Here is a 115,343-nt window from a genome sequence, read left to right on the forward strand (position 1 = left end):
GTGCCAAACCTCCCCGTCGATGTGGACTCTTGGGGGAGATCAGCCTGTTATCCCCGAGGTAGCTTTTATCCGTTGAGCGATGGCCCTCCCACGAGGTACCACCGGATCACTAAGCCCGACTTTCGTCCCTGCTCCACTTGTAAGTGTCGCAGTCAGGCTCCCTTCTGCCTTTGCACTCTTCGCGCGATTTCCAACCGCGCTGAGGGAACCTTTGGGCGCCTCCGTTACTTTTTTGGAGGCGACCGCCCCAGTCAAACTGCCCACCTAACAATGTCCTGTGACCAGATTCATGGCCTCCAGTTAGAACCTCAGTACTGTCAGGGTGGTATCCCAAGGATGACTCCACACAGGCTGACGCCCATGTTTCTCAGTCTCCCACCTATCCTGTACAGACAATACCGAAATTCAATGCTAAGCTACAGTAAAGCTCTACGGGGTCTTTCCGTCCAATCGCGGGTAGCAAGCATCTTCACTTGCACTACAATTTCGCCGGATGTGTTGTTGAGACAGTGCCCAAATCATTACGCCATTCGTGCGGGTCGGAACTTACCCGACAAGGAATTTCGCTACCTTAGGACCGTTATAGTTACGGCCGCCGTTTACTGGGGCTTAAGTTCATACCTTCGCTTGCGCTAAGTAATCCCCTTAACCTTCCAGCACCGGGCAGGCGTCAGCCCCTATACATCAGCTTTCGCTTTAGCAGAGACCTGTGTTTTTGCTAAACAGTTGCTTGGGCCTATTCTCTGCGACCTACTTACGTAGGCACCCCTTCTCCCGAAGTTACGGGGTCAATTTGCCGAGTTCCTTAACAACAATTCTTCCGATGGTCTTAGGATTCTCTCCTCACCTACCTGTGTCGGTTTGCGGTACGGGCACCAATATCCTCGATAGAGACTTTTCTTGGCAGCGTGGAATCAGATACTTCGGGAATAAATTCCCTTCCCCATCACATCTCAGCGTTAAGAGCAAACGGATTTGCCTGCTTGCTCCGCCTAAATGCTTAGACACACATCCAATAGTGTGCACATCTTATCCTCCTGCGTCATCCCATTTCTAATAACGTCCATTGGTGGTATCGGAATATCAACCGATTGTCCATCACCTACGCCTTTCGGCCTCGGCTTAGGTCCCGACTAACCCTGAGAGGACGAGCCTTCCTCAGGAAACCTTAGGTTTTCGACCGTTAAGATTCTCACTTAACTCTCGCTACTCATGCCAACATTCTCACTTCTGTACCGTCCACCACTCCTTACGGTATGACTTCAGCCAGTACAGAAAGCTCCTCTACCGCGTACACAATTGTGTACACCCATAGCTTCGGTGGTAAGTTTTAGCCCCGGACATCTTCGGCGCAGGATCTCTTGACTAGTGAGCTATTACGCACTCTTTAAATGAGTGGCTGCTTCTGAGCCAACATCCTAGTTGTCTTAGAAATCCCACATCCTTTTCCACTTAACTTACACTTTGGGACCTTAGCTGATGGTCTGGGCTGTTTCCCTTTTGACTACGGATCTTATCATTCGCAGTCTGACTGCCGAAATAAAAGTATATGGCATTCGGAGTTTGATAGGGTTCAGTAACTGTTGTCAGCCCCTAGCCCATTCAGTGCTCTACCTCCATTACTCAATTAATCGACGCTAGCCCTAAAGCTATTTCGAGGAGAACCAGCTATCTCCGAGTTCGATTGGAATTTCTCCGCTATCCACAGCTCATCCCATGGTTTTTCAACACCAACGTGGTTCGGACCTCCACGGAATTTTACTTCCGCTTCATCCTGGCCATGGATAGGTCACCCGGTTTCGGGTCTACGACATGCAACTTCGTGAACTTGCGTTCACAACGCCCTATTCAGACTTGGTTTCCCTTCGGCTCCGTACCTTAAGTACTTAACCTTGCTACATATCGTAACTCGTTGGCTCGTTCTACAAAAAGCACGCCGTCACACATATAAAGTGCTTCGACCGGTTGTAGGCACACGGTTTCAGGTTCTATTTCACTCCCCTTCCGGGGTTCTTTTCACCTTTCCCTCACGGTACTTCTTCACTATCGGTCACTAGGTAGTATTTAGCCTTGGGAGGTGGTCCTCCCAGCTTCCCACAAGGTTTCACGTGTCTCGTGGTACTCTGGATTAGATCTGACTGTTTTTCCTTTTCATTTACAGGCCTATTACCTTCTGCGGAGCAGCTTTCCAGCTATCTTCAATTAAGGAATTGCAGTATTTATGATCTATCCTCAACCCCCAGGTCAAAGACCTGGGTTTGGGCTCTTTCCCTTTCGCTCGCCGCTACTTAGGAAATCGATATTTCTTTCTCTTCCTCCGGGTACTTAGATGTTTCAGTTCCCCGGGTCTACCTCTGCATACCTATTTATTCAGTATGCAGTACATAGTTGTTACTATGTGGGTTCCCCCATTCGGAAATCTTTGGATCACAGGCTATTTGCGCCTACCCAAAGCTTATCGCAGCTTAACGCGTCCTTCTTCGGCTCCTAGTGCCAAGGCATTCGCCATGCGCCCTTTGTAGCTTGACCTTGATTCTGTCTATTTACATAGACGGTTATATTAATTTTGCGAAATTGTATTAAATCAATTCATAAACTATTTTCATAGTTTTAATTTTTTTAAAACAACTTTTTTCACTGTGCAATTTTCAAAGAACATTTTAAGAAAAACTATTAATTAGCTAACTCCTAAGAGTTAACTAAAATTAGTCTCTCAAAATTAAACAGAGAACTAGGTACGATTAATTACAATAGATATTGCATCGACCGAAGTCAATACATCTACTCCCTAGAAAGGAGGTGATCCAGCCGCAGGTTCTCCTACGGCTACCTTGTTACGACTTCACCCCAATCATCAATCCCACCTTCGGCCGCTGGCTCCTTACGGTTACCTCACGGACTTCGGGTGTTACCAACTCTCATGGTGTGACGGGCGGTGTGTACAAGGCCCGGGAACGTATTCACCGCGACATGCTGATTCGCGATTACTAGCAACTCCGGCTTCATGTAGGCGAGTTGCAGCCTACAATCCGAACTGGGATGAGTTTTTGAGTTTGGCTCCACCTTGCGGTCTTGCATCTCTTTGTACTCACCATTGTAGCACGTGTGTAGCCCTAGACATAAGGGGCATGATGATTTGACGTCATCCCCACCTTCCTCCCGGTTAACCCGGGCAGTCTCACTAGAGTGCTCAACTTAATGGTAGCAACTAATGATAAGGGTTGCGCTCGTTGCGGGACTTAACCCAACATCTCACGACACGAGCTGACGACAACCATGCACCACCTGTCACCCTGTCCCGAAGGACTTCACCCATCTCTGGGTTATGCAGGGGATGTCAAGTCTAGGTAAGGTTCTTCGCGTTGCTTCGAATTAAACCACATGCTCCGCTGCTTGTGCGGGCCCCCGTCAATTCCTTTGAGTTTTAATCTTGCGATCGTACTCCCCAGGCGGAATACTTAATGTGTTAACGGCGGCACCGAGGTTCGACCCCCGACACCTAGTATTCATCGTTTACGGCGTGGACTACCAGGGTATCTAATCCTGTTTGCTCCCCACGCTTTCATGCCTCAGCGTCAGTTACAGTCCAGTAAGTCGCCTTCGCCACTGGTGTTCTTCCTAATCTCTACGCATTTCACCGCTACACTAGGAATTCCACTTACCTCTCCTGCACTCTAGACACCCAGTTTCAAATGCAGCACCCAAGTTAAGCTCGGGTATTTCACATCTGACTTAAATGTCCGCCTACGCATCCTTTACGCCCAGTAAATCCGGACAACGCTTGCCACCTACGTATTACCGCGGCTGCTGGCACGTAGTTAGCCGTGGCTTCCTCCTCTGGTACCGTCATTATCGTCCCAGAAGACAGAACTTTACAACCCGAAGGCCTTCATCATTCACGCGGCGTTGCTGCGTCAGGGTTTCCCCCATTGCGCAATATTCCCCACTGCTGCCTCCCGTAGGAGTCTGGACCGTGTCTCAGTTCCAATGTGGCCGATCACCCTCTCAGGTCGGCTACGCATCGTCGCCTTGGTGAGCCGTTACCTCACCAACTAGCTAATGCGCCGCGGGTCCATCTCAAAGTGGAATTTTCCGAAGAAAAATCCTTTGATGTTTCGATCATGCGACCAAAACATATTATGCGGTATTAATCTCCCTTTCGGGAGGCTATTCCCCTCTTTGAGGCAGGTTACCCACGTGTTACTCACCCGTCCGCCGCTAATCAACGTCTCCCGAAGGAGACGAATCATCGCTCGACTTGCATGTGTTAGGCACGCCGCCAGCGTTCGTCCTGAGCCAGGATCAAACTCTCAATTTAAAAGTTTACACTTTTTCAGTTGAAATGATTAATCTGCGCCAACTGTTAAGATGGTTAAGCAACCGTTAGGTTGATTCGCAAGCTCATTACATACTTTTTAGTCTTACGACTAAATTTTACTTTATACTAAAGTAATTAACTGGTTTAACGAAATATTATTTCGCTATCTTTACCTATTTCTCTGTTTAATTTTCAAAGACCAATTTGTTGCTTGTCGTCAACCGACGACTTTTACTATTCTACTAGGTATTGTTTGTTTCGTCAACAACATTTTAAATATTTTTAAAATGTATTTTTAAAGTATTAAATGTTGACTTATCAATCTTTACCTTTATCGTAACTCATTCGCTACGACAAGGAGTATTCTATCATATACACATATGGCACATTCACGCCAATTCGTTAAATATGGCAATTATACTCAACATTCTTCATAATACTACTAATTGTCAAGTTTTTTTCACACTGATACACTAGGATTAGTATACTTTGTTTTTATCTATAACATACTCAAATTACATTGTATTTAATCTTTTAATGCCCTTAAGACATATACAATAGCATCATTTTAATTAAATCCTCTATATTATTATAATTTTCGTTTAAAATTTCTAATTTAATATCCCTTACAATTTTCCGATCATTTTTATGTTCAAATTAATATAGGTTAATCCCGCCTCTTCAATAACTACTCCCTGTTTTGGAATATCATTAGAGCTAGAATATAGCTATTAGAAATTTTAGGGTTTGCCTTTAGTTCAGCCGATGATTCCTCACCGGCTTATAATTTATTCTACATCTTATACTTATCATTTATGTTTGTTATAAAAATGAATTATTTAATTATACTTCATTTAAAAAAACTTCAGCCATATTTTTTTCACACTCAAAACCCAGTGCTTTTAATGAGTGTTGTAATGCAAGTAAAGTATATGCCACTTTATCCCTTTTCGCATTTTCTCCCATATGTCCTATTCTTATTACTTTCCCCTGTAGATATCCAAATGAACCAGCTATAAACACGTTAAATTCATCAACCATGTGTTTTAATAGTTCTTTATCATTTATAGCCTCAGGTATTTCTATAACTGTTACCGTATTAGAATAGCCCTCTTTTATATATAAATTAAGGCCTGCTTCTATTACAGCTTTTCTTGTAGCTTTACCAATAGAATTATGTCTCAAAATTATCTCTTTATCCTCCAGTATATTATCAATAGCCTGTCTTAGTCCAACGATATCACTTATTGGTGGTGTATATGGAAACCATTTGTTTTCGTAGTAACTCTTCCATAGAAGTAAATTACAATAGTAAGAAGCTATTGGTTTTTTTCTCCGTTGCATTAATTTAAATGCATCTTCACTGATACTTAAGAAAGTGAGACCTGCTGGAGCGGAAACGCATTTCTGCGAAGCACCTAATGCTATATCTATTTTCCATTCATCCACTCTTATATCTTCTCCACCCATAGCTGCTACACTATCTACCACCGTTAATATACCCCTTTTCTTTAGTAAATGACATATTTTCTCTATGTCATTTAAAACTCCTGAAGGCGTATCACAATGTACTACCGTAGCATATTTAAAGTTATGGTCTTTTTCAAGAAATTTTTCAAGTTCTGTTATATCTATCTTACATTTCCTGTTCCCTTTAAAAAAAACCGCTTCTCCACCGTACATCTTAACAAAATCAGCAAACCCTTCTCCAAATATTCCATTATCAATTACCAACACCCTATCATCATTTTCAGTAAGAGATGCACATGCAGCCTCAAGACTTAAAATCCCCTCACCACTTAATATTCTAACTTCGTTATTAGTTTTTAAAAACCGACCTATTTCCTCACAAGTTTCTTTGTAAAATTCATAAAACTGTAAATCTAAATCTGGATTAGTAGTAGCTAGAGCTCTGGCCATCCTGACGTTCTCTCTTACCTCCGTTGGTCCTGGAGTCATTATTTGAGACACTTTCATAATCTTCACTCCCTTAAACTGTAGTTTATCTTCTTATATTAAAAATTATATCACTATTAATAGATTATAAAAAATGTATCCATACAATACTATATAATGTATAACTAAATAAAAATTCTATACATTAATGATATCAGTAAACTTACAATGTAAGTTATACTTGAAAAAATCAATGATACTATCAAAAATCCTACTAATATAATGTTGTATTTTAATATACTTTCCGCCACAACAAATCTTGAAAACCCAAGGACGTTAAGAACTAATATTATCAGGAATATTATAAACAATCCCTTAGAAGCCCCTTTAATATCCGCAGAGCTCAACGATATATGAGATGAAATACATATAGCTAAAAATAAAAATAATATAAAGCATGGATTAGCAAAGTTCTTAATTGAAAAAATTGTTTTTATTAAATCTACATAAGAATCAAGTATTCCATTTATTGCAACATCATTTATTTTAGTTATGTATAAATTATTCACAGATATATTTATAAATTCATTATATACCTTAGGAATTATGGTGTGCATTAAAGCAATTATAGAGAATATCCCTCCGAATATAGGTGCAATACCAATGAAAAAATTACCTGTTTGTTGATATACACTATTAGGATTATAAGCATGATTTACATATCCAAGTACACCATTTTCATCTCTTCTTTGTATTAATACCAATTTAGTAATTTTGTGTCTAAAGAAAAAACATAAAATAGCATGCGAAATTTCGTGTATGGGGACACCTATAATAGCGGTAATGGCGACCGCCTTCCACCCTAAACTTCGTTGAAAATTTTCTATTGAACGATTTCTTAAAACCCCCAAAATAAATCCTACAAGAATTATCATTCCTGTCATATATAGCGTATCTAGCGATGCCTTTATTATTAAATTTATTAAGACATTCATTTAATCACCCTTTCAAATTTTGCTTCATTTCTATCTTCAATCCCAATAACTCGTTACTCTAACCTTTTGACTTAAATGTAATTATATCAAATATCATAACACTATAGACTATTATTACTCCAAATTATCCTTCTACTTAACAGTTTTCAACCGAAAATATCTCATCTATATCAGAAGAAATAACAGCTACTATGGAAGAGTTTACAAAACATTTAAGTGAACTTCAAATATTAGCAGAGCAATTAGCGACTGAAATAAATAAATTTAAAATTAATTAATATAGGTACCAATACAAATAAACCTACATATTCATATTAAATTGATGATACACCTATAAACAAAATTGTCCACACTAAACCTAATTTTCTTGGTTTAATGTGGACAATTTTGTTTATAACCTTATTTATATTTTCTATAGTATCTTTATAATTCACATATGCTGTTTTTTTATACATATACTTAATTTAAATGTGAAATATCAGCCTCTAAAATAATTTCAATTTTCTTATCTTCCACTTCTAATACAGTCAAACATGTATCATACATAAACGGTTTATTCCAAAATTCCTCAAGAGAATAATTCTTGATTATTAAATAGATTGCCTTTATTACAAGTGTATGTGATACTATTAAAATGTTTTCACCAGTAGTATTACTAGTAATGTCATACAATATTTTTTTTACTCTATTAATCAATTGATCAAAGCCTTCCCCCTCTACAGGTTGATACAAATAAGGCTTATTCCAAAAATTAAACTGCTGCAAAGGATATAATTCTTTTACTTTTTCATTCTCCATGCCTTCCCATATACCAAATCCCATTTCTTTTAAAGATTCAATTTTAATTATTTCCGTATCCTTATTTCCTCTAATGTAGTTTGCTGTATCAACAGCTCTTCCCAGTGGGCTACAATAAATATAATCAAAATCTATATCTTTTAAACTCACGCCAAGCTTTTTAGCATTATCGATCCCTTTTTCAGTTAAATTAGAATCCTTCCATCCCTGCATTCTGACTTCTTTATTCCATTCTGTTTCCCCATGTCTTGTTATATATATTTTCATTTTAACCCATCCTCTTACTATAATAAGATAATACATAATACCAAATAGTTTATATTTATTATATGTTTTTGCTCTTTAAAATACCTTTTGCCCTTTTTATAAACAATAAATCTCTGATTTGAATGAATTTACCAATATAATTATTTGGTGTATCATTCTCAAGAATAAATATAGCTTCATCTAATTCAACCCATTTTAATTGAAATCCATTATTTATTTCCTCATCTGTGAATGATGGTTGTTTAATATCTCCTTTAACTTTAGAATAGAAGCAATATGATATTTGCAGTAATTTTTGCATATTTTTATATTCTATGATTGTACCTACTTCACCTAAAATGTCAATATTAGCTCCTGCTTCTTCCATAACCTCACGATTTAAAGCAAAATTTCGGTCTTCGCCTGCTTCAATTCCTCCACCTGGCAACTTGTGATAGTTATTCTTTGATACATATAATAAAGCTATTTTCCGTGAATCGTTTAATACAACCGCTCTTGATGCTTTCCTGAGCTTATAAGTAATATCTATATTTTCACAATTGTAACCAATATCCTTTTCATATATCTCTTTTATTAACTCCATTTTATTTTACCTACCCTATTTAAATTTGGATTTACTTTAAATGCACTATTAATATATGTTTTCTCTGTGATTTCTCCTAACTATAAAATCATATTATTTACTCAGCTTCATTATAACCCCAATTATATATTTGGTTTTTGAAATACTCACCCATTTTAACTACTTCTCCTATTAACAGGAGATGTAGATTCCATATTTAAGAACCAATTATCTTTTGTTACCCCTCTACATTTATTATAAAACCCGTTAGTTTTTTCAGAAAATATTTATTTTAATTTAGTCCGGTCTTTATTTGAAGAAGATCTTTTTTTTAATGTGACACAAATATACATCGTCAAGAATGCGGTAAGGCCTCCACAAGTATCTATTAACACATCTCGAAAGGCAGGTCCTCTTCCTGGGACAAAAGCTTGATGGAACTCATCTGAACATGCATATAAAAACACAATCAATATAACCTTAATAAAAACTTTAATGTCTATATTTTTCTTTGTATTTATAGCTCTATATAACAGAAAACACAAAATAAAATATTCAGTAAAATGGGCTGCTTTTCTAACTATAAAATCACTCATAGTCCCAAATATGCTATTTAAATCTAATCCAAGCAAATCGAATACAGCTACAACAAATTTATTATTTCCACTTGATACTTCTCCAACTTGGTTAGAAAACAAAAATATTAATATCATCCAACCTATAACCAAAATCCAATCTATATGTTTTCTCTTCATAATACGCACCCCTCAATTATTTCACTAAATTTTATTTATTAATACTTCAATTATGATTTAACTAAATATACTTGTCAATAACTAACCCTTTAGAAACTTAAGTAACATCATGTAATTGTTACAGTCCTTTAACACAGAGACGTACCCTGTAAAACCCAAACATTTATTAGTTCAGTCACATACATCGCATTCTGGCACAAAGTTAAAAAATTTTAGAATCGGGAAATCGATTTATATATATTTTTGTTAAATATTTTAAGATTATATTTGCATGGTATATAATTGAATAACGAACCAACTGTAATTTATAGTGAACTAGCAATTATAAAAATATTATCCATATGAGGTGTTAATTATGAGCAAAGATAGTAAGAGAATAGGACTAGGTTCACGTTCTTTATTATTGTGTGCCATTGGAATATTATTTGTTTTCTTTTCTAGAGATTATGGTGACTATGGAGATATTTTATTAGAATTTATAGGATTAAACTCATGGTCAAATGGTAATATCGAAATACATTATACAATATTCTATTCTTTAATATTTTTTATACCATCATTTATTTTGGGTTATAAGTTTAAGAACAATTTAGCGGCGACTTTCGGTAAAATAGTATCTTTATTCATGCTTATATTAATTCTACTAGTTTTTCCGATATTGATATTCATGTATTTGTATCGTTTTTCATATCTTCCTTAAACTATAAATTGGGGAAATATATTTTGCATTTTTTTAAATTTTCATGTTATTAATGTTGTTTCTAAACCTAACCAAAAATATTTGTTTTTGCATGTTGACAAATCTTATCTTGCAAGTTAAAATGATTTAAAGTTATTTTTCTAAAAACTGTGACGAGAAGAGTAAATGTAGGAAGTAGTTAAAGCGAGTGGATTATAGTGTAAGTTCCATACGAAGCCTATGTTGAAGAACATCTCTGAGTTTCCAGCTGAAATCCTTGTGAAATTAGGTATGGACGGAGCCTAACCGTTATATGTAGGACAGTATCGAGACTTCGTTTCCGTACTGATTATGAGTGAGCTTTTCAGCTAATTTAGGTGGTACCACGGAAGTCTAACCTTTCGTCCTAGAAACTAGGATGAAAGGTTTTTTGTTTTTTGTTTAAATTTTGAAGATTATTTAACACGACCATTCTAATCATCACAAAAAAATCACAAAATTACTAGGAGGTTTTATTTATGATAACTTATAAAAAAGGACTTGCAATTCCCACTGAATACAATCCACTTCTTGGATTAAAGCATACGGAAATTGCTATTAAACAATTAAAAGATTATTTTGAAAATAGACTATCAAAAGAGTTATCTCTTACAAGAGTCTCAGCTCCTCTTTTCGTAAAATCTAGTACTGGTTTAAATGATAACCTAAGCGGTATCGAACGTGCTGTTTCCTTTGATATGAAAGCTATGCCTGTTACACCTATCGAAATCGTACATTCTTTAGCTAAGTGGAAGCGAATGGCTTTATATAGATATAACTTTGAGGTCGAAGAAGGACTATATACTGATATGAACGCTATAAGACGTGATGAAGATTTAGATAACCTTCACTCTATATATGTAGACCAATGGGATTGGGAAAAAGTTATTCTTAAAAAAGAAAGAACTTTAGATAAATTAAAAGAAATTGTAACTAGTATTTATAATGTTTTTAAAGATACCCAAGACCATATCCACAAATTATACCCTGAAATAAAAAAATTTTTACCTGAAGAAATTTTCTTCATAACTACACAAGAACTAGAGGATATGTACCCTTCTCTTACTCCAAAAGAAAGAGAAGATGCCATATGTAAAGAAAAACTTGCAGTATTTATAATGCAAATTGGTGGTGCACTAAAATCTGGTGAAAAGCATGATGGTAGAGCTCCTGACTATGATGATTGGTCACTTAATGGAGATATAGTATTCTGGTATCCAATACTAGAAAAAGCCTTTGAACTTTCCTCTATGGGAATAAGAGTTGATGAAATAGCACTAAAAAATCAACTTGCATTATCCGGTTGCGAGAAACGTTGTACATTAGAATTCCATAAGCTGTTAATGGAAGGTAAGCTCCCATATACTGTGGGTGGTGGCATAGGTCAATCTAGAATGTGCATGTATTTCCTAAACAAGGCTCATATTGGTGAAGTTCACGCTTCAATATGGCCAGATGAAATGATAACCGATTGTATAGAAGAGAATATAGTTTTACTTTAACAACATTTAACGATATTTCAGAAGGAAATACCACTTCTATAAGTTGTATTTCCATACTATAACAAAGATAGAACTAAATATTGTTCAAAAAAAGATTAACTTTAGAAAAACACTGTAACTAACTATTACAGTATTTTTCTAAAGTTATTTTTGTAATATTTATAATTTATTACTATTTACATTTTACTGCAGTGCCATAAGCAATAACTTCTGCAGCCCCTTGCATTATAGCGCTAGTTGCATATCTTATATTAATGATACCATCAGCACCCAAACCTTCTGCTTCTTCTACCATACGTTTTGTTGCTATAGCCCTAGCTTCATTCATCATCTCTGAATAACTTTTAATTTCTCCTCCAACTAAGGTTTTAAAACTACTTAAGATATCCTTACCAACATTTTTTGACCATACAACTGAGCCTTTAACAATAGAACTAGTCTCTATATCTTTGCCACTAATATAATCAGTATTTACTAATATCATTTTCATCACCCCTTCTTATTTCCTTTATTCTTTCATACATGTTATAAATTAACACTCCTATAATTCCTATAAAAATAATTACTGATAGTGGTAGTAAGAAAGCTGGCCCTCCATCCTCTACTATTGTATAAAATATACCTATAGTATAGCCTCCAGCTATTATAACAAAAATTAGTGTTATAACTATAGTTATAATGATTTTCTTCATCTTAACTCCCTCATCCCAAAATTATTTATTATTTATATTATACAACACATATGAAACAATTGGAATTATTTATCTATAGGTGATTTATAATAATAAATTAACACATCTCTAAATTAATTTTATCTCAAATATTTTAGGCCACATCTTTCCAGTTACAAAAGTGCGATTATTTTTTTTATCATACGTTATTCCATTCAGTCTACCTGCCCTCCTACATTCTTTAGGACTTAGCAGTCCTTTAAGGTCTATCCATCCAGTTATTTTCCCACTATGAGGACAAATTCTAGCAACTTTATCACATTTCCATACATTCGCATAAATTTCCCCTTTAATAAACTCCAATTCATTTAGTTTTTTAATAGACCTAAATTCATCATGTACTTTAATACTATACTCCTTTTTAAAATTTTGGGGATTTAAAAAATATATTTCATCTGTACCATCACTCATAATTAAATGCTCATCGTTGTGAGTAATTCCCCACCCTTCTGTATTATAGTAAAACTTATTAATTAGGTTAAAAGTATCTTTATTATAAATAAATCCCACATTAGATTTCCATGTTAGCTGAAAAATTTTATCATTATAAAGTGTAATTCCTTCGCCAAAATAATTTCCATCTAATTTGTGTAACTTTAAAATTTCTCCTGTTTGCAAATCTACTTTACGTAGTGTGGACTCATTAATTCTTCCGGTGCTTTCATAAAGAAACCCAGATTCATATACTAACCCCTCGGTAAAAGCATTAACATCATGTGGATAAGTGTTTATAATATTATAAGAATATCTTGGAACATTATTGAAATATATCATAACCCTCACTTCCCTAAATAATTTATATTTTATATTTATTATATGTATATTTCAATAGCTATATTAGTGTGACCCAAAATACATTATTAGAACCACATTTCGCATGATATGCTCCTATAAATACAAATTATAAAAGTTGACCCTGAATTTTCATCCAAGGAATTCAGGTTTTTTTATATTGTCTGCTCTTATTGCTTTTTTCATTATAGTCAAATCTACAGTTTGATTGTCTTTATCAAAGCAGCAAGGATATTTGGTGCCACACTGATTACATTCTATAAATTCCTTGAAGCAGGTCTGTTCTCTATTATCAAATAAAAACGGAAGATTTTCTGCTCCTTCATCATCTATATTTATATTTACTGTATCTATTTTATATGTATAGAGATAAGTTGCTTCATGTTTTATTTCGAAGTTTTTACTATTACATTTTGGGCATACTAGTGATTCATTTATTTTCAATTTATAACATCCTCTCTGTCTTAGTATATTTATAGTATTTCTTTATTTTCTTTCATATTTCTATTATTAGCCTTAGAGTTTTATAGTGTTTTTATACATTAAATGATAAACTAGTTATAATAACTGTATATTATTTTTAATAAATAAAATCTCATTTTATTATTAAATTTCTTTTTATAAATTTAATTTTATTTTCTAGATCTATATCAGTCTGTACTATAGATCTAGAAATAAGATTGGGGGTTAAACTTTGATTAATACTAGAAAACAGATAAGTACATCTATTTTAGAATCACAAAATTTATTTAAAGATATATTTGTTGCTGTAAATAAACGTCCTGGGTTTATTAGATCAAAATCACCTAATATACCTATTTATTTTTATAGATATATTGGCACTTGTGAAAATAAAGAACTCTATTATGAGAATTTACATAAACTAAACGATGAGCTGACTTCACTTCAAAGTTCATATTTAAAATTCACCTCAGGAATACCAATGACAATTTTATCTACCTCTATATTACAAATACCCTGGGATGGACTTCTTAGTTCCAATCCACTCCAAAGAAATACTTTAATTAGTATTCTTAAAACTAAAGGACTACTGCCGAACATAAAAAACAACTTCCTCGATGATTATATTGAAAGTAGTTTTGACGAAACCTTAGCTCTTTATTTAGTAAATAAACCTAATGTTACAGAAACTGTAATCAAGAATTTTGCTGTTAAATTTTTAGGATGGATTGGAGAGTTCGTTCCAAAATTATTCCAAAACTCTGATTATAATCCTAAAATTGAAAAAGATATTATTAATCCTAAAGTCCTTTTTTATGGTGAGATAAAAAACCATGAAATATATTTTCTAATATTCTTATCCAAACTAGGTTGTGATGTGATTTATGTTAATTCACTATCCGATATGGATTTCCCTGAAATTGATAAAGAAAATATGTATTCAAAACTCATAAATTTACCTAAAACTGAACCATTAATAAATCTTAATTTTAAAAAAAGCCTCACTAATGCTAAAGCTAAAAAAGAGGAGACTTGTGGATCTCCAAAAACTATTACTCAAAACAAACGGCATGTTGTAGGAAATAGAAATTCATCTTTAGATATAACCTTTAAAGATTCTATTAACATTATCCTTAAAAGCAGCATGAATATATTTGATGATTTAACCCTACCTGCCAATAAAAGAATTGGATTTTTAGGTGGCTCTTCTGCTTTTATCCCAGTATATTTTTATAGGTATATAGGAATAAAACAAAATGAAGATGATTATTATAATGACCTATTTAGATTAGACAAAAACTTTAGTATCTTCGAAGATTTATATTTAAGGTTTACGGACTCTATACCCATACGCTCTAATCCTAAATTAATCACCATCACTTTAAACATATGGCAATATGTAGATCCTTTTGATGTATCACTCACCAGTAAGCTCGCGGCTCTATTTTTAGAACACAAAGTTTTCCCTACGAGTAACCATACATTAAATTGCTCTATGGCAAATAGTTTTAGCTATATATTAGATTTGTACTGCAAGGAAGAGAAAAATTTAAATCTATCTAAAGTTAGAAATTTTTCTTTGAAATTACTTTCTTGGGTTTATGAATTTGTTCCAAACCTTATGAAGAATTTTGACTTTCAAAATACTTCGTCTGATGAAATTTTTAATCCTAAAGTTATATATTATGGTGATATTAAAAAACATGAGCTTTTATTCTTGATTTTTTTATCTAGATTAGGCTGTGATATTATATATATAAATTCCTTCCGTGATATGATTTTAGAGATTACAGAATATAGTGATCTATTTTCAAAAAGCTTTGAACTCCCATATAAAGCCCATTTAAAAGAATTTCCAAAAGAAGAATTACTCATAAGACAAGAAACTATTGCCCTAAAAGCCTCAAGGGAATTATCAACTGCACTATATACCGATGACGATGGCTTTTATAAACCTTGGCAATTTGAAGAATATGAAACTCATCCTACTACCTTAAAAACTACCTTTTATGAACTGAAAATTCTATGGGATGAACCTTCTAGTTTGCGTACAGGATTTAAAGTAGAGAATAGCACCGTATATATGCCAAACTTATTCGCGAAAATAAGCGGTGTACATAGCGATTTGAATCTTTATTGGAATGATTTCTTTAAGTTAAAATCATCGGAGAATACATTATTTATAGCTGAAATTCCTTTTACTAAGGTAACCTACTCCAAAACCGATTTATACTCCTTAGCCTTTGTATTTGATAATACTGGGTTAATTGATAAGCAAAAACTACAAAATCATAGCTGTTACAAATTTTCTTATTTAAAAACTTCCCTGCAACATATTATTTTAGAAAAAATAAATTATTTGATGAAAACCGATATGCTAATAAAAACTATAGATAAAGAATTCAAATTAAAGATTTTAATGACCATCTTAAATCTTGATAAAAATATACTACAGCTAATTCAGCAGTATGATTACCCTTCAAAAATACCTAAACTTGTTATTTATGATAATAATGAAAATATTTTTAGCGATGAGGATTCCATTGTATTATGTTTTTTGAACATATTTGGATATGACATTACTATATTAACTCCTACTGGGTATAATAACATAGAAGAAAAAATCCAGGAAAAATTTTATGATACTCATAGATTAGAGGAGGTTAATTTTAATTTATCCTTACCTGATTTTAAAAACGAAAAAAAGTACACCAAAGAAAAATCAAAAAAATTTTTCTCTAATATGTTCAACTTCAAATGATTTTTTTCAAAAAACAAATAAGGGACTTATTAAGTAAAGTCCCTTATTTATTTTAAATATAAGTTTCATACAATGTTTATATTGGTAACATTCAAAGTTAACAATCAATTCCTAAATCGTCTCTATCCCATAATTATTACACAAAGCTTCTAACCCACCTTTAAATCCACTACCTATGCAATTAATTTTCCACTCGTTTTTATATCTATATATCTCAGCTACTACGATGGCTGTTTCTACAGATAAATTCTCATTAAATTTATAGTTTAGAATTTCTTGTTTATTGTCACCCGCTATAATTCTAAAATATCCATCTGATACCTGTCCAAAGTTTTGATGCCGCTCATTTGCTTCATATATAGTTGCAGTAAAAGCTAATTTTTGAATGTGAGGTGGTATTAGATTTAAATCTAGCTGTATGCACTCATTATAAGCTTCTTTAAGATAAGTATTATGATCCTTTTTAATTACTATTCCGCCACAAGTGCTCTTAGTGTTTTCATAAAAAATAAAGTCTTTTTCTGCTGTTTTATCATTTATATCTACCATAAATACCGATGCATCTAAATCAAACTCATTATAACCATTTTTTATTATATTATAGTCTAATGTTACTATTAATTCCGAAAGATTTTTAGCATTCTGATTTAAGCTTAGCTTTTGCCCTTTTGCTAATTTAATGCTTTTTGTAACATCCACAAGTCTTCTTTTTTCCATATTATTATTTTGCTTTAATGTAGCATTTGCTTTAGTCTCGTACCTAATTTTAGGTCGTACATTGTTTTTATTCGTATTCTGATTTGTCCCTATTACTATAGTTGACTTGTTTTCCGGTCTAATTGCGGTCTCAACAGTTAATTTTCCATATTGTTTCTTTTGAGATATTATTTTTTTATTACTATTATCAATATTTATATCCACAAACACGTACCCCCTAATCTATTGAAACATTTAATCCTGAAGCTCTTTCACAAGGCTGGATAATTACAGTTTCACCCTGAGAATTAAACTCCAACATATAGGATTCACCAGATGTTTGTCCAAGAAAGGTTTTCCAATTTACATCCGTTTTAAAATGAGGGTCAGCGCCTGTCCAGCATACTACTGCATCAGGATCTACTACGCAAGGCGACTCTAAAATAATTGGATTTCCATTTGTAGTTATAACTACCTGCGGATTATTAGAAGTGGCTGTTAGATTTGATGTAAACATTCCCTTTTGAGATATTACACCTGATCCCATAAATCTAACTCCATATTTACACCCTTGTGTAAAAGCGAGTAAATTTTCTCCTTCAACTCCTATGCTCTGACCTGACTGCAGTGTAATTATACTAATATGTTGTGCTTTGTCTGCCATATAATAACTGCCCTGCCCATTTACTTTCATAATAGGGATATTCTCACCTGTTAGCTTTCTAGCAGCTAGGTTCATAACAGATTTAAATATACTTTGAGTGTTATTTGTATCTAATAATACTTTTTCTTGAGTAAACCTACCCTTATAAGCCACCATAGCACCTGCTTTTGCGAAAAAGTGTCCATCTCCCTCGGCGACGCAAGTAAGCTCTTGATGATTTCTAAAATTAAACATATATGTTGACTCCTTTCTTAATTTCAATATAACAAAATTTCTAATTATTTAATCTATGTATTTTTGTAAATTTATTTTTTCTAAATTATATGTATAAAGTATATCATAATGTTGTTGTTGATTTATTAATAAATATATTAATAATATTTATTCAATATTCAGTAATTTCTGTGTGTAATATGTAATTATGTATAGAACTATGCTATAATTTGTATTACAATCAGTACTGTTTATAATCTTTAAGTTACTGACTAATTTATTATAATAAATGGAGAACAATTATGCGATATTTTGATAATATTAATAATTTACAAGACATTTTCTTTAAATCCCCTTCAACTTACGGATTATTTTCGTCAAAGGAAGAATTATCCTATTCATTAGGAGCATGTTTATACATGCCAGCATCGCGAGAACATTTACTTAAGGATATTCTTTTAAGTAAAAAAATGGGTGCTCACACTGTCACTCTTTGTCTTGAAGATTCCATATCTTCAAACCAAGTTGTACAAGCTGAAACTAATATTATTAATCTATTTAAGAGTATCAGACTATCGATAAAAGATAACTCTTCTTTTATCGATAGTCTACCCCTTATTTTTATCAGAGTCCGAAATGTTAATCAACTTCAAAAGTTGATTAATGACTCTTCTTTAATTGGCCTTTGTGGTTTTATTTTCCCTAAATTTGATTTTAAACTTGGAGAAAAATACTTTTCTGTACTAAAAGAATATAATATATCTAATAAAAGAACCCTGTACGGAATGCCAATACTCGAAACCCCTAGCATAATTCATAAAGAAACTCGAATAGAAGAACTTACTCGCGTAAAACATATCCTAGATTCTTATAAAGAATATGTTTTAAACATCCGAATTGGCGGAACAGATTTTTCTGGATTATATAGTCTTCGTCGGGGTAAAAATTTCACCATATACGATTTAGCAGTAATAAAGGACTGTATTAGTGATATAATAAATGTCTTTAAACGAGATGATTATGTTATCTCTGGGGTAGTTTATGAATATTATAGCAACGTTTTAGATTTTAATAATAATGTTCTTATTAAAGAAACCCTTTTAGATAGAACCAATGGCTTAACTGGTAAAACTGTTATACATCCAACTCAAGTAAATGTAGTAAATTCTCTTATGGTTGTTTCTAAAGAAGATTATACAGATGCAGTTAATATTATTAGTTCATCACTTGATGGTGTAATAAAGAGCAATTATTCCAATAAAATGAATGAGATAAAACCCCATGAACTGTGGGCTAAAGAAACCTTACTAAAAGCTAAAATAATGGGGGTATTCGAAGATGGAAAATCACACAGAGAATTATTGCAATCAATCACTTCATTACAATATAGATAACAGCTTACAAATATCACTTAATATAAAAGAAAATAAATGTAACATTCCAGTTTCAAAGCTTTTTACAATGTCCGCTAGAGAAAATAAGAAGAGGGATTTTTTGTTTGTAAGTAAGGTTATAGGGAAACATATGCCGATGATTCCAGATACTCTAAAAATTATTGGAGGAATTTTGGCTCGTTTATGGATTAATGAAAGAGAGGACACGGTGCTTTATCCTACTACTGAATTAGTTGATATGCTTATTTCTTTAGATGTCTCACATAACATGGATGCCCCTGTTAATGTCCAAAGTCTACAGGACATTTTAAATACACCCATAAGGCTAGCAAACAAAACTCTTTTTATAGGTTTTGCAGAGACTGCTACAGGTCTTGCTCAAGCAGTGTTTCAAAACTTTTCAAATGCTGCTTATATACATACTTCGCGTGAGAAAATTACTTCTATAGAACCTGCACTGTTTTTTAATGAAGAACATTCTCATGCAGTAGAGCATTCGCTTTTCCCTTATGAAAATGACTTTTTTAATAAATTTTCTGATATAGTTTTAATAGATGATGAACTTACTACAGGTAAATCTGCATTAAATTTAATAAAATGCCTTCCCGGGAAATATTTTGGAATAATATCCATTTTAGACTGGCGAGATGCTAATAGTTATAAAATGTTCATTGATGGAACAAACATAGATGTTAAAGTATGTTCCTTATTAAAAGGCGATATTAAGTGTAGTAAATCAAAAGATATTATTAGCGATTCTATAACCACTCCTCCACCCTCCACTAAATTAATTCCTTGTACAGAGTATGTTTTTCAAATAGCTGAGAGCATTGAGGGCTATAATAAATCCACTGGTAGGTTTGGAATTACCTCTCATGATAATTTAAAAATTTCTGAAGAAATCAATTCAATATCTAAAGTTTTGATAAAAGAAAGAACTACTGGCAATTGTCTTTGCATAGGAACTGGTGAGTTTATATATTTACCTTGTAGCATAAGCTCGAAGCTTGGAGATAATGTTTATTTTCATTCCACTACAAGAAGTCCCGTTTACGCTAGAAATATAGCTTCTTATGGAAATAAAAATAAGATTGCTTTTCAAAGCCCTGAGGATGACACTATAACTAACTACATTTATAATATTCCTGATAATTTCTATACCCAGGTATTTTTCTTCTCTGAAAAACCTTTAACCAAAGAAAAGAAAGAGGAATTAAATAGAATTTTCTCTTATTTTCATGTTAAATCCATTATGTTTGTATGCTGGAAAGACTAATATATAATCCCTTTTAAATTGCTTACAGTAGATAATTTTTTCAATTTTCTTAAATAATATAAAAAAGAGGTGTATTTAAATGAACCAATGTATTTTTTCAGGAAGCTACTCTAAGGAAGATGTTGTATTTCTTCTTAAAGACATATCACACCTTATAGTGGAACAAGATAATGAATTTAGAGAAAATGCTATACAAAGTGGAATCCACTATTCAGAAATGTTACCAATAGAATATACTCCCTCAAAAGAATACATGGACATTTTCTATAGTACCCTTGAGCATTCAAAAAATATACTAGCTTCTCTAGTTTCTATATTAAGCGAGAAAATTATAGAAGCACGCGGTAAAAATATTGTTTTAGTTTCTCTTGCAAGAGCCGGTACCCCTATTGGCATATTAATTAAAAGATATATACAGTTTAAATATAATATAACCGCTCCTCATTACAGTATTTCTATAATACGTGATAAAGGCATAGATAAAAATGCACTTATGTATATATTAAAAAATCACCCCTCAGCAGAAATACAATTCATTGATGGGTGGACAGGTAAAGGGGTTATTCAACATACATTAACAAAAGCTTGCAAAGAATATTCGCAGGAGTTTAATATAACCTTGAATTCGGACCTAGCAGTACTATCGGACCCTGCTCATTGTACCCTCATTTATGGTACAAGAGAGGATTTTTTAATTCCAAGCGCTTGTCTTAATTCTACAGTTTCGGGTCTTGTAAGTAGGACTGTACTTAATCATAAGTTTATTTGCAGTGATGATTTTCATGGTACAAAGTTTTATAAAGAATTAACGTCAGTTGATGTTTCCAATTTCTATATAGATGAAATATGTAACTGTTTCGATGAGCTAGATAATAATTATCTGTATGAGCTATTTAATGACGCAAATGTTACAGAAGTTGCCGCAGATATTGAGTTTGATGGTAATTCTTTAAACTGCAAAGGACTTCGCGACATCGAAAGCATTAGACATAAATTTGACATCAATAATATTAATCTTATAAAGCCAGGAATTGGAGAAACCACACGAGTACTTCTAAGAAGAATTCCTTGGAAAATACTAGTTGACTCCTTTGATAATCCAAATTTAAAGCATATATTTAAGTTAGCCGAGGAAAAGAATATTCCTGTAGAAATATATACGGATATGTGCTATTCCTGCTGTGGCATTATTAAATCTAAAGAAAAAGAAGATATGTAATCAAAGGATGTGTTTTTATGATATTTGCCTCAGACCTTGATAGTACGCTTATATATTCTTCAAGACATTGTAACTTAATTAATGAAGAAAAACTTTTTCCTGTGGATTTTTATAATAGTAAGATGTGTAGTTTTATTACTAAATCCATGCACCATAAACTTGAACATATAAATGCGTCTATGCTTTTTATACCTGTTACCACAAGGTCTACAGAGCAATACACGCGAATGAAATACTTCTATGATGTAATAAAACCTAAATATGCCGTTGTAGCCAATGGAGGTATCATTCTTAAGAATGGTATTGAACTTAAATCTTGGACAGATATAAGCTCTAATAAACTTAAAAAAGTTGTATCTGTTAATAATATGATAAAATTATGTAGTTTCTTTTTACAAAGTGACTTCATAAAATCATATAAAACTTGTGAAGATTTATTTATATACTCTATTGTGGATGAGGACAAACTAGCTAATAACATAACAAACGGGAAAGTGGTTTTAGATTGTTTTGAAGTATTACGCTCATTTTGCAAAGGATATAATTATATCGTATCAAAGCAAGGTAAAAAGGTATATATAGTACCTAATTGTATAAATAAATATGATTCTATAAATTATATAATGCAACTAGAAAATATAAATATGTTCTTTGCTGCTGGTGATTCTCTGCTAGACTACCCCCTAATTAAGCATTCGAATTATGGAGTAGTTCCGTCTCATGGAGAATTACTAGGTAACCTTTTCGAGAAAACGCTCCATAATAATGTATATATTACAAAAGAATCTGGTATATTTGCAGGTGAGGAAATTTTAAATAAAGTACATCAAAAATTCCATGAAATTAACGATATTTCTCAAGATGAAGTATGTTCCTATATTGAATAATACAAAACAAAGCCCACATTATTGATTAAAATCAATAATGTGGGCTTTATCTTTTTATTAACATGAAAATAATTAACAGGTAATTATGCTAGTCTATTTATTTTCATGTGTCTATGTTTCTAAGCTACTTTTTTTCCCTCTATCTCTGATTCTGATTCAATTTGTTGTTCTTTTTTTACAAAAGGCTTCACAATCAATTTTACAACTTCATTTACTACTATTATAAGTGAAGATAAAATGATTATCTTTAACCACATAGTAGCGCTTAAAGACACTGCATTAAAGAATTTTGAAAACACTTCAGTTACAAATATTTGTGTTACTGCTGTAATCATAATTATCTTTAAAAATATAGTGTTCTTTGTAAGGCTAGGAAATATACTATCTGTCCCAAATTCTCTACAATTAAAGGCATTAAATAATGCACTGAAAGCAAATAATGCAAATAATGCTGTTTGCATTTCGTTTGGTCCTGTAATCCCATCTTTAGGGAATCCAGTTCCTAATATGTCAAATTTCATCTGAATCATGATAACACAAGTTATATATAACGCATTAAAAATCATGCTTTTTAACATTTGTTTAGTTATAATACTCGCATTTCTATTTGTAGGTTTTCTGTTTAAAACAGCATCTCTTACTGGTTCTAGTCCAAGTGATAGTGCTGGCGGACCATCCATTATAATATTTACCCATAGAAGTTGTATTGTAGTGAATGGCATTTGGAAGTCAAATACTACAGATAAAATTGCTGTTAAGAATGCAATTATATTTACAGTTATCTGGAATTGAATAAACCTTTGGAAGTTTTCATAAATACCTCTTCCCCATTTAATTCCTTTTACAATAGTTCCAAAACTATCATCTGTTAAAATTATATCTGCTGCATTTTTACTAACCTCGGTGCCGGCTATACCCATAGCTATACCTACGTCTGCTTTTGTAAGGGCTGGAGCATCATTTATTCCATCTCCCGTTACTGCAACTACCTCTCCATTACTTTGAAGAGCCTCAACTATTCTCATTTTTGTATCAGGCTTTGAACGTGCTACTATTGAGATAGTAGTTATTTCATCTTTAAGTTCTTCATCAGACAATGTGTCTATATAAGTAGCCTCTACTGCTCTTTGTTTACCGCTAAGTAATCCTAATTCTTTTCCTATAGCTATAGCTGTATTAATATTATCCCCTGTAAGCATTTTTGTAGAAACCCCTGCTTTTTTAGCAGTTTCTACTGCTTCTTTAACGTCAAGTCTTAGAGGATCTCTTATTCCTACGAATCCCGTAAATACTAAATCATTTTCTAAAGTGCCTTGCTCGGATGCCATAGCTACCTCTTCACTTATATTTCTATATGCAAATCCAAGTACACGCATAGATTTTCTCTGAAGTTTTTCTATTTCATCTAATATTTCTTCTCGTCTTACTTCATCGAGCTCCACTTCCATACAATTAACATGTTCATATTTGCATAATTCTAGAATAATCTCTGGTGCTCCCTTTGTTAATACTGTTGCACCTTCATCTTCTTCTATAACAGTACTCATTCTCTTACGCTTTGAACTAAATGGAATTTGATGAGCTATTTTTACGCTTTGTCTTTCTTGTACATAATCACAAGCATCATTATATAAAAGAAGGGCACATTCTGTTGCACTACCTAAATATTTTACTTCATTTTTATCTTTTTCAATATCTGCTGTTGAATTTACAATGCAGTTATCTATAAAGTAATTATTTCTATCGCTTAATTCATCTCTTGATTTGAACTTGCCATTTAAATAAACTTGTTCTACAGTCATTCTATTTTGAGTAAGTGTACCTGTTTTATCTGAGCATATTACACTTACAGAACCTATTGTTTCACAGGCTTCTTTTTTAGTAACAAGCGCATTTATCTTAGCCATCTTTTGCATAGTTATTGCAAGTGTCATATTTATCATTGTTGGAAGACCTTCTGGAACAGCTGCAACAATTAAAGCAACACATACAACAAAGGCAGTTTTTATTGGTCCCACAGATTCTAAAAAGGCAAATACACCGCTAGTGTTTGGTGATATAGTATTCGCTAGAACCATTTTTATAATCATAATTATAAAAAGTATTGCAGCTATTGCACTTGATACTTTTGAAATCTTAGCACCCAAATCTCCAAGTTTTGCTTGAAGCGGTGTTTCTAAATCACCTTCCTCAAGATTTTTAGCTATTTCTCCCATTTGTGAGCTATCACCAGTAGAAGTAACTACAAAGCTAGCTCTACCATACGCAATAAGTGTTCCCCCGAATACCATATTCAATTGTTTTGCTGGAATAGGATCCTGTATTATTTTTTTATCTTTAGCTTGTATACTTTCCATTTCTATAACAACATCGGAATCTTTGCTTACATCCTCTGATTCTCCTGTAAGCATGTCCTCTCTAACCATTAAATCTATACTACTTACAAGTCTTCCATCTGCTGGCACCATATCCCCTGTCTCAATTGAAACTATATCACCAGGTACCAAATCACTTTTATTCACTTGAACAATTTTCCCATTACGTAATACTTTTACTTCTATATTTTCTGTCATTTTTGAAAGCGCATCTGCAGCTTTTTGTGATTTTCCTTCTGTGAAAATCCCTATACCAATTCCTATTGCTACAGCACATACTATACCAATAGCATCGCTAAACTCTCCTACTAATGCACTAATTACGGCCGCCGCTAAAAGTATTATCATCATAGGCTCCGTTATTGCTTCCTTAACACTATCCCATATCGATCCCTTTTCTTGTTTAGTAAATTCGTTAGCACCATACTTTGCTAGTCTTTCTTTAATCTCAGAACTCGATAATCCTTTACCACTATCAACCTTAAGACTTTTTAAAACTTCTGAGCTCTGCTTATTAAAATATTTCATGTTGTCCACCCTTCTGTAATTTGTTTAATTTTTTTTAAATTAAAATGTAGAAAATGATAAACCTCTCATTTTCTACACCACTAGTATATCTATATGTATATAAATGTAGATATATAAATGTAGATATATAGATATATCTACATTTATATATAATTTATTTAAACTCAGTTTATCTATTGGTATCTTTTTACCATTTCACCTAAGCCAGATGAAGCATCTGTTTCTCCTACTGCTGTAAATTTCCATTCTCCATTACTGCGATAAATTTCAGCAACAAATAACCCCGTTTTACCAGAATATTCTTCCGTTAAGTTAAAACGGAGCATCTCTTTATTGTCTGTTAGATTTACTAAACGTATAAAAGCATTTTGTATCATACCAAAGTGTTGTTTACGCTTAGCTGCATCATATATATTAACCACAAAAACTAGCTTAACTATATTTTGTGGTATGCTTGATAGGTTAACCATAATTTGCTCATCATCCCCATCACCATTTCCAGTAATATTGTCTCCCATATGCTGAACACTACCACACTTGCTTTTTAAATTTCCAAAATAGATCAGGTTTTCTTTTCCCCTTAGCTTATCATTTTCATCAAGCATTAGCACTGAAGCATCACAATCTATGTCTGCTTGCTTGCTTCCAAATAAGCCCCCAAGCAACCCCTTAGATGATTGTTGTACTGGGTCCCATCCAAGTCCCACCATTGTTTTTTTCAAACCAGGATTATCCTTTGTTAGACTTATCCTTTGACCCTTTTGTAAATTTATACTCATTTTTCCCATCTCCTTTAAATATCATTTGTTTCTAATTAATTTAGATATTATATCCTTTTATGCATCAAGACCATAATTTTTACAAAGTGCTGATAGTCCACCTTGGAAACCACTTCCTGTTGCACTAAATTTCCATTCTCCATTATTACGATATATTTCACAAAATATCAATGCAGTTTCTACTGAAAAATCCTCTGATAAGTCATACCTTAAGATCTCTTCATTAGTTTCTTCATTTACAACCCTAACAAAGGCATTAGAAATCTGACCAAAATTTTGTAAGCGAGCTACCGCATCATGTATAGTTACTGTAATTGCAATTTTATCAATGTCTGTTGGTACTTTAGAAAATTCAACAATTAATTGTTCATCGTCTCCTTCACCTTCTCCAGTTCTGTTATCACCGGTATGTATAACCGCTCCTGTTGAATGCTCTAAATTATTATAAAATATAAAGTCCAGATCATTATTGGTTTTTCCATTTGAACCTACTAAAAATGCTGAAGCATCTAAATCAAAGTCGCCTCCACCTGAATATTTATTTGTATCCCAACCTAGTCCTATAATTGCTTTCTTTAAACTTGGGTTACTCTTGGTTAAATCGATTTTTTGACCTTTACTTAAATTAATTGTCATGATTATTCCTCCTTGAATGTTTTTTGTGTTAAATAATTAGTCTACACTAATTCCAAAGTTATTACAAAGTGCGGATAGCCCACCCTCAAAACCACTTCCTACTGCACTGAACTTCCATTCTCCATTGTTACGGTATAGTTCGGCTACTACTACTGCGGTTTCAATGCTATAATCTTCACTTAAATCATATCTTATTAATTCATCATTATTATTCTCATCTAGAATTCTTATAAACGCATTAGAGACTTGTCCAAAATTTTGGCATCTTTGAGCAGCTTCATGAATTGTTACAGTAAAATTAATCTTTTCAACAGATGATGGAACTTTATTTAGTTCAATTCTAATTTGCTCATCATCACCATCACCATCACCTGTTCTGTTATCTCCTAAATGTGTTATAGATCCTGCTGAGTCCTTCGGATTATTATAAAAAATAAAATCATTATCAGATGTTACTTTCCCATTTGATCCAACTAAGAAAGCCGCTGCATCTAAATCAAAGGAAGCTCCCCCATCATATTTATTAGTGTCCCACCCAAGTCCAACAACAACATTAACAAGTCCTGGATTACTTTTAGTTAAATCTACCTTTTGACCTTTTTTTAAACTAATTGACATAATACATTCCTCCTCAAAAATCACTAAAGTGACTATATTAAATCATCACCTAAGGTGATTCAATAGTATGTTATATAGTATTGATATAATTAATTTTACTTGTAAAAAACAAAAGCTTATTGTTAATTATTTCCAAAAATTTAAGTAATAAACATTTCATCTACGCATTTATAAAAAAAACTTTATCGAAGTTTAAATTACATAACATAATTAAACTCCAATAAAGCAACCATCATTATTACTAGTATAACATTATTAGCTACTAAATACTATATTATACATCTGAATATGGTCTACTGTTTTGTATGTTTTTAGTAAATAAGTAGCTATTGAAGGTTTCTTTTTTTAAAGTTTATCTACTAATTTAAAATCTCCTTCTTTACCTTTACTAGGTAAGCTTTCCACATAAACACTTGTGCTTGGAAATGCCATTGAAATTCCTTCTTGCTGTAACATATCCATTATTTTAAAATTAACATTTTCCTTTATTCTAAAGTATTCATCAAAATCTGGTGTATCAGTAAAAAAACATATTAAAATATCTAAACTACTTGAATTAAATTTATCGAATCTAACAAGGATTCCTTCTTTACTAACCTGTGGATGATTTTCTAAAATATTTCTGATCTTATCTACACAAATCTCTAATTTTTCTCTAGATGTCCTATAAGTTAGTTCTAAATTCAAATTAACTCTTCGTTTGCCTCTTCTACTAAAATTTGTTACAGCTTCATTAGTTAATTTTGAATTAGGCACTATTATTAATGCTTGATCAACAGTTCTTATTTTAGTAGTTCTAAAAGAAATATCCTCTATGCTACCTTCTAATGTGTCACTATTAATCCAATCTCCAATAGTAAAAGGTTTATCTAATATTATAAACATACCTGCAATAACATTAGCTGCTGCATCTTTAGCTGCTAGTGCAAAAGCCAATCCTCCTAGCCCAAGCCCCGTAACAAACCCTTGAATGTTATATCCCCATTTTTCAGCGATTATAGTAATGACTAATGCTACTAGTACTAGTCTTAATGTTTTTGCTATAAATGGGAACAATATTTTATCCACTTTTACATCATATGCTTTATGCATTCGCTCAAACAACAGAGAAGATTCTGCAGTGAGGTCATATAGTCCCCAAAAAATTAAAATTATTACAGCGGAACTAAAAAGCTTGTTTATGAATAAGGGATCTATTGGAATTCCTCCCATAGCTAGAATTTTAAAAGCAAAATAAAATCCTAATACCTCAAAAAAGTTAGTTACGGGTTTTTGAAAAGCAGCCACTATTTTTGTATCTGTATCAAACTTTGTTCTATTAACAAATTTTAATATTATTTTAAATACATATTTTGCAAATATCTTTTTTAACAATACAAATAATACGAAAACTAGAATAGCTATTCCTATATATTTTAATTTATAGGATGTTAAATCATTAAAAACATCTTGTATTTTGTCTTTTGCAAAAAAATCAACTATGGATTGAAACAAAATATCACGCTCCTTTTTTTCTTATGTTTATATATAATCATTTTAAGCTAATAATGTTATTTTCTCAATGGATTATATAGGAAGAAACAACTTCTCATTAATATACAACCCTTTAAAAGGTTAATCTAGATGAATTTAGCTAATTTTCTTGTAATGTAATATAAATTAAGCACCCTTAATCAATAGCTATTTATATTTCTATAATGCATATAAAAAACTTCAGGGGATTTAAATTCTCCCTCTGAAGTCATTAATCGATCACCTTAGATACTACTTGAATTGTAAATACTTATTAGTACATTGACTTTATACCGGCCTCATTATTTTTAAAATATCCAACACGTACCCCATTATAACTATTAAAATATGGTGTTTGATTTTCTTTCTCCATATTATCTCCATAATCTATATTTTCTTCATTAAATATATAAAAAAATGAAGTTAATTTTTCTAAATTTCTATCTGCTGGTTTATAAGTCGGGTCAAACACATATGATGCTCTATAATATTTACACGCCATAGATACATCACCTTTATATTCTGAAATAACTCCTAGTAAATTGTACACTTCTGCCGAATGGTCATTTTCAATCATAGCTGCATATAGATTCATATGTGCTAGATCATATTTATTTGACTTTATTTCATTAATAGCTTCTTTTATATTATTTTGAAAAGAACTTTCTTCATTACTATTTGTTAACATATAATCACCTCATGTTATCCCTTCACTTTATATTTATATTTATATTATATTTTATCAAAACCACTATGAATTTGATATTAAGAAAGTATAAAGATAGATCCTGCTGTATAAAGATTATGTTAAGATTTTATATTTTAAGCTACGTTATATTTTTCATAAAAAAAGATGAAGCCAAAAGCTTCATCTTTGAAATATTATTCATCTACTAAACGATACCCTACTCCAACCTCCGTTATGATATACTGCGGCCTAGCAGGATCCTTCTCTATTTTTCTTCTTATATTAGCCATAAATACCCTAAGGGACTGTGTATCATTTTCAAAATAACTTCCCCAAATCTCATCAACTATATATTTATGAGTTAACACACGTCCTGCATATCTTGACATTAGCTCAATTAGTTTGTACTCCATTGGTGTTAAATGTATCTCTTCATCTAAAATTATAACTCTGTGTTTTTCAAACTCTATCTTTAAATCCTTAACCTTAAATACTGACTGCACATCGTTTTGGGACTTATTCTCTCCATTAAAATGTCTAAGTGCCACTCTAGTTCTAGCTAAAAGCTCTGCTACACTAAAAGGTTTGGTCAAATAATCATCTGCTCCTTTATCTAAGGCTTCAACTTTTTCCCTTTCAAGTCCACGAGCCGAAACAACTATAATCCTAGCTTTTGTAGACTCCCTTACTTTCTCAATAACATTAAGTCCATCAATATCAGGTAACCCTAAGTCCAAAATTATTATATCTGGATTATGTGAAAAAACAAGTGTTATAGCCGCATTCCCAAATTCAGTTTCAATGCACTTATATCCCTGTGCCTCAAGCGAAACTTTCATAAATTTTTTAATAGGCTTATCATCTTCAACTATTAAAATCAAAGGCTTCAAATTCATTCCCATCACTCCTTATTGCAGGTAAACTAAATCTAAAAGTTGCCCCACCAGAAGAATTATTTAAAGCTTCCATATATCCACCATGTGTTTCTATTATAGACTTACAAATAGCCAATCCCAATCCTATTCCTCGTTTTTCTAGGCAATTACCTTTAGTCTTAGTATAAAACCTATCAAATATAGTTGGTATATCTTCTTCTGGTATGCCTTTTCCATTATCTGATACTTCAAAAAACACACTGTCTTCCTTTTCTGTAACTTTAACTTCTATAAGAGAATCACTCTGTGAATACTTTATGGCATTATCAATCAAATTAATGAACACTTGTTCTATTAATAATCCATCTACAAATAATATAACCATTTTTTCAGGTAGTTCAATCTTAATATTATGACTTCCTGAAAACCTTGTAACTCTCGATATAGATTCAGCAACAATTTCTTCAACAATCTCCACATCTTTCTTAACTTCGAGCTTACCTTCATCTATCCGTGTCATGCTTAATATATTTTCAACTGAATGTATAAGCCAGTTCGTATCTTCATAAATTATTTCAAGAAGTTCTTTCTTGGTATCATTATCAAGTACATCATAATTATCACTAATTGTAGAAACCGACCCTAATATCCCTGTTAGCGGAGTTCTTAAATCATGTGAAATTGACCTTAAAATATTGCCCCTAAGCCTTTCTGTCTCCGTCTCTAAATTTATCTGTCTTTTCTTTTCGTATAAATCTTCTCTTTCAATAGCTAAAGCAATTTGTGTAGAAACGGACTCTAGAAGGATTTTTTCATTTTTTGATAAGATATTTTCTTCTAAACATGCGATTCCAATAATTCCAAGAATCCTATTTTGTCCTTTAATGGGATGATAATGTCCAAGACTATTTAAGGAAATTTCAGCTCCAATACCAACTGATTTGCCTGTTTTAAAGCATTTTTCAATTGCTCCAACCTCTATATCTGACTTAAAAATATCCCTACTATATTCTCCATTAAGCATATATTCACTTGATTGTTGCAAATTATCTTTATCGTCTACTATAGCTATCATAATAGTTCTGTTAAACATATCGACTAAATTGTCACCACAAAATTCAACTACTTGTTTTTTATTTCTTGCTGTAAGTAATGATTTATTAATTTTATATAAAATTTGCATTCTATTTTCACGTATATAAGATATCCTAGCTTGCGTTTTAACTCTTGAAGTTAGAGTACTTGTAATAATTGCCGCTATAAGCATTATAATAAAAGTTACTGGATAATCAGATCTATAAGCCAGAAAGCTATAATATGGCACCGTAAATAAAAAATTAAATGATAACACACCAATTATCGCAGCCAGTATACCATAAACATATCCATCAGTACTTCTTGATACAAATAATACCCCTAAAATAAATACTATTATTACATTTGATTCATGTAACCCAATTTTTCTAAATAGCAGAGATATTATAGTGGCTAAACTCATAATTACTATGGTTTTAACCACATTAGTAATCATTATTGTTTTAGGTTTGATTTCTTCATAGTCACTATATTCATACTCACTAAAAATTTTGAAAAACCTCTCATCAAATTTGCCTTTTTTCAAACTCCACATCACCTTCCTAATGTATCTAAATATCCTTTATTTAAACTAATCATATCCTAAATGCCTCTTAATTAGCAATACTACTCTTGAATATCCATTACTGATAAAGGGTATCTGGTACTATATTTAGTATAGACAAAATAGTTTTAATATTAAAGTTCTAAAAAAAACATTTCATTTTGAAGTGCTTTTAGTAACTTTTCTATATGAAAAAATTAAAGTAAGTGTGATAGCTGTTAATATTGTCGCTATAACCTTTTTATTATTACTTATAGGAATTGTTACTTTATGCCCAACATCTATAATTTCAACTGAGCTTGCATGGATATCCATATCTCCCCCATGCTCCTTACAATCTCTATTAAAAGTTCCATTTATCTTAACTATATCTCCCCTATAACCATACTTACCAAATTTTTTTATACTTTTCACTTCATCATATTTAATCCATATTCCCATAGCTGTGCTTCCATCACTGATATTTATCCATGAGTATTTACCTCTATTCATACATTCACCAATAGCTTCACCCTTTAATGTAATTTTACTATTATCAATCTTTTTGCCATTTTCGATTAATTCATTAAAATTACTATATTCCTTTGCCATACATGTTATAGAAAAAGAAAAAGCCAAAATACATACTAATATTATTGTTTTAAAAGTCTTAACCATAATTTCTTAATGCCTCCAAATGTAACTCCTATTAGCGCAAACACAGATATGAATTCCAATCTTCCTAAATACATTGCAATTATATAATATACCTTCATTGCAGTTGGCATTGTAGGCGACGTAATCCCAATTGATAATCCTACATTTCCTGTAACTGAAGCAGCTTCAAAAGCTGAACTGAGCACTGGGTATCCATAATAGGTTCCCAAAGCAGTGCCTATAAAAAATAATATTATATATAATATTATTATTAGGTAAGCAGATTTCACCATTGCATCCTCTAAAACAATTTCTTTTATATGATGAAATTTAAATACCTTTATTTTTCTGTCAGAATTTAATAATTTGTTTACCTCTGCAATTATACTTTTAAAAACCAATCCTACCCTTAATCCTTTAAACCCACCTGCCGTAGAACATGCTGATCCACCTATAAGCATGGCTATTATAAGCATAACCACAGGAAAATCGCCCCATTCAGTAGCAAGCTGTCTGGCATAAAGATTACCAAACCCTGTAGTTGTATGAGCTGATAATACATTATAAATACCTTTTCTGAAAACCGATATACCATTACTATATACTCCTGAATTGGTTAGTTTTAACGCTGTAAAAAAAGAAATAATTAAAGCTGTAATAAAAAAACTCTGTGTTTCAATATTCCTGAATATTTCTTTTTTGTTGCCTTGCCATACTGCATAATGTAATGCAAAGTTTAAAGAGCCAATGACAAAGAAAATCATTGTTAATAACTCATAAGAAAGACTATGATAATACAGAATATTTTGAGACATTGGTGCAAACCCACCTGTACTCCACGCAGACATAAAAATAAATAATCCATGAAAAAAAGCACTTACAGGCTGTAGACCTATAAACATTCCATTAATCCAAAGCATAATAGTACCTACAATTAAATATACAATGCTTATTTTCCAGATGATTCTTGCTGTATTTTTTACATTAGGTACGAGTTCTGCATCCTTACCTTCACCAACATACATTTTATAAGCACCTAATGTATGGTTTACCATAAAACTTAAAGCTAGTACTACCATCCCTTGTCCTCCAACAAAGGTAAGAATGTGTCTCCACATATTTAATCCTAGAGAAAGATGGTCAACATTTTGAATAAGTAGGACTCCTGTGGTTGTAAATCCACTCATAACATCAAAACATGCATCTAAGAAAGATGTGGTATTTCCACTAAGCTCATAAGGCACCGCACATAACAAAGTTAATATAAGCCATGAACTAGATGCAATAATTAACCCATGCTTCCATTGCAGCCTTACTTTATCAACCTTGTCTTTACCTGTAAACATAAGAACTATACCTAAACTAATCGCTATACTTATACTAATAATAAAATCTAAAAGTGTACTCCATTCCATAAATACTAATGAAATCAATATGGGTATCAGCATTAAACTTGCGGTTCGCATTATTACATATCCCACATAAAAATTTATTATTTTAAAATCATCAAAGTTTTTTGTTATTTTTCTCATATACTCACCTTGCCAAAATCATATTAATGCCATATAAAACAAATAAAAATGTTAATGTATATCCTATTTCTGTAATTACTCCGCCTATAATTTTTTTATTAGTCATAATGTATTTACCCCCCAATTATAGATTTTTCTACTTCATTCTTTTTATCTGTATTTGTGATAATAAATACTTTATCACCTTCTTTTATATCTATGCAGCCTCTTGGGAAAATTACTTCCCCACTTCTTATTATTGATAGTATTACACATTCCTTAGGTATTCTTAACTGTCCTACAGATTTATCTTTCCATGCACTTTTTTCATCTATTTTTGCTTCTATTAATGTCATTTCTCCTTTATTTATGCTTTCTATAATTTTCAGTGGCTCACTATTAAATTCTCCCTCTATCAAATTACAAATTACTTGTGTACTGCATACAGTCTTATCTACTCCTAGTGCCTCAAAAATTGCTGTATTTTTAGGATTGTTGATTCTAGCTATTGTTTCATTAATATTAAAATTCACTTTAGCCATCTGACATATTACCAAGTTTTCCTCATCTTTTCCCGTTACTGCAGCTACTACTTCAGCTTGCTCTATATCCGCATCTTTTAATGCTTCAACATCCGATCCATCCCCACATATTACATCTACTTCAAGTTCTTCAGCAATTTTCTCACAAATTTTTGTGTTCTTTTCTATTAACACTACTCGATGTTTCTTTTCTTTTAATGCTTTAACAAGGTAGTACCCTACCTTTCCACCACCAACTACTATTGCTCTCATCTAAGTTTCTCCCTCATTATTTCCTTTACTAACTTTTCTTTATTCTCCTTATTTATGCTACAAATTATTTTATCTCCTTTTTCCAGCAGCTTATTTTTATTTGGTATAATAAGTTCGCCCTTTCTAGAAACTGCACATATCCTACAATTAAACTTATCTTCTATTTCTAAAACATCATTAAATTTAAGTTTGTTTATTGTAATCTCCTCTATTGATATATCATTATTTAATATCAATAATGTATCCGATTTTTTATCTATTAATTTGTTTTTAATTATATTTATACTTACTTCAGTTGGACTTATAGTTTCTAGTCCTAATTTTCTATAAATAAACTCCCTTGATGGGTCAAAAATTCTAGCTATTACTTTAGGTACCTTAAATATCTCCTTTGCAATTTGACTAGCCATAATATTTATATTATCTGCTGGCGTCATAGCCAAAAATATATCTGCTTTATCTATTCCAGCTTCTATTAATATATCATTATCTATCTCCACTCCTTTAATTCTAATTCCATTAAATCCACTTCTAAGTCTATCCAGATTTTCCGCATGTTTATCCACTATTACCACATCATGGCCGTCATTAGACAATTCCATAGCAAGTCCGCTACCTAATCTACCACAACCTATTATTACAATATACATAGTATGTTCTCCTTATTTAAATTTCTTTTAAAAAGCAGTAACATAGCTAAATTTATGCTATGCTAAAAAAATATAATATTTTATATTAAAATTTTAGTGAGTTAATATTAATTTACTATTAAATTTAAATACTATATGCATATTTTAAGCAATTATAGGACCTAATGCAACTTTGCATAACTGTCCCTAAAATCATTCTCCTACTTGTTATATGTGATTTAGGAAATCTAGCAGTTGCATTCTTTGTTTATATTCGTTTTCTTTCATTTTCCTCATAGTACTAATCTTATAATTAAGTATATAAACTATTAAGTATATAAACTTACTTAAACTATATATGAGAATATTATCAGGATTATTATTTTATTTGAAAGCCTTACTCAACTAAAATTAAGCTATATTTCTACACCATTAAGTGTTAAAATTATAGCTCTATATGTTTAATAATACAATTTTTCACTTGGGAAAGAAGGGCTACTATGAAAAAAGCTTTAGTTGTAGATGATACAAAAAATATTCGTACGTTGCTAGGCATTTACCTTAAACTAAACAATTTTGAAGTTTTGATGGCTACTAATGGTCATGAAGCTTTATCATTAATTGATACCGAGCATCTAGATCTAATATTTTTAGATATTAAAATGCCCGAAATAAGCGGCACAGAAGTTCTAAAAAGAATTAGAACTAAAGGAATAACCGCTCCAGTAGTAATTATGACAGCTTTTGCCACAGTTAAAAATGCAGTGGATTGTACTAAACTTGGTGCAATTACTTATTTACAGAAGCCTTTTACTACAGATAAGATTAAAACTATTCTTGATGAATTGACGACAGAAGATGATACATATGATAAAAACATTGAACATCAAATAATTACTATAAAATATTTAATAGATGAAAATAACTTAGAAAAAGCATTAGATACTTTAAAAGTGGTTTTATCCACTGATCCAAGTATCCCTGAGATTTATGAATTAATGTCTATAGTATATAGTAGGCAAGGAGAATTAAAAAAATCCAAAATATTTCATAATATGTCGGAACAATGGAAATAAAAAAAAGCACTTCATAAAGAAGTGCTTTCTGGTGGCTTACCGGGGAATCGAACCCCGGACACCATGATTAAAAGTCATGTGCTCTACCAACTGAGCTAGTAAACCATGTTTACCTGGCGACAACCTACTCTTCCACAAGGTCACCCCTGCAGTACCATCGGCGCATTGAAGCTTAACCTTCGTGTTCGGTATGGGAACGGGTGTTACCTTCATGCCATAATCACCAGATTGAGAATATAAATATTCTCTGAAAATTGCACAGTGAATTCGCTTTTTTATTTATTTAGGTCAAGCCCTCGACTTATTAGTATTAGTCAGCTGAACATGTTACCATGCTTACACCTCTAACCTATCAACCTGGTGGTCTTCCAGGAGTCTTACTAACTTGTGTTAAAAACACGCATTATGGGAAATCTCATCTCAGGGTGGGCTTCACGCTTAGATGCTTTCAGCGTTTATCCCTTCCAAACATAGCTACCCAGCGATGCCACTGGCGTGACAACTGGTGCACCAGAGGTTTGTCCATCCCGGTCCTCTCGTACTAAGGACAGCTCCCTTCAAATTTCCTACGCCCGCGACGGATAGGGACCGAACTGTCTCACGACGTTCTGAACCCAGCTCGCGTGCCGCTTTAATGGGCGAACAGCCCAACCCTTGGGACCTACTTCAGCCCCAGGATGCGACGAGCCGACATCGAGGTGCCAAACCTCCCCGTCGATGTGGACTCTTGGGGGAGATCAGCCTGTTATCCCCGAGGTAGCTTTTATCCGTTGAGCGATGGCCCTCCCACGAGGTACCACCGGATCACTAAGCCCGACTTTCGTCCCTGCTCCACTTGTAAGTGTCGCAGTCAGGCTCCCTTCTGCCTTTGCACTCTTCGCGCGATTTCCAACCGCGCTGAGGGAACCTTTGGGCGCCTCCGTTACTTTTTTGGAGGCGACCGCCCCAGTCAAACTGCCCACCTAACAATGTCCTGTGACCAGATTCATGGCCTCCAGTTAGAACCTCAGTACTGTCAGGGTGGTATCCCAAGGATGACTCCACACAGGCTGACGCCCATGTTTCTCAGTCTCCCACCTATCCTGTACAGACAATACCGAAATTCAATGCTAAGCTACAGTAAAGCTCTACGGGGTCTTTCCGTCCAATCGCGGGTAGCAAGCATCTTCACTTGCACTACAATTTCGCCGGATGTGTTGTTGAGACAGTGCCCAAATCATTACGCCATTCGTGCGGGTCGGAACTTACCCGACAAGGAATTTCGCTACCTTAGGACCGTTATAGTTACGGCCGCCGTTTACTGGGGCTTAAGTTCATACCTTCGCTTGCGCTAAGTAATCCCCTTAACCTTCCAGCACCGGGCAGGCGTCAGCCCCTATACATCAGCTTTCGCTTTAGCAGAGACCTGTGTTTTTGCTAAACAGTTGCTTGGGCCTATTCTCTGCGACCTACTTACGTAGGCACCCCTTCTCCCGAAGTTACGGGGTCAATTTGCCGAGTTCCTTAACAACAATTCTTCCGATGGTCTTAGGATTCTCTCCTCACCTACCTGTGTCGGTTTGCGGTACGGGCACCAATATCCTCGATAGAGACTTTTCTTGGCAGCGTGGAATCAGATACTTCGGGAATAAATTCCCTTCCCCATCACATCTCAGCGTTAAGAGCAAACGGATTTGCCTGCTTGCTCCGCCTAAATGCTTAGACACACATCCAATAGTGTGCACATCTTATCCTCCTGCGTCATCCCATTTCTAATAACGTCCATTGGTGGTATCGGAATATCAACCGATTGTCCATCACCTACGCCTTTCGGCCTCGGCTTAGGTCCCGACTAACCCTGAGAGGACGAGCCTTCCTCAGGAAACCTTAGGTTTTCGACCGTTAAGATTCTCACTTAACTCTCGCTACTCATGCCAACATTCTCACTTCTGTACCGTCCACCACTCCTTACGGTATGACTTCAGCCAGTACAGAAAGCTCCTCTACCGCGTACACAATTGTGTACACCCATAGCTTCGGTGGTAAGTTTTAGCCCCGGACATCTTCGGCGCAGGATCTCTTGACTAGTGAGCTATTACGCACTCTTTAAATGAGTGGCTGCTTCTGAGCCAACATCCTAGTTGTCTTAGAAATCCCACATCCTTTTCCACTTAACTTACACTTTGGGACCTTAGCTGATGGTCTGGGCTGTTTCCCTTTTGACTACGGATCTTATCATTCGCAGTCTGACTGCCGAAATAAAAGTATATGGCATTCGGAGTTTGATAGGGTTCAGTAACTGTTGTCAGCCCCTAGCCCATTCAGTGCTCTACCTCCATTACTCAATTAATCGACGCTAGCCCTAAAGCTATTTCGAGGAGAACCAGCTATCTCCGAGTTCGATTGGAATTTCTCCGCTATCCACAGCTCATCCCATGGTTTTTCAACACCAACGTGGTTCGGACCTCCACGGAATTTTACTTCCGCTTCATCCTGGCCATGGATAGGTCACCCGGTTTCGGGTCTACGACATGCAACTTCGTGAACTTGCGTTCACAACGCCCTATTCAGACTTGGTTTCCCTTCGGCTCCGTACCTTAAGTACTTAACCTTGCTACATATCGTAACTCGTTGGCTCGTTCTACAAAAAGCACGCCGTCACACATATAAAGTGCTTCGACCGGTTGTAGGCACACGGTTTCAGGTTCTATTTCACTCCCCTTCCGGGGTTCTTTTCACCTTTCCCTCACGGTACTTCTTCACTATCGGTCACTAGGTAGTATTTAGCCTTGGGAGGTGGTCCTCCCAGCTTCCCACAAGGTTTCACGTGTCTCGTGGTACTCTGGATTAGATCTGACTGTTTTTCCTTTTCATTTACAGGCCTATTACCTTCTGCGGAGCAGCTTTCCAGCTATCTTCAATTAAGGAATTGCAGTATTTATGATCTATCCTCAACCCCCAGGTCAAAGACCTGGGTTTGGGCTCTTTCCCTTTCGCTCGCCGCTACTTAGGAAATCGATATTTCTTTCTCTTCCTCCGGGTACTTAGATGTTTCAGTTCCCCGGGTCTACCTCTGCATACCTATTTATTCAGTATGCAGTACATAGTTGTTACTATGTGGGTTCCCCCATTCGGAAATCTTTGGATCACAGGCTATTTGCGCCTACCCAAAGCTTATCGCAGCTTAACGCGTCCTTCTTCGGCTCCTAGTGCCAAGGCATTCGCCATGCGCCCTTTGTAGCTTGACCTTGATTCTGTCTATTTACATAGACGGTTATATTAATTTTGCGAAATTGTATTAAATCAATTCATAAACTATTTTCATAGTTTTAATTTTTTTAAAACAACTTTTTTCACTGTGCAATTTTCAAAGAACATTTTAAGAAAAACTATTAATTAGCTAACTCCTAAGAGTTAACTAAAATTAGTCTCTCAAAATTAAACAGAGAACTAGGTACGATTAATTACAATAGATATTGCATCGACCGAAGTCAATACATCTACTCCCTAGAAAGGAGGTGATCCAGCCGCAGGTTCTCCTACGGCTACCTTGTTACGACTTCACCCCAATCATCAATCCCACCTTCGGCCGCTGGCTCCTTACGGTTACCTCACGGACTTCGGGTGTTACCAACTCTCATGGTGTGACGGGCGGTGTGTACAAGGCCCGGGAACGTATTCACCGCGACATGCTGATTCGCGATTACTAGCAACTCCGGCTTCATGTAGGCGAGTTGCAGCCTACAATCCGAACTGGGATGAGTTTTTGAGTTTGGCTCCACCTTGCGGTCTTGCATCTCTTTGTACTCACCATTGTAGCACGTGTGTAGCCCTAGACATAAGGGGCATGATGATTTGACGTCATCCCCACCTTCCTCCCGGTTAACCCGGGCAGTCTCACTAGAGTGCTCAACTTAATGGTAGCAACTAATGATAAGGGTTGCGCTCGTTGCGGGACTTAACCCAACATCTCACGACACGAGCTGACGACAACCATGCACCACCTGTCACCCTGTCCCGAAGGACTTCACCCATCTCTGGGTTATGCAGGGGATGTCAAGTCTAGGTAAGGTTCTTCGCGTTGCTTCGAATTAAACCACATGCTCCGCTGCTTGTGCGGGCCCCCGTCAATTCCTTTGAGTTTTAATCTTGCGATCGTACTCCCCAGGCGGAATACTTAATGTGTTAACGGCGGCACCGAGGTTCGACCCCCGACACCTAGTATTCATCGTTTACGGCGTGGACTACCAGGGTATCTAATCCTGTTTGCTCCCCACGCTTTCATGCCTCAGCGTCAGTTACAGTCCAGTAAGTCGCCTTCGCCACTGGTGTTCTTCCTAATCTCTACGCATTTCACCGCTACACTAGGAATTCCACTTACCTCTCCTGCACTCTAGACACCCAGTTTCAAATGCAGCACCCAAGTTAAGCTCGGGTATTTCACATCTGACTTAAATGTCCGCCTACGCATCCTTTACGCCCAGTAAATCCGGACAACGCTTGCCACCTACGTATTACCGCGGCTGCTGGCACGTAGTTAGCCGTGGCTTCCTCCTCTGGTACCGTCATTATCGTCCCAGAAGACAGAACTTTACAACCCGAAGGCCTTCATCATTCACGCGGCGTTGCTGCGTCAGGGTTTCCCCCATTGCGCAATATTCCCCACTGCTGCCTCCCGTAGGAGTCTGGACCGTGTCTCAGTTCCAATGTGGCCGATCACCCTCTCAGGTCGGCTACGCATCGTCGCCTTGGTGAGCCGTTACCTCACCAACTAGCTAATGCGCCGCGGGTCCATCTCAAAGTGGAATTTTCCGAAGAAAAATCCTTTGATGTTTCGATCATGCGACCAAAACATATTATGCGGTATTAATCTCCCTTTCGGGAGGCTATTCCCCTCTTTGAGGCAGGTTACCCACGTGTTACTCACCCGTCCGCCGCTAATCAACGTCTCCCGAAGGAGACGAATCATCGCTCGACTTGCATGTGTTAGGCACGCCGCCAGCGTTCGTCCTGAGCCAGGATCAAACTCTCAATTTAAAAGTTTACACTTTTTTAGTTGAAATGATTAATCTGCGCCAACTGTTAAGTTGGTTAGCAAGCTCATTACATACTTTTTAGTCTTACGACTAAATTTTACTTTATACTAAAGTAATTAACTGGTTTAACGAAATATTATTTCGCTATCTTTACCTATTTCTCTGTTTAATTTTCAAAGACCAATTTGCTTTGTCATCATGTGATGACTTCTACTATTATATCTGTTATGTCTTAAGTTGTCAACAGTTTTTTTAATTCTTTTAACTGTTATTCTTCTTAATCTTTCTTGCTTCATCACTATTGAACCGCAGCGACAATTAATATAATATCATCTTTGAAAAAGATAATATTTAATTTTTTTCTTTAATACTACAATTATATACAGTATTCTTTATAATACTCCTACATATCACGTTTCCTTTATACTGACACACTAGGAATAGTATACCTTCTTTAACTCAATAATATGCTTGTTATATTCTATTATTTGTAAATGAAATGTAAGCCCCTATATTAATAAGACACTTAATAAAGAGGACTTACGCCTTTCATACTAAAAAGTAGGAAGATTATCTAAATTATCTTCTGTGGTATTATTAGGTGAGGACTTTATAACATCATTTCCATTTCTATTTTTACCAACAACTACTGATTCTACTGTTCCCCTCTTAGCTAAAGCCACTGCCTTGCTCACATCTAATTCTTCACCGGTACTAGTTAATACATTTGTAATATCTCCATCTGCATTTTTTCTTACCTTAACTATCTTCATAAAAATACATCTCCTCGTTAATTAATATAAGTAGAATTCAACATCTAAATTTTTTTAATACTATATTGTTTTTTATGTTAGCTTTTACATCACATATTTAGTATTTCCCTTTTTACCATTGTTTTATTACTAAACTATTACAAATCATATAAATTAATATTTACTAACTATCCTTTTAATATAATAAAAGCATGTAACTAATTACATGCTTTTATTATATTAAATCATCTCCTACGGAGCTGCAATATTAACCTATAGGGCTTTTAAATCCATTACCTTCGACCTCAGCTATATCAATTATAGAAATAAAAGCTTCTTGGTCTATAACTTTTATTAATCTCTTAATTTGTGGTAGTTGCCCCAATGAAACAACACAATACACTACATTTTTTCTATGTTTAGTATATGCACCTTCTCCATATAAAATAGTTACTCCTCTATTAAAATTATTCATTATCGCATCACTTACTTCTTTTTCTTTTTCTGATACTATTAAAAGCATTTTTCGTCTGTTTAATCCGTTCATAACTTTTTCCATAACAGCCACCGTAATATACATAGAAATCAGAGTATATAATCCAACTTTAAAATTAAATAATACAGATCCAACAGCTACAATCAAGAAATTTATTGTAAAGCTCATTATACCTATTTCTATACCATATTTCTTTTTAGCATATATAGCTATAATATCCATACCACCTGTAGATCCTTCATTAGAAAAAACAATTCCAGTACCTATACCTGAAAGTATTCCCCCATATATACAGTAAAGAAGTCTATAAGATTCTTCAACAGGAGCAAGAACATTATTTAAAGATGAGGTAAGCATTAAACAAACCGATAGCGAAATGGTCCCCAATATCGTAAATGCAGTGAATTTTTTATTTATTTTTAATATACTTAATATAAGAAGTGGAATATTAAATATCAATAATGTAATACCCATTGGAAGATTGAAAATATACTGTAACATTAGCCCTATTCCTGAAAGCCCTCCACTAAGAAGCTTATTTGGAATTATAAATAAATTTATTGCAACCGCTAAAATAAAAGTGCCTAAAATAATAAGAACTATTTTCTTAAATAAATCTTTAAAATCAGTGCTAGATACCCTTTTCATAAACTATCTCCTTGTCTTTCTCTGAAATACAAAACAGCTATTAATTGGTTTGTACCATATATTTTTGTATCTTCTTCTATTATTATATACCATTTAACACTTAAAACAAGCAGAAGTACCATCCTATATTTTTATAATTTATACAATGAAAATAACAACTTATTTTATGAAAATAAATGCATTTATGTTACACTTAATTGAGGTGATTTTATGAATAATTTAGTAAATGATTGGAACGAGCTCTTATTTGAAGAATCTAATAAAGACTATTATTTAAAATTAAGATATTTTTTAAAAGAAGAATATGAAAAGGCGCAAATATATCCTGAAGTGCAGGATATATTTAATTCACTTAAATATACAGCATATAATGATGTAAAAATTGTTATACTTGGTCAAGATCCTTACCATGGACCTAGCCAAGCTCACGGTTTAAGTTTTTCTGTAAAAACAAATGTACCCATTCCCCCTTCTTTATTAAATATATATAAGGAATTAAATAATGATTTAGGCTGTTATATTCCTAATCACGGTTATTTAAAGAAATGGGCTGATCAGGGTGTTCTGCTCTTAAATACCGTTCTTACTGTTAGATCCGGAGAGGCTAATTCACATAAAAATAAAGGTTGGGAGCATTTTACGGACAAAATCATTGCTTTATTAAACGAGAAAACAGAGCCTATAGTTTTTATTTTATGGGGGAACAATGCTCAGACAAAACAATCTCTTGTAACAAATCCAATACACTATATAATAAAGTCTGTTCACCCAAGCCCATTATCCGCATATAGAGGTTTTTTTAATAGTAAACCTTTTTCTGATGCTAATAATTTTTTAACTTCGGTAGGCGAAAAAAACATCGATTGGCAAATTGAAAATTTATAAATATATCACTCCAATTAAAAAAAACGTCTTAGAATTATCTAAGACGTTTTTGGTGGCTAGACCAGGAATCGAACCAGGGACACGAGGATTTTCAGTCCTCTGCTCTACCGACTGAGCTATCCAGCCACATTACCTGGCGACAACCTACTCTTCCACAAGGTCACCCCTGCAGTACCATCGGCGCATTGAAGCTTAACCTTCGTGTTCGGTATGGGAACGGGTGTTACCTTCATGCCATAATCACCAGATTGAGAATATAAATATTCTCTGAAAATTGCACAGTGAATTAGTCTTTTCGCTCACGCTCAAAGCCTTGCTTCTTTCTTACGAAAGAAGTATATCGCATTACTTTTAATTATATATTTAGGTCAAGCCCTCGACTTATTAGTATTAGTCAGCTGAACATGTTACCATGCTTACACCTCTAACCTATCAACCTGGTGGTCTTCCAGGAGTCTTACTAACTTGTGTTAAAAACACGCGTTATGGGAAATCTCATCTCAGGGTGGGCTTCACGCTTAGATGCTTTCAGCGTTTATCCCTTCCAAACATAGCTACCCAGCGATGCCACTGGCGTGACAACTGGTGCACCAGAGGTTTGTCCATCCCGGTCCTCTCGTACTAAGGACAGCTCCCTTCAAATTTCCTACGCCCGCGACGGATAGGGACCGAACTGTCTCACGACGTTCTGAACCCAGCTCGCGTGCCGCTTTAATGGGCGAACAGCCCAACCCTTGGGACCTACTTCAGCCCCAGGATGCGACGAGCCGACATCGAGGTGCCAAACCTCCCCGTCGATGTGGACTCTTGGGGGAGATCAGCCTGTTATCCCCGAGGTAGCTTTTATCCGTTGAGCGATGGCCCTCCCACGAGGTACCACCGGATCACTAAGCCCGACTTTCGTCCCTGCTCCACTTGTAAGTGTCGCAGTCAGGCTCCCTTCTGCCTTTGCACTCTTCGCGCGATTTCCAACCGCGCTGAGGGAACCTTTGGGCGCCTCCGTTACTTTTTTGGAGGCGACCGCCCCAGTCAAACTGCCCACCTAACAATGTCCTGTGACCAGATTCATGGCCTCCAGTTAGAACCTCAGTACTGTCAGGGTGGTATCCCAAGGATGACTCCACACAGGCTGACGCCCATGTTTCTCAGTCTCCCACCTATCCTGTACAGACAATACCGAAATTCAATGCTAAGCTACAGTAAAGCTCTACGGGGTCTTTCCGTCCAATCGCGGGTAGCAAGCATCTTCACTTGCACTACAATTTCGCCGGATGTGTTGTTGAGACAGTGCCCAAATCATTACGCCATTCGTGCGGGTCGGAACTTACCCGACAAGGAATTTCGCTACCTTAGGACCGTTATAGTTACGGCCGCCGTTTACTGGGGCTTAAGTTCATACCTTCGCTTGCGCTAAGTAATCCCCTTAACCTTCCAGCACCGGGCAGGCGTCAGCCCCTATACATCAGCTTTCGCTTTAGCAGAGACCTGTGTTTTTGCTAAACAGTTGCTTGGGCCTATTCTCTGCGACCTACTTACGTAGGCACCCCTTCTCCCGAAGTTACGGGGTCAATTTGCCGAGTTCCTTAACAACAATTCTTCCGATGGTCTTAGGATTCTCTCCTCACCTACCTGTGTCGGTTTGCGGTACGGGCACCAATATCCTCGATAGAGACTTTTCTTGGCAGCGTGGAATCAGATACTTCGGGAATAAATTCCCTTCCCCATCACATCTCAGCGTTAAGAGCAAACGGATTTGCCTGCTTGCTCCGCCTAAATGCTTAGACACACATCCAATAGTGTGCACATCTTATCCTCCTGCGTCATCCCATTTCTAATAACGTCCATTGGTGGTATCGGAATATCAACCGATTGTCCATCACCTACGCCTTTCGGCCTCGGCTTAGGTCCCGACTAACCCTGAGAGGACGAGCCTTCCTCAGGAAACCTTAGGTTTTCGACCGTTAAGATTCTCACTTAACTCTCGCTACTCATGCCAACATTCTCACTTCTGTACCGTCCACCACTCCTTACGGTATGACTTCAGCCAGTACAGAAAGCTCCTCTACCGCGTACACAATTGTGTACACCCATAGCTTCGGTGGTAAGTTTTAGCCCCGGACATCTTCGGCGCAGGATCTCTTGACTAGTGAGCTATTACGCACTCTTTAAATGAGTGGCTGCTTCTGAGCCAACATCCTAGTTGTCTTAGAAATCCCACATCCTTTTCCACTTAACTTACACTTTGGGACCTTAGCTGATGGTCTGGGCTGTTTCCCTTTTGACTACGGATCTTATCATTCGCAGTCTGACTGCCGAAATAAAAGTATATGGCATTCGGAGTTTGATAGGGTTCAGTAACTGTTGTCAGCCCCTAGCCCATTCAGTGCTCTACCTCCATTACTCAATTAATCGACGCTAGCCCTAAAGCTATTTCGAGGAGAACCAGCTATCTCCGAGTTCGATTGGAATTTCTCCGCTATCCACAGCTCATCCCATGGTTTTTCAACACCAACGTGGTTCGGACCTCCACGGAATTTTACTTCCGCTTCATCCTGGCCATGGATAGGTCACCCGGTTTCGGGTCTACGACATGCAACTTCGTGAACTTGCGTTCACAACGCCCTATTCAGACTTGGTTTCCCTTCGGCTCCGTACCTTAAGTACTTAACCTTGCTACATATCGTAACTCGTTGGCTCGTTCTACAAAAAGCACGCCGTCACACATATAAAGTGCTTCGACCGGTTGTAGGCACACGGTTTCAGGTTCTATTTCACTCCCCTTCCGGGGTTCTTTTCACCTTTCCCTCACGGTACTTCTTCACTATCGGTCACTAGGTAGTATTTAGCCTTGGGAGGTGGTCCTCCCAGCTTCCCACAAGGTTTCACGTGTCTCGTGGTACTCTGGATTAGATCTGACTGTTTTTCCTTTTCATTTACAGGCCTATTACCTTCTGCGGAGCAGCTTTCCAGCTATCTTCAATTAAGGAATTGCAGTATTTATGATCTATCCTCAACCCCCAGGTCAAAGACCTGGGTTTGGGCTCTTTCCCTTTCGCTCGCCGCTACTTAGGAAATCGATATTTCTTTCTCTTCCTCCGGGTACTTAGATGTTTCAGTTCCCCGGGTCTACCTCTGCATACCTATTTATTCAGTATGCAGTACATAGTTGTTACTATGTGGGTTCCCCCATTCGGAAATCTTTGGATCACAGGCTATTTGCGCCTACCCAAAGCTTATCGCAGCTTAACGCGTCCTTCTTCGGCTCCTAGTGCCAAGGCATTCGCCATGCGCCCTTTGTAGCTTGACCTTGATTCTGTCTATTTACATAGACGGTTATATTAATTTTGCGAAATTGTATTAAATCAATTCATAAACTATTTTCATAGTTTTAATTTTTTTAAAACAACTTTTTTCACTGTGCAATTTTCAAAGAACATTTTAAGAAAAACTATTAATTAGCTAACTCCTAAGAGTTAACTAAAATTAGTCTCTCAAAATTAAACAGAGAACTAGGTACGATTAATTACAATAGATATTGCATCGACCGAAGTCAATACATCTACTCCCTAGAAAGGAGGTGATCCAGCCGCAGGTTCTCCTACGGCTACCTTGTTACGACTTCACCCCAATCATCAATCCCACCTTCGGCCGCTGGCTCCTTACGGTTACCTCACGGACTTCGGGTGTTACCAACTCTCATGGTGTGACGGGCGGTGTGTACAAGGCCCGGGAACGTATTCACCGCGACATGCTGATTCGCGATTACTAGCAACTCCGGCTTCATGTAGGCGAGTTGCAGCCTACAATCCGAACTGGGATGAGTTTTTGAGTTTGGCTCCACCTTGCGGTCTTGCATCTCTTTGTACTCACCATTGTAGCACGTGTGTAGCCCTAGACATAAGGGGCATGATGATTTGACGTCATCCCCACCTTCCTCCCGGTTAACCCGGGCAGTCTCACTAGAGTGCTCAACTTAATGGTAGCAACTAATGATAAGGGTTGCGCTCGTTGCGGGACTTAACCCAACATCTCACGACACGAGCTGACGACAACCATGCACCACCTGTCACCCTGTCCCGAAGGACTTCACCCATCTCTGGGTTATGCAGGGGATGTCAAGTCTAGGTAAGGTTCTTCGCGTTGCTTCGAATTAAACCACATGCTCCGCTGCTTGTGCGGGCCCCCGTCAATTCCTTTGAGTTTTAATCTTGCGATCGTACTCCCCAGGCGGAATACTTAATGTGTTAACGGCGGCACCGAGGTTCGACCCCCGACACCTAGTATTCATCGTTTACGGCGTGGACTACCAGGGTATCTAATCCTGTTTGCTCCCCACGCTTTCATGCCTCAGCGTCAGTTACAGTCCAGTAAGTCGCCTTCGCCACTGGTGTTCTTCCTAATCTCTACGCATTTCACCGCTACACTAGGAATTCCACTTACCTCTCCTGCACTCTAGACACCCAGTTTCAAATGCAGCACCCAAGTTAAGCTCGGGTATTTCACATCTGACTTAAATGTCCGCCTACGCATCCTTTACGCCCAGTAAATCCGGACAACGCTTGCCACCTACGTATTACCGCGGCTGCTGGCACGTAGTTAGCCGTGGCTTCCTCCTCTGGTACCGTCATTATCGTCCCAGAAGACAGAACTTTACAACCCGAAGGCCTTCATCATTCACGCGGCGTTGCTGCGTCAGGGTTTCCCCCATTGCGCAATATTCCCCACTGCTGCCTCCCGTAGGAGTCTGGACCGTGTCTCAGTTCCAATGTGGCCGATCACCCTCTCAGGTCGGCTACGCATCGTCGCCTTGGTGAGCCGTTACCTCACCAACTAGCTAATGCGCCGCGGGTCCATCTCAAAGTGGAATTTTCCGAAGAAAAATCCTTTGATGTTTCGATCATGCGACCAAAACATATTATGCGGTATTAATCTCCCTTTCGGGAGGCTATTCCCCTCTTTGAGGCAGGTTACCCACGTGTTACTCACCCGTCCGCCGCTAATCAACGTCTCCCGAAGGAGACGAATCATCGCTCGACTTGCATGTGTTAGGCACGCCGCCAGCGTTCGTCCTGAGCCAGGATCAAACTCTCAATTTAAAAGTTTACACTTTTTTAGTTGAAATGATTAATCTGCGACAACTGTTAAGTTGGTTAGCAAGCTCATTACATACTTTTAGTCTTACGACTAAATTTTACTTTATACTAAAGTAATTAACTGGTTTAACGAAATATTATTTCGCTATCTTTACCTATTTCTCTGTTTAATTTTCAAAGACCAATTTGCTTTGTCATCATGTGACGACTTCTACTACTTTACCAGTTATTTAACCATCTGTCAACAGTTTTTTTAATCTTTTAAATTAAATTCTCTGTTGTAATGATTACTTTCTTACTGCTAAACTGTAGCAACATGTAATATCTTATCATAATTATTTTTATCTGTTTTATGATGCATATTACTTACCTTAATATAAGTGCACAATAATCTTATTTTCTTACTTATTCTACGTTTTTCTCATATTGATACACTAGGATTAGTATACATATCATATACTCGTAAACTCAACCTAAACGCATAAATTCATAAAAATAGCCATTCTAGTTATAAAGAAAATTTCAATCATATTAGGTTAGTTAACTGTTTTTAATCTTATAAAAAACCATTTGATCTCTCCATTCACCATTTATGTATAAATGTTTTTCACTTATACCAAGTTCTTTAAACCCACAACTACTTAAAACTCTTTGTGACTTTTCATTATCTATTAAAGTAGTAGCTTCTATTCTATGTAGCTCTAATTCCTCGAAAGCATATTTCATTACAAGTTTAACTGATTCTTTCATATATCCCTTACTTTGTTCCTTTTCATCCATAGAATAACCTATAAATGCATTTTTAAAACCACCCATCACTATATTCGATATCTTTATTTTCCCAATAAGGTTGTTATTCTTGTATATCCCAAAATTCACAACATTACCATTCAAAAATTGTTTATAGCTCTCTACTAAAGTACGTTTTTGGCTCTCTAAAGTATAAAACCTCTCATCTCTAGAGGGTTCAAAAGGCTTTAAAAATTTTCTGTTTCTTAAATGAAACTCCAACACGTCTTCTGCATCACTTGGAATTAATGCGTGAATTTTAATATTTGTTCCTTTAATTGTAAGTTCTCTTTTTATTGAATTTTTTTTAAATCCAAACTCATTTATACCAAACATCATCTCTGATTGGTATTCAGATTTATTTACTACACTATCTGTGATAATACCTTCTAACTGAAATCCTAAGTCAATAAAAGCACTTATATTTATACTTTCATGAACCATAACATTTACTTTGTTTAATCCCATGTTTTTAAACAAAATACCCAGCATAAGATTTAATGTATCTTTTAAATACTCATAACCCCCATTATTCTGGTTATGAAATTTCAATCTAAACTGACAAAACTTATTTTTTTTATCTAATTCAACTATAAATATCCTTCCTAGTATAATATAATTATTATCCTTTATTATATACTCTCTATCATTACCTTTTAAAGCTTCTAAATTCACGTACTTACCTTTGTTCATTTTAAGCCCCTTTATCTACACTAAAATCATTAATTAAAGTTTAATAGTTGCTTTTCTTCATACCATTTATTATAACATAACCAAATATAATATTATATTTTTCTTCAATAGCTTTTAAATTTTTGTTATACTTGTAGCATAGTTTAAAAATAATTATAGAAGAAAGGTTTGACCACAATGAATAAGCAAAATATTAATAAATTAAAACTTTTTTTAATGGGCCTAGAAAATAGATTTTCTGAAAACTGTACAATATTTAAACAAATTGATACTACCTATATAACCGGTCTAAAAGAGTTTAAAGGAACAGGTATTTATGATAGTGGAAATATTAAATATAATTTTAATGGAAAAACAGAAACTTTGAGTATAAATCAGTTATTTTCAAACATAACTAAAGAAGCTGAAAGCTATGAATGCTCATCTCTAGTTTATAGTGAAAGAGGTTCTTCAATTTTAATCTCTGCAGATAATAAAAATGTAACTATGAAGAACTTAAATGTGGATTTTGTAGAGGATGAAGATTTAAATACTATTTCTTCTAAATTAATCTCTACACATATTAGCAGAACTACCTCCACCCTTTTGAAAAGAGATTACTATATAAAGATCGGTAGTGCAGATGCTTTGCTAAAAGAAATAGGCATAATGAGTAAAGATGGTAAAATTAAAAATGATAAAATAAGAAAATATAATCAAATTGATCACTATGTAGAACTCTTAGAAGGAATTTTAGATAAGCTCCCGCAACATCAAGTTATAAATATATTAGATTGCGGTTGTGGAAAATCTTATTTATCCTTTGTACTAAACTATTATTTAACTGAAGTTAAAAAGAAAAAATGCCATTTTATTGGGCTAGATTACTCTAAACCTATAATAGACTCATCTAAAAATATGGCCAAAAACTTAAATTATAGGAATATGGAGTTCCATGCTATTGATATTAAAGATTATGAACCTGATAAAACTATACATGTAGTATTATCATTACACGCTTGTGACACTGCTACAGATATGGCATTAGCTCTAGGGATCAGAGTAAACTCTAATATAATCATTGCAGTTCCATGCTGCCATCGAGAACTTTTAAAACAATATTCTTATGAACCCCTTAAAAACATACTAAAGCAGGGTGTATTTAAATCAAGAATGGCCGATATTTTAACAGATGGAATGCGTTCTTTAATGCTAGAGGCTAAAGGATATGATGTTTCTGTAGTGGAATATATATCTCCTCTTGAAACGCCTAAAAATTTAATGATAAGAGCCATAAAGACAACTGAAGAAAATGATACAGCTATGGATGAATATATATCTTTAATGAGTAATTTAAATGTTTATCCAGCGTTATATTCGTTTTTGAATTAATGGTAAACATATTTACATAAATAATTTTCAACAAAAATAAGAGTGAATTAATTTCCACTCTTATCTTTGTTCATCCCCATAATATTAATTTTTCTTTTTAACGACATTTCAGAAGGAAAGTCTCCCACTTCTATAGGTTGGAGTATAAATCCCCTTCTGGAGTCGTTAATTCATCTTCTTCGAAGCTGTTCAGCTCCGCAGGAGATGATTTAATTAAATCCTTAATAACTTCTCCACCAAGTATCATTCCTGCTACTGGAGGAACGAAAGATATACTACCTGGAATTTGTCTTTTCATAGCACACTTTTTTGAACCTCCTGTACATACACAACCTTCTTTGCATGTTATAACCTCGTCTAAGTTTGGCCTCATAGGGGTTTCCTCTGAGTAAACAACCTTTAAACTATCAATATTTCTCTTTCTTAGCTCCTGTCTTATAACCCTTGCAAGTGGACATACTTTTGTATCATAAATATCTGCGACTCTAAATAGCGTTGGATCTAATTTATTTCCAGTCCCCAAACAGCATATAATATTGATATTACGTTTTCTGCAGTGTTCAACTAATGATATTTTTGAAGCTACTGTATCGATAGCATCTACTACATAATCTGTATCCTCGGTAATTATATCTCCCATATTCTCTGCAGTTACAAATGTTTCATGAGTGATAACTTCACATTTAGGATTTATTTCGAGTATTCTATCCTTCATTACTAAAACCTTACTTTTGCCTATAGTTTTAAATGTAGCGTGTATTTGTCTATTTAAGTTTGTTAAACAAATTGTATCGTCATCTATTAATACCAATTTTCCAACACCTGCTCTTACTAGTGCTTCAACTGTATAACTCCCAACTCCACCTATTCCAAAAACTACTACTTTACTTTCTCGTAATTTATTTAAACTATCCATACCTATGAGTAACTCTGTTCTTGACAATGAATGCTGTGGCATATGTTTCTCTCTCCTTTGAAATATATCTTATTGCAAGTATATTATATGTTTCCATATTATAAAATTTATTAATAAAACAAATCCATTCTATAATTTAATTATACCCTAAATATTTAAAAAGACCACGCATATGCGTGGTCTTTTTAAATATTTCAACAGTTCTACTTTTACCCTTATTTTAGATTATAGTTCGTGAACAAATATTCCACTTTGCAATTTAGGTTCAAACCAAGTTGATTTAGGAGGCATTACTTTCCCCGCATTTGCTATATCCATCAAATCATCCATAGTTGTAGGACACATAGAAAATGCAACTTTCATTCCTTCTTTAACTCTTCTTTCCAATTCCCCCAGTCCTCTTATTCCACCTATGAAATCGATTCTTGAATTTGTTCTCGGATCATCAATACCTAAAATTGGTTCTAGTAAATTCTTTTGAAGTATTGACACATCTAATCTTTCTACTGGATCGCTCATATTAAAAGTTCCTTCTTTAGCCGCTAGTTTATACCATTTTCCATCTAAGAACATTCCGTATGTTCTTTGCACTTCTGGTTTAAATTGGCCTTTACCTTCATATGGGGTTATATCAAATTTGTCAGTAACTTTATTTAAAAAATCTTCTGAAGAATTTCCGTTTAAATCTGCAACAACCCTATTATAATCCATTACATATAAATCATTGTCTGGGAATATAACCGATAGGAAGAAATTAAATTCCTCATCACCAGTGTATGCTGGGTTATCTTTTCTTCTCTTTAGCCCAACTTTAACAGCTGAAGCTGATCTATGATGTCCATCAGCTATATATAAATAATCTGTTTTAGCAAATACAGCTGCTAGCTTATTTATGATTGCTTCTTCATCTATAACCCAAATAATTTGTGATACTCCATCTTCTGATTTATAATCATATACTGGTATTTTTGTTTCTGTCCAATTTTTAACTATACTATCTATTTCATCTTTATGTCTATATGTTAAAAATATTGGTCCAGTATTACAATTTGTATAATCAACATGATTAAATCTATCAAGCTCTTTATCCGCTCTTGTTAGCTCATGTTTTTTAATTACATCATTTATATAATCATCAATTGAAGCACAAGCAACTATACCAGTTTGAGGTCTTCCATTCATTATTTGTCTATAAATATACATACAAGGTTTTTCATCTTGCATATAAACTTTATCGCTAATCATTTTTTGAAGATTTTCTCTAGCTTTCAAATAAACTTGCTCACTGTGGGTATCTATCCCTTGTGGTAAATCTACTTCTGGTTTATCAACATGTAGAAATGAATAAGGTTTTCCTTTTACCATTTCTCTAGCTTCAATACTATCCATAACATCATAAGGAAGAGCTGCTACTTTCTCTACTAAATCCAATTGCGGTCTGTATGCTTTAAATGATTTTACTATTGCCATGATTATCCCTCCTGTAGTTAATTAATTTATTTGAAAAAATCTAAAATAATACTTATTATTTCAGTACCTATTCTTGTTTGAGCTTCCTGCGTTGCAGCACCAATGTGTGGTGTTACAGAAACCTTTGGATGGTTAACTAAAGTTTCATTTTTAGTTGGTTCTTCAACAAAAACATCTACTCCAGCTCCTGCTAATTTCCCATTATCTAAAGCTTCTACTAAAGCAGCTTCATCAACTACTCCACCTCTAGCACAGTTAATTAAGAATGATCCATCCTTCATCATATCTAATTGGTCTTTTCCTATCGTAGCTCCTTGCTCTTTAATGAATGGTATATGTAATGATAAATAATCTGCTCTTTTTAATACATCATTTAATTCACAGAATTCGTACTCATCACAATCCTTAGCTTTACCTACTATATCTGTATATATAACCGTCATTCCAAGTGCAGATGCTTTTTTAGCTAGTTCTTTTGATATTCTTCCAAACCCAACTAAACCTAAAGTCTTTCCGGCAATTTCTACACCTACATATTTTTTCTTATCCCATTTTCCTTGCCTCATAGCTACATTAGAAATATTAACAAATCTTGATACTGCAAACATATGAGCAAGCGTAAGTTCAGCTACAGATGCGCTACTTGCATTGGGAGTATTAGAGACATTTATTCCTTTTTCCCTAGCATATGCTACGTCAATATTGTCAACGCCAACCCCTCCACGTATTATAAGCTTTAGTCTTCCCGCTTCTGCCGCTTTGTCGATTATTGGTTTTCTAACCTTTGTTGCAGATCTAACTACAATTACATCAAACTCTTTTAATGCTTCACCTAAAACTTCTGGTTCATAAAACTTCTCAACAACTTCAAACCCTTTAGCTTTCAACTCTTTAACAGCATTTTTTTCCATACCATCAGTAACTAATACTCTAATCATGATAATCCTCCTCTTTATATAAAGAAATATTCTACTTTAATTTAGACGCCTTAGTGGATTCATCCACTTTAGTGGATTATTAAACCAATTATATTATTTTCAATAATTACATAAACTCAAATTAAGAATGAAAAATCACATTACAATTTTTCATTCTTAATTTAATTGTTAATTATTTAAGTTCTAAAATTTCGGTTATTATTTTCAATAAATTTTTCACTTCTTCTGGTGTAGTTTCAGCCATATGAGCAATTCTAAAGGTCTTATCTTTTAATTTTCCGTAACCATTAGAAATAATAAAGCCTCTTTCACCTAATTTCTTATTTAATTCAGAAATACTGATTCCTCTTGTGTTTTTAACATTAGTCAATGTATTTGACAAAAAGTTTTCATTAGGGAATATTTCAAAATATTTTCTAGCCCACGCTCTAACAAGTTCAGCACCAGCAATATGTCTAGCATATCTGTTCTCTAATCCTTCTTCTAATATCTTATCTAACTGATAATCTAAAGCAAACATATGTGCAAGTGAAGGAGTAGACGGATATTGATAATCCTTCTTTTGAATGCAATTATATAATCCTAATAAATCAAAATATACTCCTCTATTTGTAACTTGCTTAGCTCTTTCTACTGCTTTTTTTGAGAATGTGCAAATAGCCATTCCTGCAGGTAATCCTAAACATTTCTGAGTTGAAGTTATACAAATATCTATAGCCCATTCATCTACTTTTACTTCTGTTCCAGCAGCGTTACTTACTGTGTCAACGCATACTACAACCTCAGGGTATTTTTTATAAACCGATGAAAGAACTTCCATATTATTCACGAGTCCTGTTGACGTCTCATTCATAGTAATCGTTATCAAATCATATTTACCGGTTACTAATGCTTCTTCGATCATTTCTGGAGTTGTTGCTTGTCCCCATTCAGATTCAAATTTATCTGCTGGTACTCCATTAGCTGTACACATTTCAAACCATCTGTTTCCAAATGCTCCTACTGAAAATATTGCTGCTCTCTTAGCTGTACATGAACGTACAGCACCTTCCATTAGTCCACTTCCTGAACTAGTTGAAAGTAGTATTTCTTCTTTGGTATTAAATACTTTTCTCATTTTGTCGCTTATGTTTCTTTGTAACTCCGATGCTTCCTTGCCTCTATGTGATATTTGAGGCGTAGCCATTTTTTGAAGTACATCCTCTGCTACATCTACTGGTCCTGGTATAAATAATCTTTTATGCATAATCCGCCCTCCAAGTTTTAGTTTTTTCCATTTTTTCTTCATCTTGTGATTTGTCTTGAAGTCTAATAACTATTTTAATTTTAACACTTAAATATAAATTTCTCAATATTTTTAAATAAATATTATGAATATTCTATATTTAATACATAGATCTATATTCAATATACAAATCTATATTATTATAGCATATATTTTATAATATGTCTTTAAATTACTATTATAACATTATTTCGGAGAATAAATTAATTTTACCTACGATGTTTGTTATATTCTTTACAGGTTTTCTCTTTGTTATGATATGTAACTCCCACTTATAGAAGTGGGAGACTTTTCTTCTGAAATGCCGTTAAAATATTAGTGATTTAATACTTGCATTAACCTTGATCTAATCCTGCTAAAACCTTGTCATATAGATTAACTTCACATTTATTATTTTTTAAATGATTACAATTATCACAACTTTTACTAAATGATGTACCTATTGAAGATTGAAATCCTGTTCCTACTGAGTCATATCCATTACAGCTATTTGCTACATGTGTCATCTGTTCTATATTTGGCATAATACTGTCCCTCCTTATAATTTAGAAACCTAATTAATTTCTCCTTATTATTTCCCTAATTTCATCAAATAATTCCTCTATAAATTTTCCTCTTACATAATTAACACAAATACTATAACTTTAAGACTCATATTTTAAAAATCATATTTTACCAAAACTTCTCTAATCTAAATAATTTTAATTTTTTTTATAATTTCCTACGAATTAAATAAAGCTACTAAAACATAAAATGTTCTAGTAGCTTGTATATGCTATTTAAAATAGCATCTTTTATTATACTAATAATCTAAATAATCTATTGTTTATATATGATATTAAAGTTTTTACAACTTTCATCCTACTACCTTATTCAAGGGTTTCCCACCAGTAATCTTTTATATTAATTATAGATTCAGTTTCTCTACAATATTTTGTAGTTAAACACTGCCTTAAATTTCTTGGGCATCTTTTGCATATACAGTCCACGTCTCCGCCATTACACTGTTTTGTAGAAGCTTCAGGACATTTATCACAGTTATCTCCACCTACAGCCATTTTATCACCTACCACTTTAATTAAAATTTTTTATCATTAGTTAATATCTCACATATTATTTTTCTTCATTCTCTGTCTCGTAAATCGTTCTGTACTTAATCATTATTTCATTTAAAATATCTGCTACTATTGGGGGGGTATATGTAATTGCATTAGCCCCTGCTTTTATAGTTTCCCTTATAGTTTCATTATTGGGACCACCTGTCGCAATTATAGGAAAATCGGGATGTTTTTCTCTTATTTTTCCAACTATATACGATGTCTTTTTAGCACCTGAAACATTAATTATAGTTGCTCCGGCATTTATCCTAGCCTCTGTATCTTCAAATTCTGATACGACTGTAACTATTATTGGAATATCTATAGTTCTCCTCACTTGTCTTATAACATCATTTGATATAGGACTATTAACTACTACCCCCATAGCACCTTTAAATTCAGCATCTAGTGCTAAATTTGTTACCCTTCTCCCTGTAGTAATCCCTCCTCCAACACCACAAAACACTGGTACATCTGCTGATAATACTAAGGCTTCTGTAATTATGGGCTGAGGTGTAAATGGATATACTGCAATAATTGCATCCGCGTTTGTATTTCTTATAACTGCTACATCTGTAGTAAAAACAAAAGATTTCAACCTTTTCCCAAATATTACAATTCCACTAGCATCCCTAATTGCACTTGGCAACTCTATCATATGGCTCCTCAAACTCCCTGTTATTTGAGGTACTTTTTTGCTTGAATTTTTACCTTCAATGTTTTTTTCCATTTTTATCCTTCTCTCTTTTTATAATTATTTATATTAACACTAATATAAAATTTAATCTAATTATTATGAAGCTACTAATATTTTATCAACATCGCCATTATAATTATACTTATAATGGTTATTTAATTCTACCCTTAATACTTATATTATTTTATTTATACTAGTAATTATTATGCATTTACTATAAAATAATTACATAGAGTTCAAGTTTATACATTAAGGAGGCCTTTGATGCGAAGAAAAATTCATTCCACCTATTATATGTTTATTTGCCTATCTTTATTTTTCATGATTTTGGCATTTGTTGTGGATACCCCAGCTGAAATCTTCATAGGTTTTAAAAAAATACTTTTTGAATCTAATATACTAATTACAGATTACATAGAACTTGCAGGAATTGGTGCTACTTTTTTTAATATGTCTTTAGTAGTTCTATCCTCTATATTTCTACTTGTGTATGTAGGAATAAAACCAAATGGTTCCACTATAGCCGCACTATTTACAATGGCTGGTTTCTCTCTTTTCGGAAAAAGCATTGTAAATATCTGGCCAATAATATTTGGAATTTGGTTATATTCTAGATATCAAAAAGAAAAGTTTATAAATTATGTTCTAATAGCACTATTTGGAACAACTTTATCTCCTACCGTTAATCAATTAGCATTTTTAGGTCATTTACCCTTTATAGGAAATATAATTATAGGAATATTAATAAGCACTTTTATTGGCTTTATTTTCCCTCCACTGGCAGCTTATTGTATAAAGCTTCACCAAGGTTATAACCTTTATAATATAGGTTTCGCAGCTGGCCTTCTTGCAACCTTGCTCATGTCTTTACTAAGAGCTTTTGGTATAAATTTTGAAAGTCGATTGCTTTGGTCTACAGGAAATAATTTGTTTTTTTCTATAATATTAATCTCCTTATTCATACTAATGATAGTAGTCGGATTCATATATAACGATAAAAGTTTTAAAAACTTATTTAAACTTTATAAACAACCTGGTAGACTAGTAAGTGATTATTACCTTTTATTTGGGCGTGGTCTTACTATGATAAACATGGGCATTCTAGGTGTATATTCAACTATTTACGTACTATTAATCGGAGGAGATTTAAATGGTCCTACTATAGGTGGAATATTAACCATTGTTGGTTTTGGCGCATTTGGAAAGCACCTACGAAATGTATTTCCTGTTATGATAGGCGCAACACTTGCATCTCTATTAAATATTTGGCAAATCAATTCACCTGGGATTATATTAGGCATTTTATTTAGTTCAACGTTAGCTCCTATTTCAGGACAATTTGGATGGTCTTATGGTGCTATTGCTGGATTTTTACACATTTGCCTGTGCATGAATATTAGCTATCTTCATGGTGGCTTAAATTTATACAATAACGGTTTTTCAGGAGGAATAGTATGTATAATCCTTATTCCAATTATTACTGCATTTAGAAAGGAGGTTGATTAATATTGAAACATACAGATCAACGAAATATAAAAATAGTAACTGAATTAATGGGTTATTGTTATAAACATGGTTCAGATAATGTTCACATTGATATAAATAAAGAAAATAAAAAAATTGTCATATTTGTAAAGGCGCAAATTTCCTTTATATCCAAAGAAAATCTTGAGCTTTTAGAACAATCATTAACTGCGCCAAGATGCCATGAAATGGAAGAATACTATTGGAATCTTACAGGGGATAATGATACATGTACAGAACTTACCCTCGTAGGTATGATGATTGATGAATCTCACGTAAATTATGTAGATGGCGAGTATCTAGAGATACTTTTAACTAGGATTCCATAAAGCGCTTTAAATAGCTAGGTTAGCTCACTTTCCATTTAACAATTTCAGAAGATTAAACAATTATTAATTTTGAATCTTCTGAAATATTGTTAAATCATCTCCTGCGGAGCTGTATATTAACGACTTCAGAAGGAGATTTATACTCCCACTTATAGAACTAGGAGACTTTCCTTCTGAAATGTCGTTAAACTTTCACAGTGGATTTTAAATTGTTTTACGGAAATTTATTCTTTCTTATTTAATATAGCAGTAATTAGCCTATATATCACACCTATACGCCTTTTCTCCCTTATATTCAATTTCCTTCAGCAATTTTCTTACAACTCTTTTCCCTATTTCGTCTTCACTCATTTCACATATGGCATCATCTATATTTCCCCAATCAGCCCAATCAACTTCAGGAGACTTATTTATTTCACCTTCAACATACTTAGCCATAAAAGTTAACATTATAATTTCTTTAGAAGCTAAATAATCACTCCCCAAATATTTTATCTCTCCAACGATTATTCCAGTTTCCTCTTTAACTTCTCTATGAACAGTGTCCTCAACAGATTCTCCAGTATTTACATATCCTGATACTAATACCTTTGAATTCTTAAAAGTGTAGTTTTGTTTAAGAAGTAAAATTTGTTTACCCTTCATAACTGCAACTACCACACATGGTTTTGGTGTATCGAAATACATAATATCATCCACAGGGCAATATGGAACTGCCCCTTCATCCCAGCTATCTTTCTCTATTAATTCTGTTCCACAAATTGGGCAATATATAAATTTCAAACTTTTACCTCCTTAATTCCTATGTTCTTAATCCATATGTTAGTTAACATTCTAATTCAATTATTGTTTATTTTAAAACAATTGTCATCACATTGCTTAAATCATTATCTTCGAAGGTACATTAAATCATCACCTGCGGTGCTGCAACAGCTTCGCAGAAGATGCATCGACGACTTCAGAAGGAAATTTATACTCCCACTGAAGTTTTTTCTTTGTTATAGTGCGTAACCGCCTCTTATATAAGATGGAGACTTTCCTTCGAAAATGTCGTTAAAGTTATAAAACAACTTCAACCGGATTACTTAAAGTTATAAACTTTTCACTAACTTCACATTCGTAAGCAAAAATATCAACGCCATTTTGGCATGCTATTCTTAATGCTTCTCCAAACGCTACATCCATATCATCATATGGAGAGAAATTTTTTATATTGCTCATTTGAATAAGAAATAGTACTCCAGCTCCAAATCCTCTTTTTTTAGCCTCTATAAGCTCTAATAAATGTTTTCTACCTCTCTCTGTAGGTGCATCTGGGAACTTAGTTTTACCATCTACTTCAAATGTAACCCCTTTTACCTCAAGGTAATATTCTTCATCCATGTCATTAGATAGTTTAAAATCAAATCTACTATTTCCAAAAGTCTTTTCCCTCTGTATTATATTATATCTAACCAAATTTTGTATCTTTTTATCTTTTAATGCCTCCTCGACAACTTTATTAGGAATCTGTGAATCTATATTAATGATTTTATTATCTTTATATCCTGCAATTAGATCATATAATGTTTTTCTAGTAGGATTAAGCTCTTCTCTTAATAAGACTGTGGAGCCTGGAATTAGTATTTCCTTACATCTTCCCGTATTAGGAACATGTACTATTATTTCTTTGCCATTGAGATTTACATAAGCTTGAAATCTATTTGGTCTTCTTATAAATTCGGCAACAAAAACTCTTTTATCTATAAACATAATTTCATCTCCATTTTTTAAATATACACTAATAAATAAAAATAATCAACATTATCCACAATCAAAATATTATTTTATGTGGAAATATTGATTATTATATAACGACATAAAAAAGCCCTTGCTTTTGCAAGGGCTTTTTTATGGTGACTCCTAGGGGAATTGAACCCCTGTTACCACCGTGAAAGGGTGGTGTCTTAACCGCTTGACCAAGGAGCCTTATAAAATTTGGTGGCTTACCGGGGAATCGAACCCCGGACACCATGATTAAAAGTCATGTGCTCTACCAACTGAGCTAGTAAACCATATTGGCTGGGATAGCAGGATTTGAACCTACGAATGCCACAGTCAAAGTGTGGTGCCTTACCGCTTGGCGATACCCCAATATTGTATGGTGCGTCTTAAGGGATTCGAACCCCCGGCCCACGCCTTAGAAGGGCGTTGCTCTATCCAACTGAGCTAAAGACGCATATTAAATAAATAAAATGGAGCGGGTAGAGGGAATCGAACCCTCGTAATTAGCTTGGAAGGCTAACACTCTACCATTGAGTTATACCCGCTTATATAAATATGGTGCAGGTGAAGGGACTTGAACCCCCATGCCGTAAAGCGCTAGATCCTAAGTCTAGTGCGTCTGCCATTCCGCCACACCTGCATACATATGGTGACTCCTAGGGGAATTGAACCCCTGTTACCACCGTGAAAGGGTGGTGTCTTAACCGCTTGACCAAGGAGCCTTATAAAATACTGAAATATTCTTATTTTAGTATTGACCTGGCGACAACCTACTCTTCCACAAGGTCACCCCTGCAGTACCATCGGCGCATTGAAGCTTAACCTTCGTGTTCGGTATGGGAACGGGTGTTACCTTCATGCCATAATCACCAGATTTATTTTTAGAAACAATAATTGAGAATCTACCGTCGTTGACTACGGATATTATATATAAAATATATTCTCATTATTATCTCTATATAGAGAAATTTTACTTCCTTTACAGAAAAGTATTCTCTCAAAATTGCACAGTGAATTAGTCTTTTCGCTCACGCTTAAAGCCTTGCTTCTTTCTTACGAAAGAAGTATATCGCATTATTTTTAATTATATATTTAGGTCAAGCCCTCGACTTATTAGTATTAGTCAGCTGAACATGTTACCATGCTTACACCTCTAACCTATCAACCTGGTGGTCTTCCAGGAGTCTTACTAACTTGTGTTAAAAACACGCGTTATGGGAAATCTCATCTCAGGGTGGGCTTCACGCTTAGATGCTTTCAGCGTTTATCCCTTCCAAACATAGCTACCCAGCGATGCCACTGGCGTGACAACTGGTGCACCAGAGGTTTGTCCATCCCGGTCCTCTCGTACTAAGGACAGCTCCCTTCAAATTTCCTACGCCCGCGACGGATAGGGACCGAACTGTCTCACGACGTTCTGAACCCAGCTCGCGTGCCGCTTTAATGGGCGAACAGCCCAACCCTTGGGACCTACTTCAGCCCCAGGATGCGACGAGCCGACATCGAGGTGCCAAACCTCCCCGTCGATGTGGACTCTTGGGGGAGATCAGCCTGTTATCCCCGAGGTAGCTTTTATCCGTTGAGCGATGGCCCTCCCACGAGGTACCACCGGATCACTAAGCCCGACTTTCGTCCCTGCTCCACTTGTAAGTGTCGCAGTCAGGCTCCCTTCTGCCTTTGCACTCTTCGCGCGATTTCCAACCGCGCTGAGGGAACCTTTGGGCGCCTCCGTTACTTTTTTGGAGGCGACCGCCCCAGTCAAACTGCCCACCTAACAATGTCCTGTGACCAGATTCATGGCCTCCAGTTAGAACCTCAGTACTGTCAGGGTGGTATCCCAAGGATGACTCCACACAGGCTGACGCCCATGTTTCTCAGTCTCCCACCTATCCTGTACAGACAATACCGAAATTCAATGCTAAGCTACAGTAAAGCTCTACGGGGTCTTTCCGTCCAATCGCGGGTAGCAAGCATCTTCACTTGCACTACAATTTCGCCGGATGTGTTGTTGAGACAGTGCCCAAATCATTACGCCATTCGTGCGGGTCGGAACTTACCCGACAAGGAATTTCGCTACCTTAGGACCGTTATAGTTACGGCCGCCGTTTACTGGGGCTTAAGTTCATACCTTCGCTTGCGCTAAGTAATCCCCTTAACCTTCCAGCACCGGGCAGGCGTCAGCCCCTATACATCAGCTTTCGCTTTAGCAGAGACCTGTGTTTTTGCTAAACAGTTGCTTGGGCCTATTCTCTGCGACCTACTTACGTAGGCACCCCTTCTCCCGAAGTTACGGGGTCAATTTGCCGAGTTCCTTAACAACAATTCTTCCGATGGTCTTAGGATTCTCTCCTCACCTACCTGTGTCGGTTTGCGGTACGGGCACCAATATCCTCGATAGAGACTTTTCTTGGCAGCGTGGAATCAGATACTTCGGGAATAAATTCCCTTCCCCATCACATCTCAGCGTTAAGAGCAAACGGATTTGCCTGCTTGCTCCGCCTAAATGCTTAGACACACATCCAATAGTGTGCACATCTTATCCTCCTGCGTCATCCCATTTCTAATAACGTCCATTGGTGGTATCGGAATATCAACCGATTGTCCATCACCTACGCCTTTCGGCCTCGGCTTAGGTCCCGACTAACCCTGAGAGGACGAGCCTTCCTCAGGAAACCTTAGGTTTTCGACCGTTAAGATTCTCACTTAACTCTCGCTACTCATGCCAACATTCTCACTTCTGTACCGTCCACCACTCCTTACGGTATGACTTCAGCCAGTACAGAAAGCTCCTCTACCGCGTACACAATTGTGTACACCCATAGCTTCGGTGGTAAGTTTTAGCCCCGGACATCTTCGGCGCAGGATCTCTTGACTAGTGAGCTATTACGCACTCTTTAAATGAGTGGCTGCTTCTGAGCCAACATCCTAGTTGTCTTAGAAATCCCACATCCTTTTCCACTTAACTTACACTTTGGGACCTTAGCTGATGGTCTGGGCTGTTTCCCTTTTGACTACGGATCTTATCATTCGCAGTCTGACTGCCGAAATAAAAGTATATGGCATTCGGAGTTTGATAGGGTTCAGTAACTGTTGTCAGCCCCTAGCCCATTCAGTGCTCTACCTCCATTACTCAATTAATCGACGCTAGCCCTAAAGCTATTTCGAGGAGAACCAGCTATCTCCGAGTTCGATTGGAATTTCTCCGCTATCCACAGCTCATCCCATGGTTTTTCAACACCAACGTGGTTCGGACCTCCACGGAATTTTACTTCCGCTTCATCCTGGCCATGGATAGGTCACCCGGTTTCGGGTCTACGACATGCAACTTCGTGAACTTGCGTTCACAACGCCCTATTCAGACTTGGTTTCCCTTCGGCTCCGTACCTTAAGTACTTAACCTTGCTACATATCGTAACTCGTTGGCTCGTTCTACAAAAAGCACGCCGTCACACATATAAAGTGCTTCGACCGGTTGTAGGCACACGGTTTCAGGTTCTATTTCACTCCCCTTCCGGGGTTCTTTTCACCTTTCCCTCACGGTACTTCTTCACTATCGGTCACTAGGTAGTATTTAGCCTTGGGAGGTGGTCCTCCCAGCTTCCCACAAGGTTTCACGTGTCTCGTGGTACTCTGGATTAGATCTGACTGTTTTTCCTTTTCATTTACAGGCCTATTACCTTCTGCGGAGCAGCTTTCCAGCTATCTTCAATTAAGGAATTGCAGTATTTATGATCTATCCTCAACCCCCAGGTCAAAGACCTGGGTTTGGGCTCTTTCCCTTTCGCTCGCCGCTACTTAGGAAATCGATATTTCTTTCTCTTCCTCCGGGTACTTAGATGTTTCAGTTCCCCGGGTCTACCTCTGCATACCTATTTATTCAGTATGCAGTACATAGTTGTTACTATGTGGGTTCCCCCATTCGGAAATCTTTGGATCACAGGCTATTTGCGCCTACCCAAAGCTTATCGCAGCTTAACGCGTCCTTCTTCGGCTCCTAGTGCCAAGGCATTCGCCATGCGCCCTTTGTAGCTTGACCTTGATTCTGTCTATTTACATAGACGGTTATATTAATTTTGCGAAATTGTATTAAATCAATTCATAAACTATTTTCATAGTTTTAATTTTTTTAAAACAACTTTTTTCACTGTGCAATTTTCAAAGAACATTTTAAGAAAAACTATTAATTAGCTAACTCCTAAGAGTTAACTAAAATTAGTCTCTCAAAATTAAACAGAGAACTAGGTACGATTAATTACAATAGATATTGTGCATCGACCGAAGTCAATACATCTACTCCCTAGAAAGGAGGTGATCCAGCCGCAGGTTCTCCTACGGCTACCTTGTTACGACTTCACCCCAATCATCAATCCCACCTTCGGCCGCTGGCTCCTTACGGTTACCTCACGGACTTCGGGTGTTACCAACTCTCATGGTGTGACGGGCGGTGTGTACAAGGCCCGGGAACGTATTCACCGCGACATGCTGATTCGCGATTACTAGCAACTCCGGCTTCATGTAGGCGAGTTGCAGCCTACAATCCGAACTGGGATGAGTTTTTGAGTTTGGCTCCACCTTGCGGTCTTGCATCTCTTTGTACTCACCATTGTAGCACGTGTGTAGCCCTAGACATAAGGGGCATGATGATTTGACGTCATCCCCACCTTCCTCCCGGTTAACCCGGGCAGTCTCACTAGAGTGCTCAACTTAATGGTAGCAACTAATGATAAGGGTTGCGCTCGTTGCGGGACTTAACCCAACATCTCACGACACGAGCTGACGACAACCATGCACCACCTGTCACCCTGTCCCGAAGGACTTCACCCATCTCTGGGTTATGCAGGGGATGTCAAGTCTAGGTAAGGTTCTTCGCGTTGCTTCGAATTAAACCACATGCTCCGCTGCTTGTGCGGGCCCCCGTCAATTCCTTTGAGTTTTAATCTTGCGATCGTACTCCCCAGGCGGAATACTTAATGTGTTAACGGCGGCACCGAGGTTCGACCCCCGACACCTAGTATTCATCGTTTACGGCGTGGACTACCAGGGTATCTAATCCTGTTTGCTCCCCACGCTTTCATGCCTCAGCGTCAGTTACAGTCCAGTAAGTCGCCTTCGCCACTGGTGTTCTTCCTAATCTCTACGCATTTCACCGCTACACTAGGAATTCCACTTACCTCTCCTGCACTCTAGACACCCAGTTTCAAATGCAGCACCCAAGTTAAGCTCGGGTATTTCACATCTGACTTAAATGTCCGCCTACGCATCCTTTACGCCCAGTAAATCCGGACAACGCTTGCCACCTACGTATTACCGCGGCTGCTGGCACGTAGTTAGCCGTGGCTTCCTCCTCTGGTACCGTCATTATCGTCCCAGAAGACAGAACTTTACAACCCGAAGGCCTTCATCATTCACGCGGCGTTGCTGCGTCAGGGTTTCCCCCATTGCGCAATATTCCCCACTGCTGCCTCCCGTAGGAGTCTGGACCGTGTCTCAGTTCCAATGTGGCCGATCACCCTCTCAGGTCGGCTACGCATCGTCGCCTTGGTGAGCCGTTACCTCACCAACTAGCTAATGCGCCGCGGGTCCATCTCAAAGTGGAATTTTCCGAAGAAAAATCCTTTGATGTTTCGATCATGCGACCAAAACATATTATGCGGTATTAATCTCCCTTTCGGGAGGCTATTCCCCTCTTTGAGGCAGGTTACCCACGTGTTACTCACCCGTCCGCCGCTAATCAACGTCTCCCGAAGGAGACGAATCATCGCTCGACTTGCATGTGTTAGGCACGCCGCCAGCGTTCGTCCTGAGCCAGGATCAAACTCTCAATTTAAAAGTTTACACTTTTTTAGTTGAAATGATTAATCTGCGCCAACTGTTAGGTTGTTACGCAAGCTCATTACATACTTTTAGTCTTACGACTAAATTTTACTTTATACTAAAGTAATTAACTGGTTTAACGAAATATTATTTCGCTATCTTTACCTATTTCTCTGTTTAATTTTCAAAGACCAATTTGTTTCGTCATTATGTGACGACTTCTACTATTATACTAGGTATTTCTTGTTTTGTCAACATTTTTTTATTACTATTAAAATATGTTTTTAAAGTATTATTCATATGTTAACTTATCAATTTTCACCTTTATCGTTACTCATTCATAGCGACAAGGAATATCTTATCATAGAATATTCTCCATAAAATTAAGTTTAAAGCAATTAAAATAAAACAAGTTTCGCATTCTTGGATTTTTAAACTTTATCTCTATATATCTTGTATTGATACACCAGGATAGTTATTTTAATAATACTTACTACCATTTAATAAGTACATATCTCATACAATAATTTCAACAATTATCACATATATTAAATGTTCTCCTTAACAAGCTACAAATATACCATTTTTTAATCTTTTATTTATAAAAGATTAAAAAATATAGATATTCTATCAACAATGTTTCTATTATAAAATTAACCCTAACCTAATTTTATAATTTATTAATACATAACAAATAGAGTAATATCCCTTATAAGAGATATTACTCTATTCTAAATTTCTTATTTATATAAACCACCATTAGTACGGCAACATCACATTAACATTTTAAAAATTATTAAAAATATTACTCCTGGTACTCCCAAAAATCCTGAAATTAGTGCCGTTACAGCATTTATTGGAATTGTTATTCCTACATACTTGCCTAGAAAGTTAGCAAGCAGCAATAGTAAGACACCAAAAACACAATTCATTATTAATTTAACCAGTATTTTTAGTGGCCAAGAAAAGAGCTTGACTACAATTAACATCCCCACTATACCAATTAAAAAATATAATGCTACATCCATATCTCAATCCCCCTATGTAAATCTTTAATTTTTCCTTTTTTATTATGCTTTTACCTTACTTTAAAACATTTTTTAACTATTGATGCTAGCATCAATCTCTTCTATCATGTAGCTAGCATCAATAGTTACCCCTTTTCTTCTAGCTTCCAATAAAAAATATATGTATCTAGCTTTAGATTGATCTTCTCTATAAATTGCATAGTCTACAAGTCTAGGGTCATCCGCCACTTGGAAGTATTTTTTTGCAGTTTCCCACTCAAGTTTGGCTTCTTCTAATTGGATAATAATATCCTTTTGTTCCTGAGTATATTTTAAAGTTGAAAATAACATTTCAATTATTTTTTTTCTATTCATAATAAAAACCTCCCATTTTATATCTTTTCTAAATTCTTGACATAAAACAGGAGTAATATTCTATATTTCTTTTCTTCCTTCTAAAGCTTTAGAAAGGGTTACTTCATCTATATATTCTAAATCTCCACCAACTGGAATGCCATGTGCAATCCTTGTGACTTTTGCGCCTAAATGTTTTAATATTTTAGATATATACATAGCTGTAGCTTCCCCCTCTATGTTGGGATTCGTTGCTACTATTACTTCGCTAACTTCTTCATTAATTCTTCTTATCAGCTCTCTTAATTTTATATCTTCAGGGCCTCTTCCTGACATAGGAGATATTGTCCCATGAAGAACATGATAAACCCCATTAAATTCCCTTACTTTTTCCATAGTCATAATATCTTTTGGATTTTCAACTACACATATGGTACTCTTATCCCTATTAGGGTTAGAACAAATTGCGCAAGGGTCTGTATCTGTAAAACTTCCGCATATAGAGCAGTATTTTACGGTCCCTCTAGCTTCTACCAGTGCATGAGCAAACTCCTCCACTTCTTCCTTCGGAAGATTTAGAACAAATAAAGCAAGCCTCTGAGCTGTTTTTCGCCCTATACCAGGGAGTTTGGCAAATTCTTCTATAAGTTTTTCTATTGCTACTGGATATAACTCCAATCTAGTCACCTCATAACGATGTAGCTTTTAAACTATTGTTTATTAGAACATTCCTGGCATGTTCATTCCACCTGTTAATTTACCCATTTCATTACTTGATTCATCTTCTGCTTTCTTTAGTGCTTCATTACAAGCACTCATAATTAAATCTTCTAGCATTTCAACATCATCTGGATCTACTACTTCTGGTTTTATCTTCACTTCAACAAGTTGTCTCTTTCCATTAGCTATTGCGGTTACCGCTCCACCACCAACAGATGATTCAAATTTCTTGTCTCCTAAGTCCCTTTGCATATCTTCCATTTGTTTTTGAAACTTTTGAGCTTGCTTCATTAAACTATTCATATTTCCACCCATACCTGGAAATCCACCTTTTGCCATAATAGTTACCTCCTATATATTAGTTATTCTAGTTAATATTATAATATTTATCTCCTCTAGATTTGCAACTACTAAAATTTAATTTAAAAGTTTATAATCTAAAATGAAACATATTGCTAATCCATTATAACTTTCTATATTATTATATACTAATACCTATAATAATTTCCATTAAATAAATAAATATTTTTTATTAATAATATGCATTTATTCTAGTATCCTAGACTTTATTCATCTAGTACTTCCACAAGATCTTCTCCAAATGTTTCTTTTAGTATATCCTCAGGTGATCTAGCCTGTATTTCATCAGATTCTATAGTATATTTTATTTTTACCGGTTCTTTTAGTGATTCAGAAAATATTTCTTCTATAATATTTCTATTATCCTCTTTCTCTAATCTAATTTTATTAAAGGCATATTGCTTTTCGTAACCTAGTTCTATTACACCTCCATCGCATGACACAATTTCTCCTGTCATTAAAGACGCATATATAACCATATGTCTTCGTGCTTTGAACATATCTAAAATATCCTTAAAAGATTTTTTTACAATGTCCACGGTTAAATTAGAGTTAGCATTATGCTTTTGTACTGGTCTTATTTCTGTTTTTTTATTTGTTTTACCTTTTGTGGGGCTGCTCTTTTCAGAAACCCTAGGAGTTACACTTTCACACGCTACAGTTATCTTTCCTTGTTTAATTATTTCCTCTAATTTGTTTATTCTAGATAATAGTACTTCTTTTGATGTGTCATACTCTATTTTGCACATTTTAATAACTGCAAGTTCTAAATAAATTCTATTTTGCTTACTCCATTTAGCTTGTTCCTGCGCATCTTGAAGTATCTTTATATTTCTCATAATCTCTTCTACTCTAATTTTAACTGCTTGCTTCTTTAAAATATATATATTTTCACTGGACATATCTAAAATATCCTCTACATTTTCACTTACTTTAGCCATCAAAAGATTTCTCATATGAGTGGTCATATCTTTTATAAATACATATATATCCTTACCACTAATAACTATTTCATTTATGACCTTTATTGCCCCTTCAATATTCCTATCTATTACACTTTCCGAAAGTTTTATAAGACTCTCAGACGTTACAAGTCCTAACATATCTATAACATTATCATATTCTACCCTGCCGTCATTCATTGATATGGCTTGGTCTAGAACGCTTAGGGCGTCTCTCATTGCTCCATCAGAAATTCTTGATATTAATTTTAAACTATTATCGTCGACAAAAACGCCTTGCTGCTCAACAATTTTTCGAAGTCTTTCAAATATATCCGCACTCTTTATTCTTTTAAAGTCAAATCTCTGGCATCTTGATAGTATTGTTATTGGTAATTTTTGAGGATCAGTTGTGGCTAATATAAATATTATGTGGCTCGGCGGTTCCTCTAGTGTTTTTAAGAATGCATTAACTGCCCCTATGGATAACATATGAACCTCATCTATAATATAAACTTTATACCTAGCTTCCTGTGGTGGATACTGAACATCTTCAATTATATCGCGAATATTATCTACTCCATTATGTGATGCTGCGTCTAGCTCAGTAACATCTATCGCTGTTCCTGCATTTATCTTCTTACACATTTCACATTCATTGCAAGGCTCTCCATGATCCGAATTTAAGCAATTAACCGCTTTCGCCAGTATCTTAGCTGTTGAAGTTTTTCCCGTTCCTCTTGTGCCACATAAAAGATATGCGTGAGCTATTCGGTCGCTATTTATTTGATTTTTTAAAGTTATAGTCACATGCTCCTGACCTACTACATCTTGAAAAGTTTTTGGTCTCCATTCTCTATATAAAGCTTTATACGCCACAAATTTCACCTCTTTTAAGTAATAGTATTTATTTTTATCGCAAAGCCTTATTGATTTGTAACCTTAACTATTAAAATCCGTATTCTCTTATTTAAATAATTATATCATTTAAATCAAAATATTAGTTTATATTTATATAAAAAACAAAATCATATTCCACATGACTAATTTATATTTAACAATTAATTTAAATTTTATTTATAATTCCCAAATAAATAAAAAAGATGCCTTTATAGGCATCTTATAATTTTTATGTAGACCGTACACCTCGCTTCGATATATAAACTATGCGCGTTACCTATACAGTTAGCTCAAACCAGGTTGCTCCACGGCACATGGAAGGTTTCACTTACCGCTGCTTCCTTCCGGATCTCACGGGGTTCATGAATTTCCATTGCGTGGGACCAAGTTCTCAACACCACTTATATAGGGCAGACCACACATTTTATAACCTATGCGAGGAATTCACCCCTGCTGTAGCGGATTGCAGGTTACAGGGCACCGCTAACTCCCCGGCTAGTACGGAAATATAAACTGGTGGAAAAAGAGGGATTCGAACCCTCGGTAGAGTCGCCCCTACACACGCTTTCCAGGCATGCTCCTTAAGCCACTCGGACATCTCTCCATAAATCATTTTAAGCTTTGTATACACATAAGTAGTGCAACATAAATAATTATACTATTAATAAATAGTAATTTCAATAGTTAATTGTTAAAATATTTTTTGAATTTTTTTCTAATCATTAATATTGTATTATCTTATATTTCTCAATCTACTTATATATACATATTTAAATAATCATTTGTATAATTTATAATGATTATTATAAATTAGTGTCATGAATCTCTTCTCTTCCAATTTATCACAAGGAATATAATCCATAAAGCAATTCCTGCTAAGCTTATTAACTGTGCTACCCTTAGATCTCCAAACATTAAACTATCAGTTCTTAATCCTTCTATAAAGAATCGTCCTAAGGAATATAATCCTATATAGCTAAAAAACACTGTTCCTCTCTTAAGTGTTTTTGTTAATAAATAAATCAGTAATAAACATACCATAACATTCCATATTGATTCATAAAGAAAAGTTGGGTGATAATAAACTCCTTCTATTAACATTCCCTTTTGTATAAAATTCGGGAATTTGCTTATAAATCCTTGAGTAACCGGTCCACCATGAGCTTCACTATTAAAGAAATTTCCCCATCTGCCTATAGCCTGTGCAATAATTATAGATGGTGCTGCTACATCCGCAAATTCTAAAAGATTCTCTTTTTTATACTTTGTATATATTAACGCTGCTATCATACCAAATATAATCCCACCATGGATAGCAAGCCCACCTTGACGTATATTGAACCCTTCTATTAAATTATCTTTATATTGATTAAATTCAAAAATCACATAATAAGCTCTAGCTCCAATAATAGCTATCGGAAAAGATATTAGTACAATATTTAAAAATTCATCATAATCAAGTTTTTTTAACTTACAAGTGGAATCTGCCAATATAATTCCAACCATCATTCCTAACGCAATAAAAATACCGTACCATCTAATTGTAAGTCCAAATATATTAAAAGCTATTGGGTACATAAGTAACCTCTCCTTTTATATTAATATTTCATCATTTGTTCATAAAGCCCATAATATAGATAATAAAAAAATCAAGTTTCAAATTGAACTTTATTCTCTATATCAATCTCATAACAATTGTGTATGACTATGATAAAAAAGTAAAGATAAATATTTAAAATTTAAATAAATAGAGAACTCTATATATAGAGTTCTCTATTTATTTTAAAACATCCTAGTACATGAGAATAAATAACAAATCATTATACTAATCCATTTTTTCATATGCCGTATTTTACTATTTTACATTTATACTTTTTTCTATGAATTCTTCAACTTCTTCAGCTGTTGGTAAGTTAACAACCTGCTCCGCTAAACTTCTCATTTCACCTTGAGATATATGCCTAATAATTCCTCTCGCTCTTAAAATAGATGTAGGACTCATGCTAAATTCATCTAATCCCATTCCGATTAGAATAGGTACTAATTTAGGATTTCCTGCTACTTCGCCACACATACCAACCCATTTATTTTCTTTATGAGCATTATCTATAACCATTTTTACGAGCCTTAGTAAAGCTGGATGAAACGGAGTATATAAATGTGATATTTTTTCATTCATTCTATCTACTGCAGTTGTGTATTGAATAAGGTCATTAGTTCCTATGCTAAAAAAGTCTACCTCTTTGGCTAATAAATCAGAGATAATCGCTGCTGCAGGTATCTCTATCATAATTCCCACTTCTAAATTTTCATTAAATACTATATTTTCCTTTTTTAAATCATTTTTTACTCCTTGCAAAATACCCTTTGCTGCTCTTAATTCTTCAATACTAGAAATCATAGGAAACATTATTTTAATATTTCCAAAGGCACTAGCTCTTAATATAGCTCTTAATTGGGTTTTAAATATACCTACTTTATCTAAGCAAACTCTTATAGCCCTATATCCTAAGAAAGGATTCATTTCCTTAGGTAACTTTAAATAATCTAATTCCTTATCTCCACCAACATCTAAAGTTCTAATAACCACGGGTTTATTTTGCATTTTTTCTGCAACTTCCCTGTATACTGCACACTGTTCTTCTTCAGTAGGCGCTGAATCCCTATCCATATATAAAAACTCAGATCTAAATAAGCCTACCCCTTCACAATCATTATTGATAACACTTTCTAAATCTTTTGGAGTTCCTATATTCGCAGCCAATTCTACTCTTATTCCATCTGTAGTTATGCTTTTTTTCCCTATTAATAAGTTTAACTCTTCTTTATTTTTATTATATTCAGCTTTTTTCTCTTTATAAAGATTCACTATTTTTTCTTCTGGATTAACATATATCAATCCTTCTTCCCCATCAAAAACAATTAAATCTCCATTTTTTACTTTCTTAGTTATATCCTTTACCGCTACTATAGCTGGTATTTCTAAAGTCTTAGCCATTATAGCAGAATGTGAAGTCCCTCCACCAATTTCCGTTATAAAACCTAAAACCTTGTTTTTATCTATCTGTGATGTATCTGACGGAGTTAAATCATGAGCTACAATTATAACCTCATTAGCTAATTCTTCAAAGTTAACCTCTTCAATATTCATCAATTTTTTCATAAGTCTACTTGTTACATCCTTGATGTCTGCTGCTCTCTCTTTCATGTATGCATTATCCATATCTTCAAACATAGAAATGAACATTTCTGAAACCTCTTTTAGTGCCCACTCAGCATTAACTTTATCATCTTCAATTTTTTTCTCAATCTGCTCAAGCATTTCTGGATCTTCTAATATCATTAAATGAGCCTCAAATATGTTAGCTTCCTTTTCACCTAATTTTTTCAATACGTTATTATATATATTCTGAATTTCACTCTTGCTATTTTCCATAGCAGCCTTAAATCTTTTAATTTCTTCTTCATAACTCGAAATCTCTTTCTTCTCTATAATCATTTTCTTTTCTTCTTTTAATATTACTTTTCCTATTACTATTCCAGGCGAAACTCCAATGCCTTTCATTAAATAACCTCCTAATAAGTTAAATTCACTCCTTATAGCAATCTTAAATACTTTACTAGCTTAGGAGTGAATTTCACTTTATATATAATTTTTTTAAAGGTTTATAATTTCTTTTTCAATTACTATTCTTAGTTCCTCTACAGCCTTAACTTCATCGTCTCCATTAGCAACAATTTTGAGTTTATCACCTTTTGTAGCTGCCATGCTTAATATATTTATTATACTTTTTGCATTATACTCTTTTTCGTCCTTAATTAAAGTTATATGTGACGTAAACTTTGATGCTTTTTTAGCAACAATGCTTGCTGGTCTAGCATGCAAACCTTGCTCGTTCATCAACACAATTTCAACTTCATACATAAAAACATCCCCTTTATAATTTTTATTTTGTTTATTTTTATATTTTACACGCTACGCTTTATCCCATATAAATACAATAATTTAATCCATTAATATTACTTTGAATTATTTAACAGCATCCTTCTTTAATAAAGAAATCATAAGAGCTGTTACCATTGTACCAACTACTATGGATACTATATATCCACCTAGATTAGAAACTGCATTAGGAATAAATAATACAAATATTCCACCATGAGGAACTGCTAACCCTGCTTTAAATAGCATAGATAGTAACCCAGTAGTTGCTGAACCCACCATTAATGATGGTATCATTTTAAATGGATCTACTGCGGCAAATGGTATCGCACCCTCTGTTATAAATGCAGCCCCTAGTGCCCAAGCAGCTTTTCCCGCTTCTCTTTCTTGTAATGTGAATTTTCTTTTTGCTATAACTGTTGCAAGAGCTATTCCTAGCGGAGGAGTCATCCCTGCCGCCATTACTGCTGCCATTACCATAGAAGTTTGTCCCGCAACTATAGTTCCTGCTCCAAAAGCATAAGCCGCCTTATTAATTGGTCCACCCATATCAATAGCCATCATTAAGCCAATAATAATCCCGAGTAAAGCTGAGTTTGCTCCACTTAAATTACTTAACCAACTAGCCATTCCTGTATTTATTATGCCTACAGGTTTTCCTATAACATATATCATTACAAGTCCTACTACCAATGAAGATAAAACCGGTAATACTAAAACCGGCATTAAGCCCGCTAATGATTTTGGTAGTTTTATTGTTTTCTTTAAGAAAACAATAGTATAACCCGCTAAGAAACCTGCTATAATTCCCCCTAAAAAGCCTGCACCTGAAGATAGTGCAATCATACCGCCAACCATACCTGGTACAAGACCCGGTCTATCTGCTATCGAGAACGCTATAAACCCTGCCAATATTGGAATCATAAGTGCCATGGCTGAATCTCCACCAATTTGCATTAAAGCTGCTGCTATGCTACCTTCTTCTTTAAACGCTAGTATTCCAAAAGCAAATGAAATTGCAATTAGAATTCCCCCCGCTACTACGAAAGGAATCATATAAGAAACCCCTGTCATAAGATGCTTATAAGGACCTTTTTTCTCAGTAGTTTTTTCTTCTTTAATATCACTAACTTTTTCTGAATTATTATTTTCTACTTTTATATCTATCGCTCTTTGTATAAGCCCTTTTGCATCTTTAATTGCATCTTTTACACCAACTTCAATTATAGTTTTTCCTGAAAAACGTTCCTTTGAAACGTTTGTATCTGCTGCAATTATTACTACTCTAGCTTCCTTTATATCTGCCTGCGTCAACTGGTTTTCTGCCCCTACTGAGCCTTGAGTTTCCACCTTAATCTCTACACCCATTTCCTCTCCTGCCATTTTAAGAGCTTCAGCCGCCATATAGGTGTGTGCTATTCCTGTTGGACACGAAGTTATCGCTACATATTTCATGAACTCTCCTCCTTTTAAATTGTTGAATAACGTCTATTTTTCTAGTAAAGTAATTATTTCTTCAGGACTACTAGCTTTCATCAAGCTATCTCTTAATTCACTATGCATAAGTTTTCTAGAAATTTGGCTTAATATTTTTAAATGCTCATTACTTGATTCTTCTGGTACAGCTATTAAAAAGAATAGGTGTGCTGGCTCATCATCCATAGACTGGTAATCAATGCCGCCTGTGCTTCGTCCAAATACTAATGCTGGCTCTTTAACTCCACTGCTTTTTCCATGGGGAATAGCTATTCCCATACCTATACCTGTTGAAAATTCTTTTTCTCTATCTAATACAGCTTTTATATATTTATCTTTATCTAGTAACTTACCATTTTCATCTAACATTTTTGACATTTCTTTTATTACATCCTCTTTTGTTTTACTAGTAAGCTCAAGTTTAATTAGACTAACATTTAATAATTCTGTTATATTCATTAATAATCATCCTTTCTTATATGTATTTTATAATTATTTGATTTTTTAACTTCTCTATATCTTCGAACCTTCCTGTTTGTGTTCCTTCAGTCATTACATTAGCTGTGCTTGTTGCACAGGTTAGTTTTATAGCTTCTTCAAAGCTATAGCCATTCTGGGCTGCTACGGCCATTGCTGCAACCATAGAATCACCAGCCCCTACTGTACTTTTAACTTCCACCTTTAAGCCATTTACCTTTGCAACTTTTTCACGACTTATAAATATGGATCCTTCAGAGCCTAAAGAAATTACTACATACTTTACTCCATACTCTAATATTTTTTTAGCAATTTTAATAACTTTATCTTCATTATCAATGTTCATACCAAAAGCTTTTTCAAGTTCATCAATATTTGGTTTTACCATATAAGGACCAGCTTTAATTCCCTGCAATAGAAGGTCACCTTCTGCATCTAATATAACCTTGCCGCCCTTATTTTTTATTTCCTTAATTATTTCACCATATACTGCACTGCTTGTTCCACTTGGCACGCTACCTGAAAGAATTACTAAAGATTTTTCCGTGCAATGCTCCATAATTTTTTCTTTTATATTAGTAATGTCTCTTCCCGCTAAACTAGGTCCATTTTCGTTTATATCTGTATGCGTATTGTTAATCTTATCAAAAATCTTTAAATTAGTCCTAGTTTCACCTTTAACAGATAAAAATTCATTATTAATATTTAAATCATCTAAATAATCTTTTATTTGATTTCCACTGTTTCCACCTAAAAAACCTAAAGCTAAACTTTTATGCTGTAATTCTTTAATAACTTTAGATACATTGATACCTTTACCTCCAGCATCAATTCTTGTAGACACAATTCTATTAACACTACCAATTTTAAATTCATCTATTTCAATGGTTTTGTCTATTGCTGGGTTTAAAGTCACTGTTATTATCATTTTTTCACCGCCATTTATTTTGCTGTCATAATTTGTACACCTTTTTCTTCAAACTTTTCTAATAATTCATTATCTAATTTATTATCCGTTATTATTATATCAACACTATCTAAATCAACGATTTTAGCAAAATAAACTGTGCTAAATTTAGTATGGTCACATAATAATATAGTTTGCTTTGCAATTCTTATCATTTCTCGTTTAGTGGTCGCTTCAATAATATTGGGAGTAGTTAGCCCATTAATAATGCATACACCATTGGACCCCATAAATGCTTTATCTACTCTGAAATTTCTAAGTGTATTATCTGCTACTGGTCCTACCATAGCTCTCGTTTCCCATCGCAATGTGCCTCCAGTAACAACCACCTCTACATCTCGCTTTTTAGAAAGTTTGTAGGCTACATCTACAGAATTTGTTAAAACTGTTATATCTTTAGCTGTTATATACTTAGCAATACTAAGAGTAGTGGTCCCTGCATCTATTGCTATTGTATCTCCATCTACTATCATTGATGCAGCAATCTTTCCAACAGATTCTTTTTCATCATAAAGCTTATCTATTTTTTCTGAAAAAGTGGGTTCAAATTTAGTATTGCTGTTTAGTATAGCCCCACCATGCACTCTTTTTATAAGTTCATCTTCTTCCAATTCTTGAAGATCACGTCTAATTGTAACTTCTGACACTTCATATCGCTGCGATAAATCGCATACTTTTACTTTTCCATACTTATTTAAACTATCTAATATTTTTGATTTTCTTTCTTCAGCAAACATACTTTTCAATCTTCCTTCTATAATATATTTAAAATAACAATGTTCGTTTGTATTTGATTCGATTTCATTTGCTTTCGTTTGTGTTCATTCTAATATAATTTGATAACGTTGTCAAGATATAAAATTTTTTTTATTCTAAAAATAAATTATATTTTATAATATAAGGCGAATGAACATACACATCACTTAAATCATCTCCTGCGGAGCTGAAATAGATCCTCAGGAGATACATTAACGACTTCAGAATGAGATTTACCCCTTTGTAGACCTCTGGAGTAGATAACAATTCTCAATTGTTATCCCCCCACTGAAGTTTTATTTTTGCTAGGGTAGTTAACCCCCACTTGTAGAAATGGGAGACTTTCCTCCTGAACTGTCGTTAAAACAAACAAAAACGAAACCTTTGGGCTTCGTTTTTGTTTTGAAAATATATAATTTCCTAACTATTTCTCTAATTCACTTTTTAAAATTTCCTCAATTTTAGGAGTACATCTATGCCCACTGCATCCCCCTGTTCCCGCCCCTGTAGCTTTTTGAACTGCCTCTACAGTTCTTGCGCCATTTTGTATAGCTTTTTTTATTGTAGACCTTGGCACCGCTTTACATAAACATGTTTTTGTAATTTTATCCATTATTCCATTGTTTATATTCTGTTCCATAATATTTCTCTCCTTTAATACTATCTTTTATCTTTAAAAAAATCAGTCAATAAATTACCACATTCCTCAGTGTATAACCAATTTATTTCTGTCCAGCGATTTAAATCATCATTTTGAAGAACATTTATAACTGACCCACAAGCCCCTACGCTAGGATCAAAGATGCCTATATATAATTTGCTTATCCTAGACTGTAATATAGCGCCTGCACACATAGGACAGGGTTCTAACGTTACATACATGTCACATCCAGTTAATCTCCAACTGCCTATTACTTCACAGGCTTTTTTTATAGCTAAAACTTCCGCATGAGCAGTTGAATCTTGAAGCGTTTCTCTTAAATTGTGTGCCCTTGCAATTATTTCATTGTCTTTAACTATAACTGCACCTACAGGTACTTCCCCTAGTAATAATGATCTTTTAGCTTCTTTTAATGATTCATTAATAAAATATTTTTCCATGTGAACCCCTTTACACTGTTAATAATTATTCTTTAATAATTATTATACTTCGCAGCTCCCAGACTTTCAATACATTTATTTAAACTAATACATCTATGCTTTTGCATCTACTATTTTGCAATAAGAATTAACTGTTAATATATAATATATTAAATAAATCAGAGTGTATACTCCTACAGTTATAAGAACGGGATATACTAAGCTTGAGCTAAGCATAATTTGTACAATTGTTAAAGCAATAATACTATGTGTTATTCCGACAACTAAAGGTAGTGCAAATATAAAAGCCATTTGCTTTGCTATAGAAATTCTTATCTCTGATTTTTTTACACCAATCTTCTTTAGTATCTCGTATCTATCCTTATCCTCACTAGCCTCTGACAACTGTTTGAAAAATATTATACTTCCTGTGCATATCAAAAATACAAAACCTATAAACGCGGCTAAAAATATTATAATACCCATACTAGTCATAGTACTTCTGTATCCCTCATAATATGATGATAGGTCTTCATTATTACCTAATGTTTTTTCTATTTCTGCTGTAAGCTTTTTACTTTCTCTTTGATTTTCAATATTTATGAAGGTTCTTTTTACGACCTTATCTTTATCATATAATTTATTGTAAACCTCATCTTTTACAACTACGGTGTCCTGCATATATAAATCATTTATAGCAAGTCGGTTAGTTAAAAGTCCCACTTTAAAATCTTTTATTTTTAAGGGAACTGATTTTTCCTTTGTTTTAAGTTCTATACTCTTTCCAATAGGACTATTCATTATCTTATCTGAATACATAACCATAAAAAATAATACTTCATCTGAATTTAAAGATATATTATAATCCATTCCTCTTGCTTTTGATAATTCCTTCATGGTACTTTCTGATATAACAAAAGATTTTGAATTTGTCAATGGATCCATTTTCATCTTTGATATCTCAGGCCATTTACTATCTATAATTAAAAATTCGGTATTAGTAGAATTTTTAATTTTATTATTAGGATATTTACTTATGATTTGCTCAATTTGTTCATCTAAACTTTTCCCATTACTCTTATAGTCATAACTAAATGGGGTTAATTTATTTATACTATTTACTTGATCATAATAAAGTGATGCTGCGGTTCCCATAGCAGTAATGGTGGTAGCACTAAGCACCGCAATAGTGGCTAAAGATCTCCCATTAGCTTTTATTCTATATAAAAGCTGAGAAGTACCTATCATGTTTAAGCCCCTAAAATATCTAACCTTATTTTTCTTAGAAAGCTTAACAATAAATACTATAAATGAAGTGAAAAACATGTAAGTTCCAATTACTGTACTAACTAATATAACTAACAATTTAGATAAATTATCAAATTTATAGGTTAGTGTCATATAATAACCCGTCCCAATAAAGATTATCGAAAGTAGGGCTAATATTACTGAAGCTCTTGGCTGCTTCTGTGCCACCTTCTCTGATTTAAATAATTCTATGAGCTGAAATCTATAAATTAGTGTATATGAATGCACGGATGCTACAATAAATATCACTAAAAATACTATAATCGTGCTAATAATAGCCTTTAAATATATAGCAAATTTAACATTTACATCAAATCTCATAATATGAATTAAAATCATTACAAATAGCTTTGAAAATAAGGTTCCTATTAGTATGCCGCAAGCAAGTGCCAGCGCTCCCATTACTAGATTCTCATAAAATAACATTCTTCCTATCTGCTTTTTCTTAACTCCAAGCATGGAGTATAAAGCTACTTCCTTTTTTCTTTTTTTAGTAAAAAAAGAATTCGAGTACCATATAAACATAGCTACAAAAACTGCTATAACAATGGAGGCAGCGTTAAAAGCTGTGCTTACTTTCGTAGATTCACTTGCTAAGTCTGCAACCTGTTTGTTATATTCTATGGAGGTAAAAGTATAATAAATCATTATACAAAATACCATGGATACAAAATATATTAAATAGTTATGAAAATTTCTTTTTATGTTTCTAAAAGTAATATTAAATAAAGTCATCCATATCACATCCTCTCTAAGTTAAATTGTTACTTCATCGAAGTTCCCACCTAAGGCAGCCAATACATCTAGTATCTTTTTAAAAAATACTTTTCGCGTCGTTGTACCTTTCACAAGCTCCGTAAATAGAGAACCATCTTTTATAAATATTATTCGTTTGCAATAGCTGGCAGCAAAGGCATCATGAGTTACCATCATAATAGTAGCCTTTTGAGTCTCATTTAAATCACTTAAAGCCTGCAGAAGTTCTGTGGAAGATTTAGAATCCAATGCACCCGTAGGTTCATCTGCTAGTATGATTTTTGGTTTAGTAATAATAGCTCTGGCAGCAGCAGCCCTCTGTTTTTGTCCCCCAGATACCTCATAAGGATATTTATTAAATATATCCTCTATACCTAGAGTAGCCCCTATAATACTAGCGCGTGCTTCAATATCTTTTATATTGACTCTAGCAAGAGCTAATGGAAGTACCACATTTTCCTTTAATGTTAAAGTATCAAGTAAATTGAAATCTTGAAATATAAAGCCTAATTTGTCTCTTCTAAAAGAAGCTAACTTGTCTTCATTCATTTTTGCAAGATCTTCCTTATCAATTGTTACTACTCCTGAAGTTGGTTTATCTATAGTTGATATAATATTTAATAACGTAGTTTTTCCTGCACCTGAAGGACCCATTATTCCAATAAACTCACCTTTTTTTATTTCAAGGTTTATATCATTCAAGGCAGTGTAAACATTCCCCCTTGCTCCGTATACCTTTTTTAAATTTCTTGCAACTAATACATTTTCCATTTTTATTTCCTCCTTAAATCATCTTCTTCGAATCTGCAATATTAACGACTTCAGAAATGTCTTTAAAAACCTTTCGTTGATTACAATTAAATCTTATAACAAATCAAGTGTTCAATCCATTTTATAACATTACAAAGTGACCTTTAAACTTACATTGTTGTAAGTTTAAAAAAAATAGGGCTACAAACCACATTTTTAGTTTGCAACCCTATAATAATCTATAAGTTTTGGAAAATGAACTGTTACTCTAGTAAATTCAGAATGTTTTGATTCAATAGTTATATGGTGACCAAGTTTTGTTGCAAGATTTTTTGATAGATAGAGTCCCAGACCTGTGGCTTTAAAATCATCTCGCCCATTATATCCAGTAAACCCTTTGTCAAAAACCCTATGAATATCCTCAGATTTTATTCCAATTCCATTATCTTGGATAATAAGCTGTTTTTCATTGTGTTTTAATACTCCACTGATTTTTATAAATCCATTGCTACCTGTATATTTCAATGAATTTGATAAAATCTGATCCAGAATAAAGAAAAGCCACTTTTTATCTGAGTCTATAGTAAATTCTAAGTCACTTATTTCTATCTTTATTTTTTTACATATAAACTCCTTTGCATGTTTTTTTACAACCCCAATAATTAGACTACGCATATATATTTCATTTATTAAATAATCCTTTGAAAAGCAGTCTAATCGTGAATAGTATAATGCTTGTTCAACATAATTCTCTATATGATCTATTTCATCCTCTAGGTTACTTAAGGTTTCCTCCTTAGACTTATACATACTGTTCTCTATAACCAATCTACATGCAGAAATAGGCGTTTTTATCTCATGAACCCAGGAATTTATAAAGTCTACATTTTCTTTTTTTCCTTCATATAATTTATCTGTTTTTATATTGAATTCCTCGTTAACTTTCATGAGAAGTTCTCCATATAACCTTTGTTCATAATTTAATGGCTTAGGCAAGGAATTAACAATATTTCCTTTCTGGTTTTCTATAATATATTTAATAACATCATAACATCTTTTATTTTTTAAATACTCAAATATTAAGTAAAGTATAAACATAATAAAACCTACTATATTGATATAGGCTATATTCCCACTGCTTATCTTTACTTCATTATTAAAATATACCACCAAAGAAATAAATAACATCAACATAAAATAAAAGAAAATTAAAAATATTCTATCCCTTAAAAAATCTCTAAATTTCATAGTATTATGTACCCTTGCCTTTTTTTTGTTTTAATTAAGTCTTCTAATTCAATATTCTCTAATTTTTTACGCAGTCTATTGATATTCACTGTAAGTGTATTATCATCAACAAAGCTCTCATCTTCCCAGAGATTTCGCATAATTTTATCTCGGCTTATTAAATTTCCATTGTTTTTTATAAGTAAGTATAAGATGCTAAATTCATTTCTGCTAAGTTCTACTTTCTTATCTTTAAAAAACACGCTGTTATCCTTCATATTTAAAACGATGTTTTTATACTCAAGCACATTAGTCTGCGCATCTGCGTAGGAATATGTTCTTCTTATCAATGCATTTATTTTGGCCATCAATATTTCCAAGGAAAAGGGCTTTTGAATAAAATCATCTCCCCCCATGTTAATTGCCATTATTACATCCATATTACTATTTCTTGAAGAAACAAATATAATAGGAACCTTTGATATTTCTCTTATTTTATCACACCAGTAAAATCCATCAAAGAATGGCAGGTTTATATCCATAAGAATCAGGTGGGGCGAGTATTTTGAAAACTCTACAAACACATCATTAAAGTTTTCAACAGCTTTTCCATCAAAGCCCCATCTCACTATATTTTCAAGCAATATTTCTTTTATCCTAGTATCATCTTCTACAATCATTATCTTAAACATGTGAAAACCTCACTTTAAATTTGGACTTTGGTTCTTTTCTATTGTACTATAAAATGATATATTTTCAGTATAAAATGTAAATATTATATAAAGTGGTTATAAAACAATCCAATTAATATTCTTTCAAAAACTATCCATACTTTTTAAATTTTACAATTTCTTAGCAAATAAAAAAAACTAGCAAGTATTACTTTGCTAGTTTGTGGTGCACACGAGAGGAGTCGAACCTCCGGCCTTCCCCTTAGGAGGGGGACGCTCTATCCAACTGAGCTACGGGTGCAAATTTTATTTCTACTTAAATATAGTATTACACTTTTATAGATATGTCAACCTATAGCTAATTTAAACCATAAATTTATAAAAATCATTAAAAATATTGTAATGTTTAGTTATTATTAGAATTTTAATACATGAAATAGTATATACTGTAGATTATATACTATTAACTGGAGGTGTTTTAATTGAGTAACGATATAAAAAAAATTTTTCTCGCTGGTATAGGATCTGCAGCATACACTTATGAAAAAGCTACAAATCTAATAGATGATTTCGTACAAAAAGGTAAGTTAACTTTAGAAGAAGGTAAAGATTTATCTGAAGAACTAAAGAGAACTATAAAAGAAAAAAAAGAAGAAGGGAACCCTTTGACAAGAGAGAAGAATTCCCTTATAAAAAAAGAGAAGCCTTTGACAAGAGAAGATATGTTTTTACTCCTGAAAGAAATGAACTTTGCAACTAGAGAAGATATTGAAAATTTAAATAAAAGGTTATCAAATTTGGAGATAACTAATCCATAAATCAACAAATGTGAGTCAAATGAAAGTCCTAATATTCATTCTAGGACTTTTATTACTAAGTGAGGTATAAAATGCGACTAAATTCTGTTAATCGATTTAGAAAAATTGTTAAGGTCCTTGGATCTTATGGCTTTGGATATATTGTAGACTCTAAATTTAATAAACAAAATAAACTCCCTGAAAATTTAAGGAAAGCTTTTGAAGAACTTGGCCCTACTTTTATAAAAATCGGACAAATATTGAGTACTAGACCAGACTTATTACCCGCGGATTATATAGTAGAACTTTCAAAGCTCCAAGATAATGTACTTCCCGAAAACATTGAAACCATAAAAAAAGTGTTTTTCGATGAATTTGCAATATCAACAACTGAGTGTTTTGAAAATTTTTATGAAATTCCCTTAGCATCTGCATCTATTTCTCAAGTACATAAAGCTACATTAAAGGATGGTAGGGATGTTGTAGTAAAAATACAAAGACCTGATATTGCGGAAAAGATGAAATTAGATATCTCTATACTAGTTCGCATAATAAAATTTACAAAAACAAAATTTTCTGACGCTCTAATTGACCCAGAAGAAGCCTTACATGAAATACTTTTAATCACTGAGCTTGAACTTGATTTTAACAATGAAGTTAAAAATATAAATAATTTTGGAAATTTCAACAAGGATGTTGCATTTTTATACGTGCCTTATGTGCTTAAAGATTTATCTAGTACTAAGGTTTTAACTATGGAAAGAATTTATGGCTTTAAAGTCGATGATATGAAGAAGCTCTTAACTTTTCATTATGATCTTGAAGATTTAGGTAAGAAATTAGCTTTGTCTTATTTAAAACAAGTTCTACAAGATGGTTTTTTTCACGGCGATCCGCATCCTGGAAATATATTCATATGTGAAGGTAAAATTTGTTTTATAGATTTCGGAATTATGGGAAGACTTTCAAATTCATTAAAATTAACACTAAATGATATGATATCAGCTGTTGTTCTTAATGACATAAATAAAATGATTTCATCTCTTTTATCTATAGGAATAAAAAAGGGCTATGTAGATAGAAATAAACTATATGAAGATTTAGATTATCTTATTTTAAATTATCTTTCAGTTTCTTTAAACAACATTCAGATTTCCGTTATGCTCTCTGAAATCTTTAATATAGCTAAACAAAACAATATTCGTCTGCCTCGTGATTTTACACTTCTAATAAGATCTCTTGTAATTTTAGAAGGTGTAATAGCAAGTATTGCTCCTGATATAAAAATAATAGATATAGCAGTGCCTTATGTAAAAGATAATAATAAATTTTCTTTGTTAGCCGATTTAGATTATAACACTTTGCTTATCCGTACATATTCATTTATAAAAGACTCATTTAGCGTTCCCTCAAAAATCATTGAATTATCTGATAGTTTAATAAGCGGAAGAGCTAAATTACAGTTAGAGCATAAAAATTTAAATGCTCCCATAAATGAATTAAATAAAGGCATAAACCGATTAGTTTTTGGTCTTATTATTTCTTCTATGATTATAGGTTCTTCTACAATTTTAAATTCCAATATAGGCCCTAGAATATATAACATATCAATTATTGGTATAACTGGTTTTTTGGCTGCAGCATTTATGGGCTTTTGGTTATTAATTTCTATAATAAAATCCGGAAAATTATAATATAAACTATGAGAATGAGGTATTTTTATGATTAAGTATTACGATAGAAAACAAAATAAATACGAAATTGAAAAAGTAGCTAGCGAAAAGTATTTAAATTGGTCTTATTCCTCTCCTTCTGGAAAAGGATTAGTTGAGTTATTACTTAAGAAAAAGCTATTTTCAAAATTATATGGTTATTACTGTGACACAAAACTAAGTTCTAGAAAAATTAAAGATTTTATTAAAGATTTCGATATTGATATGTCTATATACACTAAGACTTATGATGAGTACTATTCTTTTAATGATTTTTTTATAAGATCTTTAAATACAAGTACGCGAATAATTGATAAAAATAATGATATTTTAATCTCGCCTTGTGACGGCAAAATTTCTGCTTATGAGAATATTAACCTAAATGATTTAGTTCAAATAAAAGGATTTACTTATTCGCTAAGGGAACTACTTGAAGATAATGAAGTATACAATTTATATGATGGTGGTACATGCTTAATTTTTAGATTATGCCCAACTGATTATCATAGGTTTCATTTTGTTGATGATGGAGTATGCGGTGAAACAACTAAAATCAAAGGTCATTATTATTCTGTAAACCCCATAGCCTTAAAAAATGTAAAAAAATTATTTTGTCAAAATAAAAGAGAATGGAGTATTTTTCACTCAGATAACTTTGGTGATGTTATTTGTATGGAGGTTGGTGCTACTTGCGTAGGTTCAATTCTTCAAAGTTATAGTACAAACGCCAAAATTACAAAAGGAGAGGAAAAAGGATATTTCAAATTTGGTGGTTCCACCGTAATCCTATTTTTTAAAAAAGATGTTGTAAAAATTCATGAGGATTTACTAAACCAAACACAATTAGGCTTTGAAACTTCTGTATTAATGGGAGAAAACATAGGACTGAAATAACTTTTCAGCCCTATTTTTTATGCATAATTAGTTCTTAACTTTAAATTTAGATTTTAACTCTATTCTCATCTTTCATAAACTCTTCTGTAAAAATAATATTTTCGCTTTCAATCAACGTGCGCCTCGTTTGCAAAGTTTCATTTACAGCCCCCTACAGCCTCCTTCCATCAAAACTATTAGTATTTAAAAATGTAAATATATCGTAGAAATCTTTTATTCTACTATTAATCACTGATAATGAAATCATGGCTTGAAACTTTTCTGAAATAATTGATTCTAAAGAATATACCTTTATTAGTGGTTCTCATTGACTTACTCATACAAGCACCTCTAAATACTGTTTTAGTATTTTTTGAACTCTACAAACTTCAGCATATTTCATTAATTTTTTAAAGTTTCTATTTTTTATTTTTATATACTCATTAATTCCTTCTTTTACAATATCAATTCCAATTTTATTTCTGTACCTTATGCAATCACATATTGTCTTTTCTATATCATATATCTTAATTAAATGCCCATCTACTTCTATATTACTAATACCTGTTTTTAGCTGTTTTGGTGAAAAATATAGAATTTTAATTAGTGGATACTCAAGAATTTTAACTTTACTGCTTCTTTCTATATCTATCTCATACTGCCAAGGGTTAATCGTTGTTAACTCATGATAAGCTAATGTGTTTTTGTTGTAGCATAGCCTTTATTCTTGCTATTTTTGGTAAAATATATATGAATTTATTAAAAACTTATAATTGCCTGTTAACCGATATTAGATTACTAACTTTTGGTGTTAGCTTATTAATGATACTTTATATAATTATGATAGCATTCTTTATAAAAGAAAATTGGTTAAATATACTGTTAATTTCTATTCCTTATTGTTTAGTTTATATGCCTACAATTGTATTCAAAAGTAAATTTTTCCCCACTTATGCTTCCACCGGCAATTCTGAGGCTGAAGGTATGATAATGGTTATAATAATGTATGAATGTCTAAGTGTAATAATTGCATGTGTGTTTGGAACTGCGCTCCGGGTATCTTATGAATCCAGAATTAAAAGCGTTTATAAATAATAAAAAAGATAGTTCACTTAGCTATAATACTCATTTGTAGTATATAGCAATAAAGATTAGTAAAATAGATCAAAATGCTTATTTTTACAATGTAAAGGATAGTATGATAAACATATGAAGGAATTTAGTAGTGACATTGAATAATTATACAGCTATGTTTAATTCTAAGCAATTTTCACCATTCGTTTATTCAGATATACAGAAAACAAATGCTTCATTTCCACATATAGATGACGAAAAATTTTGGGAGAAATTAAATTCTGTATTAGTAGAAAACTATAATTTGGATTTACATACCTTAGAACAACTCACTTATCTCGCCTAGTCTCATCCATGTTGTATATGCAGTATTTAAAACAATATAATAGTGAATTGCAGTAGTAGAACTGATACCCTGCCCTACAAGTTTGTTTAAAGCAAGTTCTATACTTTCGGTTTTTAATTTAAAAATTTTTATTAGCAAATATAAACTTCTAGTTTATGTCATGACCTCAGGTGAGGCAACAATAACTGGAAGTTATTGTTTGCTTTCTACAGCAAATTACAGAAATATATGGCTTTAAAATTACACTGACCCAAATACTCAACCTGATAGTCTATAATATTTATCTGATTTATATACAAATATTCTCTTAATTTATGATTTCGTCTACTAATTTCATTAGCTAATTCAAACTATTCTATTGTACCATCTCTCTGTGTACACGACCCTAATGCTATTCTAAAAGATTGTTTTTTTAAAACTTCAATTTGTCTTAAATTTTGGAATATATATTTAAGCATTTCCATTATTATCTCTCGTTGTATTTAAATTATAAACTGTAATTACAATTCTAAATAAGCAGCTTTTCTTTCCATTTCTAAGTTGTTTTAGACTATGATCTATATAAACACTATGCCTATTGATATTAAGATATCTTAAACTAATTAATAATATTTATTATAAAAACAATTGTAATTGAAGCATAAATTTAAGTGTCAAGCATTTTTGAAAATGTCCCAAAATATTTAAAACATTAGCACCAGTTTTTCTGGTGCTTTTACATTGATTTTGATTACCTAATGCATGTTGTGCAAACTGGATATAAGATTATTTAGTCACTTTGAAATCTCTCCTAAAATCTTGCCTAAATATCCTTTAGCCGTAGGCTTCTAATTTTTGATGCATTAAAACTGAAAGGTTATTTTTGAAAATATCCAAGAATCCTTCCATTTATATTAGCGTAGCTAGTGAATGAGAATCCAGTTCTTTTTGCCAATTTGATTTTATTAGCTATTACTTCTATTGGCCAGTTTCTTAATCTATTATCGAGATGTGTTTTGGGTTCACTTAATAAACCTTTGAAGGTTGTCTTTTTCAAAGATCTGAAATGAGCAGATTTTTAGTGCTCCTATGCTACATTATTGCTGCGGTGAGCCTGTTTCTTTAGATATCGCTCAAATGAATCTTGTTTCCAAGGATGACTCATTGGTGGTATGTAGCGTTTTCTAGGTTGGTCATTTGGAACAACTAAATCAAAGTTCTTAGAGGAAAGTTTATGCCCTGGTAATAAATCTAGCGCATAAACATTTTCATCTACACACAAGAAAAGCTACTCACTAAATGCCTGAATTACCATTCCAACAGTTCCTTTGCGATAATGTACAGGATGTCCATTACAATCTATAGGTAAATAGTAATTCTTTTTAAATTTGATACAACTTCCGTTATCTACCTTCCTACTGGTCAATACGGCAAGAGTTAGGTTGATTTTTTTAAAATCTGGTTGCATTTCAAAGACAGATTTGATATTATCAACAGGTAATGCAAACTGAGCATTGAATTCTTTTATGTAGGAGTTTAAGAATTCGTTTGCTTGCTCAATTGTGTTTATACCAGCTAAGCGCATTTCCAAGGGGAGGCGTGATTGTAACGTCTGAAACATTCTTTCCACGCGTCCCTTGGCTTGCGCAACACTACTGGTTTTAATTTCTATACCCAATTGTTTACATGCATAGCTAAACTGTGTAAATGTGTCCTCTTCAACTGAAGGGGATTTTTTTTGTTTATATTCAAATACAGTACGTCTATCAGTGAATAACATGTAGGGAATACCATAATCAGTAAGGACTTGGTATAGTACATGATAGTATCCATTTAAAGTTTCCTGTGGATCGAAATAAGCCCCCATAATAGCGCCGGTGGCATCATCTACAGCGATATGCAACTGACTTTTTTCATTACCGAACCAAAGATGTACCGAAGAATCCATTTGAAGCATTTCACCTGTATAAGCACATCTTGGACGTCTAGGATGTGCATCCTCGGCAGCAATTATGGAACTTTGAATTTCAGCAATTTCTTTAATAGAATTAGTTGTCTTTTGTAGTTCTTTTAATTCTGCCTTGATCCTTTTTCTTGTAGCACGCTTCGCCTTAGGGGACAGGATGAAATCCTGTATAAGGATAGAGTGAATGGTACTAGTAGAAACCGTTATATCGTGGTGTTTTTTTAGTAATTCAGAAAAGTGAGTAAAATTGGCTTCAGAGTATTTGGCACGGTATAAATCCAGGATTAACTGCTTTGTATTAGCAGTGAGGGCATGTGAGGGCTTTCGCCCTCGATTACCATGAATAAAGAATTCCTTTCCACTTTCTTTATACCCCTTAACCATTCTGTTAATATGCCTAATTGAACAATTGAGATCTATAGCTGCTCGCTTTTTATTTCCATCTGTTTCTATTAATTTTTTTATAGTAGAGTACTTATCTATTTCGTCCATAGTTAAATTTACCTTTCTCATTATCGGCACCTCATTTCTAGTCATGAGGTTTATTATACAATGTTTTCATATTTGGGACATAATCAAATGTGGTATAGTAAGACATTATCATAAATGAATCATACAATTGTAATTGAAGCATAAATTTAAGTTGACAATTGTGGATATATGCATTATAATCACCTTTGTAACTACACCATATAACCTCACCATAATATTATGTTTAAATATAACGCAGTAATATATCACTCGAGTATGCCCAATAACTATTTATCTAACCATAATTTTATTTTAAAGAGGAGCGTATAATATGAGACTTACACTAGACTTATTAAATAAAAACAATAAAAAGGCTGATGACATTAGCCAACGTGCATTTAGCGGTATCAAAAATGATGCAATTAATGCAATGATAAGTTCCTGCGAATTTATAGAGGTATCTGGAGAAAAAATTTCGCTAGTTGAGCTTCTTAAATTCCCCATAATAGATCTTAATAACTTGAACTATGATTTCCCGAACAGACAAAGAACAGCGTTTAATAAAAATTTCTATTCTCTTCCTTTAAGGTACCGCAGCCACATTTACACTATTCTCCTTAACTTAACAAAAGGCGTGTATTCTGCTAACAATGAATCATACTTTCTTGGTGTGGCAGAAAACCTTTCTTTGTACCTTAATATTTCTACAAATGAGGGCGCCTTTATGCTATACATGAACATCAAAGGGTGTATAGGTAGTAAATCTGTCAGAGAATATCTTGATAGCTTAGGTGGACGTATATATAGACTGGCCTCAGATGAGACATCTCCAATATGGATATCTAGCTTGGAGCGCTTCATCAAAGAAGGTCCTACAGATAAAGCCCACCGTAATAACCCAGCTGTATATTATGAAATAGCATCGTTGCTAGGTGTAGATCATAAAGTAGATCATATTCAATTATCGTTGGAAGATCTAAACAAGATCGAAGAATATTATAAAAATAAGCATCAAATTACCAATTATTAATATGAAAAGGATCCTCTTATAGGATCCTTTTACATATAGTTACGCTGTAGAAGTCTAGCTATCTTCTTCATATTTTGCACTGTTACTGTAAGCAGAGCCTGCTCTTGAACATTCTCTAATCTACGCATATGGCGATAACGAAGCCCCTTTAGTTGTCTTGAATCTGCAAATTCGTTGCACTCAAAACCACCCTCGAGGGTCGTGAACAAATTGTGAATACAATTTGTTTTGCTATAGAAATAAATGCAGATGATGAAGGTGTACAAAGACGAGTCCAAATAAGTAGAATACTAAAAATAAAGAAATATTTAGAAGATGAAGAAGATAGTTTTTTTCCTACCTCCATTGTTATTTCTATTGATATTTCTAAATATGAACAATTCGAAAATTTATACACCGATATCAAAAAAACGATTTCGGAATAATGGAACCCCCCGACGATATTACATTCCAAATAGTTGATGGTCAGCATAGGTTAGCTGGATTATTTATTTCAGATGAAATACTCCAAAAGATTTTGAAATATCTGCTGTACTATTATTTAATGCCACTAAGCACACATGTGCAAACTGTTATAGATGGTCGATAGAGTTGTGGATCTGTAAGTTTAGTTTCAGTTCATATTCCTATAAATATTCAAGAACAATATTTGAGCAAAAACTTGGTGCACAACGGCCATGTTACGCTAGTAATATCAACAACAGATTTTATGTTTATAAACTCCACACCTCGAATAATCTATTAAAATTTTAATGAAAACAGCAACTTAATTCCTATGGTAACTTGTATTTAAAGATTTTATAGTCATTAAATCGCAAATGGATTATATCATGAAATAGCCCCGTACAATGTTGTATAGGGCATTCTTATTTATATCTTATCTGAAATTTCTATCTAACATTTGGTATCTTAGGCTAAGGTGAAATTAGCCAACTTTAAAGTGGGAGAGGACTACGTATAACCGAAATTCAAATGTGAAATTATCCTGACACATTCCAACATATATAAAATAACAATTCGTTAGGACAAATCTCACTTATCACTTTTATATTTAGTGAACATGATTTTTTCTTTGTCTTTATAAATACCAGTGGAAATGTATGAAAGTCCAGAAATATAAAATCCATAATAATGCATATGAATAACCATTTATTAGTTATAATTACTGCTTATGAACCTCAATTCTTAAAACTGCTACTATTAATCTATGTAGGCACTTCCATTCACCTCTTATTAAGCTGCATTCCTCTTTTTGTGTCCACAATAACTATCCTAACTCCATTCTATAGCTTTGTACTCTTCATCCATCTCTTTTATCAATTCCCACTGAATAACTGAATCTTGTTTCGTATTCATATAGTCCTCAATAATCAAGAAACCTGTATTAGCATATCTCTGTGCCAAATCATATACTGATTCTACATCAACACACTTCTCCAAATTATTTTTATCTTGGATTTCTCCTATATATAATGCATACATTAATGCACGATGATGCATTTTTATTGACTGATCCAATACAAAACTATCCGAGTTTTCTAATTTTGTAGGACATCCTGTATTTATCCCTAAGGCCATTGCAAAAAGAAACAACTGTATTCTGTCTGTCATATTGTTATCTAAACCTAAAAAATTTTTTTCATCAATTTTAAGTTTAATTTTTTGAGCCTTTTTAGTAACGAATATTCTATCCGGCCTTTTACTATTTGCTTTCATAGTATTACCCTCCTATCCTAAAAATGTAGTTCTTTCATCATCAGTAGCAAGTTTAACCGAAGTACTTGCAATAGGTTCAAATACATTCCTTATCTCATCTGAATATTCAGATGGAGCAAATGTCATAATAATCTGCTTATTCTTACTCACATCTTTTAATACATTTGCAAAATTACATCTATTTACATCTGAAACTCTGGATACAGGAGTATCTATAAACAGCATAGAATTAAAACCAGAAACATTCTGCAATGCCAAAGTATAAGATAATGCTAGAAGAGCTCTTTCAGCTGCACTACAAGATCCAACACATTTATATCCATCAACATGAACTAAGTCTAATTTATATGAATCATCCAATTCGATATGATCATATGTATTTTTTTTCCATATTAACGATTTAAAAATTGTCATTGTTTCTACTCTAATATTTTCTCTTACTTCTGACATCATTTCTTGTTCAATTTCTTTAACTATTCCTTTACCTTTATAGGCCGTTTCTAAAAGTACCTTGATTTTTTTGCATTCCTCTTTTTGATTTATCGCTTTATTTAATTTGTCTTCTGCTTGTTTACAATTCTCTAATTTTTTATTGTATTGTTCTTCATATACACCTATTTTTCTCATATTATTTTTAACTAGAACCTCATGTTCAATGCGCTCTCTATGCGCCCTTGATATCTCCACTTTATCTGAAAAACCTTTTAGGTAACTATCTAGCTCGTCTACCTCAATCCTTAATTTGATTATTTCACTTTCTTTGTTTTTCTTCTTTTTTAATATCTTGTCCTTTTTTTCAGGATAGCATTTTATTTCATCAATTTTCTTTTCTAAATCACTCTTAATTGACATTAATAAATTTGATAATTCTGATGATACATTTATTTGGTCTATTAATGTTTGTACCTCTTCTTCTTCAAATTCATTCAAAGGATGTTTACATACAAGACACTGATGAATTTTAATCATATGACTTAGGTAATTTCTGTCGATATTAGGTGGTAATGCTCCCGACTCTTCCTTCTCCTTTATCATATCTAAAGTCGATTTAATATATGGATAAAATGCAAATAAGGTTTTATAATCTCGAATAAAGGATAACAATTCTTTATCTATTTCTCCAAGTTCAATTTCTTTTAAATCTATAGTATTTTTTAACTTTTCATAACGTTCTTCTTTCTCAGGTATATCCTCTTGGCCCTTTAAAAATTCACTATTCCTTTTAATGATTTTTTCAGATATATCATTTTGCTCCTCTACTTTTCCTATGTCTTTTAATAAGTTATCTATACCTAATTGTATATTTTGTTTATCATAAGTCAATTTAGCAATATCCGGATTTAAGCTTCCGGCCTCTCTTTCTTTTTCTACAATAATAACATCTAATCGCTCCTTTATACTCGTAAGCAATTGTACCTGTGAAATTGTGTGAATTGAATCTTTAATCTTTTTGCCTTGCTCATTTATAAAATATTGGTATAAATGTTCTCCATCAAAGAAAAAGTATTCTCTTATCTTCTCAGGCATATACATTGTTACATATTCTTTAGCTTGATCACCTTCATATATTATTGTATTAACATTTTCATTTTGACCCATTACTATAACACAAAACTCATCTCGGTAACCAAAATTAGTTTTAGATAAATACTTTTGTTTTCTTTCATAAATAATTACTTTATTATCGTCTCTAGCCGTAATTTGGACCTGGATATCACAATACTCTTTCCCTCCAATATTTGATTCTTTTAGTGTGTCAATATTAATTCTAGGTAATGACTGTGATTCTATTCCCAAATGGGGTTCCTTTCCATACAAACACCATGTAATAGCATTTAATAAATTTGTTTTTCCCATTCCATTTGTCCCCTCAATAACATGTAGGTCACACTCTTTTTTTCTTGGAAATTCAATTTCTAAGTTTTTATACTGTCTAAAATTATGAATGACAATTGATTCTATACGCACTTCTATTCTACCTCCTTGCAGTATTTTTCAAGTTGCATATTATATTCTTGCTTATAGCGCGCAATTCCCTTGTTTTCCACTTGCAAAAGTGATATTAAAAATTTTTTTATGTCCTCATCATCTTTTGTTTTTTCAGAAATCTTTTCTAAAATCTTTTTATTTAGACCCATTGTCTCAACCTCCTCAAAATATTCTCAGTGCTATCCAAAACTTGCGCATTATTGATTGCATTACTACCAATATCCCTTATCCTTACCATTTCTTTTTCAAATACCTTTTTTTCAAATTTTATTAACTCTAAGTTATGTACTCTGTCAATACTTGGGCAAACAACCAAATCATATATATTTGCTCTATTTTTATCTTCTGATTGTCTAATAACTCTTCCAATTCTTTGAATAAATTCTCTAGGATTGCTACTGCTTCCCATTATAATTGCTGTTGATGCACTTGGTATATCAATTCCTTCGTCTAAACACTTGATTGCAACCAAAACCTGATATTTTCCTTCTTTAAATTTATCAATAATATATTGCCGTTCAGATTTTCCAAAATATTGTTTTCTACGAACAGTTCCTTGTTGTTGTGTAAACTTATGTGCACGAATTTTTTTTTGTTGAAGGATTTCCATTACCATATCTATTTGTTCATCAGTAACAAAAATAATTGTATCTTTTATATCAACAATTTCAGACAATATAACAACTAGTCTCATAATCTTATCTTTCGCATTTTTAATTATATTCGCTCTTTGAAACAGTAACGATTCGAATTGGTTCTTGTACTCTTCTTTAATGCCTTGACACTGGCTCAATCGTCTAATCTTGTTTGATAAACTCTGATATTTTTCAAGCTCTTCTTCTGAAAGTTTAACAAATTGTGGATAGTAATTATAGTTCACCAAAAACGTCTTTCCTGTTAATGGATTAATTGTCTCTAATGCATCTGCAATAGTAAATTCGAAGCAATTACTTCCGAAATATTCTTCTATTATTCGACTTCCAGTTTCATCAAACCAACGACTTGGTGTAGCACTCAATCCAATCCTATATGTATATCTATTTAATAACCCATTTTTTGCTTCATATGCACCTAATCCATGTGCTTCATCTCCAATGAAAAGTAAGGGTATTTCACTGTTAATTGAATTTGCTAAGTTATCAAATTTATATTTACTTCCAGTTTTATGGGTTGTATAAACAATCAAAGTATTAATATATCCAATTGAGACCTTTAACGCTTGCTCCTTAAATTGAATTGGCCATTTTCTATTTGTACCATCAGCTATGATACTGTAATCAAACATATATCCCAATTTTTCAATTTCATCTTTCCATTGTAATGATAATGTTCCTTGTGGACAAGAAACAATAACTACTAATTTACTATGTATTTTTAGTGTATCATCTATGCAACCTATCGCAGTCCTAGTTTTTCCTGTTCCAGTTGCCATTTGAAAAAGCAAACTTCGGTTATTTTCCTTCCACATTTTAATAGCATCCCTTTGATAAAAAAACAAGCCAAGTGGATTTTTTTCATGCTTTAGTTCTAAATATTCTCTATACTTTTTAACAATTAAATTTTCTAATTCAAATTTATCTCCATATTCTATTAACTTATCTCTTACAGCTTGAGATAGATCCATAATAGTAACATTTTCCCTATTGTTATTCCAAAAGTCATCAAACTTATTTTTATCACTTTGGAAATACTCTTTTTGACCTGGGACCCATGCTTTGAATACTTTAAACTCTTCAATATTGCTTAGCCATCCGGAAGCTGATTCATTAATTGATCCACTAAATGAAATTTCATTACCATCGATATCTTTTAATACCCCTACCTTCTGGTGAAAAATACCCTTTCTTTCAATTTCATTGTAAGTAGATAATTTTGCCTTCTCATACACTACAGCTATTTTAATTTCCAACATATTATGTGCCAACAGCCAGCCCAATGCCCATATATGATCCCGTTCAAATTTATCTTCAATTTCTTCCAATTCCTTAATATACAAATCATCTAAATAGCATCCTGAAGTTTCCGACAAATTCTCTAAAGCATTCACATCATCCTTATTTAGTCTTGGGCAAGCAATTAACCTCACCTTTCCGTTATTTTTCACTAACCCAGCTATCCCTCTCGCGGCAATCGCTAAGCTAGAAGACGAAAAAAAACCAGCTATGCGATCATATGAAACCGCATTTTCTAAAACGGGTACATAAAAATCCTCAACAAGGTTGTCCTTACCCGTTTCATAGCTAGATTTTATTTCAATATTTATATAGCTCATAATCTCACACCATTTCCTTAAGGTATTATGGTATATTCATCTAATTTTTCAATAGATTTCTGAGCTAATTGTATCACACTTTCTACGTTTGATCTTCTCCTATTTTGAGTTTTTTCAGATAATATGGCAATGTATTCATTAATATCAATTTTTTTGTTCTCTGCCTCAATAAACGCCCTATGAACAACTGGAATTCTAAAGGCTAATCTTTTAGCAATTTCTAGTTGTTCTTCCTTGCTATAGGTTGCATATATTTTTCCTAATTCTGATGCAAACACTTTAACATTTCCTCTTCCTCCTGTAATTTGGACTAAATCTAAAAGCGTAGCCAACTTAGCATGATTTTCTCCATATTTAATATCCGCGCCCTTTTTCTTATCTCTTGATCCAGTCAAATAGAAGCCTAAATCTTCTAGTCCAATACCTATATTTCCAGCATTCAAAACTGTCTTTATTGTATTAAATATTGCATTATCTATATCACTAAATTGTGGTATATTACTAGCATCAATTTTTTCAAGATCATTACAATTTTTAATAGCATCTATAATTTCTTTTCCATCAGTATTTAGTAATGTATTGCATACATATTTTGAATATTTTTCAGTATTTATACATAACGAATTTTCATAGCATCCGCACTGCAAATCAATTTCCTTTGTAAAATATAATTGCAAAAATAATTTTTTATCTACTTTTCCTGTTACAATATCTTCCCACGTTTTATTATTCTGATTACACCACCTACAAGAGGTTTTATTGGCAAATCTTCTTCCATATCCATACTGATTCTTGTAAATATTTTCGTTCTCAAATTTTAAATCAAAATATTCTTCCGCTATCTCAGGGAAACTTGCCTCAAAGTCAACCATAGATTGGTATGCAGCGCAATTTGTATCCGGGTTTGAATGATACTCCTGATTTGCTTCGCAAAATCCCCTAAATGATTTCTTTTTAAAAAAATTCGGTTGATTGCACCATCTGGCAAGTTGAACATACATTCCTCTAAACTCGCTACTTTTATATGCTTCATAGCGCATGATATATGGTAATGAGCCATACTTCATTAATATTTTAATTCTTTCGAAAACCGTTTTAATATCCTTTTCATCTTGAGAATCGTACCCACTAATTACATACATTTTGCATATTTTTGATGAATATCTTTTCCATAATTGCACCTTGTCTATAATAAGATCTCTATCTTGAATATGGTCAAAAGCAAAAATAAAATCACCTTGGTACTTTGCATTAACAAATCTTTTTGCCTTCTTATCATTCATCAAACGCAAATCAATGCCTTGTCTGAACTGAAAATGTTTACCTGTTGCTTCTATATCATCTAAAATATTTTCCCAATTAGGGAATGCCAATATGTTATCATCCCAAAGATATATGTATGGTTTTGAGTTATCTAAGAATTCAGCAATTGGCGAATGTTTATGGACTCGGTCATATTTTTTATTTACACAAAAGGAGCATTTTCTAAAACAGCCTCTTGTTGTAAATCCAATAGAATAATCTAAATAATCAGCATAGTGCTGTCTACTCTTTCCCTTTTTCAATTGCTCATCGATAAACTCTTTATACAAATCATAATAAGGCATATAATGCTCAATTTCCTCATCTAAGTTCTTTCCACCATCCTCGAAAAAACCTGTACCTCCATATTCCACATGAGGTTTTTCTAATACCCATTCAGGAACCTCTGTAAATGAAAAGACTTTTGAGATAAATACCTTATCATAGTTATCTACCTCAAGATAGTCTTTGTATATTAATTTAACTTCATTACTATTATCTCTATAAAACCCAGCAATTTTCATAAGTGCAAGGTTTGGATGTTTAGTCCCGTTATCCATTAAATCCGCATCTATTAATCCTATTTTCATTTTGCACTCTCCATCTTGTAAAATATGATCGAATTAATATTCGATCATCCTTATTATATACCATTCGATTTAAACTTTCTTGTAAATTTTTCTTATAAATATTATTTTTTATTTATTTTTTGTAAAACTTCATCTATAGGAGGCTCTGACTAAGTCATTTATTATCACCATCGAGGTTTTATTGGTTTCTGTGAAGACGAGGTCCATCATACCACACCCCTTATTGAAGTTTCTATTACATTATTACATTCATATAAACTTTATACCCCTGCTATGCTACCCTATTCTATCTACCTATGCTAATACCTTATACAATGTAAATCTGCAATACCTACACTTATACAATTAACATAGTTACATCTTTAACTATGTTAATTATATGGCTTCCTTGATACCTATAGACCCTTTAACTCCTGTTGTTTTATATGCTTAACCTTAATACAAAATAAAAAAAGAAATCTTATGCTCTCATCCATATTTCATATCCTTTTATATGTATATATATTGTTGCTCTACTAATATTCAATAGTTTTGCGAACTCTACCCATGTATTTTCCGCTGCTTACTTTCTATATATTTTTTTTATAAGTTTTTTTAGGACTTTTATCTATAAATTTTTTTTGTAGACTTTTTTCTTCCCCATACTCCCTACTTTATTTATATAGAACACACCTCTACCCCGTTCTCCGAGGTTTTTTTCTTTCTGTCTCTTCGTTTTAAAGATTTCTCCTATAGAATAAACGTGACACATGTATTAATCCATACCGTTCCATCAACTACCCCCTCTATTGTCCAAGAACTTCACATAAAAAAAGAAGGCCTAGTTGCCCTCTCCATGCTTAGTTAAATTTCAGTTAAATTTAATACAATTCAATTCTCTTGACTCCACCGTTGCTTGTATAATAGACCATAACCATCTTTAAAGTAAATTTAAATTACTATATCATGACCAGATTCTCTAAACTTGCTATATCCAATATATGCTCTATAAATTACTATTCTTATTTAATGAACTTTGAACTTTACCGAATACTATTTTATTAATTATTATTGGTTGACTACCCACTTTCTTTATGTCTCCATGTGTGAGCATTCCTTTGTAAAAGTCATTACTTAATATATCTTTTATACTTTGTTTGCTGAAGCTCTTGCCCCTACTTGTTGTATATTCCTCAGCTCTTAGGACTTAAATGGACAGATATTGACTTGATAGAAATGGAACTCACAGTTAGAATAGCCTTAAAAAGGGTTTCTATCATAGATTTAAAATCAGGTACAAAAGTTGAATGTCCTAAAACCTAAATTATTGAACAATTTCCTAAAACAGAATACAGTGCTAGAATAGTACCTATACCATCAAATATAATCAAAGAAGTTAAGAGACATAAAATGATGCAGAATAAAGAAAGTTTAGAAGCTAAAGATTTGTATGTAAATAGCGATTTTGTATTTCCTAATGAAATTGGAGAAGCTACTGATGAAAGAAGTTTAACAAGAAGTTATGAAAGGATTCTTAAACGTGCTGGAATTGAACATAAAAAATTTCACTGTCTTAGACACACCTTTGCTACAAGGCTATTTGGAAGGGAAGTACCTCTGAAAACTGTATCTATTTTACTTGGTCATTCTGATATTAAAATAACTGCTGATATATATACTCATGTAATGCCTAGTGAAAAAATTAAAGCAGTAGACAAATTAAATGATTTATTTGTATTATAGTTTAAATGTTTATTTTCTTTTTCTTCACTTCTTATCATATTATTTGTTATACTAATTTATATTTTTCCTTGTGGGTTGTGTTACGGTTGTGTTATTTCCAATAAAAAAAGCCCTCATATAACTATGAGAACCTTACAAAATGGTGCGTCGGACAGGAGTCGAACCTGCGACCAACTGGTTCGTAGCCAGCTACTCTATCCAACTGAGCTACCAACGCATATATATCATTATTATATTAACATATTATATATAAATAGTAAAGATTTATTTATATATTACTATTTACAAAATCTTCTCTAAGAATTCCCATAATAATTACATCCCTATAATCTCCATAGGAAAAGCAAGTCTTTCTCTTCTTTCCTTCTTCTATAAACCCACATTTTTTATAACATTGAATTGCTCTTAAATTAAAATCTAGTACTTCGAGCTCTACTCTATGTGCAGCAATATCCATGAATAAATATTTCAACAAAACATTTATAGAATCTTGCCCATATCCTCTATTCCAAAAGTTTTGACCTAGAGTTATACCTAATACATATACATTCTTACTTTCATTAATTTCTCTAAACGTTATATATCCTACAACTACTCCTTTTCCATTTATAATGCTAAGATATTTCTTATCAAGATTAATAAATTTATTAAAATTATTTAATATATCCTCTTTAGATGGAGGTAATCTAAAATTACCATCAAGTCTTCTAACCTCTTCATCAGCCCAAATATCATAAAATATATTCAAATCTCTTCTCTCTACACATCTCAATAATATTTTATTACCTTTTAACATCTTTTAGCCTTCTTTATTATTTTAATACTATAATTATACCTTTTATTTAGCTTTAATTCAATAAATAAATAACTTATTTTGTAATTTAAAAATCTAGTTATTTATATGATAAATTAAAAAAAGTATCTAACAATTGTTAGATACTTTTGGTGGAGAAAGAGGGATTTGAACCCTCGCACCAGTTGCCCAGTCTATACCCTTAGCAGGGGCACCTCTTTAGCCACTTGAGTATTTCTCCATGGCTTAATTTTATGTCGTTAAAAAATGGTGGAGGAAGTGGGATTCGAACCCACGGTACGCTTTCACGTACGTCGGTTTTCAAGACCGGTGCCTTAAGCCAACTCGACCATCCCTCCATATCTTAACGACAAGGTTTATTATATCAGCATGTTTATATCATGTCAATATCTTTTTTAAAACATTGACCGCAATAATATATTATGTGAAAATAAAAAACATCTAACAAATGTTAGATGTTGCTGGTGGAGAAAGAGGGATTTGAACCCTCGCACCAGTTTCCCAGTCTATACCCTTAGCAGGGGCACCTCTTTAGCCACTTGAGTATTTCTCCAAGCTTAATTTTATGTCGTTAAAAAATGGTGGAGGAAGTGGGATTCGAACCCACGGTACGCTTTCACGTACGTCGGTTTTCAAGACCGGTGCCTTAAACCAACTCGACCATCCCTCCATATCTTAACGACAAGGTTCATTATATCAGCATAAACATCGTCTGTCAACATATTTATATTTCATGTCATTAATTTCATTTCATAATACTATAATAAATAAACAACTTAATATTAAATCATCTCCTGCGGAGCTGAAATATTAACGACTTCAGAAGGAGATTTATACTCCCACTTATAGAAGCGGGAGACTTTCCTTCTGAAATGTCGTTAAATACTTAAGTTGCTCATTTATTATTATAATATAAATTAATAATTTAAGTACTTATTTTGAAATTAATGTTTTTTCTCCCATATACTTCACTAAAACATTTGGAATAGCTACTGATCCATCTTCATTCTGGTAGTTTTCAAGTACTGCAGCTAATGCTCTTCCAATAGCTACGCCCGATCCATTTAGTGTATGAATATAATTAGCTTTATCCTTTTTATCATCCTTATACTTAATGTTGGCACGCCTTGCTTGGAAATCCTCGAAATTACTACAGCTTGATATTTCAACATATTTGTTGTAGCTTGGCATCCAAACCTCAATATCATATTTAAATGATGCTGTAAACCCTAAATCACCTTTACATATTTTAACTATTCTATAAGGTAATTCAAGTCCTTGCAATACTGATTCTGCATCCATAAGTAACTTTTCAAGCTCTGCATATGAATCCTCAGGTTTTGTGAATTTAAGAAGTTCTACTTTATTAAATTGATGTTGCCTTATAAGTCCTCTGCTATCCCTTCCTGCTGAACCTGCTTCTTGTCTAAAACAAGCACTATACGCAACATGCTTTATAGGAAGATCTTGACCATTTAATATCTCATCTCTATAAATATTTGTAACCGGTACTTCTGCTGTCGGTATTAAGAAATAGTCCGTATTAGCCACTTTAAAAGCATCTTCTTCAAACTTAGGTAATTGACCCGTACCAATCATACTTTGTCTATTAACCATATATGGAGGCAATATTTCTGTATACCCATTGTTATCCACATGGAGATCTAAAAAATAACTTATTAGTGCTCTTTCAAGTCTTGCTCCGAGGCCTTTATACACTGTAAATCTTGAACCTGTAACCTTTGCTCCTCTTTCAAAATCTAAAATATCATTGTCTGTTCCCAAATCCCAATGGGCTTTAGCTGCATAGCTGAAATTTTTAGGCTCTCCCCATTTTTTCACCTCAACATTGTCTTCCTCAGTATCTCCTTCTGGCACATTTACACTTGGAATATTTGGAATACTTAACATAATGTTTTTAATTTTTTCATTTACTTCATATAGCTGAATATCTAAATTTTTAATTTCATCTGAAAGTTTTTTCATTTTATTCATAATTTCTTCTACGTTTTCTCCACTTTTTTTAAGCTTTGGTATAAGTGCAGATTGAGTGTTTCTATTATTTTTTAATTCTTCAACCTCAACTAATATATCCCTTCTTGCCTTATCAAGAGATACGACTTCATCAATTACTGATAAATCAAAATTTTCCCCTCTATTTTTCATCAACTCTTTTATTTCTTCTGGATTATTTCTTATTCTTTTTAAATCTAACATAACTATTCCTCCTTAAATATTATTAACTATTTAGTCTTCTGAAATCTTAATTAAATATTTCTTTCGATATTCTTTGTGCAAATAATATCAACTCCGGTATTAAGTACATTTTTACATACTATATCACCTATTTTTATAGGAGGACCTACATGTATTCTGCTTAATGCTTTTGAGCATTCAATCCATAACCTCTTACTAATAGGTTTACTACTTTTTACTGGAACTACATTTCGTAATTTAGATCCTTTTATTCTAACTAAAGTTGTTAATATTGCTTTATTTTCATTAAAATTGCAGTCAGTTTCTTCTATCAAATAAAGTCACCTCCTACATACTATTAAACTCTTTTATTCTATATAATACAATATTAGAATTTTTTGAGTCCTTAACTATCTCTGTCATTTTTTTATTGGTTTCTCTTGCTAAAATAGAAACAATTTTGTTTAAACAATGTGATCCTTGGCAATTTCCAAATGAAGCACCAGTTCTTCTTTTTACTCCTTCTACTGTTCGAGCACCTAAAGGTCTCCTTATAGCATCCACTATTTCACCTTCAGTTACTTTTTCACATCCACATATTACATTACCATATTTTTCATCTATTTTAATAATACTTTTTCTTTCCTCATCACACAATTCTCTAAACTTATAGTACTCTCGCCTTTTATCATTGAAATCTTTTTTGAGCTTGCATTCCATCTTGTTCACTACACTCTCACATACAATGCTTGCTATAGCAGGTGTCATAGTAACCTGACCGTAGTGCTTTCCTTTAATCTGAATTAGTCCATCATCTATACCACTATCATCAATTATCATAGTCTCTTCGAAAAAAGGCCATTCTAAAAACATTTTAACATCCATATCATGTAGACCATTTGTTATCTTAGATACCCTATTTACTATTTCATCATAACTGACATTCTTTCTTGTATTAAAAGCAGCTGCAGTATCCCCCTCCATGGTTGGAATTGTATACATCCTTTCGCCTTTAACATTAATCATAAATAATGCATGCGAAAACCTTGCTTTTTTATCATTGTCTAAAAGTATATACTTTGATATTCTTTCACTATTATTTACATAAAGTTTTTTTTCATTTACTATACTGTAATTTTCTGAAGGAGTTGTATTTATTACCATTTTGCAAGTGAATTTATTTTTATTAGTAACAACTCTAAAACCTTTTGATATTTCTTGAATATCTATTACTTCTTCTTCTAATTTAAATTTTACACCATTATCAAATGCCACTTCGCCATAAGATAATGCTAAATCAAACGGACAAATTACACCCGTATTTTTAGAATATAATGCTTTTTTAACATCTACATTTAAATTTTGTTCCATTTCATATATGTATTCTGGTTCTAAAATCAATACGTCCTTCGTGCCTCGCTCTATTGCTCTATTATATATTTTTTTGATTATTTCAACTTCTTCATCAGTTTGAGCAATTATTAAAGAACCGCACCTCTTAAATGGAACATTAAATTTAGCACTTATAGTATCCATCATTTTATTACCCATACGTTCAAGCTTTGCAGTTAAAGTATCTTCACTTTCGACACCATCATATACCATAGCAGTGTTTATTAATGCTACATCATCAGCTATATCATAGTCTTTTTCAATAACGGCTATATTAAGATTATATTTTGAGATTTCATAAGCAACTGCACATCCAATTATTCCTCCGCCCAAAATAAGTACATCATAGTCCATAGTAACCCTCCACCATAAAACAAAACTATTTTAATTTACATTATTATTATATCCTTTTTTTTAAACATATGACTCAATATGTTTAATTTTTTTTCTGATTTTACTAAAAAAAAGAAGAACAGTCATCCATTCTTCTCTTGGCCCGCATTTTAGACGTAATTATCATCATTTTGTAGATTTTTAATCTCTCGTACTATAATAAAAAAACATTTTCTTTAAACTTTCTTTATTTATAGGCTTATTTAAAATGAAATCAACATTATTCATTTCTTGACCTTCAAACGATCCCACCCAACCTGTCATTAAGCAAAAATATGTCTGATTGTTTATTTGTTTAACTTTTTCTGCAACTTGAAATCCATTAATACTCGGCATATTAAAATCACATACAATTATATCATATTTTCTCCTTTTTAACTCTGAATCTAAATTTTCACATCCACATGCCTTTATTTTACATTTAACAATTGACTTTATCATACTAGCAACAACATTCCTTATTTGATCCTGATCATCGATAACAAGAATATTCCCTTCAAAATCAATTACATCCCTTAATCCTACATCATCATTTTTAGTTATTTTTTCACATAGAGGTAATTTGATAATAAAAGAAGTTCCTACATTTTCTTCGCTTTCAATTTCCATGCTCCCTTTATGTGAAAGTATTATATTATAAGAAATACTTAATCCAAGCCCCGAACCATTGTTACCTTTTGTTGTAAAAAACGGTTCAAATATCCTCTTCTGAATCTCTTTTTTCATTCCCATTCCATTATCTCTTATTTCTATAATAGCCCTATTAGCTTTATTTTTAGTAATAATCTCTATTTTACCACCTTTTGGCATAGCATCTATAGCATTTGCTATTATATTTATAAATACCTCTCTTATTTCTGTTATATTTCCTTGCACTGTCTCATTAGATTTTAACGATTTAATTATATTTATTTTTATTCCTTTAAAATTGCTTCCTGTTAGCCATTTACTTTTCGTTAAATCTATTGCATCTGAAATTACATTATCTACGCTAAAGATTTCAAAATCATTATCATTATCATTACATTTTCGGGTTAATCTTTTAACCTTATTGGTAATATTCATTCCATCATACGCACATATTTCTATAATGCTAATTAACTTCAAATTTTCTTTTTCCTTAGTTGTATCCTTTAAAAGTTGAACAGATCCTACAATTGGTGTAAGTATATTATTTATATCATGAGTTATTCCCGCAGCCATTTCTCCCATAGCCCTTAATTTTTCGTTTTGTATTAGTCTATTTCTCATATCAGAAAATCTTTTTTGATCCTGAATTAAATAAAATGCAGTTTTACATATTGATTTTAAATGTTCTATGTTATTTTTAGATAACTCTATATTGTTTTTATATCTTCCTATACATATTACACCTTTAGAACTATCATAATATTCTACATTAATAGCCATATAACTTACTATGCCTAATAACTTAAATTTTTCTACTAATTTTTGGTCGTCTATTTCACTTAAATTTAAAACTGCATCTCCATTACTATTTAATACAATTTCATTAAAGTTATTAATGTAATGAATTGTTTTTGTATCCTTAATCAAATAGTATTTATGTTTTTTAGTGATCCCATAATAATTACCCATGTTTATTGTATTTTCTTGTTCTTTAACTGAATTATGTAAAATACAAAAATCTACATCACATACATCTTTAATTTTATTCATTACGATTTCTCTGAATTCATTCTCATCTGTGTTTTTGGGTATATTTGAAAAAATATCATTAAATAAAACTAAATTCTTATTCTGATATTTTAGTTGTGAATTAGACTGAAGCATCCAAATTGCTTTTTCTATTTCATTTTTATTTTTAAATTCCATTTCTTTATTTCTATCTATAATAATCAACGTTTGAAATAAATTACTAAACCTATGTAATTCATTAAAGCTATATACATTATTGTCAATGTAAACCATATTAGAGATATTATCTTTTGAACACTCTATTATTTTTTGAACACATTTAATTAAAACATCTACTTTGCCAACTCTTCTAATTACATTTTTAAAATCCCATATTATTCTCAATTTTTGTTTAACAACAAAAATAATATCAATAATATCTAAAAACTCTTTATAGTCATAATCAAAAGCAGCAATATTATACGTTTTTATTTTAAGACTACCTGCATTTATATTATGTCTTATGAAATCTTCATCACCATCAAAGTTTTTTTTAATATTTTTATAGGATATATCATCTGTAAAAAATATAATTTTTTCTCTGTTTATAAGAGCATCTGAAATATTTTTTATTATTACTTTCGGTAAATTATTAATATCTAAAGCATCTGTACCTATGCATAATGAATCTTTACCAGCCTTATACAAATTATTATTTGTATATTTCATAACATAACCCCCATACCCCATACCCCTCATACTCTCATATATATAAACTTATTCTACATTTTATTTCAAATTCCTTTGTTTTATATAATATTTATCTATTTTTACATAACGCAAAACAAATTATACTATAAAAGTAAGGACATATAACAAATAATATATGCCCTAAGATAACATTTTATTATAATACAATGTGACATAAATCATATTTAGATATATTTTACTTACTTATTTTATTTAATGTATCACCTAATTGTTTTATAAATATCCCATATTCAGTCCACTTACCATTTTTTTGAGCTTCCAATGCCTTATTATAAAGTTCTTTAGCAATTTTTATATTTTCCAATGATTTTTCATCTAGATTTGATTTTTCTTTAGTTTGAGATATATTATTTTTATCTGTATAATCAAATATTTTCTCAAGCGCTAACTCTATATTATCAGCTAAAACTATTTTATCACCATAAGACACTATAACCTTTTTCATCTCTGGTATGCTTTTCTCGCCTTTAGCTCTCAAATACATAGGTTCTACATAAAGCAAAGAATTTTTAATTGGTATAATTAAGGTTTCTCCAAATTGAACTTGTGAACCTTGCGTATTCCAAAGTGATAATTCTTTTGATATTATAGTATCTTGATTCATCTTTTGTTTAAATAGTACAGGACTATATACTGTTTGCTTCGGTGGAAATTTATATAAAACCATTTTTCCATAATTATCTCCATCCATCCTTGCTCCCAATAAAGATACCATGTTATCTCGCCCTTTAGTGTTGAAGTATTCAAGTAAAATCATTTCTTCTGTACTTTCATTTGGTAGTTTCATTATTACATAAGAAGCTTCATTTATTTCATTTTCACCCTCAACCTTCTCTTTGTTAGTTGCTATAGACCATACATCATCCCCATTATAAAATACTCCAGGGTCAGTTATGTGGTATTTTCCAAGTACATTACATTGTAAATTAAATAAGCCTTCTGGATATCTAAAATGTTCTTCTATACCACTAGGAACTGTCTCTGAATTCTTAAATAGTTTTGGGAATATCTTTGAATAATTATTTGCTATAGGATCCTTTTTATCAACTATATAAAATTCAGGTATTCCATCTACTGCATCAATGACAACTTTAATTGAATTTCTCATATAATTCACACCATTTTGTGGCTGTGAAAACGGATATCTATTGGAGGTTGTATATGCATCTATAATCCAATATAATCTTCCTTCGTTTATTACAATGTATGGATCACTATCATATGTTAAAAATGGAGCAATTTTTTTTACTCTTTGAACTATATTTCTATCAATTAATATTTTACTATTAGAAGTTATATCGTTGGATAATAAAAACTTAGTACTTTTTTTATTTATTGAAAACAAAATTCTATTTGCGAGGCTCATCTTTATTCCAGCTTTTCCATCGTAGTTATTAATTTGGTTTTCTCCACCCTTAGGGTAATCTAACTCTCCAATTTTTGTATTAACTATACTATAATCATTTGTACTTTCACCAAAATATATTCTAGGATTATCTATTTTTATACTTGTTTTATTTTCTAAAGGTATATTATTAATCACAAAATCCGGCTGGCCTTCACTTGTTACAGAATTTACTTTACTCATAGCCACACCGTATCCATGAGTATAAACTAGATGTCTATTTTGCCAAGTATTTGAATTATCCTTTAATGACTCTAACTCAATTTCTCTTGGTGCAATAAATACTTGATTATATTTTCCATTTATATTATATCTATCAATATCTAAATCATTAAATCTATAATAAAACCTCATATATTGAAATTGATTATAAAATTCTAATGCTGGCTTAAAAGAGTTTATTTTTATATTATCAATAGTATTGTTATTAAAATTAATGTCCTCTTTCGTTAAATCATTTTTTATTTCAAACGGAACTTCTCCTATGGTGTCTAAATTAAAAGCTTTTCTCGTATTGTCTATATTATATTGAATATATGGTTTTTCTAAAGTTTTTTCATTCGATTGAACTTGAAATTTTTGAACTACATTCGCTGTTATATTTTCCCCGACAATTAATGCAACAATCACAATAATAGATATAATCACAGGTTTTGTTTTATATTTCAGTATACTTATAACTGTAATTATAGCTGCAATTAAAGATACCACTGCTATTGTTTGATAAAATCTTAAGGTTACATGTACATCTGTATAGCTTGCTCCGAATACTATTCCTCTTGGTGAGTATACTAAGTTCCAAGCTTTTACTAAGTATCCCAGAGCTACTAGCATTAATATTAGTGAAGATACTATGGCAAGCTGCCTTCCCGCAAATTTAGTTATTCCACTTTTAAAGTTTTTAAATTTAGAAAATATATTTTCTTTATTGGAATGTAATATATGATTCTTTGCAGTTAATGTGATATATATTACTATCGTAATAATTACTAATACTACTAGCAAAGTTATGAACATTCGATATAATGACTCAATTAATGGAAGTTTGAATATAAAAAATGAAATATCTTTTTTAAATAATGGGTCTACAGTGTTAAAACTTGTAGCATTTGCGAACTGCAGTATTGTATACCAATAGTTAGAAGCAAATCTAATCGAAATTATAAAAGAGATTATAATATTTGTAACTATAATAATTTTGCGTTCTAATCTTTCTTTATTTTTATTCACTTCAACGACCTTTTTCCATCTTAAAATGCTACATTTAAATGTTTTATAATACATCCATATTGCAATATAACTCGCTATAAAAATTGGTACCATTAACTTTAAAGTTGATGTTAATTTAGTAAAATATATTGATAAATATCCTACTTCTTTAAACCACTGTATGTTTATAGCTAAATTAATTATGTTATCTAAGAAAGCTATAACTATTACTATTATTCCTATAATGATAGCTATGGTCTTTTTTCTTTTCATAAAAAATCACCTCTTATCTAATTTAAGTAATTTAGCTAAATTTGAATATTTTGTTTCAATTGCACCAACTGGACATAATTCCTGACAACAAAAACATCTAATACATTCATGCATATTCCATTTAGGATTTAATATGCCTCCTTCTAGTACCATCTCAATCACCGCTGGCTTCTCTGGACATACCTCAGAACACCTTCCACACCCTATACATTTTTCTCTGATTAGGGTTGGATTTGGTGCTATCATTTCTCTTAGAAAATTAGTTACTCCTGGGTTTATAAAATAGAAGTTACCTCCCTTCCTACAGAGCTTAAATTTTTTTGCTTTCATAGATTCTAATTCTTCACCAAGTATGTTTATATCCTTTGAAAGTACTATGCCCCATTTACTATCATATGCTTCTTTTAAAACAGGTGTATCCAAAGGATCATCGTAACCTATAAGCCTAACTGCAGTGGAATCGACAGCCGTTAAACTTTGTCCCATAATTAAAGTATTCATTTTATATGGCTGTCCACTTTTAGGTCCATTACCTTCCATGGCAATTATACCATCTAAAATAGCAAAATTAGTCCCAACAGCTGTATTTAAATCCAAAAGCATCTTGCAAAAATTATTTGCATTAGGCATTCTTGTATGCCAAGTTGCTTTTTGCGTTCCTGGTATACAACCAAATTGGTTTTTTACAGCACCTGTATAATATGCCATAGCATGTGTTTTAAGTTTTGGCAGTGATATAACAACATCTGCTTCATAAGCAGCTTTAGCAATATCCCAAGATTTACACAAAATAGAATTATCTAATTTAATATGTACCGACTCTTTAAAATCCTCAAAACTAACTCCATATTTATCAGCAACTTCCATAAGACCAGATTTTTCTGCTGCTTTTCTTGAATCTCCAAAACCAGGTGAATCACCAAAGCTAATATAACTAGAATA

The 115,343-nt window shown here is 33.2% G+C and carries 86 protein-coding genes, 16 tRNA genes, 11 rRNA genes, 1 other RNA gene, 3 pseudogenes and 1 other annotated feature (2 of these 118 cut by a window edge); of the genes and pseudogenes, 18 read left to right on the forward strand and 99 right to left on the reverse strand.

Annotated elements, in window-relative coordinates:
- The 8 genes from ACWJJ7_RS11245 to ACWJJ7_RS11280 all read right to left on the reverse strand — a co-directional run.
- Positions 1-2,529, reverse strand: a 23S ribosomal RNA gene (locus ACWJJ7_RS11245); it reaches 414 nt to the left of the window's first position.
- A 263-nt stretch (positions 2,530-2,792) separates the two neighbouring features.
- Positions 2,793-4,318, reverse strand: a 16S ribosomal RNA gene (locus tag ACWJJ7_RS11250).
- The 16S and 23S rRNA genes sit together here, the layout of an rRNA operon.
- A gap of 843 nt (positions 4,319-5,161) precedes the next feature.
- Entirely contained in the window at positions 5,162-6,295 is a 1,134-nt protein-coding gene (locus tag ACWJJ7_RS11255) for a pyridoxal-phosphate-dependent aminotransferase family protein (RefSeq protein ID WP_462962202.1), read from the reverse strand.
- Between the two features lie 104 nt (positions 6,296-6,399).
- Positions 6,400-7,209, reverse strand: coding sequence for a hypothetical protein (locus ACWJJ7_RS11260; protein WP_462962203.1), 810 nt, complete (start codon positions 7,207-7,209; stop codon positions 6,400-6,402).
- Positions 7,210-7,523: 314 nt separating this feature from the next.
- Positions 7,524-7,664, reverse strand: a complete 141-nt coding sequence (locus ACWJJ7_RS11265) for a hypothetical protein (RefSeq protein WP_462962204.1) — start codon at positions 7,662-7,664, stop codon at positions 7,524-7,526.
- Between the two features lie 4 nt (positions 7,665-7,668).
- Positions 7,669-8,274, reverse strand: coding sequence for a histidine phosphatase family protein (locus ACWJJ7_RS11270; RefSeq protein WP_462962205.1), 606 nt, complete (start codon positions 8,272-8,274; stop codon positions 7,669-7,671).
- A gap of 58 nt (positions 8,275-8,332) precedes the next feature.
- Entirely contained in the window at positions 8,333-8,857 is a 525-nt protein-coding gene (locus ACWJJ7_RS11275; RefSeq protein ID WP_462962206.1) for an NUDIX domain-containing protein, read from the reverse strand.
- Positions 8,858-9,123: 266 nt separating this feature from the next.
- Positions 9,124-9,591 (reverse strand): VanZ family protein, encoded by a 468-nt coding sequence (locus ACWJJ7_RS11280; protein ID WP_462962207.1) that lies wholly within the window; start codon positions 9,589-9,591, stop codon positions 9,124-9,126.
- Between the two features lie 355 nt (positions 9,592-9,946).
- Here ACWJJ7_RS11280 and ACWJJ7_RS11285 point away from each other — a divergent pair, with 355 nt between their 5' ends.
- Both ACWJJ7_RS11285 and asnA read left to right on the forward strand, forming a co-directional pair.
- On the forward strand, positions 9,947-10,291 hold the full coding sequence (locus tag ACWJJ7_RS11285; protein WP_462962208.1) for a hypothetical protein: 345 nt from the start codon (positions 9,947-9,949) through the stop codon (positions 10,289-10,291).
- A gap of 140 nt (positions 10,292-10,431) precedes the next feature.
- Positions 10,432-10,682, forward strand: a binding site (T-box leader).
- Between the two features lie 106 nt (positions 10,683-10,788).
- The gene (asnA, locus tag ACWJJ7_RS11290) at positions 10,789-11,811 is read left to right on the forward strand and encodes an aspartate--ammonia ligase (RefSeq protein WP_462962209.1); all 1,023 of its coding nucleotides are present in this window, start codon (positions 10,789-10,791) and stop codon (positions 11,809-11,811) included.
- 172 nt (positions 11,812-11,983) lie between these two features.
- On the opposite strand, the gene ACWJJ7_RS11295 is transcribed toward asnA, so the two are convergent.
- From ACWJJ7_RS11295 to ACWJJ7_RS11310, 4 genes are all read right to left on the reverse strand, one after another.
- A complete protein-coding gene (locus ACWJJ7_RS11295) occupies positions 11,984-12,295 on the reverse strand; it encodes a YbjQ family protein (RefSeq protein ID WP_462962210.1) in 312 nt (103 codons plus the stop codon).
- Complete coding sequence (locus tag ACWJJ7_RS11300; RefSeq protein WP_462962211.1) at positions 12,276-12,503, reverse strand: hypothetical protein; 228 nt, start codon at positions 12,501-12,503, stop codon at positions 12,276-12,278. The genes ACWJJ7_RS11295 and ACWJJ7_RS11300 overlap by 20 nt, the downstream gene beginning before the upstream one ends.
- Before the next feature lie 108 nt (positions 12,504-12,611).
- A complete protein-coding gene (locus ACWJJ7_RS11305; RefSeq protein WP_462962212.1) occupies positions 12,612-13,316 on the reverse strand; it encodes a glutaminyl-peptide cyclotransferase in 705 nt (234 codons plus the stop codon).
- Between the two features lie 150 nt (positions 13,317-13,466).
- Positions 13,467-13,778, reverse strand: coding sequence for a hypothetical protein (locus ACWJJ7_RS11310; protein WP_462962213.1), 312 nt, complete (start codon positions 13,776-13,778; stop codon positions 13,467-13,469).
- A 250-nt stretch (positions 13,779-14,028) separates the two neighbouring features.
- Between ACWJJ7_RS11310 and ACWJJ7_RS11315 the strand changes: the two genes are divergently transcribed.
- Positions 14,029-16,557, forward strand: a complete 2,529-nt coding sequence (locus ACWJJ7_RS11315; RefSeq protein ID WP_462962214.1) for a YceG family protein — start codon at positions 14,029-14,031, stop codon at positions 16,555-16,557.
- Between the two features lie 111 nt (positions 16,558-16,668).
- Here ACWJJ7_RS11315 and ACWJJ7_RS11320 read toward each other — a convergent pair whose 3' ends face one another.
- Positions 16,669-17,478, reverse strand: coding sequence for a TerD family protein (locus ACWJJ7_RS11320; protein WP_462962215.1), 810 nt, complete (start codon positions 17,476-17,478; stop codon positions 16,669-16,671).
- A 13-nt stretch (positions 17,479-17,491) separates the two neighbouring features.
- Positions 17,492-18,151, reverse strand: coding sequence for an AIM24 family protein (locus tag ACWJJ7_RS11325; protein WP_462962216.1), 660 nt, complete (start codon positions 18,149-18,151; stop codon positions 17,492-17,494).
- A 281-nt stretch (positions 18,152-18,432) separates the two neighbouring features.
- Here ACWJJ7_RS11325 and ACWJJ7_RS11330 point away from each other — a divergent pair, with 281 nt between their 5' ends.
- The 4 genes from ACWJJ7_RS11330 (at position 18,433) to ACWJJ7_RS11345 (ending at position 22,906) form a co-directional block, all read left to right on the forward strand.
- The gene (locus ACWJJ7_RS11330) at positions 18,433-19,524 is read left to right on the forward strand and encodes an HpcH/HpaI aldolase/citrate lyase family protein (RefSeq protein ID WP_462962217.1); all 1,092 of its coding nucleotides are present in this window, start codon (positions 18,433-18,435) and stop codon (positions 19,522-19,524) included.
- Complete coding sequence (locus ACWJJ7_RS11335) at positions 19,469-20,800, forward strand: phosphoribosyltransferase domain-containing protein (protein ID WP_462962218.1); 1,332 nt, start codon at positions 19,469-19,471, stop codon at positions 20,798-20,800. Before ACWJJ7_RS11330 ends, ACWJJ7_RS11335 begins: the two co-directional genes overlap by 56 nt.
- A gap of 79 nt (positions 20,801-20,879) precedes the next feature.
- A complete protein-coding gene (locus ACWJJ7_RS11340; protein WP_462962219.1) occupies positions 20,880-22,019 on the forward strand; it encodes a cysteine protease StiP family protein in 1,140 nt (379 codons plus the stop codon).
- A 17-nt stretch (positions 22,020-22,036) separates the two neighbouring features.
- Complete coding sequence (locus tag ACWJJ7_RS11345) at positions 22,037-22,906, forward strand: HAD family hydrolase (RefSeq protein WP_462962220.1); 870 nt, start codon at positions 22,037-22,039, stop codon at positions 22,904-22,906.
- 119 nt (positions 22,907-23,025) lie between these two features.
- On the opposite strand, the gene ACWJJ7_RS11350 is transcribed toward ACWJJ7_RS11345, so the two are convergent.
- The 12 genes from ACWJJ7_RS11350 to ACWJJ7_RS11405 form a co-directional block, all read right to left on the reverse strand.
- Positions 23,026-25,809: a calcium-translocating P-type ATPase, PMCA-type gene (locus tag ACWJJ7_RS11350; protein WP_462962221.1), complete on the reverse strand. Its 2,784-nt coding sequence runs from the start codon at positions 25,807-25,809 to the stop codon at positions 23,026-23,028.
- Positions 25,810-25,982: 173 nt separating this feature from the next.
- Positions 25,983-26,588: a TerD family protein gene (locus tag ACWJJ7_RS11355; protein WP_462962222.1), complete on the reverse strand. Its 606-nt coding sequence runs from the start codon at positions 26,586-26,588 to the stop codon at positions 25,983-25,985.
- Between the two features lie 57 nt (positions 26,589-26,645).
- On the reverse strand, positions 26,646-27,224 hold the full coding sequence (locus ACWJJ7_RS11360; protein ID WP_462962223.1) for a TerD family protein: 579 nt from the start codon (positions 27,222-27,224) through the stop codon (positions 26,646-26,648).
- 36 nt (positions 27,225-27,260) lie between these two features.
- Positions 27,261-27,842, reverse strand: coding sequence for a TerD family protein (locus ACWJJ7_RS11365; RefSeq protein ID WP_462962224.1), 582 nt, complete (start codon positions 27,840-27,842; stop codon positions 27,261-27,263).
- Between the two features lie 345 nt (positions 27,843-28,187).
- The gene (locus ACWJJ7_RS11370; protein WP_462962225.1) at positions 28,188-29,336 is read right to left on the reverse strand and encodes a mechanosensitive ion channel family protein; all 1,149 of its coding nucleotides are present in this window, start codon (positions 29,334-29,336) and stop codon (positions 28,188-28,190) included.
- 292 nt (positions 29,337-29,628) lie between these two features.
- Positions 29,629-30,042: a tetratricopeptide repeat protein gene (locus ACWJJ7_RS11375; RefSeq protein WP_462962226.1), complete on the reverse strand. Its 414-nt coding sequence runs from the start codon at positions 30,040-30,042 to the stop codon at positions 29,629-29,631.
- Between the two features lie 194 nt (positions 30,043-30,236).
- Complete coding sequence (locus tag ACWJJ7_RS11380; protein ID WP_462962227.1) at positions 30,237-30,938, reverse strand: response regulator; 702 nt, start codon at positions 30,936-30,938, stop codon at positions 30,237-30,239.
- Positions 30,907-32,538, reverse strand: coding sequence for a DUF4118 domain-containing protein (locus ACWJJ7_RS11385; protein WP_462962228.1), 1,632 nt, complete (start codon positions 32,536-32,538; stop codon positions 30,907-30,909). Before ACWJJ7_RS11385 ends, ACWJJ7_RS11380 begins: the two co-directional genes overlap by 32 nt.
- Positions 32,539-32,712: 174 nt before the next feature.
- Positions 32,713-33,213 (reverse strand): hypothetical protein, encoded by a 501-nt coding sequence (locus ACWJJ7_RS11390; RefSeq protein WP_462962229.1) that lies wholly within the window; start codon positions 33,211-33,213, stop codon positions 32,713-32,715.
- Positions 33,189-34,724: a TrkH family potassium uptake protein gene (locus tag ACWJJ7_RS11395; RefSeq protein ID WP_462962230.1), complete on the reverse strand. Its 1,536-nt coding sequence runs from the start codon at positions 34,722-34,724 to the stop codon at positions 33,189-33,191. Before ACWJJ7_RS11395 ends, ACWJJ7_RS11390 begins: the two co-directional genes overlap by 25 nt.
- A 113-nt stretch (positions 34,725-34,837) precedes the next feature.
- On the reverse strand, positions 34,838-35,497 hold the full coding sequence (locus tag ACWJJ7_RS11400; RefSeq protein WP_462962231.1) for a potassium channel family protein: 660 nt from the start codon (positions 35,495-35,497) through the stop codon (positions 34,838-34,840).
- Positions 35,494-36,147, reverse strand: a complete 654-nt coding sequence (locus tag ACWJJ7_RS11405) for a potassium channel family protein (RefSeq protein WP_462962232.1) — start codon at positions 36,145-36,147, stop codon at positions 35,494-35,496. Before ACWJJ7_RS11405 ends, ACWJJ7_RS11400 begins: the two co-directional genes overlap by 4 nt.
- A gap of 479 nt (positions 36,148-36,626) precedes the next feature.
- Between ACWJJ7_RS11405 and ACWJJ7_RS11410 the strand changes: the two genes are divergently transcribed.
- Positions 36,627-37,202, forward strand: coding sequence for a response regulator (locus ACWJJ7_RS11410; protein WP_462962233.1), 576 nt, complete (start codon positions 36,627-36,629; stop codon positions 37,200-37,202).
- Between the two features lie 29 nt (positions 37,203-37,231).
- Here the strand turns inward: ACWJJ7_RS11410 and ACWJJ7_RS11415 are convergent.
- The 7 genes from ACWJJ7_RS11415 to ACWJJ7_RS11445 all read right to left on the reverse strand — a co-directional run bounded on the left by ACWJJ7_RS11415 (position 37,232) and on the right by ACWJJ7_RS11445 (position 44,113).
- Positions 37,232-37,307 (reverse strand) — tRNA-Lys (locus tag ACWJJ7_RS11415).
- Between the two features lie 6 nt (positions 37,308-37,313).
- Positions 37,314-37,430, reverse strand: a 5S ribosomal RNA gene (gene rrf / locus ACWJJ7_RS11420).
- A gap of 56 nt (positions 37,431-37,486) precedes the next feature.
- Positions 37,487-40,429, reverse strand: a 23S ribosomal RNA gene (locus tag ACWJJ7_RS11425).
- 263 nt (positions 40,430-40,692) lie between these two features.
- Positions 40,693-42,218 (reverse strand): 16S ribosomal RNA (locus ACWJJ7_RS11430).
- A 172-nt stretch (positions 42,219-42,390) separates the two neighbouring features.
- Complete coding sequence (locus ACWJJ7_RS11435) at positions 42,391-42,513, reverse strand: hypothetical protein (protein ID WP_263492430.1); 123 nt, start codon at positions 42,511-42,513, stop codon at positions 42,391-42,393.
- Positions 42,514-42,771: 258 nt separating this feature from the next.
- Positions 42,772-42,990, reverse strand: coding sequence for a DUF3892 domain-containing protein (locus ACWJJ7_RS11440; protein WP_462962234.1), 219 nt, complete (start codon positions 42,988-42,990; stop codon positions 42,772-42,774).
- A 247-nt stretch (positions 42,991-43,237) separates the two neighbouring features.
- Entirely contained in the window at positions 43,238-44,113 is an 876-nt protein-coding gene (locus tag ACWJJ7_RS11445; RefSeq protein ID WP_462962235.1) for a YitT family protein, read from the reverse strand.
- 210 nt (positions 44,114-44,323) lie between these two features.
- Here ACWJJ7_RS11445 and ACWJJ7_RS11450 point away from each other — a divergent pair, with 210 nt between their 5' ends.
- Complete coding sequence (locus ACWJJ7_RS11450; protein WP_462962236.1) at positions 44,324-44,998, forward strand: uracil-DNA glycosylase; 675 nt, start codon at positions 44,324-44,326, stop codon at positions 44,996-44,998.
- Positions 44,999-45,048: 50 nt separating this feature from the next.
- Here the strand turns inward: ACWJJ7_RS11450 and ACWJJ7_RS11455 are convergent.
- The 5 genes from ACWJJ7_RS11455 to ACWJJ7_RS11475 all read right to left on the reverse strand — a co-directional run bounded on the left by ACWJJ7_RS11455 (position 45,049) and on the right by ACWJJ7_RS11475 (position 51,573).
- A tRNA-Phe gene (locus ACWJJ7_RS11455) sits at positions 45,049-45,124 on the reverse strand.
- Between the two features lie 5 nt (positions 45,125-45,129).
- A 5S ribosomal RNA gene (gene rrf, locus ACWJJ7_RS11460) occupies positions 45,130-45,246 on the reverse strand.
- 116 nt (positions 45,247-45,362) lie between these two features.
- Positions 45,363-48,305: ribosomal RNA gene (locus tag ACWJJ7_RS11465) — 23S ribosomal RNA — on the reverse strand.
- 263 nt (positions 48,306-48,568) lie between these two features.
- Positions 48,569-50,094, reverse strand: a 16S ribosomal RNA gene (locus tag ACWJJ7_RS11470).
- Positions 50,095-50,631: 537 nt separating this feature from the next.
- On the reverse strand, positions 50,632-51,573 hold the full coding sequence (locus ACWJJ7_RS11475; RefSeq protein ID WP_462962237.1) for a GNAT family N-acetyltransferase: 942 nt from the start codon (positions 51,571-51,573) through the stop codon (positions 50,632-50,634).
- Between the two features lie 177 nt (positions 51,574-51,750).
- On the opposite strand from ACWJJ7_RS11475, the gene ACWJJ7_RS11480 reads away from it, so the two are divergent.
- Positions 51,751-52,944: a class I SAM-dependent methyltransferase gene (locus tag ACWJJ7_RS11480; protein WP_462962238.1), complete on the forward strand. Its 1,194-nt coding sequence runs from the start codon at positions 51,751-51,753 to the stop codon at positions 52,942-52,944.
- Between the two features lie 130 nt (positions 52,945-53,074).
- On the opposite strand, the gene ACWJJ7_RS11485 is transcribed toward ACWJJ7_RS11480, so the two are convergent.
- From ACWJJ7_RS11485 to ACWJJ7_RS11515, 7 genes are all read right to left on the reverse strand, one after another.
- Positions 53,075-53,902, reverse strand: coding sequence for a tRNA threonylcarbamoyladenosine dehydratase (locus ACWJJ7_RS11485; protein ID WP_462962239.1), 828 nt, complete (start codon positions 53,900-53,902; stop codon positions 53,075-53,077).
- A gap of 183 nt (positions 53,903-54,085) precedes the next feature.
- Positions 54,086-55,330 (reverse strand): DUF1015 domain-containing protein, encoded by a 1,245-nt coding sequence (locus ACWJJ7_RS11490; protein ID WP_462962240.1) that lies wholly within the window; start codon positions 55,328-55,330, stop codon positions 54,086-54,088.
- A 26-nt stretch (positions 55,331-55,356) separates the two neighbouring features.
- Positions 55,357-56,268, reverse strand: a complete 912-nt coding sequence (locus ACWJJ7_RS11495) for a D-2-hydroxyacid dehydrogenase (protein ID WP_462962241.1) — start codon at positions 56,266-56,268, stop codon at positions 55,357-55,359.
- 172 nt (positions 56,269-56,440) lie between these two features.
- On the reverse strand, positions 56,441-57,514 hold the full coding sequence (locus ACWJJ7_RS11500; protein WP_462962242.1) for a pyridoxal-phosphate-dependent aminotransferase family protein: 1,074 nt from the start codon (positions 57,512-57,514) through the stop codon (positions 56,441-56,443).
- 374 nt (positions 57,515-57,888) lie between these two features.
- Positions 57,889-58,077, reverse strand: a complete 189-nt coding sequence (locus ACWJJ7_RS11505; protein WP_462962243.1) for a hypothetical protein — start codon at positions 58,075-58,077, stop codon at positions 57,889-57,891.
- Positions 58,078-58,422: 345 nt separating this feature from the next.
- Positions 58,423-58,611, reverse strand: coding sequence for a hypothetical protein (locus tag ACWJJ7_RS11510; RefSeq protein WP_462964984.1), 189 nt, complete (start codon positions 58,609-58,611; stop codon positions 58,423-58,425).
- A 55-nt stretch (positions 58,612-58,666) separates the two neighbouring features.
- Positions 58,667-59,380: a hydrolase gene (locus ACWJJ7_RS11515; RefSeq protein ID WP_462962244.1), complete on the reverse strand. Its 714-nt coding sequence runs from the start codon at positions 59,378-59,380 to the stop codon at positions 58,667-58,669.
- Between the two features lie 231 nt (positions 59,381-59,611).
- On the opposite strand from ACWJJ7_RS11515, the gene ACWJJ7_RS11520 reads away from it, so the two are divergent.
- Both ACWJJ7_RS11520 and ACWJJ7_RS11525 read left to right on the forward strand, forming a co-directional pair.
- A complete protein-coding gene (locus ACWJJ7_RS11520) occupies positions 59,612-60,853 on the forward strand; it encodes a DUF1576 domain-containing protein (RefSeq protein WP_462962245.1) in 1,242 nt (413 codons plus the stop codon).
- A gap of 2 nt (positions 60,854-60,855) precedes the next feature.
- Positions 60,856-61,200, forward strand: coding sequence for a hypothetical protein (locus ACWJJ7_RS11525; RefSeq protein ID WP_462962246.1), 345 nt, complete (start codon positions 60,856-60,858; stop codon positions 61,198-61,200).
- 258 nt (positions 61,201-61,458) lie between these two features.
- Here ACWJJ7_RS11525 and ACWJJ7_RS11530 read toward each other — a convergent pair whose 3' ends face one another.
- The 33 genes from ACWJJ7_RS11530 to ACWJJ7_RS11690 all read right to left on the reverse strand — a co-directional run bounded on the left by ACWJJ7_RS11530 (position 61,459) and on the right by ACWJJ7_RS11690 (position 86,772).
- Positions 61,459-61,983 (reverse strand): NAD(+) diphosphatase, encoded by a 525-nt coding sequence (locus ACWJJ7_RS11530; RefSeq protein ID WP_462962247.1) that lies wholly within the window; start codon positions 61,981-61,983, stop codon positions 61,459-61,461.
- 276 nt (positions 61,984-62,259) lie between these two features.
- Positions 62,260-62,952 carry a DNA/RNA nuclease SfsA gene (gene sfsA / locus ACWJJ7_RS11535; protein ID WP_462962248.1) on the reverse strand — a complete coding sequence of 231 codons (693 nt, stop codon included), beginning with the start codon at positions 62,950-62,952 and terminating at the stop codon, positions 62,260-62,262.
- 141 nt (positions 62,953-63,093) lie between these two features.
- Positions 63,094-63,168, reverse strand: a tRNA-Glu gene (locus ACWJJ7_RS11540).
- A gap of 10 nt (positions 63,169-63,178) precedes the next feature.
- A tRNA-Lys gene (locus ACWJJ7_RS11545) sits at positions 63,179-63,254 on the reverse strand.
- A gap of 4 nt (positions 63,255-63,258) precedes the next feature.
- Positions 63,259-63,333 (reverse strand) — tRNA-Gln (locus tag ACWJJ7_RS11550).
- Between the two features lie 8 nt (positions 63,334-63,341).
- Positions 63,342-63,418 (reverse strand) — tRNA-Arg (locus ACWJJ7_RS11555).
- 17 nt (positions 63,419-63,435) lie between these two features.
- A tRNA-Gly gene (locus ACWJJ7_RS11560) sits at positions 63,436-63,509 on the reverse strand.
- 11 nt (positions 63,510-63,520) lie between these two features.
- Positions 63,521-63,604 (reverse strand) — tRNA-Leu (locus tag ACWJJ7_RS11565).
- Positions 63,605-63,611: 7 nt separating this feature from the next.
- Positions 63,612-63,686 (reverse strand) — tRNA-Glu (locus ACWJJ7_RS11570).
- 35 nt (positions 63,687-63,721) lie between these two features.
- A 5S ribosomal RNA gene (gene rrf / locus ACWJJ7_RS11575) occupies positions 63,722-63,838 on the reverse strand.
- A gap of 219 nt (positions 63,839-64,057) precedes the next feature.
- Positions 64,058-67,000: ribosomal RNA gene (locus ACWJJ7_RS11580) — 23S ribosomal RNA — on the reverse strand.
- Between the two features lie 265 nt (positions 67,001-67,265).
- Positions 67,266-68,791 (reverse strand): 16S ribosomal RNA (locus tag ACWJJ7_RS11585).
- A 760-nt stretch (positions 68,792-69,551) separates the two neighbouring features.
- On the reverse strand, positions 69,552-69,806 hold the full coding sequence (locus tag ACWJJ7_RS11590; protein ID WP_462962249.1) for a pro-sigmaK processing inhibitor BofA family protein: 255 nt from the start codon (positions 69,804-69,806) through the stop codon (positions 69,552-69,554).
- A gap of 72 nt (positions 69,807-69,878) precedes the next feature.
- Entirely contained in the window at positions 69,879-70,160 is a 282-nt protein-coding gene (locus ACWJJ7_RS11595; protein WP_462962250.1) for a DUF2508 family protein, read from the reverse strand.
- A gap of 60 nt (positions 70,161-70,220) precedes the next feature.
- Entirely contained in the window at positions 70,221-70,817 is a 597-nt protein-coding gene (gene recR, locus ACWJJ7_RS11600; protein ID WP_462962251.1) for a recombination mediator RecR, read from the reverse strand.
- Positions 70,818-70,859: 42 nt separating this feature from the next.
- Complete coding sequence (locus tag ACWJJ7_RS11605; protein ID WP_462962252.1) at positions 70,860-71,198, reverse strand: YbaB/EbfC family nucleoid-associated protein; 339 nt, start codon at positions 71,196-71,198, stop codon at positions 70,860-70,862.
- A gap of 227 nt (positions 71,199-71,425) precedes the next feature.
- On the reverse strand, positions 71,426-73,039 hold the full coding sequence (dnaX, locus tag ACWJJ7_RS11610; RefSeq protein WP_462962253.1) for a DNA polymerase III subunit gamma/tau: 1,614 nt from the start codon (positions 73,037-73,039) through the stop codon (positions 71,426-71,428).
- A gap of 259 nt (positions 73,040-73,298) precedes the next feature.
- Positions 73,299-73,564, reverse strand: an RNA gene (gene ffs / locus ACWJJ7_RS11615) — signal recognition particle sRNA large type.
- 10 nt (positions 73,565-73,574) lie between these two features.
- A tRNA-Ser gene (locus ACWJJ7_RS11620) sits at positions 73,575-73,664 on the reverse strand.
- A 212-nt stretch (positions 73,665-73,876) separates the two neighbouring features.
- Positions 73,877-74,638 carry a prolipoprotein diacylglyceryl transferase gene (lgt, locus tag ACWJJ7_RS11625; protein WP_462962254.1) on the reverse strand — a complete coding sequence of 254 codons (762 nt, stop codon included), beginning with the start codon at positions 74,636-74,638 and terminating at the stop codon, positions 73,877-73,879.
- A 277-nt stretch (positions 74,639-74,915) separates the two neighbouring features.
- Positions 74,916-76,625, reverse strand: a complete 1,710-nt coding sequence (gene ptsP, locus ACWJJ7_RS11630) for a phosphoenolpyruvate--protein phosphotransferase (RefSeq protein ID WP_462962255.1) — start codon at positions 76,623-76,625, stop codon at positions 74,916-74,918.
- Between the two features lie 93 nt (positions 76,626-76,718).
- Positions 76,719-76,985, reverse strand: coding sequence for an HPr family phosphocarrier protein (locus ACWJJ7_RS11635; RefSeq protein WP_462962256.1), 267 nt, complete (start codon positions 76,983-76,985; stop codon positions 76,719-76,721).
- A 105-nt stretch (positions 76,986-77,090) separates the two neighbouring features.
- Positions 77,091-78,458, reverse strand: coding sequence for a PTS fructose transporter subunit IIC (locus ACWJJ7_RS11640; protein WP_462962257.1), 1,368 nt, complete (start codon positions 78,456-78,458; stop codon positions 77,091-77,093).
- Between the two features lie 33 nt (positions 78,459-78,491).
- Positions 78,492-78,938: a PTS sugar transporter subunit IIA gene (locus ACWJJ7_RS11645; RefSeq protein WP_462962258.1), complete on the reverse strand. Its 447-nt coding sequence runs from the start codon at positions 78,936-78,938 to the stop codon at positions 78,492-78,494.
- A gap of 16 nt (positions 78,939-78,954) precedes the next feature.
- Positions 78,955-79,884 (reverse strand): 1-phosphofructokinase, encoded by a 930-nt coding sequence (pfkB, locus tag ACWJJ7_RS11650; RefSeq protein ID WP_462962259.1) that lies wholly within the window; start codon positions 79,882-79,884, stop codon positions 78,955-78,957.
- Between the two features lie 14 nt (positions 79,885-79,898).
- Positions 79,899-80,660, reverse strand: a complete 762-nt coding sequence (locus ACWJJ7_RS11655; protein ID WP_462962260.1) for a DeoR/GlpR family DNA-binding transcription regulator — start codon at positions 80,658-80,660, stop codon at positions 79,899-79,901.
- Between the two features lie 443 nt (positions 80,661-81,103).
- Complete coding sequence (locus ACWJJ7_RS11660; protein WP_462962261.1) at positions 81,104-81,319, reverse strand: (2Fe-2S)-binding protein; 216 nt, start codon at positions 81,317-81,319, stop codon at positions 81,104-81,106.
- Between the two features lie 20 nt (positions 81,320-81,339).
- On the reverse strand, positions 81,340-81,780 hold the full coding sequence (locus ACWJJ7_RS11665) for a nucleoside deaminase (RefSeq protein ID WP_462962262.1): 441 nt from the start codon (positions 81,778-81,780) through the stop codon (positions 81,340-81,342).
- A gap of 93 nt (positions 81,781-81,873) precedes the next feature.
- A complete protein-coding gene (locus ACWJJ7_RS11670; protein ID WP_462962263.1) occupies positions 81,874-83,802 on the reverse strand; it encodes an FtsX-like permease family protein in 1,929 nt (642 codons plus the stop codon).
- Between the two features lie 21 nt (positions 83,803-83,823).
- The gene (locus ACWJJ7_RS11675) at positions 83,824-84,594 is read right to left on the reverse strand and encodes an ABC transporter ATP-binding protein (protein WP_462962264.1); all 771 of its coding nucleotides are present in this window, start codon (positions 84,592-84,594) and stop codon (positions 83,824-83,826) included.
- 195 nt (positions 84,595-84,789) lie between these two features.
- Positions 84,790-85,821: a sensor histidine kinase gene (locus ACWJJ7_RS11680; protein WP_462962265.1), complete on the reverse strand. Its 1,032-nt coding sequence runs from the start codon at positions 85,819-85,821 to the stop codon at positions 84,790-84,792.
- Positions 85,818-86,492, reverse strand: coding sequence for a response regulator transcription factor (locus tag ACWJJ7_RS11685; RefSeq protein ID WP_462962266.1), 675 nt, complete (start codon positions 86,490-86,492; stop codon positions 85,818-85,820). Before ACWJJ7_RS11685 ends, ACWJJ7_RS11680 begins: the two co-directional genes overlap by 4 nt.
- A 203-nt stretch (positions 86,493-86,695) precedes the next feature.
- Positions 86,696-86,772, reverse strand: a tRNA-Arg gene (locus ACWJJ7_RS11690).
- 181 nt (positions 86,773-86,953) lie between these two features.
- Here ACWJJ7_RS11690 and ACWJJ7_RS11695 point away from each other — a divergent pair.
- From ACWJJ7_RS11695 to ACWJJ7_RS11705, 3 genes are all read left to right on the forward strand, one after another.
- Entirely contained in the window at positions 86,954-87,289 is a 336-nt protein-coding gene (locus tag ACWJJ7_RS11695) for a phasin family protein (protein ID WP_462962267.1), read from the forward strand.
- 71 nt (positions 87,290-87,360) lie between these two features.
- Complete coding sequence (locus ACWJJ7_RS11700) at positions 87,361-88,962, forward strand: ABC1 kinase family protein (RefSeq protein ID WP_462962268.1); 1,602 nt, start codon at positions 87,361-87,363, stop codon at positions 88,960-88,962.
- Between the two features lie 27 nt (positions 88,963-88,989).
- Positions 88,990-89,874 (forward strand): phosphatidylserine decarboxylase, encoded by an 885-nt coding sequence (locus ACWJJ7_RS11705; protein WP_462962269.1) that lies wholly within the window; start codon positions 88,990-88,992, stop codon positions 89,872-89,874.
- Between the two features lie 151 nt (positions 89,875-90,025).
- Here ACWJJ7_RS11705 and ACWJJ7_RS11710 read toward each other — a convergent pair whose 3' ends face one another.
- The 3 genes and pseudogenes from ACWJJ7_RS11710 to ACWJJ7_RS11720 form a co-directional block, all read right to left on the reverse strand.
- A complete protein-coding gene (locus tag ACWJJ7_RS11710) occupies positions 90,026-90,121 on the reverse strand; it encodes a hypothetical protein (RefSeq protein ID WP_462962270.1) in 96 nt (31 codons plus the stop codon).
- 2,008 nt (positions 90,122-92,129) lie between these two features.
- Positions 92,130-92,309 (reverse strand): hypothetical protein, encoded by a 180-nt coding sequence (locus ACWJJ7_RS11715; protein ID WP_462962271.1) that lies wholly within the window; start codon positions 92,307-92,309, stop codon positions 92,130-92,132.
- Positions 92,310-92,339: 30 nt separating this feature from the next.
- Positions 92,340-93,710 (reverse strand): annotated as a pseudogene (locus tag ACWJJ7_RS11720) (ISNCY family transposase).
- A 310-nt stretch (positions 93,711-94,020) separates the two neighbouring features.
- Between ACWJJ7_RS11720 and ACWJJ7_RS11725 the strand changes: the two are divergent.
- Positions 94,021-94,719 (forward strand): hypothetical protein, encoded by a 699-nt coding sequence (locus ACWJJ7_RS11725; protein WP_462962272.1) that lies wholly within the window; start codon positions 94,021-94,023, stop codon positions 94,717-94,719.
- A 212-nt stretch (positions 94,720-94,931) separates the two neighbouring features.
- Complete coding sequence (locus tag ACWJJ7_RS11730) at positions 94,932-95,144, forward strand: hypothetical protein (protein ID WP_462962273.1); 213 nt, start codon at positions 94,932-94,934, stop codon at positions 95,142-95,144.
- Positions 95,145-95,991: 847 nt separating this feature from the next.
- Here the strand turns inward: ACWJJ7_RS11730 and ACWJJ7_RS11735 are convergent.
- The 6 genes and pseudogenes from ACWJJ7_RS11735 to ACWJJ7_RS11760 form a co-directional block, all read right to left on the reverse strand.
- The gene (locus ACWJJ7_RS11735; RefSeq protein WP_462962274.1) at positions 95,992-96,435 is read right to left on the reverse strand and encodes a hypothetical protein; all 444 of its coding nucleotides are present in this window, start codon (positions 96,433-96,435) and stop codon (positions 95,992-95,994) included.
- 12 nt (positions 96,436-96,447) lie between these two features.
- A complete protein-coding gene (locus tag ACWJJ7_RS11740; RefSeq protein ID WP_462962275.1) occupies positions 96,448-98,403 on the reverse strand; it encodes an AAA family ATPase in 1,956 nt (651 codons plus the stop codon).
- Positions 98,404-98,405: 2 nt separating this feature from the next.
- Positions 98,406-98,573, reverse strand: coding sequence for a hypothetical protein (locus tag ACWJJ7_RS11745; RefSeq protein WP_462962276.1), 168 nt, complete (start codon positions 98,571-98,573; stop codon positions 98,406-98,408).
- On the reverse strand, positions 98,564-100,696 hold the full coding sequence (locus ACWJJ7_RS11750) for a helicase-related protein (RefSeq protein ID WP_462962277.1): 2,133 nt from the start codon (positions 100,694-100,696) through the stop codon (positions 98,564-98,566). Before ACWJJ7_RS11750 ends, ACWJJ7_RS11745 begins: the two co-directional genes overlap by 10 nt.
- Positions 100,697-100,713: 17 nt before the next feature.
- Positions 100,714-102,588: a radical SAM protein gene (locus ACWJJ7_RS11755; RefSeq protein ID WP_462962278.1), complete on the reverse strand. Its 1,875-nt coding sequence runs from the start codon at positions 102,586-102,588 to the stop codon at positions 100,714-100,716.
- 985 nt (positions 102,589-103,573) lie between these two features.
- Positions 103,574-103,759 (reverse strand): annotated as a pseudogene (locus ACWJJ7_RS11760) (recombinase family protein); the annotation flags it as partial.
- Positions 103,760-103,938: 179 nt separating this feature from the next.
- On the opposite strand from ACWJJ7_RS11760, the gene ACWJJ7_RS11765 reads away from it, so the two are divergent.
- Entirely contained in the window at positions 103,939-104,310 is a 372-nt protein-coding gene (locus ACWJJ7_RS11765) for a tyrosine-type recombinase/integrase (RefSeq protein ID WP_462964985.1), read from the forward strand.
- 140 nt (positions 104,311-104,450) lie between these two features.
- On the opposite strand, the gene ACWJJ7_RS11770 is transcribed toward ACWJJ7_RS11765, so the two are convergent.
- The 12 genes and pseudogenes from ACWJJ7_RS11770 to ACWJJ7_RS11825 form a co-directional block, all read right to left on the reverse strand.
- Positions 104,451-104,527 (reverse strand) — tRNA-Arg (locus tag ACWJJ7_RS11770).
- 51 nt (positions 104,528-104,578) lie between these two features.
- Entirely contained in the window at positions 104,579-105,106 is a 528-nt protein-coding gene (locus ACWJJ7_RS11775; protein ID WP_462962279.1) for a GNAT family N-acetyltransferase, read from the reverse strand.
- Between the two features lie 147 nt (positions 105,107-105,253).
- Positions 105,254-105,344 (reverse strand) — tRNA-Ser (locus ACWJJ7_RS11780).
- A gap of 27 nt (positions 105,345-105,371) precedes the next feature.
- A tRNA-Ser gene (locus ACWJJ7_RS11785) sits at positions 105,372-105,462 on the reverse strand.
- A gap of 124 nt (positions 105,463-105,586) precedes the next feature.
- Positions 105,587-105,677, reverse strand: a tRNA-Ser gene (locus ACWJJ7_RS11790).
- A gap of 26 nt (positions 105,678-105,703) precedes the next feature.
- Positions 105,704-105,794 (reverse strand) — tRNA-Ser (locus ACWJJ7_RS11795).
- Between the two features lie 263 nt (positions 105,795-106,057).
- On the reverse strand, positions 106,058-107,341 hold the full coding sequence (gene serS / locus ACWJJ7_RS11800) for a serine--tRNA ligase (RefSeq protein ID WP_462962280.1): 1,284 nt from the start codon (positions 107,339-107,341) through the stop codon (positions 106,058-106,060).
- A gap of 50 nt (positions 107,342-107,391) precedes the next feature.
- Positions 107,392-107,628 (reverse strand): annotated as a pseudogene (locus ACWJJ7_RS11805) (DUF1667 domain-containing protein); the annotation flags it as partial.
- A gap of 40 nt (positions 107,629-107,668) precedes the next feature.
- Positions 107,669-109,066: an FAD-dependent oxidoreductase gene (locus ACWJJ7_RS11810; RefSeq protein ID WP_462962281.1), complete on the reverse strand. Its 1,398-nt coding sequence runs from the start codon at positions 109,064-109,066 to the stop codon at positions 107,669-107,671.
- Between the two features lie 180 nt (positions 109,067-109,246).
- Positions 109,247-111,472, reverse strand: a complete 2,226-nt coding sequence (locus tag ACWJJ7_RS11815; RefSeq protein ID WP_462962282.1) for an ATP-binding protein — start codon at positions 111,470-111,472, stop codon at positions 109,247-109,249.
- 217 nt (positions 111,473-111,689) lie between these two features.
- Positions 111,690-114,401, reverse strand: coding sequence for a UPF0182 family protein (locus tag ACWJJ7_RS11820; protein ID WP_462962283.1), 2,712 nt, complete (start codon positions 114,399-114,401; stop codon positions 111,690-111,692).
- A gap of 6 nt (positions 114,402-114,407) precedes the next feature.
- Positions 114,408-115,343, reverse strand: partial view of a DUF362 domain-containing protein gene (locus ACWJJ7_RS11825; RefSeq protein WP_462962284.1) — the 3' portion only. 228 nt of this gene lie beyond the right edge of the window; 936 of the gene's 1,164 nt are visible here — the last part of the coding sequence; its start codon lies off the right edge, out of view; it ends in the stop codon at positions 114,408-114,410.

The organism is Clostridium sp. CM042, assembly GCF_055080995.1.

What these genes read in the sequence shown, in the direction of transcription:
- ACWJJ7_RS11380 (WP_462962227.1), bottom strand. Translation starts at nt 30,938, where the DNA reads ATGAATTTGAAGCCTTTGATTTTAATAGTTGAAGATGATAAGCCTATT.
- ACWJJ7_RS11815 (WP_462962282.1), bottom strand. Translation starts at nt 111,472, where the DNA reads ATGAAATATACAAATAATAATTTGTATAAGGCTGGTAAAGATTCATTA.
- ACWJJ7_RS11500 (WP_462962242.1), bottom strand. Translation starts at nt 57,514, where the DNA reads ATGCATAAAAGATTATTTATACCAGGACCAGTAGATGTAGCAGAGGAT.
- ACWJJ7_RS11345 (WP_462962220.1), top strand. Translation starts at nt 22,037, where the DNA reads ATGATATTTGCCTCAGACCTTGATAGTACGCTTATATATTCTTCAAGA.
- ACWJJ7_RS11450 (WP_462962236.1), top strand. Translation starts at nt 44,324, where the DNA reads ATGAATAATTTAGTAAATGATTGGAACGAGCTCTTATTTGAAGAATCT.
- ACWJJ7_RS11335 (WP_462962218.1), top strand. Translation starts at nt 19,469, where the DNA reads ATGGAAAATCACACAGAGAATTATTGCAATCAATCACTTCATTACAAT.
- ACWJJ7_RS11505 (WP_462962243.1), bottom strand. Translation starts at nt 58,077, where the DNA reads ATGCCAAATATAGAACAGATGACACATGTAGCAAATAGCTGTAATGGA.
- ACWJJ7_RS11410 (WP_462962233.1), top strand. Translation starts at nt 36,627, where the DNA reads ATGAAAAAAGCTTTAGTTGTAGATGATACAAAAAATATTCGTACGTTG.
- ACWJJ7_RS11475 (WP_462962237.1), bottom strand. Translation starts at nt 51,573, where the DNA reads ATGAACAAAGGTAAGTACGTGAATTTAGAAGCTTTAAAAGGTAATGAT.
- ACWJJ7_RS11270 (WP_462962205.1), bottom strand. Translation starts at nt 8,274, where the DNA reads ATGAAAATATATATAACAAGACATGGGGAAACAGAATGGAATAAAGAA.
- ACWJJ7_RS11260 (WP_462962203.1), bottom strand. Translation starts at nt 7,209, where the DNA reads ATGAATGTCTTAATAAATTTAATAATAAAGGCATCGCTAGATACGCTA.
- ACWJJ7_RS11365 (WP_462962224.1), bottom strand. Translation starts at nt 27,842, where the DNA reads ATGTCAATTAGTTTAAAAAAAGGTCAAAAGGTAGATTTAACTAAAAGT.
- ACWJJ7_RS11440 (WP_462962234.1), bottom strand. Translation starts at nt 42,990, where the DNA reads ATGAAGATAGTTAAGGTAAGAAAAAATGCAGATGGAGATATTACAAAT.
- ACWJJ7_RS11510 (WP_462964984.1), bottom strand. Translation starts at nt 58,611, where the DNA reads ATGGCTGTAGGTGGAGATAACTGTGATAAATGTCCTGAAGCTTCTACA.
- ACWJJ7_RS11285 (WP_462962208.1), top strand. Translation starts at nt 9,947, where the DNA reads ATGAGCAAAGATAGTAAGAGAATAGGACTAGGTTCACGTTCTTTATTA.
- lgt (WP_462962254.1), bottom strand. Translation starts at nt 74,638, where the DNA reads ATGTACCCAATAGCTTTTAATATATTTGGACTTACAATTAGATGGTAC.
- ACWJJ7_RS11685 (WP_462962266.1), bottom strand. Translation starts at nt 86,492, where the DNA reads ATGTTTAAGATAATGATTGTAGAAGATGATACTAGGATAAAAGAAATA.
- ACWJJ7_RS11710 (WP_462962270.1), bottom strand. Translation starts at nt 90,121, where the DNA reads ATGATTTCATTATCAGTGATTAATAGTAGAATAAAAGATTTCTACGAT.
- ptsP (WP_462962255.1), bottom strand. Translation starts at nt 76,625, where the DNA reads ATGAAAGGCATTGGAGTTTCGCCTGGAATAGTAATAGGAAAAGTAATA.
- ACWJJ7_RS11635 (WP_462962256.1), bottom strand. Translation starts at nt 76,985, where the DNA reads ATGTATGAAGTTGAAATTGTGTTGATGAACGAGCAAGGTTTGCATGCT.
- ACWJJ7_RS11675 (WP_462962264.1), bottom strand. Translation starts at nt 84,594, where the DNA reads ATGGAAAATGTATTAGTTGCAAGAAATTTAAAAAAGGTATACGGAGCA.
- ACWJJ7_RS11255 (WP_462962202.1), bottom strand. Translation starts at nt 6,295, where the DNA reads ATGAAAGTGTCTCAAATAATGACTCCAGGACCAACGGAGGTAAGAGAG.
- ACWJJ7_RS11495 (WP_462962241.1), bottom strand. Translation starts at nt 56,268, where the DNA reads ATGATTAGAGTATTAGTTACTGATGGTATGGAAAAAAATGCTGTTAAA.
- ACWJJ7_RS11360 (WP_462962223.1), bottom strand. Translation starts at nt 27,224, where the DNA reads ATGACAATTAATTTAAGTAAAGGTCAAAAAATCGATTTAACCAAGAGT.
- serS (WP_462962280.1), bottom strand. Translation starts at nt 107,341, where the DNA reads ATGTTAGATTTAAAAAGAATAAGAAATAATCCAGAAGAAATAAAAGAG.
- ACWJJ7_RS11750 (WP_462962277.1), bottom strand. Translation starts at nt 100,696, where the DNA reads ATGAGCTATATAAATATTGAAATAAAATCTAGCTATGAAACGGGTAAG.
- ACWJJ7_RS11295 (WP_462962210.1), bottom strand. Translation starts at nt 12,295, where the DNA reads ATGATATTAGTAAATACTGATTATATTAGTGGCAAAGATATAGAGACT.
- ACWJJ7_RS11395 (WP_462962230.1), bottom strand. Translation starts at nt 34,724, where the DNA reads ATGAGAAAAATAACAAAAAACTTTGATGATTTTAAAATAATAAATTTT.
- ACWJJ7_RS11515 (WP_462962244.1), bottom strand. Translation starts at nt 59,380, where the DNA reads ATGGAAAAAAACATTGAAGGTAAAAATTCAAGCAAAAAAGTACCTCAA.
- asnA (WP_462962209.1), top strand. Translation starts at nt 10,789, where the DNA reads ATGATAACTTATAAAAAAGGACTTGCAATTCCCACTGAATACAATCCA.
- ACWJJ7_RS11640 (WP_462962257.1), bottom strand. Translation starts at nt 78,458, where the DNA reads ATGAAATATGTAGCGATAACTTCGTGTCCAACAGGAATAGCACACACC.
- ACWJJ7_RS11275 (WP_462962206.1), bottom strand. Translation starts at nt 8,857, where the DNA reads ATGGAGTTAATAAAAGAGATATATGAAAAGGATATTGGTTACAATTGT.
- ACWJJ7_RS11485 (WP_462962239.1), bottom strand. Translation starts at nt 53,902, where the DNA reads ATGCCACAGCATTCATTGTCAAGAACAGAGTTACTCATAGGTATGGAT.
- ACWJJ7_RS11655 (WP_462962260.1), bottom strand. Translation starts at nt 80,660, where the DNA reads ATGTTTGCTGAAGAAAGAAAATCAAAAATATTAGATAGTTTAAATAAG.
- ACWJJ7_RS11435 (WP_263492430.1), bottom strand. Translation starts at nt 42,513, where the DNA reads ATGAAGCAAGAAAGATTAAGAAGAATAACAGTTAAAAGAATTAAAAAA.
- ACWJJ7_RS11745 (WP_462962276.1), bottom strand. Translation starts at nt 98,573, where the DNA reads ATGGGTCTAAATAAAAAGATTTTAGAAAAGATTTCTGAAAAAACAAAA.
- ACWJJ7_RS11325 (WP_462962216.1), bottom strand. Translation starts at nt 18,151, where the DNA reads ATGTTTAATTTTAGAAATCATCAAGAGCTTACTTGCGTCGCCGAGGGA.
- ACWJJ7_RS11350 (WP_462962221.1), bottom strand. Translation starts at nt 25,809, where the DNA reads ATGAAATATTTTAATAAGCAGAGCTCAGAAGTTTTAAAAAGTCTTAAG.
- ACWJJ7_RS11705 (WP_462962269.1), top strand. Translation starts at nt 88,990, where the DNA reads ATGATTAAGTATTACGATAGAAAACAAAATAAATACGAAATTGAAAAA.
- ACWJJ7_RS11280 (WP_462962207.1), bottom strand. Translation starts at nt 9,591, where the DNA reads ATGAAGAGAAAACATATAGATTGGATTTTGGTTATAGGTTGGATGATA.
- ACWJJ7_RS11490 (WP_462962240.1), bottom strand. Translation starts at nt 55,330, where the DNA reads ATGGCAATAGTAAAATCATTTAAAGCATACAGACCGCAATTGGATTTA.
- sfsA (WP_462962248.1), bottom strand. Translation starts at nt 62,952, where the DNA reads ATGTTTATAGATAAAAGAGTTTTTGTTGCCGAATTTATAAGAAGACCA.
- ACWJJ7_RS11520 (WP_462962245.1), top strand. Translation starts at nt 59,612, where the DNA reads ATGCGAAGAAAAATTCATTCCACCTATTATATGTTTATTTGCCTATCT.
- ACWJJ7_RS11400 (WP_462962231.1), bottom strand. Translation starts at nt 35,497, where the DNA reads ATGAGAGCAATAGTAGTTGGTGGTGGAAAGGTAGGGTACTACCTTGTT.
- ACWJJ7_RS11375 (WP_462962226.1), bottom strand. Translation starts at nt 30,042, where the DNA reads ATGTTAACAAATAGTAATGAAGAAAGTTCTTTTCAAAATAATATAAAA.
- ACWJJ7_RS11670 (WP_462962263.1), bottom strand. Translation starts at nt 83,802, where the DNA reads ATGACTTTATTTAATATTACTTTTAGAAACATAAAAAGAAATTTTCAT.
- ACWJJ7_RS11480 (WP_462962238.1), top strand. Translation starts at nt 51,751, where the DNA reads ATGAATAAGCAAAATATTAATAAATTAAAACTTTTTTTAATGGGCCTA.
- ACWJJ7_RS11590 (WP_462962249.1), bottom strand. Translation starts at nt 69,806, where the DNA reads ATGGATGTAGCATTATATTTTTTAATTGGTATAGTGGGGATGTTAATT.
- ACWJJ7_RS11700 (WP_462962268.1), top strand. Translation starts at nt 87,361, where the DNA reads ATGCGACTAAATTCTGTTAATCGATTTAGAAAAATTGTTAAGGTCCTT.
- ACWJJ7_RS11265 (WP_462962204.1), bottom strand. Translation starts at nt 7,664, where the DNA reads ATGTATAAAAAAACAGCATATGTGAATTATAAAGATACTATAGAAAAT.
- ACWJJ7_RS11665 (WP_462962262.1), bottom strand. Translation starts at nt 81,780, where the DNA reads ATGGAAAAATATTTTATTAATGAATCATTAAAAGAAGCTAAAAGATCA.
- ACWJJ7_RS11775 (WP_462962279.1), bottom strand. Translation starts at nt 105,106, where the DNA reads ATGTTAAAAGGTAATAAAATATTATTGAGATGTGTAGAGAGAAGAGAT.
- ACWJJ7_RS11810 (WP_462962281.1), bottom strand. Translation starts at nt 109,066, where the DNA reads ATGGACTATGATGTACTTATTTTGGGCGGAGGAATAATTGGATGTGCA.
- ACWJJ7_RS11755 (WP_462962278.1), bottom strand. Translation starts at nt 102,588, where the DNA reads ATGAAAATAGGATTAATAGATGCGGATTTAATGGATAACGGGACTAAA.
- ACWJJ7_RS11305 (WP_462962212.1), bottom strand. Translation starts at nt 13,316, where the DNA reads ATGATATATTTCAATAATGTTCCAAGATATTCTTATAATATTATAAAC.
- ACWJJ7_RS11645 (WP_462962258.1), bottom strand. Translation starts at nt 78,938, where the DNA reads ATGAATATAACAGAATTATTAAATGTTAGTCTAATTAAACTTGAGCTT.
- pfkB (WP_462962259.1), bottom strand. Translation starts at nt 79,884, where the DNA reads ATGATAATAACAGTGACTTTAAACCCAGCAATAGACAAAACCATTGAA.
- ACWJJ7_RS11405 (WP_462962232.1), bottom strand. Translation starts at nt 36,147, where the DNA reads ATGTATATTGTAATAATAGGTTGTGGTAGATTAGGTAGCGGACTTGCT.
- ACWJJ7_RS11340 (WP_462962219.1), top strand. Translation starts at nt 20,880, where the DNA reads ATGAACCAATGTATTTTTTCAGGAAGCTACTCTAAGGAAGATGTTGTA.
- ACWJJ7_RS11330 (WP_462962217.1), top strand. Translation starts at nt 18,433, where the DNA reads ATGCGATATTTTGATAATATTAATAATTTACAAGACATTTTCTTTAAA.
- ACWJJ7_RS11735 (WP_462962274.1), bottom strand. Translation starts at nt 96,435, where the DNA reads ATGAAAGCAAATAGTAAAAGGCCGGATAGAATATTCGTTACTAAAAAG.
- ACWJJ7_RS11355 (WP_462962222.1), bottom strand. Translation starts at nt 26,588, where the DNA reads ATGAGTATAAATTTACAAAAGGGTCAAAGGATAAGTCTAACAAAGGAT.
- ACWJJ7_RS11445 (WP_462962235.1), bottom strand. Translation starts at nt 44,113, where the DNA reads ATGAAAAGGGTATCTAGCACTGATTTTAAAGATTTATTTAAGAAAATA.
- ACWJJ7_RS11725 (WP_462962272.1), top strand. Translation starts at nt 94,021, where the DNA reads ATGAGACTTACACTAGACTTATTAAATAAAAACAATAAAAAGGCTGAT.
- ACWJJ7_RS11680 (WP_462962265.1), bottom strand. Translation starts at nt 85,821, where the DNA reads ATGAAATTTAGAGATTTTTTAAGGGATAGAATATTTTTAATTTTCTTT.
- ACWJJ7_RS11390 (WP_462962229.1), bottom strand. Translation starts at nt 33,213, where the DNA reads ATGGTTAAGACTTTTAAAACAATAATATTAGTATGTATTTTGGCTTTT.
- ACWJJ7_RS11605 (WP_462962252.1), bottom strand. Translation starts at nt 71,198, where the DNA reads ATGGCAAAAGGTGGATTTCCAGGTATGGGTGGAAATATGAATAGTTTA.
- ACWJJ7_RS11660 (WP_462962261.1), bottom strand. Translation starts at nt 81,319, where the DNA reads ATGGAACAGAATATAAACAATGGAATAATGGATAAAATTACAAAAACA.
- ACWJJ7_RS11300 (WP_462962211.1), bottom strand. Translation starts at nt 12,503, where the DNA reads ATGAAGAAAATCATTATAACTATAGTTATAACACTAATTTTTGTTATA.
- ACWJJ7_RS11820 (WP_462962283.1), bottom strand. Translation starts at nt 114,401, where the DNA reads ATGAAAAGAAAAAAGACCATAGCTATCATTATAGGAATAATAGTAATA.
- ACWJJ7_RS11595 (WP_462962250.1), bottom strand. Translation starts at nt 70,160, where the DNA reads ATGAATAGAAAAAAAATAATTGAAATGTTATTTTCAACTTTAAAATAT.